A 115,343-nucleotide genomic window follows, 5' to 3' on the forward strand; every position below is an offset into this window, starting at 1 on the left:
CGCCGATGGTACTACGAAAGTGGGAGAGTAGGTCGCTGCCAGCTCAAATTAGCAGAAGCCCCGTTGCAGAATACCGCAGCGGGGCTTTCTGGTTTTATAGCCCAGCCACCCAACCGGGCTGCCATGGCACTACTGCCCGGAAGCCCGGTTGCCGTTGAAGGCAATCTTTAGTACAGATTAGCACTCGGCGTTTGCCAATCAAAGCCCTTTCTTGTATATTCAACGCGACATAGAAGGTAAAGGAGTATTAGGGCTCACGTAGCATAATGCTCCAATACTTGAATAGATGCTCCCTTCATTTGTTAATTGCACATTTATCTTTACCGGGTACTCCATAGGCTGAAACGTTAAAGTTTGTATCTGTTCAGCATTTAGGAGTAACTTATTACTGAAACTTACGTCCCAATAATTCCTCAAAGGGAGTGTTGCGGGCAGTGTAAAAAACAAGTACCCCTTGGAAAACACTTGCAATAAGGAGATGAAGGACTTGAAGGTCATTCATAGTTATCTCGAAACGCAGGCCGCTGCTTGCTTCAAGGTGCTTTATGATCGTTATGTCGGTAAGATCTATGCCAAGTGCATATCAATGCTGAAGGATGAGGCGATGGCCCAGGATGCAACTCAGGAAATCTTTACAAAAGTGTTCCTCAACTTGTCGAGGTTTAAGGAGCAATCAAGGTTTTCGACTTGGGTTTATTCTATCACCTACAATTATTGCATCGATTACCTGCGCCGGAAAAAGAAGCAAAAGGACCTGTTCTCTGATGAGTTGGAGCAGGCCCCTGACCTGGCAGAAGAAGAGGTATCAGATAAAATCATTTTTGAAATAGAACTGGATCAGCTGGAGCGGGTCCTGCAGGAAATACCAGACAGCGACCGTATGGTGCTTTTGATGAAGTATCAGGACCGTATGTCTATCAAAGAAATCGCAGACATAATCGGCAAAACCGAAAGTGCAGTGAAAATGAAAATCAAACGGGCAAAAGCCAAAGCTCAACAAACGAGGGAGGCTTTGTTCCCCCAACCCATAATGTAGTGGCATGGAAGAAGGACCGAACAATTTCGAACGGCTTTTAGAGCGGCAGGCGCAGGCGATTCGCCCTGATGTACAGGAGCGGACGGAGCAGGGATTGTTCCAAACTTTCGAATCACTCCGCTTGGTGGGGCAATTGCTGGATGTATTTGTGCCCAAAATGGTCGATGTTCTGGTTGTGGCAGCAGGAGGAGACGCTAACACAAAGCCAGTTACTGCCGGACCGGAGACCATAAACCGAAAAGGTCCGGCTGCACCTCCGGATAGTCAGGGGCCCTCACTGCCGGAAGGTGGCCTGGATGAAATCAGATAACCAATAATTCAAAACATTCCACCGTGGACACGACCAACTTTAACCTGTGGAAAATTCTTGAACAATTACTGGCGGGCTTTGCTGCCGTAGTTCCTAATTTGCTCGGCGCATTCGCCGTATTAATCATCGGGCTGATCGTGTCCAAAATGTCACGGCGGCTGGTCCGTAAGATGTTGCAAACCATCGGTGCAGACCGTCTTGCCGAGCGTCTGAATGAGATTGAGCTACTTAGCAATAACAACATACGCCTCATACCCAGTAAGCTGTTATCCACAGTCGTCTACTATTTTTTGCTATTCATTTTCGTGGTGGCAGCGACAGATATCCTCAACATGGAGGTCATCTCCGTGCTCGTTGGCGATATCCTCAACTACGTACCGGTTGTGATTTCTGCCTTAGCCGTTTTGGTGATTGGACTGTTCATCAGTGATTTTCTAAAGAATATTGTCAAAACCACTTGTGACTCACTGGCCATTCCGGCCGCCGGGCTGATTTCGAATATTGTATTTTATTTTCTGTTCCTCAATGTCGTTATGATTGCCCTGGCGCAGGCTAAGATCGATACCGGCTTTATCCAGGACAACCTGTCTATCATTTTGGCAGGCATCGTGTTTGCTTTTGCTATTGGCTACGGATTTGCCTCCCGGAATATAGTGGCCAACTTTCTGGCCTCTTTCTACAATAAAGGCAAAGTCAGTATTGGCGATAATGTAGAAATAGATGGGGTAGCCGGGAAAGTTATTGCCATGGATAGCAGTACCATTACACTCGATGCTAAAGACCGCCGGGTCATTATACCATTAAGCAAACTAACAGATAAGAACATCGCTATCCTGAAGTCTGATGCCCCGGCCTAGCGCTGTGCCATTTCTGATAGCACCGGAGCAGGGAAGTAACACAGACTGTCCAATTTTTCGATATCTCCCTGGAAGACATTAAAATCCACTGGTCCTTCTATACCCTGCAGGTTGCCACGGTTGCCGTATTGCCAAAATTGCCAGTCCCGGCCACAGGCAGGGCGGGGCTCCCGACGGCTGTACCGGGCAATCCATAAAGGGTACTCATCGAAGTGACCGGCCAGGTATTTATTATAAAACTTAAGGTTGGTATACAAAATGGGTTTGACACCATAGTGGATTTCGGAAAGGTAAAGCCAGGTAAGCACACTACTGACTAGTTTTACTTTGGACACGCCGTCCAGCACTTCTACATCCAACACTGGAGGAAGGTCGCCCGGCTCAATCTGTACAGCCGTCTGGAAGTTGAATGCCTGCTCATATACAGGAGTCTGAGGCCTGAAAAAATGGTAAGCCCCACGCCGGATGTTGACCGCTTTCATAGCAGCCCAGTTATCACAAAATTGCGTGTCGATAAGGGTCATGCCCTCAGAAGCTTTAACAAAAGCAAACTGTACCCCCTGCTCTGCAACCGACTCCCAGTCAATCTCCGCCTGATAATGGGAGACATCAATACCATGCACCTCGTAGCCGGGCATACGAGCGGTCTCCTGTTCACAACCGAACAGCAGAAAACTAAGACCAGCAATCGTAAAAAAGTAGCTTTTCAAGCCCACCGTTTTCCTGCATTTAATGCCTAAAAATAAATAAAAGCCGGGGTACCTTGCAGATACCTGTACTAATATCGCTGATTAAAAGGTGCTTGTAAAGCCCTGGCAACCGCTTTAGTATTTTGATAACAGGCACAGTTTTCTTAAATACGGTGCGGGAGTTCAAAAAGATGCAGTAACAAAACTTAATTCACCGCACTTGTCGAGTGTTGGACAAAAATACCATTTATGAACCTTCGTCAGTTGTTTTTGCAACATGTTGCCCAAACGAGCGCCTTCCCGTTGATGCTGGAAATTGATTCTGCGCAGGGCATGTACTTGCACAATAAGGATGGCAAGACGTATCTTGACCTGATTGCAGGAATTGGGGTTAGTTGCCTAGGGCATAAGCACCCGGCAGTGGTAGAGGCAATTAAAACACAGGCAGACCGCTATTTGCACACACTGGTGTACGGAGAGTTTGTCCTGGCACCTCAAGTTCAGCTGGCAGAGTTGCTGGCCAGGCAATTGCCGGATAATCTGGAAAGTGTGTACTTCGTTAATTCAGGCACGGAAGCCACCGAAGGAGCTATGAAATTGGCTAAGCGCTACACCGGGCGTGCAGAAATTATTTCCTGCAAAAAGGCCTACCACGGCAGTACACAGGGCGCCGCCAGCCTGATGTGGCCTAAAGATTTTACACAGGCATTTCACCCTTTGCTGCCGGGTATTCGGCACATTGAATACAATTGCGAATCCTGCCTTCAAGACATCACTGCCCAAACCGCAGCAGTAGTGGTAGAGACCGTACAGGGAGAATGGGGCTTAAGGCCGCCCTCTGCAGGCTACCTCAAAAAACTGCGTCAGCGGTGCACCGAGGTGGGGGCTTTACTGATCTTTGATGAAATACAGGCAGGCTATGGCCGGACGGGCACGCTCTTCGCCTTTGAGCAGTATGACGTGGTACCTGATATCTTGCTACTAGCCAAAGGGATGGGAGGCGGTATGCCTATTGGGGCATTCGTAGCGAGCCGCGAAGTGATGCTGGCCCTTTCTGATAAACCAATTCTTGGGCACATCACTACCTTCGGAGGCCACCCGGTGAGCTGTGCTGCCGGGTTAGCAACCTTGCAAACGCTCCTTTCGACAGACTATATTCAACAGGTAAAGCAAAAAGAGGCGCTTTTTCTCGATTTGCTAAAACATCCGGGCATACGGGAAGTACGCAGTGCCGGCTTATGGATGGCAGTGGAAATGGTTGATTTTGATTTCATTCAGGCGGTCATCAAACGCTGCCTTGAAGCAGGGCTGCTGACGGATTGGTTTCTGTTTAATGACCGCTCCTTGCGCATCGCCCCGCCCCTCATCATTACGGAGGAGCAGATCCGATGGGCCTGTACGGTTATCCTGAACGCTGTGGAGCATACCTTTAATGCCCGAGGTCTTACTCGCTGGGATGTACTGAACTGAGCAATTCCCAGGGAATCTTGACCACATCACCCGCCCGGAGTTTGGTGTCCGGAGTGGCACCGTTCATTTCCACGATATTATGGACGGGCACAGCCGGGAACTGATTGGAAAACTCAAGCAGACGCTGACGATTGCGCATCACATAATAAGCAGGGACAGCCGGCAATTGTGGCTGGTAGGCATCGGGTAGCGAAAGGGCTGCCGGCATTGGTAAAGCAGGCAGCTGAGCCAGGTCTGGCACCCGTGGCATGGGCTTGAAGCGACGAATTTCCTTGGGATAGAAAACTTTCAGCTCCAGACCGGCACTCAGCGTGTCTGTCCGGAGTTGGTTCCAGGCAATCAGCTGATGCACGGATACTTTGAGCCGCTCCGCAATTTCCGTAACTGACTCCTTCTGAGTCACGAAATAGACCGTTTGGTGATACTGATCGGGTATAGGCGGTAAGGCTTTTACAGGACTCCCGTCGAAAAAAGCATCCGCCAGGTGATCGGGGCGTTTGGCTTCCATGTAATCTTTAACGGCCTGCATGACCCGCTTGGGGAGGACAAGGAAATTTCCGGTAGGATCGTTCGGGATCAGGTCCCGTTTGTAAGCAGGGTTAAGCGTTTTAATCCGTTCAATGGAAAGCCCTGTTAATTGTCCGATACGGTAAAAACTGATCGCATCGTATACCTTGATCGCTTCTGTGATTTGCAACTCTAAGTCAGGGTAGACGGGCTGAATATCATAGCTTTTGTAGTACTCCATCAGGTAAGTGGCAGCGATGAAGGCTGGCACGTAGTTCCGGGTTTCCCGTGGCATGTACCGGCGTATTTTCCAGAAGTTTTTGCTCCGGCCCCGCTTGATCGCACGGCTCACACGCCCTGAACCCCCGTTGTAAGCTGCAAGGGCAAGTGCCCAGTCGCCATACTTTTCGTAGGCTTTTTTCAGATAGTGGATGGCGGCTTCCGTTGACTTGTGCGGGTCGCGGCGCTCGTCCACATAGTCGTTGACTTTCAGGCCGTAATCAGCAGCGGTGCCGGGCATGAATTGCCAAAGCCCTTCTGCGCCCACCGGGGAAATCGCATGCGGGTCAAGGGCAGACTCCACTACAGGAAGGTATTTAAGCTGCTGTGGCATATTGTACTTAGCCAAAAGCGCTTCAATGGTGGGGAAGTAAAGCACGGCTCTGCCGGTGACAAGCTCTGCCTTCCGGGCTTCCCGGCGGTAGAGATAGCCTCTGATGTAGGCACCAACGATATTATTGTACTTTAACTCGAAGATGGGGTCTTCAATTTGTTCAAGGCGGTCGATAATGGTCGCCTCATCAAATTCGGGGGTACTGTCGGCATAAAGGGGCTGACAGGCAAGCACCAAGCTGACCAACAGCCCAAAGGACAGTTTAAAACACTGGGTTTTCATGGGTAGACATTATTGTGTGAACAGCACGGCAATTGGCCTCATGCGCTGTTTAGCTTCCAAAATTACGAAAAATTGGACAAGACAGGCTCCGCAAAATGTTAAGGCTGGGCTTATCCTCCAATATTGGATTGGAAACCAGTGTGTTGAGTGGTGTCTTTTGCAGCTGTTTAACCGCCGTATGGGCTGTACGTTCAGTAAACTGAAGGGTTTCTTCCAGATTCTCCTTTGAGCAGGAGGGGGGATCCGGGAAGCAGCATGAGAATAGGGCGTTACAAATGAGCTGTTTTGCGAAAATTCGCTAAAAAACTCCTATTTTTGGTGTCTATGAGCAGTAAAACCCAAAACGAGCGAATACTTTTCGGGCTGAAAGTGAAGCAATTGCGCCAGTCACAGGGCTTTTCCTTTGCAGCGCTTTCCAAAGCGTCAAAATTATCGGTCTCCTACCTCAATGAGATTGAAAAAGGAAAAAAGTACCCGAAGCCGGATAAAATTGAAACCCTGGCCGGCGCGCTCGGCGTGCCGGTAGCACAATTGACCTCCTTTGAGTTGAGCAAAAGTATGGCTCCGGTTGGGGAGTTATTGCAATCCAATTTTCTGAATGAGCTGCCCCTGGACCTTTTCGGCATAGAGCTGTCAAAAGTAGTGGAGATCATTGCGAACGCACCAGTGCGGGTTGGGGCTTTTATTTCCACCCTCCTGGAATTGTCCAGAAATTATGCGCTCAAGGAGGAGAATTTTTACTTCGGGGCTCTACGGGCTTATCTGGAATTGCACAACAATTACTTCGAAGATCTGGAGGAGGAAGTGGACCGCTTCATAAAGTTGTACGAAATACCCGAAGCCCGGCCCATCCCCGAAGCTACGCTGCGCCAAATCCTGGAAGACCGCTTTCACTATGAAATCGTGGAAAATGGCCTTGATCCTTATCCGGAATTGAAACCACTGCGGTCCGTATTTATCAGCAAAGACAAAAAACTGCTGCTCAACCGAAAGCTCAGCCCCATGCAGCGGGCCTTTCAGTTCGGTAAGGAACTGGGCTTTGAAGTGTTGCAGCTGAAGGAAAGGGCGAGCACTTCTTCCCTGCTCAAAGGGCGGGTGTTTGAAGAGGTGATCAACCATTCCAAGGCTATTTACTTTTCTGTCGCCCTGCACATTCCGCACGATCCTATCATTGCGGATATGCAAGCCTTCTTTGCCCAGCCTAAATGGGATGGTGAGGCCTTCCTGAGTATCATGAAAAAGTACGAGGCGACGCCGGAAATGTTTTACCACCGCCTCACCAATATCCTGCCCCGATTCTTTGAAATGGGGAAACTATTTTTCCTGCGTTTCCTGCATGATCCGGGAGAGGATGTATTTGAAATCGATAAAGAGCTCCACCTGAGCCGTCGCCACCACCCGCACGGCAATGGACTGTTCGAGCACTACTGCCGGCGCTGGGTGGCCTTGTCGTTGCTTAAAGACCTTTTTCAAATGCAGCGGGAGGGGAAATACGTCGACAACATAGTCCGTGCCCAGCGATCCAGGTATATCGGTACGGCTGATGAGTACTTTTGCCTGACGATTGCCCGGCCGGCATACCCTTCACCCGATCAAAATGTCAGTGTAACGATAGGCATTCTGATTACCCCGGAGGTGAAAAAGCGGATTGCCTTTCTCGACGACCCGGCCATTCAGTTCAGGGAAGTCAACAAAACCTGCGAGCGTTGCCCGGTAGCAGACTGTACAGAGCGTGCCGCGGCTCCCAAGGTGGTCACCCGTCGGGAGAACCTGAAGCAGATTCAGGCCCGCCTGCAGGATCTGGAAGGGGCGGCGCACTGACATTCCCAATAGTAGACCCCCGGTTTGCGGAACAATCCCTCAGGAATTCCCTATTTTCGCAACGTTGAATTACATAAAAATCCAATCCCGATATGAAGAAAGTAGTATGGTTCATGTTACTCCTGCCCATTGCCGCAGGATTGCACGCCCAAAAGGATATCACCCTCGAGGGTATTTGGAAAGATTACGAGTATGTTGCCAAGTCTGTGCCGGGCTTTAACTTCCTGAACGATGGTAAACATTACACCCGCCTGGAAGATAATAAGGTACAGCAGTATGACATCACCACCGGTGCCCTGGTCACTACCATTTTTGACCCGGCTACCGTTCGGGAGAATAAAGACTTTACCGGACAGGTGGATGGGTACGAATTTAGTGCCGATGAATCGAAAATGATCATCCGCAGCGGTACGGAGTCCATCTACCGGCGCTCTGTGAAGGCCAATTACTTTGTCTACGACCGGAAGGCAGGCACCCTGACCACCGTTTTTGACGAAGGCAAGCACAGCTACGCCACTTTTAACCCGCAGGCAGACCGCGTGGCCTTCACCTATGAGAACAACCTCTATTACCGGGATTTGTCTACCGGCAATGTGACACAGGTGACTACAAATGGCGAGCAGAACAAAATCATTTACGGTTCTGCAGACTGGGTGTATGAGGAAGAATTTGGCTTCGCAAAAGCCTTCTTCTGGTCAGAAGACGGGCAACGCCTGGCCTACTACCGGTTTGATGAACAGGAGGTCCCGCAATTTACGATGACCAACTACCACGATGACCTCTATCCGGAGTATGAGACATTTAAGTACCCTAAGGTAGGGGAGCAGAACGCAGTCGTCGATATCTACATTTACGATGTGCGGCAGGCGAAGTCGCTCCCGGTGGTGCTGGGCGAGGAGAAAGACATTTACATCCCCCGCATCAAGTGGACCAAAGATTCGGACAAGCTGTGTGTTTACCGGATGAACCGCCATCAGAATCAACTGGAGCTGCTATTGGCTGATGCCCGCTCCGGTGAGACCAAGCTTTTACTGAAAGAAGAAAACGATTACTACATCGCCGAAAGCGTACTGGACAACCTGACGTTCCTGGAGGATGGCAAGCGCTTCGTCTGGAGCAGTGAGCAGGACGGCTGGCACCACATCTACCTTTACAGCATGAAAGGGAAGAAACTGGAGCAAATCACCAATGGCGAATGGGAAGTAACTGAGCTCTATGGCGTCAACGAAGCAGAAGGCCGCATCTACTATCAGGCTGCCGACAAATCGCCTATGGAGCGTCAGGTATACAGCATCGGGCTGGATGGCAAAAACCGTCAGATCATCGCTGGTGCTTCCGGTTGGAATAGCGCTCAGTTTAGCAGTACCTACGATTATTACGTGGGGCAATTCTCCACAGTCAATGCACCGGCTACCTACACCGTGTATGACAAAAAAGGCCGCACGCTTCGGGTAATCGAAGAAAATAAAGACCTGAAGACCAAACAAATGGAATATGGTACACAGCCGGTTGAGTTTTTCAGTTTCGAAACCGCAGAGGGCGTGGAGCTCAACGGTTGGATGATCAAGCCCCGCGATTTCCGTGAAAACCGTCAGTACCCGGTCTTCATGTACCTTTACGGAGGCCCGGGCAGCCAAACGGTAACGGATTCCTGGAAAGGCATGAACTACTGGTGGTTTCAGATGCTTGCGCAGCAGGGCTATATCGTAGCAAGCGTGGACAACCGCGGTACCGGTGGGCGCGGAGAGGAATTCAAAAAAATGACGTACCAGCAGCTGGGTCACTACGAGACGATTGATCAGATTGAGGCCGCCAAGTATCTGGGCAGCCTGCCTTACGCAGATGAAAACCGTATCGGTATTTTCGGCTGGAGCTATGGCGGGTACATGTCCTCCCTCTGTGTACTAAAGGGCAATGACGTTTTCAAAGCCGGCATTGCTGTCGCACCGGTCACCAACTGGAAGTGGTACGACACCATCTATACCGAGCGCTACATGCGGACCTACAAAGAGAACGAGTCCGGCTACCGGGACAACTCACCGGTGTACTTTGCGGACCGTCTGAAAGGGGACTATCTGCTGGTGCATGGTATGGGGGATGACAACGTGCACTTTCAGCACACCGCCGAAATGGCGAATGCCCTGATCGCCGCGAATAAGCAGTTTGATACCTATTTCTACCCAAACCGAAATCACGGTATCTACGGCGGTAACGCCCGCCTGCACCTTTACCAGAAAATGACTGACTTTCTGGAAGAGAGCCTTGAGCCGGGCAAGAATATGATTGCCACCCGTGCCGGGCAGTCCATCCGCAAGCAGAAAATGCTGAAAGCTAATCCGAATATAAAGGTGGCCCCCGCAGAAAAAATGGCTCCCTTACAAAAACAGAAAGCAGCAGAACAGTAGCTGCATTAAGGATACCAACGGCGACTGTGCGTCATGGCTTCGTGCTGTGGCGCACAGTCCGCTGTTAGGTGAACTATTCAGTTTTCATTGTGGTTAGACTAAGTGGACTTGTAGAAAACCGGACGAATGGGCATAAGAAAGACCAAAGAACACGACGTAGAGATCATCAACCGCAAAGCAGGCTTTGAGTATCGCTTTCTGGATACTTTTGAGGCAGGTATCATGCTGCACGGTACGGAAGTAAAGTCGATTCGGAAGGGCAATGCCAATTTGCGGGATGCCTACTGCTTTTTCAGGAAAGGGGAGCTGTATATCAAAAGCCTTTTTATTGCGGAGTATGAGCACGGCAATATGTTTAATCACGAGTCCCGCCGTACCCGAAAACTACTGCTTAAACGCCGGGAGCTGGGCAAACTGGAAAAGCAGCTCAAGGAAAAAGGGCTGACGATTGTCCCGGTGCGCCTGTACATCAACGAGCGCGGGCTGGCTAAACTGGAAATAGCGCTGGCTCAGGGTAAGAAGGTCTACGATAAGCGGGATTCCATCAAGCAGAAAGATGTGAAACGGGATCTGGACCGGATCAAGAAAATGTACTAGCAGGCCTTCCGAAACCTATTCTAAGGCTTACCCACTTCCTTTTGTACAAAAAGATGCTGACTCACTTTCTTTGTGAGTAGCTGTTCCCGGTCTGCTCCAATTCGTACTCTCACCGATTCATCGTACTCAAAGCATTCCAGGATTTCCACCTGCGTACCCAGTATCAGCTGCATGCGGTCGAGGTACTGGAGAAAGCCCGAGGTGTGGTCGTTTACGCCCACAATGGCGCCTTTGTCTCCTGGTTTCATCTCATTGAGCAGGACCTGGCTGCGCTGTGCGAAATTGCCATCGGCATCCGGTATGGGGTCGCCGTGGGGGTCAAATTTGGGTAGCCCCAGGTGGGCATCGAGGCGCTCTACCAGCTTAGGCGATTTGATATGTTCGAGTTGTTCGGCGATTTCATGCACCTCATCCCAAGAGAAAGAGAGCTTATCTACCAGGAAAACCTCCCAAAGGCGGTGCTTTCGGATGAGGTGGGTGGCGATACGCTGGCCCTTGTCGGTCAAGGTGGCCCCCTTATAGCGTTCGTAGTGGATGAGGTCTTTATCAGAGAGGCGTTTGACCATATCTGTGACCGAGGCTGCACTCGTACTCATCTCTTTAGCAATAGCATTCGTGCTGGCCGCTTTATTCCTGCGCTCAGAAATTTTGAAAATGGCCTTCAGATAGTTTTCTTCCGTGTGTGATATTTCCATATTGGTTAAGAGCTGTCGGTATTGAAACAATCCAAACGGAATACCGTTGATGCTTATCGGGCTTGGACGTAAAATAAGGAGCCACTGTCTGTGTTCGGTACTAATGCTGCTGAAGCGGAAATTTTAACAGCAGACTGGTTTAACAGCAAGTTCATATTTGTATATTGCACATTTCAACTTTCCCGGCGGCTTTATGAAAAATAAGAGAAATTGGCGACTTCTGCTAGCATCACTGCTCTTTTCAGGGCTGGCTTTTGCATTTTCCGACCCCTTTAATACCCCGCCGATATTTCTTGCGCCTCAGGATGGCACCATAGAAGTTCTTACAGAACAGCCTTTTGAGCTGGACATTGAAGTGGAGGATATCGATAACGATATTGTGAATATCCGGGCAGAACATCTGCCGGACTGGATCACCTTCGACCCCTACCTGCTTCAACTGTACGGGCAGCCTACGCGGCTGGACCGCGGGACCTACTACATCACCATCAAAGCTGATGATGGGCGGGAAATACGCTCTAAGCGATTGGAGCTCGAAGTAAAATACGGGCATACGGCTCAGCAACACCTCGAAGAAACGGTCCGGACCACTTGTCAGGAGCGGCTTGCTAATCTCAAGGGCGTTTCCGCCGCAGTGATCGGGCCGGAGGGTCAGTTGTCTACTGTGGTCCACGGGCACAGCGATGCTGCTCGCCGGCAGCTGCTTGATCCTAATCATCGTTTCAGAGTGGCAAGCATCACCAAGCTATTTACGGCTACGCTCATAATGCGGCTGGTAGAGTTTGGCTATTTTGAGTTGGATGACCGCCTGACGGAGCACCTTGAGGTACCGGGCTTGCCCAATGGCAGCAGCATTACGATCCGGCAACTGCTTAGCCATACCGCAGGTGTCATTGACCACCTCAACCACCCTTCCTTTTACCGGGGCAACTGGAAATACCGGACCTGGGATGAAAAAGATATCTACCGCTTTGCGGCAGTCCGAAGCCCCCGGTTTTCGCCCGGGCAGGGGTACGACTATTCTAATACCGGATTTTACCTGCTTGGAGCGCTGGCGGAGACCGTACTGGAAAAGCCACTGAAAGATGCCTTCCGGGAATACATCTTTACGCCGGCCGGGCTCAATCAAACGATTTACGATGACTTTAGCGACCGGCGCCATCGCATTGACAGCCTGGCAGATAACGGCCGGGCTTACGAATATCACCTCTCGGCAGTTGGTGCAGCGGGTGCTATCGTAGCCACACCGGCAGATGTCGCACGTTTTGGGCATGCACTTTTCAAAGGCAAACTGGTTAGTGCACAATCCCTGGAGCTTATGCAGCAGGACCTGGGTTACGAACAAGGTGGTGACCACTACGGGCTGGGTATGCGCATGTGGGACGATCACGGGATCAAACACTTCGGGCATACGGGTGCCCTGATGGGCTACCGCTCTATTCTCATGTACCTGCCGGAATACGAAACGACAATAGCCCTGTCCACCCACCATAGTCACTACCGCTGGTATGATCTGGTGAATGATGTGTTGTTGGAAATGGCGGATTACTATAGGTAGCAGTAAGGCCTTAACAAAACAACATTGTGTTATTGTTGGCGTTTTACTGTCAAACAACCCCTTCGATCATGCAAATTAGCACGCTCATCTTTGCTCTGGTCGGTCTGTTAGCCCTTCCGTTATCAGCGCAGTACCACAGTCCTTTCTCCATTTCAGCAGGCGCGTATCTCAGTATCGGCTCTTGGAGTCGAGAATCCGACTATGGCCCTGATGCCGCTAAGCAACTGCCAAGTCTTGAAGATGGCCCCGGGGTACAGGTTGCTGGCAGGTGGTTGCCCATGGGTAAATCTCTTGGAGTGTCTGTAATGGTGGGTTTTCAGCCCGCTCCGGCAGCAGTCGGGGATATGTATGACAGGCTTGCTCAGGTTAGGCATGAGGCGGTTTCCAATGCAGGTAGTGATTGGTGGCTTCTGGGCGGCCCAACTCTTCTGCTAAGAGAAGGCCCCAATGGTGACCGGGTCTTTTTTAATCTGCTTGGCGGTTATCGTCAGGTTAGAATGGAGGATATTACTGAAACGTTTATTAGCTTATCAGACCTGAAGTACCGGGAGAACCTCTATCGGTTCACAGGCGAAGGAGGGTGGATGATTATGCCAGGAATCTGCGCAGAAGCCCCCCTCTTTGGTCCAGTCAGTTTGCAGGTCTCTGCTAATTACACCTACGCCGAAGTAAAACAGCGGGTAGAGCGGTTAAATGTTTTTGGACCGACAAGGCCCTCGGTATATCCTCAACAATTGACGCTCCGGCAGCATGCATTTTTTGGGACACTTGGCTTTACGGTTGAACTTTAAAAACTTGATTATGCGACATTTCGTTTCTTGCCTGCTCCTTGTCCTGATCGGATCGGGGTGCGTTCAACTTACTACTGACTACGATAGTACCTCGTATCCATCAGAAGAAGACTTTCTTGCTAATGACACCATCGCCTTTTTTCTCAATGATTTTCTGTGGCTGCCTCTTGGGAACACATCCGGATTCAAGGGATGGTCTGCTGGTAGCCCGAATACCTTTCAGTATCAGGCAAGTTATGATTCCACTGAAAATACCTATAGTTTTCGCCTCTTCCCATTTATGAACATTCGATATGAAGGGGAAAGAATTTTCAGTCAAAGCATGGATACGGAGATACTTAATGTCCCTGAGGAAGTGGTCCGGGAAGGGGGGACTGTGTTATTAGACGGAGCTGAAGGGCGGATGATGCAACTGGATGATGCAGTCAGAAATGAGGGATATTTGAATACCGAAACCCATACAGTACGGGTACTATTTCTCCCAATTGACCCTGCCACTAACCGGGTGGAAGCTCTATTTGATGGAGAAGTTGTTGCCCGCTTTGATGATGCTGACGTCTTTACAGTAAGAGACGGGCGTGTCACTATGTTTGTAGAATAAGGTTGACTGCGGAACCCGAACGTACTCAGGCTCCGCAGTCAGGGATTAAACTTACTCTTCCATACCGAGCTCCCGCATCATAAACCGGTAACGGTGTTCGTAATAATCAATCAACTGATCCGTTGACTGCCCGGAACCGTGCCCGCTATCGTAATTGATGTAAAGCAGAATCGGGTTTTCCTGCCCCAGGTTATTTTGCAGGGCCGCGGCAAACTTTTTGGCATGCAATGGGTCGACCCGGGAGTCATTCTCGCCCGCCGTTACCATCATCGTAGGATGGTCTACGCCCATACGGATGTTGTGGTAAGGCGAGTAGCGCAGGATATTTTGGAAATCTTCCTTTTTGTCCGGATCGCCATATTCCGGAATCCAGTACCGGGCAATCAGGAATTTGTGAAAGCGGATCATATCCAGCAGCGGTACGCCACAGATGGCGGCTTTAAAAAGGTCAGGCCGCTGTGTTACTACAGCTCCCACCAGCAGGCCCCCATTACTTCCCCCTTCAATGCCCAGCTTTTCAGTGCTTGTGTAGCCTTCTTTGATCAGGTACTCTCCAGCTGAAATAAAGTCATCAAAGGTATTCTGCTTTTTGAAGAGCATGCCGTCTTCGTGCCATTGCTCCCCGTACTCGTCACCGCCCCGCAGGCCAGCGTGCGCAAACACTCCGCCCCGGTTGATAAACATCGCCCGCATGCCAATAAAGGAGGGTGAAATACCGATATTGAACCCGCCGTACCCGTAGAGGACCGTTGGGTTGTTCCCATCAAGCTCCAACCCTTTTTTGTGGACCAGGAACAGCGGTACTTTGGTGCCATCTTTGGAGGGGTAGAATACAATCTTAGCTTCAATCTCATCCGTGTTGATGGGCACTTCCTGCTTGTAGTATAATTCCCAGTTCAGTTGCTTTTTGTCCAGGTCCTCCGGATCAAGGCGGTAAATTTGGTAAGGGCTGGTGAAGGTACTGAGCCCCACGAAAATGGCATTCACATCGCGGTTGTAGCTTACGGATGCGACGTTGCCCACCTCTGGGGCAGGAATCTCTTTGATCTTTTTACCCTTGAGGTCACGAAGCACCATCCGGCTAAGGACGTCTTTCTTTTCTACGGTGATCAGGTAGTCGTCAGTGACGGCATAGCTCTCCAGCACGATGTCTTCCCGTTCCGGCACAAGCGTAGCCCAATGCTCAAAGCCCGGCTTTTTTTGATCCGCGACCATAAGCTTGAAGTTGGGCGCTTCATGGTTGGTGTAGAAGTAGATTTTGCCATCAATGGCGTAAGGGGAAACCCGGAATTTTTGGTTGGCGTAGATTTCCACCGGCTCGTTGTCGGAGCCCGTCTGCTTCATGCGCAGGGAATGGGTGGCGTAAAAGTCGCCCTCGCTGTAGAAGGTCAGGTCAGCATAGCGGGCATCGCTCACGCTCGCTGTATTTTTGGAATCTTCAGGCACGAGCAGGGTGACATCCTCAGAGCGGTCACTGCCGATCTTGTGAAGGCGTACTTCGATAGGCTTTTGCGCATCGATCATCTCCTGCGTTCGCACCCAGATGTAGGCGTGTTGCTCGTCCTTCGTCCAGGAAAAAGCACGCAACCCCTCGACGGGGTCGCCAAGCACTTTGCCCGTCTGCGTATCAATGATGTAATAGGTGCTGATCTCCGCCCCCTTGGATTGCATGCCTACAGCTACCCGGCTGCCATCCTCTGTGAAGCTGCGGCCCGAAAGGGAGGATTTACCGGAAGGATCAATCGCTTCCGGGTCGAAGAGCAGGAGTTCTTTCCCATCGATAAGGGTATACAGCTTAGACTGCTTTTCGCCCTTTTTGCGGCGGGTGAAAAACTGCCGGTCGGCCACGAGTTGCATGGGGCTCTCAATATCCCGGTCAATGTAAGCCTGTATCTCCTCCCGGAGCCCGGGGATAGGGGGGCATTCCGTGTCGATGTAATTCAGGGTGGCATCGTGCTGTGCCCGTGTCCATTTTTGGACCTCCGGGTCCGTTTTGTCTTCCAGCCAGCGGTAAGGGTCTGTAAGTCGGTAGCCATGCAGGGTATCTGTTACCGGCCGTGATTCTGTGTGTGGAAAAATGAATTGAGCTTGCGTCTGTTTCATACCTGCAAAGGTAAAGAGAAACAGCAAAGCGACTTGCAGATTGATCAGCTTCATATTGAGCGTCGTGGTTTTGCAGGCAATATACGGCAAAGGAGGGGTTCAAAATTGCAAAAAGGCTTGCTCCTGCCCGTTACCGGACAAGAACAAACCTTTCTTGCAGGGCGAGCAAAGGCGGTTCGCTCCAGCCCTGCCCCTAATCGGCAATCATAAATTTATAAGCTATAGTCTTCTAAGCTTCTTACCGGTGGACGCCGCTTTACGGAGTGGTCCGGAGTGGAATCAAACCCTTCCCGTTGTGCCGTAGAGTATAGTTCGAATATCCAGGCAGCACCGCCCAGGAATATCAGGTTGCCAATAATGCCTAAGTGCCCGGTCAGGGTAAGCGCCAGCCATATACCAATGACAGCTACGCTGATGACCGCAAAAATTGCTCGGAATGCTTTGGTTTGGGTGCGCATAACTGTAAATTTTTAATTCAGTTTCAAGGTATAGTAATCCACAGGTCGGCGCTATGATTTTGGCTACTTTGGGTGATGAGAAAAGTCATTCTGCTACCTCACTCTGGCCGTGCTTCACTGCCCGCCAAAATTCCTCCGTCAATGTGCAGTTCCGTGCCGGTAACGTACTTTGATTCATCAGTAGCGAGGTAGAGCGCAGCATAAGCCACATCCTCCGGCTCACCGAATTTACCGAGGGGAATGCCTGCCTCCACATTTTTTATGATTTGCGCCCTTTGTTCCCCTTCGCCGAGCATAGCGTCCCACATAGGGGTCATAATGGCGGCCGGGTGGATGCTGTTGCAGCGGATACCGTATCCTTTTTCTGCACAGTACAGGGCTACGCTCTTGGTGTGGTTGCGCACCGCAGCTTTGCTCGACGCATAGGCCACAGCACCCGGTATTCCCACAATCCCACTGCGGGAGGAGATATTGATGATGCTGCCTCCGCTTGCTTTCATCAACCCAATACCGTATTTGCAGCCCAGCATAGTGCCTGTGCTGTTCACCCGGTGCACGGTGTCCCAGGTGCTTAAGTCAGCATGCTCGGGGTCGAAAGGGCCGGGCGCTTCCAGAAAACCGGTGATGCCAGCGTTGTTGACAAGAACTTGCAGCGAGCCGAAGTGCTGCCGGATATAATGGTCTGCTGCCTGCCAGTCCGCTTCTTCCCCAACATCAAGGTGGAGGTAGTGCGCCCGCTCGCCCAGTTGATCAGCAATGGCCTGCCCTTCTTCATCGCGTATGTCTGTGAGCAATACCGTGGCGCCTTCCGCGTGGAAAACGGTAGCGATGGCTTTACCGATGCCCCGGGCGGCACCGGTGATGAGGGTGGTTTTATGCTTTAGTCGTGCCATATTTTTTCTTCAAAGATAGCGGAGATACCTTTTAGGGGCGTTCGAAAATGAAAAACCGTACATCCTCTGCAAGGCTTTAGCTTATCCGAAGCCCGTTCGGCACCGCCTGATCCGTATTGAGCAGGGTTACCCCGCCCGCTTCGCTCACCGCACCCAACACCAGGCACTCGCTGATCATATTGGCAATTTGCTTGGGCGGGAAGTTGACCACCGCAATGACCTGCCGCCCTAATAGCTCCTCAGGCTGATAGTGGTCTGTGATTTGGGCTGATGTTTTGCGCTCGCCCAGCGGGCCAAAATCAATATGCAGGATGTAGGCGGGCTTCCGGGCCTGTGCATTGGGGTAGGCTTTCAGAACAGTGCCCACGCGCATGTCCACTTTTGTAAAGTCGCTCCAGCTGAGGGCGTTATCGGAGGCATTAGGCTGAGACATAGTCAATGGATGGTTTGCCACAAAAATAGGCCCCTGCATGGAAATTCCATGAGGAGCCTGTCTAATCTTGTAGGGAAAAGAGCAATAAGGAAGGCTTTATTCACCAATTTCCCCTTCCTGAGCGGCTTCCTTGAGGTCTTCATTCGCAACGATAGCTACCTCCACCCGGCGGTTTTCCTGTCGCCCGGCAGCAGTTTCGTTGGTGGCCACCGGCTTTTCCTCTCCATACCCTCTCACGGTAAACCGGCTGGAGCTCACATTTTGCTTGGCGAGGTATCCGGAAACGGAACGGGCGCGGCGCTCGGATAGCCGCTGATTGTAACTGTCCGTTCCCTGACTGTCGGTATGCCCTTCTATGATGATGTTGGTCTCATCGTACTCCTTAAGGGCATTGGACAACTCGGTCAGGTTTTCTTTGGTCTCCGCCCGGAGCTGATAGGAATCGAGGTCGAATAGCAGCCCGGAGTCAAAAGTAATGAGAATGCCCTCGCCTACACGTTCCACTTCGGCATCTTCGAGGTCTTCTTCAATTTCTTCGGCTTGCTTGTCCATGTAATTGCCAATAAGGGCGCCGGCTGTACCACCTATGGCAGAGCCGATAATAACGCCCGCAGCGGTATTGTCCTCCCCACCAATAATACCGCCGATGACGCCTCCGGCTGTTCCGCCAATCACGGCACCTTCTGATGTTTTTGTGGTATTGCAGGCTGTACCAAGCAGTAGGCTAAGGGCTATTACAGGTGCCCAGGAAAATCGAATTGTTGTTTTCATGGTTCAATAGGTTTATTTGCTGTAAAAGGCGTAGATCACAGTGATGTTCGTTTGTGGGCTGTTTCGAACACCAGCTACAACTTTCAGTTTCTAAAGCGAATGAAAACTGTATAAACCATGAACCACTTGAAAAAAGCAACGCTGGCTATTTTAACCTTTATGCTTTCCCTGACCCTTCATGCTCAGGACCGTAATCCCGGATCCGTAGGCATCGGTGCGCAATTCGGGCAACCGACCGGGCTGAGCGTGAAAGTGTACAACCCCAATGGCATGTCAACTGATATCCTGGCAGCTTGGGACCTGAATGATTTTTTCTTCCTCAATATCCACGGACTAATAGAAAACCATATCGGGAGTTCAGGACGCTTGCACTATTTTGTAGGGCCAGGTGCCTTTGCGGGCATTCGCGATACCGGAGGGGAGTCTCTATCGGACCAGGATTTTGAAGCCGGAATTAGTGGTAATTTTGGCCTGAATATCATTTTCGGTACCATTGAAGTCTTTGGGCAGGTGACTCCGCGCCTGAAATTGACTGATGGCACAGCCGGTGCCGTGGGTGGAGGCGCAGGCATTCGTTTTTATCTGCCATAAAACCTTCTTTACCTTTTCAACCCTTCAATCATTGCGCGCTGGGCTTCGGTACTGTAGCTTTGCCACAGTACTTTGTCCATGCGCCATTTCCCCCACTCATCCTGCGAGAGCAAAACGTAGTCAAATCCCCAGATCGCACTGACTTTTGCGGAAGCGGTCTGACTGGAAATATCAAATACTTCAACCTTACTGGGAGCGCCTTCCGGAATCTGCCCCCGGCGATTGTAGCGGTCCGCAGTTTGTACCAGCTGCCCGAAGGTCATGTCTGAGTAGCCCCACTGGCCTGATCTGCCAGAGTAGAAATGCCCGGATTTCTGTAAAGTGGTATCGGTCACTTCATAAACCAGGCTACTGTCTACCTCATAAATGGAACGGACGTATTGAGTGAGGACCTGCCTGATATCTCTTTCGTCAGCAGCGTTGTAGCCCTCCATGAAGGTATCAATGGCATCAAAGTAAATCCCTGGTTGCTCCAGCCAGCCGTAGTGCCCGCATGCCGGCATCAGGATGAATTCAGAATGGGGAAAAGCATCGTGAGCGTCCTGCCCTGTTTGCGGCCGGATGACGTCCTGTTCGCCCTGAATGATGAGCACAGGCTTCCGGAACTGGGAAGCGGCTTCCCGTGTATCGTAGGAAATCCGTCGCAGGTCCTGCCAGATCAGTTGGTTGATTTGCCTGTTGCCCTGCCCTAAACGCTTTGCAATCTGTGGCGCATGGCTATCGTCATAAACATAGGCTCTAGCCATGAAAGCATGCCGTTTTTCCTGTACAAGTTGAGTGGTGTCGCCAGATTGTAGGCGCTCTGTCCAGTAAAGGAAAGAGTCACGCTGTATCTCAGTCAAATTTTGGGTGAGGTCAAAATAATCCAACAGCCCAAGGTCGATGCCGCCGGAAGCAGAGGCGATAAACCCCTTGACTGCAGCGGGGTATAGTGAAAGGTAGAAATTGCCCAATACGCCACCGAAGGAATGCCCAAGCACAGTCCATTCCTGATAGCCGAGGTGTTTCCGGAGGGCTTCCAGGTCTGCGGCCATCAGGTCCATCGTCATAGTTTCCGGGCTGATGTTTTCCATGACGGACTGGCCGGTGCCACGTTGATCGTAAAGAATCACCTGATAGCGCTCGCTCAGGGAACGGGCCAGTCCCTGAAATCCCCGGCAATTAAGTAAGGGGGCAAATACAAATTGCACAATACGGGGCGCGACCAAAACGCCAGAACCCCTGTAAATACTAGTGCTTTGGAAAAGGTGGCAAAAAGAAACCAAAAACAAATTGCGCAAAACGGGCGGCCGAACGACATTTGAATAGCGCTAGACCTGCCAACAAGTGGCGCTCAAATGGTGCGCACTGGTGACCGCATAGTAACTTCCTGGCAACATTCCTATAGATACGATAGTATAGCGTAGCACTCCCAAACCTCCTGGACAGATGAAGCGGCGAGGTGCTGCGGCGGATACTCCTGGTAGTTACTGTAGTACAGAGTAATGCCGTCTGCCTCTGCCTTACCGTAGCAGGTGGAAAACATTGAAGGCGAGTAAGTTATAAAGTAAATGCTGCCCGGGCGCACCTCTGCCGCCTGGGCTTTTTTTGTGCACCAAATGTACTGACCGGGCTTCAGATGGGGCTGCATGGCATCACCTATAACCTGGAAGCCCTGGGAGCCTGGGCGCAGCCCTGGTATGCTGGCATGTGGTAAGGGATCCTTGAGCATGCCTGCGGCGTAGCGCTGCAAATGCTGAGCACTCACATATGGGCAGTGGTTGTCAATTAGGTCTACAAGATTCGGAGAAAGGTCTACATAGTTAGGTCTACAATCCTCTACTTTATTTATCAGAAAATCTGATGATCGGTCAAGACTGTATGGGGGTAATTCTGATAAGTCATTTTTAAGAAGCGCATCCACTGATACCTTAAACAAATTAGCCAAGTCAATAATCAGCTCAAGACTTGGATTGTTCTTGCCACTCTCCCATGCAGGTATGTTGCTCTGCGCCACACCTATAACACTAGCTAACGCATGTTGAGACATTCGGTGCAGCTTTCTCAGCGACTTTATATTCTTAGCTAATTGCTCCAAAGTGTTAAGGAATTGTTAAAAAATCAGTTTTACTGATTTTATACTTGAATTATCAGAAAAACTGATATACATTTGCTCAAGGATACAACGAAAGTAAAACAACCAAAGCAACTATTCAAATGACACTAGAAGAAAAACAACAATTGCGCAAGGGGCTGCGGCAGTACCACGGAGCGTTCACGGAGGTCGCTCGCCGGTGCGAGTGCACTTTGTCATTCGTGATGCAAGTCTTTAATGGCTCGCGCAATTCTGAGTACGTATTGGCACAGGCATCAAAGTTACTACTGGAGCGCACGGAGGAAAAAGCGAAACTGGAAAAGCAAGCCATTACTGACCTGAAGGCTGCAATGGAATTAGCTCAACAATCCTCCTAAAACGTGACATGGTATGACGACCAATTTTGCAGAAATAGAAAACAGGATTTGCATTAGCACGGCGGCGGTTATCCCGGCGATTCATCACAACGAAAAGTCAGCAGAGAAAGTGGTGAAAATGGGGCTTTACCGCAATCGCAAAGGCAACGATTCCTGGCAGCACTATGAAGACAAAGCCGACTCGCGCAAGCGGTGGATTGTGATTGACACAATCCCTGAGCTGACGCGGCAGCGTATCGAGGCATACTATGGCGATACACGCCTGGCATTCTACACCGAGCAGATGCTGAGCGCAGCCTTGACACGCATACAGCCGGATGATAAGGCACACTTCCTGGCGATGCGGGCCATCAGCGAAACAAAGTGCGTGCAGTTGGCGGAGGCTTGCGGGTGGATGCGCCTGGTGATAAGGCCCGGACCGCCGTTGATGATCACGATAGGCGCTCCCTCACCGTAGCATTCGTAGTACAAGTCTACGCCTTCAGCCGGAGCGAACCCGGTTTTGGGCTGTGCCCTTAAGAATAGCCCGGTAAGCAGCAAAAGAGAAAAAAGAAAAGATCGCTTAGCAGTCATAAAGCAGGTGATTTTCCTGAAAGCTAAGCGATCTTAGGCGTTAAAAGCGGTCAATTATTGCTAAGTAATGTTCTGTCAAGAGATTACCACTACTTCCACAGGTGCTCAGGGTATTGGCCCTCTGCCGTCAGTTTGGCGAAAGCCTCTTGCACCATGGGTTTATCTTCCTGATAAGTCACACCGTACCAGCGCTCCGCATTGGGGATGACCGTGAGGTCGATTTTGCCTTCATTGATCAGGCGGTTGATAACGAGCGGGATGTAAAATTCCGCACGGGGCTGATCCCGGTGCGCTTCCACAAACTCGATGAAGTGCTGCCGGGTGGCCTCAAAAACGTTGGGGTGGAAGCCCCAGAAGTTCATGGACACCAGTGCGTCCGGGCTTAGTGGGTGCTGCCCGTCATTTTCTTCGTATACAATGCCATTGGGCGTGCGCTGAATTTTGTGGCGCTCCACCACATCGGTCAGGTGGCCGGCTTCGTCTACTTCACAAACCCCACGGTTGACATGGCCGGCATCGGAGAGTGTCTTGTCCAGTTGGTAGCCAATCATGCTGTAGTGGTCCGGTGCGCAGTCATCTTTTAGGAAATCTGCCATGGCCTTGAAGCTGCTGATGCCGTAGTAGTCGTCAGCATTAATAACAGCGAAAGGCTCATTGATTTTGTCGTGGGCCACCAGGACGGCATGAGCCGTACCCCAGGGTTTTTCCCGTTCAGGCAGATCGCTAATGCCTTCTACCGGGGTATTGATGGCCTGAAAGGCATACTCGATTTCCACCTTATCGTCGAACTTGCCGCCGAACTTTTCGCGGAAAGCCTTCTCAATATCTTCCCGGATGACGAAGACGATCTTGCCAAAGCCGGCGCGGATGGCATCGTAAATGGAGTATTCAATAATCACTTCTTCGTTGGGGCCCAGGCCGTCGAGCTGTTTGAGGCCACCGTAGCGGCTGCCCATACCGGCTGCAAGGATAAGCAAAGTTGGTTTCATGGATTTTTGCTGCGAATATAGTGGGAATCCCCGGCATTGCCAGCCCGGAACTGACGGAGAAAAAAAAATGCATCATTTATTCCTGCCTGCCCGTGAGGTCATGGCCAAGCAGGCAGGTCCTCCAAACGGCTAAGGAGCAAACCTGTATTACTTTTCCTACCGGAGCAGTTTTTCGTGGCGGATTTGCTGCACCATCCGTTCTACCCGTTGCTCCACCCGGAACCGGTGCAACAGCAATCCGCCCACGAGTGAAAGGCAACCAATGCCAAAGATGGTATTGCGGGAACGTTCTATCAAGTCAGCGTGCATCTCGTAGAAAGGGCGTACGAGCAGCACTTCGATAGAAATTACCAGCGCAGCAAGCAGAAAAAGAAAAATGGCCGTGGCTTTGGCGCGTTCCAGGAAAGTAGGTTCCATCCGGCGCAGGCATTTTTTGAGGAAACTAATGGCGTCATTGTGATAGGGGTCAATTCGAATAAGTTGCAGCAGGATATAGTGGCACTTTTCGTATTGCATGCACTGAAAATGAGAAGCCGCTTTTCTAAAGAGCAGTTGTTCGTACAGGTTCTCTCCCGGCGGGCTTGCCACATTCTGTACAATGACCTCCTCGATCGCCACATTGACCATCAGCAGGTGCTTTTGGTGGGAGCCCACTTCAAAAAGGCTGTTGACATACGCCACAAGCATCTCGAAGTACTCCTCAAAGTCCAGCCCACGGATGGTGCCCTCCCGGCCTTCGTAGAAATGGATAATACGCCGGTAGTTGGTGGCATCAATCTCCTTGAAGTCACGAAAGGTTTTGGAGTGATATGTGGACTGATAAAATGGCATTTATTCAAAGGGTTCTAAAGCGTACAGAACCGGCTTGCTCGGGCTGGCGTCAATTTCAAAGCTGGCCACCTGAAGGTTCAGTAAGTATAAACCATCCCGGATGGAATTGTTTACATAAATCAGCTCGGTTATGGTGCAATGTGCCCTGGGCGACTCCGGATATTGCCAGAAAGCCCGGTGCCCAAGCAGTTGCCCGCCATCTTCCTCCCGGTCTACGGAGGGCAGGTCGAGCAGCAAATGTTCAACACCGCGTTCCACCAGATAGTTAACGGCCTCGTGGTGCAGATAGGGCGGATTGGCGCCGGAGTAGTTGGTGATCATTTTGAGGTCATCATTGGGCAGCGTACGGATGATCAGCGCGGGCGTGGGCGGATGTGCTTCAAGCAGGGCCTCGAGTTGTTCTCGGTAAACTACCCGGTCCCCATTATCGGTTTTGGTTGGAAAGACACTCACGAGTCTGGCCGGGAAATGAAATTGTTGGAGGCACTGATTGATGGTGTAGGTTTCCTTCGCAATATGCCCTACGCATTCGGTATGGGTGCCGTTGCCATGAGGGGTCAGGCGGACCGTCAGAAAGTTGACTGCACCACCTTCCTGAGTGGAGCCGATAAAATCCCCAGCTACCACAGGGCTGTGCTCCATAGGAGGAGCGTAGAAGCAATTGACGGTTTCCAGGCCCGCTTTCAGGGGAATGGCAATATCTATGGGGTGCCGTAAGTCAGCCCTGTAAGTCAGGCCGTGCAATTGCAGGGTGGTTTGCATGGTTACTCGTCATTTCGTTTATCTGATCCCCAGGCGAGCTTCTGCCGAATGGTATCCATGAAGCTGACATCGTGTAGCTGCACCAGCCGAATGCCAAAGTCATTTTTGCGGACGGCCAGCTGATGAGCAGCGGTGATGGTTTCAAAGCGGGAGTCCAGGGTGCATAAAAAGTTCTCCGCCCGCCCTTCAATTTCAAATGAAATGACGGAGCTTTCTGAAATGACAATGGGCCGGACATTAAGGTTGTGCGGAGCTACAGGGGTGAGGACAAAGTTGCCGGAATTGGGGAAAATAATGGGGCCGCCGCAACTCAGGGAGTAACCGGTGGAGCCCGTTGGTGTCGCCACAATGATACCATCCGCCCAGTAGGAGTTGAGGTAAGCCCCGTTGATGAAGGTGTGAATGGTAATCATGGAGGAGGTGTCCCGCTTGAGCAATGTAATATCATTTAGCGCAAAGCGGATTTCCCCAAAGATGGGCAGGTTGGATTCCAGGTAGAGCATAGATCGTTCCTGTATGCTGTACATGCCCCGCTTGAGCAGCTTAATGGCGTCGTGAATGCGCTTTTTCTCAATGCTGGCCAGAAAACCGAGCCGCCCCAGGTTGATCCCCAAAATAGGGACCTTACTGTCACGGATGTGGGTAGTGGCAGCCAGAATCGTGCCATCGCCTCCCAGCGTGATAAAGAAGTCGAATTTATGGGTGGTAAAGTCCAGGTAGCCTCCAAAGGTACCTACTTGTGCCGGCAGGCGGATTTCTCCCTTTAGCTGCTCGAGGTAGGGGGCATAGACGTAAGCGTGGATGCCTTCCTCATGCAGGGCATCGAAGAGGTGCTGAATGTGCGGGATGTCTTTTTCCTTGAGAACTTTGCTGTAAACGACTACTTGCATCTGCTGGATTGATTCTAAATGCCCTGGAGTTTTTATTAAGGTAAAACCAACAAAGTTGACAAACCTGAAGTGGCTACTCGTTGAACCACACTAAATATTTGTGCTAAGGTGTAAAAATAAGCCTTTTTCCATCAAATCGTTGATGCTGTATTGGATTTGGATCACTTTATCGTAGTAGAGCACAATATCTAGCCCTATGCCGCCTCCCCATAGCAGACGGTTGCTGTACGGGTTATCGGGGCGGGCGTAAGGGCTGTTGACGTAGCCCAGGTCGTTGTTGAGCGAGAGGTTAAGCTTGATGGGCATGCGCCGCAGCTGCTGAATCGGCATCAGCTTTCCAAAATTAAAATTGTACTCGGCAAAACGAAAACGAAGGCTCGATTTGCCCATCGCCATGTCCATGCCATCAATGACGTAGTATTCCCACCCCCGCATGGTATGCCCGCTGAAGCCCAAACCCCGGTTATCCTGATAGGGCTGACGCGAGCGGATGATGGACAGCTTGGTGCGCATCACCAGGCCCAGGCTCCAGCGCTCGCCCCAGGGGATATATTTTCCATAACCGGTGAACAGGGTCAGCCCGGAGCGTTCACCAAAGAGGCCCAGGCCCTCTTTGAGGAGGCTGCCGTAGCAAAACGACCCCTCCCAGGGATAAGGGGCTACATCCCGGTTTTCGTGGAAATAGTTATAGCGCAGCGCAAAGTATCGGATGCGGTGCCGCCCGTCGAGGAGGTAGTCCGGGTTGAGGTCCAGGGCGATTTCGTCTCCGATGCGCTTTTGCGTGAAGCTAAGTTCCAAATCGTGATAAGATTGCAGCTGTGGCCGGAAGGTAATGCCCGCTTCACCGGTAAACCGCTCGTAAATGAAGCCTTCTTCTGACCGGAAAAACTGCTGCCGGCTATCGGTTGTGCGGTAATTGATCTCCCGGTTGCGCCAGTAGCCCACCCCTGCGAAGGCGCCCAGAGTTTGGGCTTTGTTGAGGTAAGGCAGGCTGTAGGAAAGGGCATATTTTCGGGTATAGCCATACTTGACGGACCCCTTGAGCTTATCCTTTCTACCCGTCAGGTTGATGTGGGCAAAGTCCATCCCGTAGTTGGTGCGGTCAAGTGAGCGTTTTTGGTCTACCCACCAGACATTGAAGTTGCGGTCGGCCAACTCAAATACCGGAATAGGGTAGAGGTACCACATCTCTTCCACCGTCACCAGCAGCTGTACTTCATTGGTCTCTCCCTTCCAGGCCTGATAGCTGATCTGTGCCCGGTTGAACAGCCCGGTGTTCATGATCATCTGTTCGGACCACGTAATCTTCTCCGGCAGTTCCTCCAGGAGTATCGTGTCCCCTTGCCGTATGGACATCTCCCGCAGGATGATTTCCGATAGCGTTTGCTTGTTGCCGGTCACAGCGATGGAGTCGATGTAGACCACTTCCCGGTCTCTGCTCCATGCGTTGAAGCAGCTCACTAACCCTACAGTAAGCAAAAGAAGGCGGATCATGATGGATAGTGTTCCTTGGGGTGCGTGTAGTTTTATGGGCAGGCTATAGAGCGACCGCGCAAATCGGTGGTATGCCTGCTCTGCCGCTCTCAATTTAATAGGTTTTGGGTAGGAAACAAAAAGAAAAGAGGGTTGTGTATGAGCGCGGTCAGAATTAAAGGGTGGTGAGCCTCTTGCATAATTTAGTAGAATGCCGTATTTTGTACAGTGTTGAACGCGTGAAAACTTAATGAAAAAAATAATGCGCGCAGCTCTGTCTGATCAAAAATCAAGATCGGCAACACACTAATTAACCGCACAATTTTGGCTCAGCCCCTTCGGGCTCGGTTGTACTTACTGGAACGATAATCAATGCGTTAGGCCTGCTCATGCGCTTGGGTAGCTTAGCCTTTCGTATTCAGTTCTGACAGGGTTTGTATACCCCCTAAATGCTAAAAGATGAAACTAATCGCTCAACTTCAAAACTTAGACCGCCTGGATAGCCTGATCCAGCGTAAAGCCACAGGCTGCTCTGATCAGCTCGCCGCCCGCTTTGGCTGCAGCCGCCGTACCATCTACAACTACCTGAAAACACTGAAAGAACTGGGGGCAAAGGTCAGCTACTGTGACAAACGCCGTTCCTATTATTATGAAACGCCATTGCCTGTGGATCTGCACAGGTTACTTTATCCGGATGAGGCGGGGTCGGAGGAGTGATTTAGTAGGCTTTTTGTTAGAAACTTCAAAAAAAATGGCGGGAAAATCGGGGAGTGCAGAATTTTTGCACAAACTGCACTTATGTTTGTAGGGTAACAGGAAAATGCCGATGCCTAAAAAGAAGGTGATTTGCTATTCTTGAGTTCTTTGTTCGTTCTTGATAGAGTTTGTTGAACTTTGTTTTGAAGAGGACCTCTATACAAACGCGCGTACAAAACTTAGTTTTGATAAGCTCTCATATAGAATCGAATCAATTTTAGAATCATACGAAGAACTTTAGCTCTAGCTTAATTTATCTAAATCTTTTAAAGATGAAACTAAATGAATTAGTTCCAAAACAGAACAAACGATGGTTTTACCTTATGCTAATTTTGCCACTCTTGGTATTCAGTTGTGAAGAAGAGTCTGACTATGTTCCTGAAAAGGAATTACCATCGATTGAACAAGATCGACACACAATTGCAAAGAACTTATCAGGTTTAATCGCTGAATATGAGGGGCTACAGACTGAACTTCAACAGCTTGCAATAGAAATGGCGAAGAAAGGATATTATGAATTAGAGTTTTTTGTGGCTTTAGAACTAGATAAGCCCCTACAAGTTACAGAAAATAAAACAGCTACTCTCCGTGAGCTGATAACTTTAGCCAATGATGGTGATGCCTCAATTATTCAAAGAATTGAAGAGCGTGATCATGGCTTGAGTCTACTACTTCTGAACTTCGGGAATTCAGATGCCTTTTCTGCTAAAATTTATATTGATGAAGGTCAAGATGACCTAGATGAGAATGAGAGCATTAAATTCTATATGGATGGAGAGGTGCAGGCTCATTCTATTGCCTCTAACCCTAAAGAAAAGGTATTTATACTTAGAACTTCAGAAGCTTACATACCGCAAATAGAGGTTTCGGGCACTCCAGAGAAGGTATCGATTGGTAAGATAGGAGAAACTGATGTATATATCCACTCGGGGCTAATGATTAACTTTAACTCTACATTGAGGACATACTGTTGTGATTGTGGCGTTTCATTTGCAAATGCAGGGCTTTGCGAGTGGTATTGTGCCACCTTTTATGGTTGTACAGGATCAGCCCCACCAACCGATCCCAATGCTTGCAATGAACCGTGTGACAGGTACTGTAAAGATGGAAAGGACTTCATTTGGAGGTTTCGAACAACGGATACCTATGATCACTGGTGGCAAGGTGCTAAAGGTGAATTCTATCCTATCATAATATGGTCCGATGATGCAAATATTTCTTATGTTGATGGAGAATACATAGTAGTTGGAGACGGTATCGGAGGGTTGAAGAAGGGATTAACAGAAAATGTAAGCGGTAATAATTCGTGGTTCACGCCTTCTTATGAGCTGATTACATGGGATGAGATAGGAGATGGAGACAGAATGAAAATCGCTTGGTACGAACATGATAATAGTCCTATAAAATCTATCAAGTTAGACTTGACAACAAAAATTAAGGTCACCCCTCTTATTGAGCTTGAAGTAGGTAGGGGAATTACATTCAGTATTAATTCTGGAGATGACTGGGTAGGCGAGTCAATTGTGGAATATTGCGATGGCTTACTTTCCAATTACACCCACGATACAGGCGGTGGGCTCACTTTTCAAATGAAGAAACATGATTAAGCACTTATTCTTTTGGATACTGCTGCTATATGGAGCCTCAGCTATACAGGCACAAGAAAAATTTGCAATTGATCTTGGCAGCGGCCTGTCAGACGCAGAGGGGTTTGCAGCGATAAATGTCGATGGGCAAATGACCTTTATTTACAAACGTTGGCATATTGGCCCGGTTTTTCATTTTATGAATATGTTTGAGCAAATCAATCCTTCGGCAGATGCCTATATTTATATATTTGAAGCAATACCAGCGGGGGGGGAGAATGTTTCCGGTTTTTCCTACACCATGAACTGGCAAAGGTCACAAGCTCACCTGGGCTTATTGTTGGGATATGATGTCGTAAGGGGCGACCGCTTTCGGTTAAACTTATCGGCAGGCTACGGCTTGAACCGGTACAGAGAAATGAGATTTGTTGAAAATTACCTCAACCCGAATGCTCCATCTCTATGGTTCGGCGCAAGGAATGAGAACACCTTCAACGCCAATTTCGGGTTGACAGCAACTTATGACGTTTACAAAACCTTGTCCGTAGGCACAAGGATCAGGCATGTCAGAGGCATTGTCAGTGATGTATCCTATAATTTTTTAGTGGGCATCAGGATTTAGTATTAGTGCGGATGTCATAGTTTAATCAACGGTTCAACGCACTTGAGGCTTACCCCAATAGTGGCTGCTTTATAGCCTGCTCCGGCTTAATGAAGACATCAGGCTGCTTTTGGGGTAAGCTTTGTTTAGTATATCCGGCCATCACCATAGATATTGACAAAAACAACAAACATGTACCCCAGATTTCTACTCTTAGCGACTACTTTTCTCCTCTGCACCCTCACCCTCCCTGCACAGTCCGGGCAGGTGATTTACAAACTCATTAGTACCGCTGAGCGCCACACAACTTTGGATGAAGCAGTAAAAAGCCTACCCCCGGAACAGCGGGAAGGTTTTAAGACTAGCATGAAGGGGATGGAAGCAGAATACCCCCAGATGCGCTTTGAACTCCTTTACACTTCCGAACATGCGCAGTACCGGCTTATCCCCTACCTGCCACTGGGTGATGAGCTGGGGCACATCCTAGCTAAAAGCACCACGGGAGCCAATAATGTATACTACCGTAACACCAAAAAGCAGGAGAAAATCAAGCAGGTGGAACAAACCGGGCAGCGCATCAACGTGCAAATGCCCTACGAAGAATACGAGTGGGCCATCACAGAGGAAGAACGCTACATTGGGCAGTATGCCTGCAAAAAAGCGGCGGCAGTAGTGGATTACTATGAAGAAGCTCGCGAACGGCAAATATACTATGAGATCGAAGCGTGGTTTACCCCGGAAATTCCGCTGCCCTATGGTCCCAAGGGCATGGATGGGCTGCCCGGGCTGGTATTGGAGGCGGGTGTAGTAGGCAAACCCTGGTCTACCTTTACGATCGACTCCCTCACCGAAGGCTTATCTGCCGAACAAGAAAAGGATATCCGGCTCAAAAAAGGCAAAACGGTCAGTAAGAAGGAATACGACGCCTACAATGAGCAACAATTCAAAAGCCGGCAGTAGTGCGGAACAACCGGATTTTTTTTACCGGGCTGCTCCTGCTGGCTGGGTGGCCCATCTTGGCCCAATCACGCCAAATTACCGGGCAGGTACTGGACGATAGCCTGCGCACGCCTTTGCCTTTTGCCAGTATTTCCTTCGTGCCGGTAGGGGAAGGAGCTACCCTGCGTTTTGCAATGACGGATCAACAGGGGCGGTTCCGCTTTAAGGCAAGTTTCGCTGCAGGCCTGCGAATGACCACTACCTATCTTGGCTACCGGCCGGTCTCCATAACCCTGCCTGCCGGAACGGAAGATACGACCCTGCAAATTACTCTGCGCCTGCAACCCCTCGACCTGGCGATGGTGGAAGTCAAAGACCGTGCCCCACCGGTCGTGGTCCGCGGCGATACGGTCACCTATCAGACAGATGCCTTCCGGGAGGTATTCGACTGGAAGCTGCAGGACCTGCTGCGCCGCCTGCCAGGTATGGAAGTGGATGAGCAAAACCGCCTGCGCTTCAATGGGGAAGTGGTGCAGCAGGTGATGGTGGAAGGGAAGCCCTTCTTCGGTGGCAGTTCCAGGTTGGCGCTAGAGCATATCCCGGCAGAGGTAATTGCCAAGCTGGAGGTCATCGATAATTATAACGCCGTTGATTTCCTGCAACCCCTGGGCACGGGCAATCAGCTGGTGCTCAATGTACGCCTGCGGGAAGACAAAAAACGCTTCGTCTTTGGAGATATCGCGGCGGCGGCTGGCCCCGAAAAACGCTACCTTGCCCACCCCAACCTTTTTTACTATTCCCCTGAGGTAAGCGTCAATGGCATCGGCGACCTGAACAACGCCAATCTGGAGCCGCTGTCTTTTTCCGATGTCATTCAGATGCAGGGCGGTATGGGCCGATTGCTGGCAGAGGGGCAAGCCGGGCTGTCGGGCTTGCAGCAGGATTTTATGCCTTACCTGTCACCGGGCAATAACCGCTCCGGCCGCTCACAGTTTGGCGGGCTGAATGTCAGCGCTGCGCCTCTCCCAGACTGGACTGTTTACGCCTATGGGCTGGGGCTCCGCAGTGTGCAGGGCTACCGTTCGCTGTCGCGCAATGCCTTCTGGCAGCAGGACGGGGCACCACCCGTTACCGAAAACCGGGAAAGCGAACGCGATACCGAACGGGCAACCTCCAACGGCAACCTCAGCCTGGTGTACGATCCCAAAAAAGACTACTACCTCTCCCTGGAGTCCGACCTGCAGTATGGAATGGCGGAAGAGGCCTCCACGCTGCTTTCGCAAACGGTGCAGACCGGGCGTGATCTGTTCACAGACGAGGACAATAACTTTCAAAACCACAGCCATACCCTGGAAGCCCACCATAAAATCAGCGGTCATCACATTGGCACTTTGGAAGCCTCCTGGCAGCAGCGCAGAGCGGAGGACGAGCTTGGCCTGCAATCTAATCAGCCCCTGCTGCAAGGGCTGATTGGCTCACCACCGGAACCGAATGCCGGGCTTTCGCATCAGGGGCAGACCCGGCTTTCTGCCCTTTCCGCCGCCTACCGGCATTATTGGGTGCTGAGTCCGCAGAACCACTTCGAATTCCAGCTGGGCTACCGTCAGTTGCATAGCCGGGCGCAGACTATGGACAGCTGGTCAGCCGGTAACGGCACGCCCTTGTTGCTGCCTATTGATACGACCCGGTTTGGCAACGGTCAAAAGCTTCGGTTGGAGGATGCCTCTGCCCGCCTGTCTTATAAGTACACCCGCGATGCGCTGGAGGGCGAACTGGGCACCACCATCCACTGCATGCAATGGCGGATTCGCGATGAGGGGCAGGCGGCTGCCCGCCAAAGGGAATGGCTGGCCCTGCCTTTCGCCAAAGCCACCACCACCTGGACGAATGTGGGTGAATTTGAATTGGGGTACCGCATCAGCCGGCTCTTTCCGGAAACGGAAGCCTGGCTGAGCCGGGCAACGATCACCGGCTTCAATCAGCTGGAACAGGGCAATCCGGATCTGCGCAACAGCCTTTCTCATATTTGGAACCTGGCTTACCGGCGCAGGGACTTTTTCACCCAGCGCAATTGGTACCTGCAGTTGTCGTACGCCCTGCGCAGCCTCGCACTGCAACAGCGCATCAGCGGCACCGGTATCGATCAGCTACGGGAAACTTTCCTCCTGCGGGATGCTGGCCACGAATGGTCTTTCCGCGGGCGGATGAGCCAAAAAGGGGATCGTCTGGAATGGTCGGTCAACTTCAGGGGCAGGCAGTCCGCCTTCCGGCAAATCTTCTATGGCGTAGATAGCCGGTTAGCGGAGTGGCAAGCCTTTGCAAATCCGGAAATCCGGTGGGAAATCAGCAAGGCAGCCGCCCTGCGTTTGGCCTACAGCCGGTCGCAGCGGTGGGTACGTCAGCAGGGCAGCTCACAAGCCCGGTTCGATCAGGATGAGCTGTCGCTGTCATGGGAAGTCCTGCCCATGGAAAACCTGCAGGTCAAAGGGGCAGCCGCTTTACATGGCTTTCGCCGGGCCGGGCAGTCTTACGATTTTTACAATGAGGTATCCCTTGATGCCCGTTACCAATTTGATGGCGGCCGCTGGGCGCTCACCCTTCAGGGCACCAATCTGCTGAAGAACCGCTCCGTACTGAGCAGCCAAGTCACTCCTTTTTCATTTAGGGAGTATGAGGTTTTCCAGTTTCCGATGGTGTTGTTGGTGGGGGTGGTACGGAGGTTGTGATGAGGGGGCTCAAATCAGATTGCCGTTTTTTGGGGCCTGCCCATGCCCAACGGCAGGAGCCGCTATGCTGCGGGGCTCACTTTTCGCTCGGCCCTATCGGGCTTGGAGCTTGTTTGGAGGGCTTAAAAAAACTTCAAAAAAAAATGGCGGGAAAACGGCAGAGTGCAAAATTTTTGCACAAACAGGGCCTATGTTTGTAGGGTACCTCAAAATTTTCAATCATGAAGCATTTATTGTTAATAATTTTCATAGCGCTGACAGCGTTCAGCTGTACTCACGCTCAGAAGGGCTGGCTGGCCATCGGAGAGCTCCAAGATGGTAAAGCGGTGCTGACTGCTGACAAGACAGAGCTGCTGCGGGCTTACAACCAAAATCTACAGCGGTTTTCAGGAATCAACGGTGAATTTACGGATGTGAGCATAGAAACAGCTGCTCAGGGGGGCTATACATTAGTGTTTTCTGGCAAAGCCTACAAATCCACATTTTGGGTGGAGAAAGCAGATGGCACTGTATTGAGAGTAAATTACACGATTAGTTGTACCACTTCTGATTGTTCTCAAGAAACTGGCGGTTGCGAGCCAAGGTTCAACGGTGGAGATCGCGGAAACTGTAGCCCCTGTAGCAATGATGGAGAATGTACAAAAACGGTGAGCAGCAGTTCACTTCTGAGTGTTGGTGGCAAAGAGTAGGTGGGCTCACTTTTCAAATGAAGAAACATGATTAAGCACTTATTCTTTTGGATACTGCTGGTATATGGAGCCTCAGCTATGCAGGCACAGGAAAAATTTGCAATTGATCTTGGCAGCGGCCTGTCAGATGCAGAGGGGTTTGCAGCGATAAATGTCGATGGGCAAATGACCTTTATCTACAAACGTTGGCATATTGGACCGGTTTTTCATTTTATGAATATGTTTGAGCAAATCAATCCTGCCTCAGATGCGTATATCCATGTATTTGAATCAATACCAGAGAGAGGGGAGAACGCTTTTGGATATTCCTACACCATGAACTGGCAAAGGTCACAAGCTCACCTGGGCTTATTGTTGGGATATGATGTCGTAAGAGGCGACCGCTTTCGGTTAAACTTATCGGCAGGTTACGGCTTGAACCGGTACAGAGAAATGAGATTTGTTGAAAATTACCTCAACCCGAATATTCCATTTTTATGGTTTAGTGCAAGGAATGAGAACACCTTCAACGCCAATTTCGGGTTGACAGCAACTTATGACGTTTATAAAACTTTGTCCGTAGGCACTAGAATCAGGCATGTCAGAGGTACAGGCAGTGATGTATCCTATAATTTTTTGGTGGCATCAGGATTTAGTATGATGTCTTGATTTAATCAATGCACTTGAGGCTTACCCTAATTGCTGCTTCATGGCCTGCTCTGTCTCAATGAAGGCGTCAGGCTGCTTTTGGGGTAAGCTTAGTTTGGCCGGAGGAGGATTTAGCTGGGATGAGCGGATGCAAGAATCCGGTAGATTTACCGTTTACTATTTATTTGGTGGAGCCTTTTATTACAGTATAGGGCATGGGGTGAAAGTGCAAACAGGCTATTACAACTATAGGCCGTCCAATCGATCATTAGCCTCTGCTTTCGCCCAGCCTTTTTTGGGCTTGTCATTAGAAATTGGGAAACTAAAAAGCCTATGAAGCCGCTTTATTTCATAGCGATAGCGCTGACTATCCCGCTGCTATGCCGTGCTCAAGGTGAGAGTGCTTTCGGGAAACGCCTGGTCATAGGCTCTTCTGTAACGCATATATGGGAAGACAACCCTGACGTCAGTAACACACATAATGAGACAACATGGGAGAAAAACATTGCTGTGAGCCTGACGCCTTCCCTATACTTTGGGCTGTCTCATAAGCATATTTTTACCTGGGGGTCGAGTGTGGAACAGGGGTTGAACGACAAAGCCCGGTACAACCTGTTCGGTGCTTTTATACAGTATGACTTCCTGCCCCGTGATGTCAGCCGACTGATTGCGGAAGCCTCTTACTATGTAGGTGATTATTGTACCTGTGGTGACCTGGACCCCTACCGGGTAGCCGGGCTGAGTTACCTTGGGTGGGGGCTGGGCTATGATCTGCCAATCTGGCGCGGGCTTTCTTTAGATCTGGGGTTTACCGCACATTATATACTCAATAATATTCAGCCTTTCAGTTACACCTACACGCAATACATAATTGGGCTCAATTATACGCTAAATCGGGACAAATAGTAAACGATGATGGGCCGTGTAGCCTTACTTGGTATTTGAAAGCAGGAATAAAACCCAGCAATTCTCAATTTGGTATTTTCTCCAGCCACATCTTGTATATTGTCACTGCGGCACCTAGGTGCTCCATGTTTTTGCAAGGTGAAACCATGAACACCGACCTGATGCCGCTCCCGGAGCTTTATTCCGTTCTAAAGCTCGCGCGCAGCACAGCCTGTAAATGCACCCGGGCCCCAAACCTGGAGTTTTCTTTTTTCCATTAGCGGAAGGTGCGAAAACGTGGGGGCGGAGGAACAATTTGTCAAATTGAGAATGGCTCACCCTTCAGGGCACTAACCTACTATACCGACGACGAAGTAGTTTGGGACCAACCATGACTTCGTGTCGGCATACCTGTGCGTGTCGGCATACTCGTGCGTCGGGTGGACGCCCAAACCTCTCCGTTCCGAGTATATACAACCGCTCCGTACTGAGCAGCCAAGTCACGCCCTTTTCATTTAGGGAGTATGAGGTTTTCCATTTTCCGAGGGTGTTGTTGCTTGGGGGGGGGTAAGAAGATTGTGATGAGGAGGCTAAAGCGCGGAAGTATCTTTTGTCAACAAACTTACCGTTTGATGCCAGTAAAAGAAAGCGGATTTGTCCGGCTGGCGTTTCAGCCGGTTTAGGAAGTTCCAGTCAGGGTGCTCAATACTCCAGTTCTTTAAATCATGAGCATCGTATTTGACGATTGATGTGAAATCACTTTTTAACTGATCTTTCGCATGCGAAAGATCAGTTACACATTCAAATAAGCCATCAAAGAGTCATAACGGTCGCGCAAAGAGTCGAGGTACTCAATCTCATTAAAGGAAGCCTTGACCTCGTATTCATAGCGCTCGAAAGTAGCCAGGATGTTCTGAATGTTCTGCCGGTTGATCTTAATGGTAACGTCCACCCGGATGGAATCAAGGCTGGTGGTAATGAAAGCGCTGAGCACGGCGGCATTCTCAGACTCCACAATTTGCGCAATCTGTGAAAGCTGATAATCGTGGCGGCTCATCTCCAGGACCACGATGCTGCCAGGCTCGGAGAAGGAAGCCGTTTTGGTGAAGTACTGCAGCACATCTTCCATAGTGATGAGCCCGATGTAGTTCTCTTCTTCATCCACTACCGGGATTAGGGTGAGATGGTACTCCGCGATCAGGCGAAGGATTTCGTAGAGGTGATCGTTGTGCTTGACGTACGGGCGGATGAGCGAGAGCTGATAGGAACCCACCGGCTCATGCGCATCGTGCTCCAGAATATCTTCTTCGGAAATTAGCCCCAACAGCTGCTTGTCATTGACAATAGGAAGGTGACGGACGTAGAAGTCATTCATAATGCCCAGGGCGGTATCTCCCGTTTCAGAGGTACGCAAAGGGATAATGCTGTCTGAGATGAGCTGTTGGGCCGTCATGCTTAATTGTCTTTCTGATTCATGAGTTCTAACGCAATTTAGCGAAACCTGTTGAGCCGGACCCTATCATTTGTACAATTCTGACAAATTCATGGCGTGCCTTTATCCAAGCAGCCGCTTCTTTTGAATCGCAAATTCCTCTTCGGTGAGCAAGCCCTTTTCTCTCAGTTCGCCCAACTGCTTGAGCTGTTCGAGCAGGTGAGAATGGTCTTCCACTTCTTCTTCAGCAGGCATTCCCTGTTTACTAGACGATGCAAAAGGCGCAGACGCTGCTTCGTTGCCCGGCAGGCGGAACCCATTCTTAGCAAAATCCTCAAACTCATCCTGAATGCGGAGGTAGGCGAGCTTGTCGTGCTCCCGGATTTTCTCAAAGTCATTGAAGCCAAACTGCACAGCCAGATCGAGGTGGCTGAAGGCTTCCTCCGGCTGCTCACTGATCGAGTAGGCACAGGCGATGTTGAAATGGGTGGCCACATCACGGGGCTCAATCTTGAGTGCCTTTTTAAAATCGGCAATTGCTCCGCTGTAGTCGTAGTCCTTGAATTTTTGTACTCCGGTACTTTTGTGCGGGTTGTCAGGCTTCTTAGCCCGGCTTGGGGCGCTCTGGCGCTTTGGGGTATTGCGCTTCTTCGGGCGGTAGTAGCTCCGTTCACGACGGGCTTCCCGACGGCGCTCGTAGCGTTCCATCCGGCGCATAGCCTCGTCGTCACGGTAGTCGTAGTTGCGTTCCTGCTCGCGGCGGTAGAGCAGCTCCCGGTTGTACTTTCGGTCGAACTTCTCGTTATCCATAGAGAAAAACGCAATCGCATCGATCAGCCCTACAATCCACATCACCGGGAACCAGAAAAAGAGCATATAAAAAATGCCCAGCCCGGTTTGGCCCAGGTAAAAGCGGTGGACGCCAAAGCCGCCCAAAAATAATGCGAGTATGCCTGCTACGTTTTTTTCTTTCATGCCGGAAATTACAAGTGCGCTACTGCTAGTATGTGCGTGTCGAAATATCATTATTATTTGTTTAACATGCAAAGACGGTCAGAAGTTAAGGCCACACCGCCCATAATGCCACTTCTTTGGACGAATCCGGATGAACTTCAGACCGGGGCGCTCAACTTGTCCGCAGCCGAAGATGTTTCCTGACTTTAATCGGTGCATTGCCAAAAAGGCCCTACCTTTGCGGCAACTTCTTTTTCCTCCTAAACAAAGGGCACACAGCCATGAGCGATCAGATCAAACACGAGTGCGGAATAGCGATGATCCGCCTGCTCAAACCGCTTGATTATTACCATAAAAAGTACGGTACGGCCTTCTACGGCCTGAATCAGCTGCAACTGCTGCTGCAAAAACAGCGCAACCGCGGGCAGGACGGTGCCGGCATGGCCACCATCAAACTTGATGTGCAACCCGGCAAAAAGTACATCAGCCGCAAACGCAGCGTGGCTTCCAATTATCTCGATGACCTCTTTCAGCAGGTACACCGCCACTTCAAGGACCTGACACCGGAGCAGCTCAACGACCCGCAGTGGCTCAAGGACAATAAGCCCTACGTAGGCGAGCTCCTCCTGGGACACCTGCGCTATGGCACCCACAGCAATAATGGCGTGGAAACCTGCCACCCTTTCCTGCGCCAGAACAACTGGATTACCCGTAACCTCCTCGTCGCCGGCAACTTCAACCTGACCAACGTCGATGAGCTCTTTCAGGAACTCGTGGAGCTGGGGCAGTACCCCAAGGAAAAGTCAGATACCGTTACCGTGCTGGAAAAAATCGGCCACTTCCTGGATGATGAAGTGCAGCGCCTCCACACCTGGTACAAGCCCGATGGCTATTCCAATCAGGAGGTCAATGAGCTGATCTATAAAAACCTGGATATTCAGCGCCTGCTGCGGCGCGCCAGCAAGAAGTTTGACGGCGGCTTCGTCATGGCCGGGCTCATTGGCCATGGCGATGCCTTTGTGCTGCGTGATCCGGCCGGTATCCGCCCTGCATTTTACTATCAGGATGACGAAATTGTAGTCGTGGCTTCCGAGCGACCCGCTATCCAAACCGTTTTCAATCTTCACATTGGCGATATCAAGGAATTGAAACGGGGGCACGCCCTCATCGTTAAGAAGGATGGCCGCGTGAGCGAGGTACGCTGTATGGACCCGCTCGACCGGGCGGCTTGTTCCTTTGAGCGTATCTACTTCTCCCGTGGCAACGACCGCGATATTTACCTGGAGCGGAAACAGCTCGGCCGGCAGCTGACAGAGAAGGTGCTCGAAGAGGTAGATTACGACTTCAAGCGCACCGTCTTCTCCTTTGTGCCCAATACCGCAGAAACTGCATTCTACGGCCTGATGGAAGGGCTGACAGATAGCCTGAACGAAATCAAAAAGGATAAAATCCTCAAGAAAGGCAAAGACCTGAAACCGGATAAGCTGGAGAAAATCCTGGCTATGAAGCCAAGGATGGAAAAACTGGTGGTCAAGGATGCCAAACAGCGCACCTTTATCGCGGATACGACCTCCCGGGAAGCTATGGTGGCGCATGTATACGACGTGACCTACGGCATCGTGACCAACCATAAAGACACACTCGTTCTACTGGACGATTCTATTGTACGGGGCACGACCCTCCACGATAGTATCATTAATATTGCCTCCCGACTGCGGCCCAAGAAAATTGTGATTGTATCCTCTGCCCCGCAAATCCGCTATCCGGACTGCTATGGGATCGATATGTCTAAAATGAAGGAGTTTGTCGCATTCCGGGCTTTGGTGGAGCTGCTAAAGGAAAACGGCAAGGAGCACCTGCTGCACGAAGCTTACGAGCGCTGCAAGGCACAGGAACATAGCCTGAAGGAAGACATCACCAATGAAGTGCAGGCGCTTTATGACGAGTTTGATTACGAAACCGTATCGGATAAAATTGCGGAGATCGTTTCGCCCGAAGGCATAGAGCCAGAGATCAAAGTCATTTACCAAACGGTAGAGGGGCTGCAGCAAGCCTGCCCCAAAAACAACGGCGACTGGTATTTCTCCGGTAATTACCCGACACCCGGGGGCAACCGTGTCGTCAACCGGGCCTTTATCAACTTCATGGAAGGCCGGGACGAGCGCGGGTACGACTGATCCGAGTGAGCATAAGGGACAAAAAAATCCCGGACTGCAACATTTGCGGCCCGGGATTTTTTGTAGTCAGCGTAACGAGTCGTTTATCCGCCTTCTTCGATGACGGCAGAAAGCCCGCGGTCAATGAGTGCATCTTTTTTGGGCTTCAGCACATCCTTAGGAGCGGTTTTGACCGTCGCCTTGCCTTTGAAGTGGATGATGAGCGCCAGCTGTTCTGACTGCTCGTTGCTGTGGCCCAACACGTCCATGAAGCACTGAATCACCCAGTCAAAAGTATTATGGTCATCGTTGTAAACAATGAGCTGGGCTTTTTCCCCTGTGCCCGAGTCGTCCTCGACCACAACCTCTTCGACTTCCTCTACAGATGTATTGAATAACTCATTGATCATACGCTGAAATAGTCTTGCTTCAATGACACCAACTAGTTAAGCTGGCCCAAAGTTTCCTTAATCGCCTCAAAATTAGGAAGATTTCCGGCATTATCAAGGACTTCCGCATAACGAACCACCCCTTCCTTGTCTACGACAAAGGCAGAACGCTTGGAAACCCCCTTCATGCCAAAGAAGTCATCGTAGATGGCTCCGTAAGCTTCAGAAGCCTCCTTGTTGAAGTCAGAAAGCAGTGGGAAATCCAGATTTTGCTCAGCTTTAAACTTGCCTAGAGTGAAGGGAGAATCTACAGAAATCGCAACCACATCAGCGTTCAGCTTTTGGTACTCCGCCATATTGTCGCGCATGGTGCACAACTCCTCCGTGCAAACGCTGGTGAAGGCGAGGGGGAAAAACAAAACGATCAGGTTTTTGCCTTCGTAGTCGCTCAGGGCAACTTTCTCATTTGCGGTATTATTCAGGGCAAATGCCGGGGCTTTATCGCCAACTTGTACAGCCATTTTGGATTGAGTTTTGGTTTGATGTTAAGATGAATGACCACCTAACACCGAAAGGCGCAAACCCGTTTACAGAACCCCAAACTTTATGCAGAGCAGGGCCTAATGTTTTCTGGTTTTTTGTGTTGCTTTGCAGCAAAATCAACCGGAACGCCATGCAGGAGGAAAAAAGAGCTTATCTGGAGCTGCATATCGCTGTTTTTCTATTTGGGTTTACAGCCATTCTCGGCGACCTTATTCAGCTGTCCGCCCTCGTTATGGTCTGGTGGCGGGTGCTCATTACGAGTGCGAGCTTGCTGCTGCTCATTCGGGTAGGGCGGGTGATGAAAGCCTTTACCCGGGCGCAAATCCTTCGCTTTATGGGCATTGGTGTACTCGTGGCGCTGCATTGGGTGGCTTTTTATGGAGCCATCAAGCTGTCCAATGCTTCCATCACGCTCATCTGCATGGCCACCACGTCTTTTTTTACGTCTCTTATTGAGCCTGTGGTCATGCGGCAACGGGTACGCTGGTACGAATTGATGCTCGGGCTGCTCATTATTCCGGGCATGGCGCTCATCGTAGGCAGCACCGATGCCTCTATGAATACGGGGATACTGGTCGGGCTGGCTTCCGCCTTCCTGGCCGCCTTTTTTGCCACCCTCAATAAAAAGTACATCCGGCAGTCCTACGAAATGGGCATCACCTTTCTGGAGCTGGGAAGCGCCTGGCTTTTCCTCTGTCTGGTATTGCCATTTTATCTGTACTTTTCAGAAACCCCTGTACAGCTGCTGCCGGTCAGCCTGACAGACTGGGGGTATCTCCTCGTTTTATCTCTGCTTTGCACCACACTAGCCTACGTACTTGCCCTGCGCGCCCTTAACCACCTTACGGCCTTCGCTTCCAACCTTACGGTCAATCTGGAGCCGGTTTACGGTATCCTGCTGGCCTGGATTCTGCTGCGGGAGAATGAAGAGCTGACACCGGGCTTCTACCTGGGCGGTACGGTCATTTTGCTGGCGGTTTTTAGCTACCCGCTTATCCGGCGCTGGCGGCGCAGGCGTGGGTTGGAGGCTTAGTTTTTGGGACCTGACTGATTGAGCTGCTGAAAGTACGTTTCCTGAATAAGCCCCCGCTCTGCCGCATCCATAGCGGCCTGCTGATAGTGGTCCACGAGCTTCATATCCACGCCGGTTTGGGCAATAAACTGCCGGATTCTTTTAGCCCGCCGCAGCGAACGGACGTCCCGGATGTAAATGGCGCGGATGCGTCCAGGGCGGGCTTTCGCCACCGCTTCGTAAATATAGGGGTCCTGCTCCCCGCTGTCGCCGATGAGGACAAAGGGCAGGTCCGGATAGGTGTCAATAATCCGAAGGATACTGCTGTGCTTATGACCTAAATAACCCTCCGGATGGTCTTGGTAAGGCAGCCCAAAGTCACGCAGCAAAATAGGGCCTGCCGGCAAGTCATTGAGTGTAAGGAACTCTTCCAGCAGATCGTACAAATTCCAGGGGCTGTTTGAAACGTAGAATATCGGATTGCAGGGTTGCTGGCTCATGCCACGCTGTAAAGCCTGAAAAAAAGCCGCAGCTTTACTGAAGGACTGCCGCAGGTCGGCAGTTTTTAGCAAAGTATGATAAAGCACCCGCAGCTTTAGCAAAGAAGTTACATCAGTCTTCATAATGGTGTCATCCACATCGCTGATGCAACCGAAGGAAGCCTCTGGGTGTGGCACTAAAATGGGCACTTCAGCTCGTACATCGACTTTTCGCCTGGGCGTTTCCCGCAGGTGTACCCTTGCATTAAACCATTGGTCTTCAGGTTGTGGGACAGGCTGCTTTAGGGGGCGCTCCAGCAGGAAGTAGCCCTCCTCATCGGTTTGCACTGTGAAGGCTTCATGATTGACTTCCACATGCACGGTGGCGCCCATGACCTCACGGCTATTGAACCGTTTATAGTTGTTGATCAATGCCCTCCAAGTGGAGTTGACCTCGTCTTTGATGATCCGCCGGTCCTTGATCACCCGGCCACGCAGGCTGATCCAGTTGGGGCGGCCGTAGCCCCGGTAGGGGGCGATAAGGATAGGCCAGGTAGGCTTTTGCCCCAGCCACTCCCGCACGGTTCTGCCCATGCGCACGAAGAGGCGATCAAGTTGTTTTAGAGTTCGAAGTAGGGAACGCTTCAAAGCAGCCATAGATTTTGATGCACCGGAAGATACAAAACCGCCAACAATTTTTCCCTTTAAGGGTTCCTCCATTCGTATGATGAACGTATTGATGTTACATGGTAATGGTGGTGGGCGTACCCGTTTTCTGCCTTTTCTGGAGGCGCTGCAGGATAAACAAGTTGTGCCTTTTCGGGTACATCTCCCTGAGCTGCCTGGCTTTGATGGCCGCCCACTGCCCAAAGCAGCAGATGGCTGGATGCCTTTCATTGAGGCCTTGCAGCGCTCAGTAGCGCCTTTGTCGGAAGAGCCCTGGGTGGTGTACGGGCATGGAATTGGCGGAAGCCTGCTGCTCGAATGGGCGGCACGGGGCTGGGTGTTGCCGGATTCAGCAGACTGGCAGCCCCGGCAGGTATTGCTGCACGGTATCATCGGCGCATCCCTGGAGCACCGTTTCTTCCCTAAGCTCATGAAGCCCCTGTTGATCCGGAAAACCATGCAGGCACTGATTGCCTGGCCACCGATGCGCCCGGTCTGGGAAAAACGCCTGTTCCTGCAGCCGAAAAGTATCCCGGAGGCGGTGCGGAAGCAATTTTTCAAAGACTATGCTCAGTGCGCAGCCTTCCCCGTTTTTTTCGACCTGATCACCCCGGCCTGGTACCGGGAGGTGCAGCAAAAGCTTCAGCACGAGGCCTTCAACTTCATCTGGGGAAGCCGGGAGCGGGTCGTTGCCTCCAAATACCTTTCGCTTTGGCAAAATGACTTCCCGAAAGCTACCTTTGATGTCGTTGAGGATTGGGACCATTTTCCGATGCTGGAGGACCCTGACGGATTTTATGAAAAACTAACAGCCTACATCCTGCATGAGCAAGCTTAGCCAGCTCCAACAACTTGAATCTCTGGGATGGCCGGTGCCGGCTTTCACCTCTGTGGCCTATGCTGACTTTTTGGCCGGCGAGCGCCCCGAGGGATTGCGGTTCCCGGTGGCCGTCCGCTCTTCCTATCTCACGGAAGACGGAGAGGAGAACAGTCAGGCCGGGCAGTATCTGTCCAGGCTGAATGTTGGAGCGTCGGAGCTGGAGACAGCGATTGCCGACGTTTTCAAAAGTTATCCCACCCAACAAGGCACACAGGTGCTGGTACAGGAAATGGTGGAAGCAGACTTCAGTGGCGTACTCTTTGCTTTCCGCGAAGGCAGCTGGAAGCTTGAATACACAGAGGGATTGGGCGAAGCACTGATGAGCGGGCAGCAGAGCGGGAGAACCCTGCTCTTGCCACGCTTTAGTGCCTGGGATGTCCGGTGGTCCGCCCTTTCTGACTTTTGGAAAGGACCGGAGACAGGTGGTAAATCGCTCCGGCGGGCACTCATCCGGTTAAGTTCCATCACCGGGCAGCTTCTTGAACAACTGGACATCCGTCACGGGCTCGATATCGAATTTGCCGTATCCAAAGGAACGCTCTGGTTGCTGCAGGCGCGGCCCATCACTACACCAGAAGAAGCGGAAGAAGTACTGACTTCGGCTAACCACAAGGAGATTCTGCCTCCCGAGCCTTCCCGCCTGATGACCGACCTGATCACGGATGCCGGTCCTGCCCTGTTCGGCTACTATCGCGATTTAGACCCTTCCCTTCCGCAGCGTGCTTTCCTGCGTGCTGCCGGAGGCATGCCCTGGATCAACCTTTCAGCCTTGCTGGATACCATGGTGCACTGGGGGCTCCCCACACAGTTGGTTTGCCGATCGGTAGGTGCTGAGGACTTCTATCAGGTCGGGCTGCGCCCCTGGCGCTGCCTGGCTAAATTGCCGGTTTTTTTTAAGGTATTGAGCCAGCAGCGTCAGGCGAAGCAGCGCATACAGGCGTGGCAGCGCAAAGCAGCAGTGGAAACAGATTTGGGCAAAGGAGAACGAGAACCACTTTGGCCTATCGACCCGGCACAAGCCTTCCGGCACTGGTGCGACAGCTTTTCCAATCTCTATGTAGAACTGGTAACGAATATGCAGATTCTCACCGGGGCCATGTCCGGCCCTGTGGGGCTGCTGGAACGGCTTGGGTTATTGCACCGAATGGCTGCGGCCATACAGCAAAAGAGTGCCAGCACGGATTACCTGCAGGCTTTTCGGGAGTGGGAAAGGGGGCAGCGCTCTACCAATGCCTTTCTCGAAGGGTTTGGGCACCGGGGCTTTTATGAGTCTGATCTGGGGCAGCCCCGTTTTCGGGAATACAGCGAGGCAGATTGGGAAGCCCTTCGGAAAGGAGTGGACTTCACTGCTCCATCCAAGCCCCTGCCACGCCGTAAACGCCAACCACTTTGGGCGTGGTTATTTCGGCCAGTCATTGACCTGATCCACACCCGGGAGTGGGTACGGCACGAAACGATGAAGTTGTTTTGGGAATACCGCGAAGAGCTCAAAGGTAAACTGCCTTTTGCGCCGTGGTCTTTTACCCAGGCAGAGCTCAGCGCATTCTTCGAAAATGAGTGGCGGGCCGATGAAATGACAGACCAGGAGCCTCCCAAACCGGTGGGCTGGGATATGGATACCTTCCTGTACAATCAGCTGGGGCGCCGCCTGCCGGTTACGGTGCTGTCCAACGTTTCTGCCAGTCAGCAAAATCATCAGCAAGGTGTGGGGGTCTATCCCGGTAAAGTGAGGGGGCAGGTTTGGCGGGTAGCTTCCGCTGATCTGCGCACCGTCGCTCCTCCCTCTTTTCCAGTCATTATTTTGGTGGCGGATGCCCTGGACCCCGGCTGGGTGCCCTTTTTCTCGAAGGTAGATGGCGTGGCGTCCTACGTAGGCGGGCTGCTTTCTCATGCTTCCATCATGCTGCGGGAGGCGCAGGTGCCAAGCATCACTCAAATTCCCGCTCAGTTAGACTTCCAAACCGGGGATTGGGTAGAAATGGATGCCCAAAAAGGCACGATTCGGCGGGTAGAGGAAGGTTAAGTGACGGAGAAAAAATTTATCATTTATTTCCGTCAAACTACTAAGTGCCCCGGATGCTGTATATTTCAGGTCTAAAACACAGACTTCAGTGATATGGCAGACCTGACCCGTAACCTTCCTCACCGTATCCTTTGGACGCTAATCATTACGGCCCTGTCCGGAGCGCTACCACTCGCCGGGCAATCGCAGTGGCTGAAAACGATTCCGGAAATTACGGAAAATACGCCTGCCTGGGCGCAGCTGATGTACGCGCCCGAGCCGAATATCCGCTTGGTGGATAGCGCTTATCAGGCCTATTACCGCACGCATGCCTTCGAAAAAAATACCCACACCCAAAACTACAAGCACTGGCGGCCTAAGGTAGAACCCTACGTTCAACAGGATGGAAGCCTGAACTGGCCAACGGCTCAGGAACGCCGCCAAACGGAAACAGCCTATCAGCGTGCATTGTCTGGGCAGGAAGCTCAACGGCAAACCGGAACGTGGACGAATATCGGTCCTTTCGAGACCTTCACGCAAGGGCAGGGGCAGTTCGAAGTGTCCTGGCAGGTCAATGTCTACACGCTCGATCAGTCGGATACCAGTCCGTCCGTGCTGTACTGCGGCACCGAAAGCGGAGGCGTATTCAGATCCGACAACAGCGGGCAAACCTGGATGCATGTCTCTGCCAATACCATGATGAATAACGTCCGCATCGTCCGCATCGATCCCAACAATGCATCAGTCGTGTACGCCGGTGACTGGGAGCGCCTCTACCGCACCACAGATGGTGGCGAAAGTTGGGAGATACTACTGGATGCCGCCGACCTGCCACAGGCTGCACTCGGGGTGAATGCCATCGCGGTAAGCCCGGCAGACGGACAGCGTATCCTGGTTGGGGGCGTGGACGGGCTTTGGCTGACCGAAGATGGGGGTGCGAACTGGTCTCACCTGACCGGTGCTTCAGTTTATGATATTGAATTTAAGCCTGATGAACCACAAGTGCTGTATCTGGTGCGCAACCACGGTACCGAGCCCCGCTGCATTTTTGAAAAGTCGGAAGATGGCGGCCAAAGCTGGACGGTCAAAGCCGAAGGCTGGTACGATCCTGACCTGAGCAGCCCTTTCCTGAATGATGGCGGTGCGAAGATCGCCGTCTCTCCGCTCGATCCAGACCTGGTGGTCGCCGGGCTGATCGGCAACTCAAAAGCAGGGGATGATGGTTACCTGGGGGTATGGAAAAGCACGGACAATGGGGAGTCCTGGAATTTGCAGGGCCCTCACGTGGGCGGGCCCTACGAATACAGCGGTGGGTCTGCAAACCACAAAAATATAATGATCAACGAGGGCGGGGGAGGCCCGTATCAGGGCTTTTATGATTATGTGCTTGCGATTTCGCCCTTCGATGAAGATATCGTTTACACCGGTGGGGTCAGCTTGTACAAGTCAACAGATGGTGGTGCCGTTTTCAACGTCATAGGCGGCTATCAGGGCAACACCTGGATCCACCCCGATATGCAGGAGATCACGGTCGGTCCGGACGGGATATGGCTTGGCACCGATGGCGGCATAGACTTTACGGATGATGAATTTGCTACGGTAGAGTCGAGGAAATACGGCATTACGGGCTCTGAGTTTTGGGGTTTTGGCAGTGCCTGGAACGAAGACCTGGTAGTTGGCGGGCGTTACCACAATGGCAATACGGCTATCCGGCCCGAATTTGAGCAGGGGCAGTCCCTGCGACTGGGCGGAGCGGAGGCCCCAACCGGCTATGTGCAGCCGGGCGGGCGTAATATCGCCTACTTTTCGGATATCAGTTCGCAAATTGTGCCACAAAGCTTGTCGGGCGCCGTATTGCAGGCACCCAAGCTGGAGCTCTACCCCACGGAGTCCTATTTTTCGACCCACTCCAGCGAGATCGAGTTCTTGCCTCATTGCTACAACCATTTCTATCTGGGGCGGGAGAACAAAATTTGGAAAACGACCGATGGCGGACGTTCTTACACCCTGATCGCTGAATTTGGCAACGAGGATCAGCCCGTGATGCAACTGGAAGTATGCCGGAGCAATCCGAATGTTGTATACGTTTACCAGCGCACCACTTTCACTGGGGCGCACCTGCTTCGGACGGAAGATGGGGGCTTGAACTGGACTACTTTGGATTTTCCCGGTAGTCCGGTTTCGAAGCGTGCCGGCGGGCTGGCCCTCAATCCCGAAAACGAGAACGACATTTGGGCTTACTTCGCCCATAATGCCAACGACGGGGCCAAGGTCTTCCACTCCGTTGATGGTGGGCAGACCTGGGAAAATGCAACGACCCCGCTGCTGGACGGGCACCGCATTCATACCATGCTCTTCCAGGCGGGCACCGTTGGTACGGTATATATTGGTACGGACAGAGCCGTTTTCTACCGGGATGAAACCATGGAGGACTGGGCATTCTACAACGAAGGCCTGCCGATGCGCACGAACACCAATATTTTCCGACCTTTCTACCGGGATGGCAAACTCCGGGTCGGCACCTACAGCAATGGCGCCTGGGAGGCACCACTAGTGACCCCAAGCCGCCTGATGGTGCAACCTACGGTGGATAAGCTGGAGGCCGGCTGTTCACGGGATACCTTTTACTTTGATGATTACTCGGTGCTCCGCCACGAAGGCGCTTCCTGGTCGTGGGCCTTTGAGCCCGCCCCCGCCTACATTAGCGATCCACAATCCCGCAATCCTAAAGTGGTATTTGGAGCTCCCGGAACTTATACGGCTGTACTCAGCATCACTGATGGCACAGGCGAAAGTGGCATGCGGGCCCTGCCGCCGATCACCGTGGAAGCCTGCCGGGCAGACAGCCTTCCTGGGTTGTGTATGGAAACCCAGGAGTGGGGCGATTATGCGATTATTGACGCCCTGCCTGCCACGGCACCCGAGCTAACCCTCACTGCCTGGATACATCCCTACGGCACACAGGCGGAATACACCGGTATTGCCATTACGGAAAGCGGTCCGGCAGCTGGCCTCAACTTCCGGCCAGATATGGAGTTGGGTTATCACTGGCCAGGCGGTGCCTGGTGGTGGAGCAGTGGTCTTTTTGTGCCTGCCGATGAGTGGTCGCATGTAGCTTTGGTGGTAAAGCCTGATGGCATTACCGTTTACCTGAATGGCGAGCCGGCGAGCCACACTTTTTCCCCCGAGGCGGTGGATCTGCGTAATACAGCCCTCTTTCTGGGCAGTTATCGGGGATGGGTACAAAGAGGCTTCAAAGGGCTGATGGATGAGGTCCGGGTATACGACCGGGCGTTGTCAATCGAAGAAGTACGCCTAAACCGCCACCTGACTGCCCGCCCCGAAACAGAACAAGGATTGGTCGGCTATTACCAATTCAATGAAGCGGAGGGCAGTATTCTCAACAAAGCTGGCGTCAATCATGCATTCCTGACTGGAGCTGCCGCCCGAACGCTGTCGCAGGCACCGGTAGGAGGTGGGCAAAGTGCGCGGCAAACCGTCCAAAATGCAGGCAGCTATACTTTCGGGGAGACGGGTATAAATCTAAGCCTGAATACAGACCTGGTCACGGAGTCAGTTGTAGTCGCCACTCGGTTAAATGTGCCGCCGAGCCTCGTAGCCGGCCCGATGGTACAGCCCGATACCGGTTACTGGATACTAAATACCTACGGCAACCTTCCAAACGCTGAGCCGGTGGCGACCTTGAAGCTTTCCGGTTTTGAGCTTCACCCTAACGCCCCCGGGCAGCCGGAAGCTTTTGAGCTGGCCCGCCGGGATGCCAATGCGGGGGATGCACAGTGGATGGCCGCGGGTACTGCCCTGGAAATACTACCCGACAGCGAGGAGGCCGCCTTTGCATGGGAAGACGCGCTGAGTGGCATGAAGGGCGCGCAACTGCAAATCCTTCAGGGGGACCTGACTTCTGCGGTAGGATTGCCAACGGGGCAGGCGGTTTTGGTGTACCCTAATCCTGTTCGGTCCGGGCAACCACTGGAAGTTGTGGCTCAGATGGAACTACCAGCTGAGTTTTCCGTATACAATGCTCAGGGCCAACTGGTTTATCAGCAAACATTGGGCCGGCAGCAGGTTGCAATTACACCAAACCTGGCATCAGGTACATACACCTACCGTCTGGCCGGAGCAAAAAAGATGTGTACCGGAAAACTGGTCATTATACGTTAAAGTCCCTATACCCCCCATTCATACGGCAAGGGTTAATTTGAAAAAACTAAAAGAACACTCATGAAAAGACAAATCTCAGTTTCAGGGGGGATTGTATTCCTCATCGGCATGATGGTGCAGTCCTGTGGAGGACCGCAGGCAGATACGGCAAATACTATGGAGGCGTCCGCTGAACAGTTCACCATGCTGCCCGCTTCCGAAACGGGTATTAATTTTGAGAACAAGATTATTGAAAAACCCAATCATCACCTGGGCTATTACGATTATTACTATAACGGGAGCGGCCTGGCTGCCGGCGATTTTAATAACGATGGGCTGACCGACCTGTTCTTCTGCGGTAACCACGCAGAGAACACGCTGTACCTGAATGAAGGCGGCCTGAAATTTACCGATGTCACGAAGCAGGCAGGCATTACCTCCTCTAACAAATGGTCGACCGGCGCGACCCTGGTGGATATAAATGAAGACGGGTGGCTTGATATCTACGTCAGCAACTCCGGGCCCACCAATGACCGGCAGAAGCTGGCCAATCAGTTGTATGTTAATAATCAGGATGGCACCTTCACAGAACAGGCGGAAGCCTATGGTATCGCCGATGGCTCCCGTACGACACAATCCTCCTTCTTCGATATGGACAATGATGGCGATCTGGACCTTATCGTGATGAATCATTCGTTGCGCAACCGGGAAGGGAATGCGGTAAAATGGCCATCTACATTTGCAGCTCTTGACCCCGAGATACAAGAACAGGATATCAATACCCTCTACCGCAATGAAGGCAACGGAAAATTCACCGATATTACCCGGGAAGCGGGCCTGTATAAGCCGGGCTTTGGCCTGGGGCTTGCTGTTTCTGACTTTGATGAAAACGGCTTCCTGGATATCTACATCGCCAATGACTATTTCATGCCTGATTTCTTCTACATGAACAACGGTGATGGGACCTTTACGGATAAAATCAAGAGCCATAACTCACACATCTCTTTCTACTCCATGGGGTGTGATGCGGCCGATGTCAATAATGACGGGCTGGTCGATTTGTCTGTGGTAGATATGACTCCGGCAGATCACTTCCGCAACAAAACCCTGATGGCCTCCATGAATGTGGATCAGTTTACCTGGCTGAATGACATTCAGGGCTACGCACCGCAGTATATGTTCAATACCCTGCAGCTCAACCGGGGTTACGGGGTCTTTAGTGAAATTGGCCTCATGGCGGGCACTTCTCAGACCGACTGGAGCTGGGCGGCATTGCTAGCCGATTTTGATAACGACGGGCTGAAAGACTTTCTGGTCACTAATGGCTACTACCGGGATACGAAGGACAACGACTGGCGCATCGGGCTGCAGGAGCGCTACGAGGCAGAAGGCAAATCACCGGAGGTCTACTACAAGCACTTGCTGACGGCGAACTCCCAGCCCATTCCCAACTACATGTACCGCAACAAGGGCGACCTGACCTTTGAAGATGTTAGTAAAGCCTGGAACCTGGATGAGCCCTCCTTCTCGCATGGAGCGGTTTACGCTGACCTGGATCAGGACGGCGACCTTGATATTGTGACCAATAACCTGGCAGGCAAAGCCTTTGTGCTGAAAAACAACAGCCGGGAAAAAGGCAGCGGCAATTACATCCGGTTTAATCTGAAATCAGGCAACAACTTCAATGACTGCCTGAACGCCAAGGTAAGGATTTTCTACGGTGACGGGCAGCAGCAAATGACGGAGTACAGCTTTACCCGTGGGTATCAGTCCTATGTGGAACCGGCCGCACATTTTGGTTTGGGCGAGGCCTCAGCAGTAGACCGGGCTGAAATCCATTGGCCGGACGGGCAGGTGACCACCCTACAGAAGCCCGGTATCAATCAGGTGCATACCATTGATAAAAATAAGGCACAGCGCACGGCAAAACCGGAAGACAACCGTCGTCCGCTTTTTATGGATATCACGAGCCAGCAGCGGAACCTCACCTTCGTACATCAGGAAAACGACTACAATGACTTTGACACCGAGGTGTTGTTGCCACATCGTCAATCCCGTCTGGGGCCATGTGTAGCGGTAGCAGACGTCAACGGTGATGGGCTGGAAGATTTCTACGTTGGTGGTGCGAAAGGGCAGCCCGGCGCACTTTATTTGCAGCCGAATACTATGGTTTTTGAGCCTTCCCCGCAACCGGTCTTTGCCGCAGATGCCGGCTCGGAAGATTTGGGCGCACTGTTTTTTGATGCCGATCAGGATGGAGACCTGGATTTGTATGTGGCGAGCGGAGGCGGCGGGGCTTTTCGCGAAGGCAGCCAGCAATTGCAAGACCGTCTGTACTTGAATAATGGCAGTGGGCAATTCTCAAAAGCAGCGGCGGCACTGCCCCGCATCACGGGAAGTACGGCCGTAGTGGAGGCATCAGATTGGGATAAAGATGGCGACCTGGACCTGCTGGTAGGCGGGCGGACCTTCCCCGGGATGTACCCTCATCACCCGCAGTCCTATCTGTTGCGCAACGACGGCGGCCAATTTACGGATGTAACGAAGGAGTTGTACCCTGACCTGGAGCGTATAGGCATGATCACAGACGCCTCCTGGACCGATGTGGACGGAGACGGCTGGGAGGATCTTATGATTGTCGGAGAATGGATGCCGATCACCTACCTGCGCAATCAGGAAGGGCAACTGCAATCCGTACCGGTACTGGAAGACAAAGGCATACGCGGCTGGTGGTACAGCATTGAGCCCGGTGATTTTGACGGGGATGGCGATCAGGATTTCATTGTAGGCAACATTGGGCTAAACAATAAATTCCACCCCAGTGAAAAGAAAAACCTGCATGTGTTCTGCAACGATTTTGATAGCAACGGCACGCCCGATATTGTGCTGAGCAAGCATTACAAAGGCGAAATTGTTCCCGTTCGGGGGAAGGAGTGCTCGACCACGCAAATGCCTTTCCTTGCCGATAAATTTAAGTCTTATGCCTCCTTCGCTTCTTCCTCTCTGGAAGATATTTACGGGGCGGATATGCTGGCGGAAGCCCTGCATCTGCAAGTGGACAATTTCGCTACCGTGTACCTGGAAAATACAGGGAGCGGGTTCAAGATGCATCAATTGCCGAATGAGATGCAACTGGCTCCTGTCAACAGCATTATCGTGGAAGATTTCGATAAAGATGGCCATCTGGATGCGGTGCTGGCCGGCAATATTTTTGAAACAGAGGTAGAAACTGCTGCTTATGACGCAGGCAAGGGTTTGTACCTGAAAGGCCATGGCGATGGCACGTTTTCAACCTCGCTTTACATGCCGGAGAGTGGCCTGTTTGCGCACCGGAATGTAAAGGACATGGCGCTGATCCGTTTAGGCGGGCAGCGGCCGGCACTGATTGTTGGGAATAACGACTCCTCGCCTCAGGTATTTGCCTGGGTGGCAGACCGTGCGGTACAGTAACCCACAAGTGCAGCACGCAGACCGGGAGTAGGGCAACAGCAGCAGCCTTGCTCCCGGTTTTTTATCGGTTGAAGGGGCTTTCATTGACCCAGTTGAACCCACGGCCCATCAGCAGGAATTGCTCCTTGTCCCACCTGGTAGCTTTTACAGACACCGTATCGCCCCGAACGATGCCCCGGAAGTGCCAGGAAACCGCACCGGTGCGGTCGTAGTATAACGTATCGCTGAAACGCCCCTGGGAGAAAACAGCCCGCTGAGCTGAGGTATCCACTTCGAGATCAAACCAACGCAGGTGCCCCGGCATGGTTTGTATCACCGCCCGCCCGGGAAATTCCACCGCAATGTGCTGCCAGCGCCGCCCATCCGTGATCAGCGGAGGAAGGGTATCCTGATTGCGCACCATCGTATCCACCTTGTACAGACCATACAGGGGCGGCTTAGGCTGATTGGTAAACTGGGTAGTAACGATAGCTACCAGGACGAGCCCTCCAATTATCATCAGTCCCTTCAGAATATTCTTGATGTTGCGGTAGCGGGCGCCTGAGAAAAGCTCCGGTGCGTGGGCAGGAGCAGTGGGCTGGTTGAGCACAAAAAGCCGGGCCAGCCGCGGGCCGTCCAGTGCCAGCAGGAACAGGCAGAAGAGGACTAAATGGGTAGACAGCAGTTTGACCGGTACGTCATAGCAGAAATTGAGCACCATCACGTTCGCCATCACACCGAGCGTGACGAGTGCGCCCAGCGTTGTGGTGTGCCGGAACAGCAGCAGTGCCGCTCCCATCAACTCGCCTATGCCCGTAAACAGGTTGTACCCATAAGAATAGCCCATAAATGTCCACAGCAACCCCATAGGAGAGGACTCGCCAAACGGTTGCAGCAACCGGTGAAAAGCCGGCTCCGGAAATTGGGCGTGGAGCACTTTGGCCATACCGTAAATCGCCATCTGCACCACCAGGTAATAGCGCACCACCACAATGAGCGCCTGTAGCAGCCAATCGTAGGCGTGCCGCTTGTCCATGGCGGTCCAGATGAGCGTACTCAGCAGCGACAGCGACAAAAGAAAGGCTACACTGGCATAATTGTAAAGCCCGTCCCCACTCCCCGTATGCAGGGCCTCCGTGCTGATTTCAGCGCCTAACAGGGCTTTGGCGAATGCCAAAATTATAGGGTCCCACAGTCCCCTCAGCAGGTTGGAAATGCCCGACTGATTGGATAGGATAAACAACAGAAAATAGGAGAACAGGAACCGGAAACCGGTCCTTGACAAGGCAGTCCACTTGAGTTGGCGGCTAAGGGTCATAGGGGGCAGCATTAGTTGTTCAGAAGATAGACGAACAAGCAGCCGTGAAAGTTAACAATTCTATCCTATCGGTGTTAAACTCCCGCTTTTGAGCAGTAAATGGCGGGTCACGGCCATTCCAAAGTTGCAAAAACGAAATAAAATCCTTATTTTTGATGTTTAAACATTGAAACGAAGCATTCTGCTATGATGAATCAACAATTGCTGGATAGCAAATCAGCAAAGACGGAGACTTCGATACACCCGCTGATTGGCAAACGATGGAGCCCCCGGGCTTTTTCCAGTCAGCCCGTGCCACAAGTGATCCTCAATACGCTGTTTGAGGCGGCGAGCTGGGCGGCTAGTGCATTCAACGAGCAGCCTTGGCAGTACATCTACGCGCATCATGCGGACGAAGCAGGTTTCAGCCGTTTACTGTCCTGCCTCAATGAGGGCAATCAGGCCTGGGCCAAGGATGCCGGTGTATTGGTGTTGAGCCTGGCACAGCCCAACCTAAGCCGCAATGGCCGTCCCAACCGGCACTACATGCATGATACCGGTGCTGCCAATACCAACCTGTTGCTTCAGGCGGCAGATTTGGATATCTACGGCCATATGATGGGCGGCTTTGACTATGAAAAAACCGTCGCGGAATTTGACCTGAACAAAGACGGGCTGGAACCGGTCTGTTTTATAGCATTGGGTTACCTGGGCGATCCTGAGCAGCTTGATGAGCCTCTGCGCAGTCGTGAGCAGGGCACCCGCAGCCGCAAACCACTAAATGCCTTTACCTACAAAATTACTGGATCATGAAAACCATCCTTTCCATCCTGGCAATTGCCGGGACCTTCGCACTAACGGGCTGCGCTTCTGAGGGAGCACCCCAAGAGTCGGCTAAATCGGTAGCGGTTGCACAGGCAGTTGCCGCCGATCCGGGCTTCAAAAGTGTATTGCATAAAGCAGATACCCGGGGCGAGACCCGTGCCAGCTGGCTGATTGGCAAACATTCCTTTTCCTTCAACCGGTACTATGACCCTGACCGGATGAACTTCGGGCTGCTCCGCGTGCTCAACGACGACTGGATTGCCGGCGGTGGCGCATTTCCCATGCACCCGCATGAGAATATGGAAATTATTACCATTCAGCTGGAAGGCGGGCTTCAGCATACCGATAATAACGGTGGGCAGGGCGTCATACATGAAAACGAGGTACAGGTGATGTCCGCAGGAACCGGTATCCGGCATTCTGAAGCCAATGCAAGCCAAACGGAAGTATGCAGGTTGTTGCAAACCTGGGTATTTCCCAATCAAATGGGGTTGAAGCCCCGTTACGATCAGCGGCGGTTCGATCCGGCCGGCCGGGACAATCAATGGCAGGTGCTGGCGTCTCCGGAAGAAGGGGAGGCCTTGTATCTTCATCAGCAGGCGGTATACAGCCGGGGCGACTTTGATGCCGGTAAAAAAGTGAAGTACCCTATCCGGTATACGGGCAATGGAGTCTATGCCTTTGTACTGGAAGGGCAATGCACCATCAACGGACAACCTCTGGAACGGCGCGATGGTTTCGGCGTTTGGGAAACAGATGCCATCACAGTGGAAGCAACCACCGATACGGAATTGATTCTTATTGAGGTCCCGATGATTAACAAAGGATAGCTATGATGCTGCTGCATAATGCCTTCGCACAGGAGTTTGGGACCTACCTTCAGTTAGGCTTTACCCATATTTTGGACCTGCAAGGGTATGATCACATTCTGTTTATTGTAGCGCTCTGCGCACTGTATCGTTGGGAAGAATGGCGGAAGGTGCTGGTACTCGTGACTGCCTTCACTATTGGGCACAGCCTGACGCTGGCGCTGGCTGCGCTGGATGTCATCCGGGTACCGCAGGGCTGGATTGACCTGCTCATTCCAATTACGATTTTGCTGACAGCGGTGCATAACATCCGGAGAGGTACTGTTCAGGACAGTGGGCGGTTATTTGACCGCAGGCAGGTGTTCAATTACGGGGCGGCACTGGTTTTCGGGCTGATCCACGGGATGGGCTTCTCGAACTATTTCCGGTTTTTGCTTGGTGAGGAAAACAGCATCGTCAATCAGCTGCTGGCCTTCAACCTGGGGCTGGAAGGCGGGCAGTTGATTGTGGTGGGATTGTTTATGTTGTTGCTGTTGTTGTTCACCCGCGCTCTGCGTGCACCGCACCGGGAGTGGAACCTCGTGGTGTCAGGGGCGGCAGGCGGCATCGCCATTACCATCATCCTGGAGCTAATGGTAGCGGCATGAGGATGAGGCTGTTTTTGGCAGGCGTTTTGCTGATCGTGCTTTGCTGTAGCTGGCACCCGCTGAAGATGAGCTATACAGCAGTGAAATACGAGCCGGAGAGGCGTTGCCTTGAAGTGACCTTCCGGGTATTCCAGGATGATGTGGAAGCCGCTTTTCTGCGCAATTATGGCTACCGCTGCAATATTGTTCAGCAAGCGGAAGACCCGGAATTGCTCAGCTATTTGGAGGGCTACTTCGATCAGGTCTTCGATCTGTGGGCTGGCGGGGAAGAAATCTGCCTGGACTATCTGCGGATGCAGCCAGAGCAGCAAATGGGGCTGGTGCTTTATTTCAAAAGTGCTCCTTTGACCACCCAACAGCTGGATGTGTTAAAAATATATAATGCGATATTAGTCACCACATTTCCTCAGCAGGTCAATATGTTTTTCCTTGGCCTGGACGCTGACCGCCGCTACACCACCCAAATGGATGTAGAGGTACAGCAAGTCAGCATAAATTTTGAACAATGAAAATTGATCTTGCGCAGCACCCCGTGCAGCATAACCCTGAAAGGCGCCGGTTCGAGGTGAAAGTCGAAGAGAAAACCGCCGTGGCAGAGTATATCATGACGAGCCAGAAACTGATTCTGACCCATACCGAAGTGCCCCGTGGTCTGGAAGGCAATGGCATTGGTAGCCACCTTGCCGTAGCGGCCCTGACCTATGCTAAAGATAATGATTTAGTCGTGATGCCTCTTTGCCCCTACATGGCGGGTTATATCGCCCGGCATCCGGAGTGGAAAGCCATTCTGGCACCGGGTATCAATGTCAGTGAATAATGACCCCTTGATATTCCGGAAAAACTCCCGGAGAATACGTACTATTGCAACCGAAACGAATCCATTCCATGAGCAGTATACGCGTTTTTCGGGACGAGGTCCCCACTCTTGATGTCCCCCAAATGATAGAAGTCGACCGTTTGATGACGGAATTCTATGGCATTACTTTGTTGCAGATGATGGAGAACGCGGGGCGCTGCCTGGCGATTCTGGCTCGTGACCGCTTTTTAGATGGTATACCTGCGGGCAAGATGGTCGCGATACTGGTTGGAAAAGGGCACAATGGAGGGGGCGCTTTGGTCGCTGCCCGCCGGCTCATCAACTGGGGCGCAAAAGTACAGATATATTTAAGCCATCCTCCCGAAGAACTCAACAAGGCTACTTCACAGCAATATCAGACTTTATCTGCAATGGGTGCCTCCTTTCTTTCCGTTACAGATTTGCCTCAGCGTCTGGAAGGTGAGCTTATCATTGACGGGCTCATTGGCTACCGGTTGATGGGTGACCCACAGGGTATTATCAAAGCCTATATTGAATGGGCGAACCGGCAGGCTGCTCCTACGTTGGCGCTGGACACGCCTTCGGGCATAGAACTCACCGCCGGTATAGTTCATAACCCAGCCATCAAAGCGCGGGCTACCCTCACTTTGGCATTGCCGAAAAGAGGACTGTATCAGGAGGCTGTACAACGTTACCGGGGCGAATTATACCTGGGCGATATTTCAGTGCCGCGCGCATTGTATACCAATCCCGGGCTGGAGATCAAGGTGCCGGATTTATTTACGGAATCCGATGTGTTGCGGCTGCCTTAGTCCTGCCGCGAACGGATTACAGAGCTGCTGGAATAGAAAGCCCTGTCAAGCCTAACAGGGTTTGTTTATGTGAGCCCGGCTCCACCGAACTCCATACCCATTGCCCCTGTGCTTACGGGGTGTTTCTTTTTTCATCCGGGGCTGTTGAAGGCGCTTTTTCCACCGGGCTATCTTTCTCTGGGGTTTCCTCTCCTATGGTTTCGCTGGCCTGAGCGACCAGGTTTTCGCCTTCATAAATATCCAGTGTAGCTAGCATGTAGCTGCCTTCGTCGATGTTGATGGAAGTAACAGAAAGCTGCCGCTCGCCTTCCTGCCCCAGTTCGAATGTACCGCCCTGTTTGGAAGAGGACCGGTTTTGACGGGTATCTACCCGGAGCATGGTGAGCTGGTAGGAGAGGGACTGATCTTTACCGGAATTATTGGTGCAGTTTGCGGAGAGCTCAAGCTGGCCATCTTTTTTTGTGAGCTTTAAGGTGGCCAGGATATCTTCAGCTGCTGTTTGAGCAGTTGTAGTACTGCTGAGGAAAAGACCCATGAAGGCGAGGAATGCTGTAACCCTGAAATTCATAGCGGTAAATTTTTTGATTGCTTCTCTGTTGCGGACAGAAGGGTGAAAATAACGGCAAATAGTACTATTTGCTTCATGGTATCTGTGAAAGGGGCTAATTTATTTATTTAACCCAATGAGGGAGGACAACGATTAGTGGCTGCCCTCCTCACACTTTTTGCAGGGATAAAACTAAACGGTTTGAGCCCTGAGATTCAATTTAGTTCTGATTTACGGATGCTGCGTTGCCGCTACCCATCTGAGAGATGGTAGAAAGGTTGCCTGCACTGAGCTGGTTTACAGTAGCAGCGTTACTATCACCCATCGCATCATAGGTGCTGGTGTTGCCACCCATGTCCTGATTGATGAGTGCTGTGTTCAGATCCCCCTCGATACGGTTTTCGGTAATGTTGCCGTCACCATCCTGAGTGATGTCTACGTCGTTGGTGTTACCAATGATGAAAACACCGTCCTGAGCGAATAGGCCAGAGGAAGAAGCTGTGTTGTTGTTGCCATTTTGAGCAACATCTACCTCGTTTCCGTCAGAAGCTCCGCGGATGCTGCCTGAGATCAGGTTGTCATTGCCAGTCTGATCCAGATCAACGGTGTTGTTGTTCACCGTCCCACCAGCGCCTTGCAGGTCGAAAAACAGACTGTTATCGTTGCCTGCCTGGTCGACCGTCACTTTGTTGTCGCTACCCCAGAATTCCAGTACGGCGTTGTTGCCAGTACCGCCATTCTGATTGGCAGTTACTTCGTTGCGGTCGCCAGCAGTCATACGCTGAACGAAGCGCTGATCGCCTACTTGCTGATCCAGAACTGTACTGTTGTAATCACCGTCCTGAGCAACCTCAGCAGTGTTGGAGTCTCCCATTTGCTGAACATCAGTGCTGTTGCTGAAGCCGTTTTGAGCCATTATCGTCTCGTTGTCATCTCCATTCTGGAGAACTTTGGCTTCATTATCGTTACCTTCAACGGTGAAACCGGTAGTAGAGTACCAGTTGTAACCAACGAGGTTGTTGTCTCCAATCTGATCTACATCGATGCTGTTGTAGTCGCCATCGATATTACCAGTAGCATCGTTATTTTGACCATTTTGTACCAGGTCAATTTGGTTGCCATCAGCGCTTCCTGGGAAAGCAGACCCTACACGCCACCGGCTTTGGTTACCGCTGTATTGGCCGCCACCTACATTGCCATCGACGTCTGCATTGAATGTGTTGCCATCACCGCGAACCAAAAACTCTGTGCGGTGGCCATTACCATCTTGTGTAGTCGTTGCTTCATTTAAGTCTCCGCCCGTACCGTTGTACTTAGCGTTGTTGAAGTCACCAACTTGCGTTACAGAAATGATGTTGTCACTGGCATCATCACCAGCACCCGTCTTGACATGATCAATATCAGAAGTGTTGCTAAAACCTTGCTGGTCAACGGTGTTCTTGTTGTCATCACCCTGCACATCGATAGTAGAGTTGTTTGATTGAGCCATAGCCAGACTCACGCTCAATACCAGGGCAAATGCGGTTAAAAGTACCTTTTTCATTGTTCTAAGGTTTGTGTTAATTAGGTTTATTACAAAATGAGAATTTCCATAAATGAAGAAAATGGACGGGCTAGGCTTTCGTGTACAATTTCACACGAAACCCAGGCTCTTGTTGCTCCTTTGCTATCTAATAAGCGGTGCTCACCGTAAGTAGGCAAAGCATGTAAACCAACTTTGCCGAAGTGGCATAGCCTAAGCTGACAGTTGGCCGTCCAAAATTGGAAGTATGTAGAAGTGAGGGGGAGAGGGAGAAAAACTACCAATATATGAAGCAGCTTCTCTCCCTAAAATTTATAGTGTTGTTCGTAGTGTTTACGCTCTCAATTGTATAGTACAAAGCTACACTCCCCTGTCCTTATTATCCTGACGTATTATGCCACAATCCTGCCAAAACCAGGAACAAAGCCCTCTTTTCAGGTAAGGTGGCCGGGTCAACTGCTTGGATGCTCACTTCGGTGCTTCCAAATGAGGAAACGAGAAAGCCGTATAGCGCATTGGGACGATTTATACATGGGTGATGTTGTTCGTGCCCGGTGCGCTATACGAGTTTTGACCATAGTGCCTGATTTTGTAGCAGTTGCCCAAAATGTTATCTCATATCCACCATGGATGCATCCTCGAATAAAAAACGGCGCTCTGTGCCATCAAGCTTGACCGACATAATCGCGGAGGGGCCGACCCCATCATTGGGCGTACTGGTAAAGATGATTCTTCCTCCCGTTGCAGAATAACGGGCCTGAACATCGTTGGTGCCAGCAGCCTTTTGTCCTGACAAATTAAGTGTGCTGCCGGTACTAATGCTCCGAATGAAAATTTCAGCATCAATTAACCGCCCATTAGCATTTTGGCTTTCGCTGACATCATAAGTGTAGAGGACCGCCGTCCCGTCTACTGAAAACATGGGGTTGCCCAAAGTGCCTGGCTGATCGGCTAAGAGCATATTCATGGTACCGGCAGGGTTGATCAGGTAAAGTTCATCCTCGTAGTGGTTATTGCCCCTTACCCTTGCCACCACGTGGTTAGAGTGAGCGGTCCAGTCGAATCCGGTAAATGCCCTGCTCTGGGGTGCCTGAGCAAACAATTCCATCCCGGTACCATCGGCATTAATTTTGTAGGCCCGGTCAAAATTCATGAATAAAAGTTGCCCGCTATTGGGCGACCAGGCATAGTCAATCTGCTCTATGTCGTAGCTCATTACTGGAATCTCACCGGTGACCTGACGGACATTACTGCCATCCCGGTCCATGACAAACAAGTGCGGGGCTGTACCACTAAAAGAAAGGAAGGCCACTTTTTCCCGGTTGGGGCTCATCCGGGGTTTCCAGCAGTCCCCCATGCCGCTTGTCAGTTGGATCTCCTCTGTATTGCCTCCCTGGAAATCGCCGGTCTGCCCGGTAAAAACGTTCAGTTCTCCCGTGAGGCTGTCTGCCCGTACGTAGTGGTAGCGGTAATCAGGGAATATTTTGGTAGAGAATTTCCATACCGGACCAAACACGGGCTCCTGCTCTCCGTTATCAGCCCTGACCTGCCAAAAGTAGGTGGTACCGTAGTTGAGGTCTTCTAAGAGTACGGAAGTGTCGGTGGTCGCCTCCGCAATCACCCTGCCTTCCGGGTCGTGTTCTGAATAAAGGAGCACATCGTAGTAAATGGTGTCCTGGGTGGCATTGCCTGGCGACCAGGAAAGCGACAATCCTACCTCGAGCCCCTCCAGACCGTCCAGCGGCTGCGGTTCAATTGGAGCACTGAGGATATCGCTTTCCTCGGGCTGTGTAATCATCAGGATGGTAGATTGCCGGGTCCGGTCCGGCTCAATTTCTATATTTTGGAGACCTTCCCGGTATCCATCCGCTTTGATACGTATGGTGTAGTTGTCCGCTGCGAGAGAGTCAATAAAGAACCTGCCCTGCTCATCGGATATAAAAACATTAGTAGCTGGTACCGTTGTAATAACGGCCTCGGGTATGGGCTCGAAGGTTTCTTCATCGAGCAGGGTGCCTTCCAGCCGTCCGTAGGCATCGACCTCGATAGGGTCCTCCTGGCAAGCTGTAATAAAGCCCGCCAGGAACGCAATAATGAGAAGTGGATAAATGGACTTCATGGTTTTACCTGCTTATTTATTAATGAAAAACTTAACTCCTGCCCGAACCCGCCAAAGGAGGTCATTGTAGCGGCCCGAACTGATATCGTCCAGCTCATCGGTAAAGAGAAAATGATAATCAGCGCTGGCATCAAGCGCCATCCAGTCATTGATATAAAATTCCATACCGATGCCGGTATTGGCTTTCAGATAAGTTTGGCTTGCTCCGCCAGCCGAAAGGGTGTTGGTCTGGTCCAGGATCGCACCGGCTCCAAGCAAAAGGTAGGGGGAAAGCCGGTCACCGGGTAGTATATGAGTAATGAGGTTAAGATCACCGTAGAGTATGCGCTCTTTGTAGAGTTCGGAAGCCACTGCCAATTGACTGGTGCCAAGGTTGAGCTGGGCCTGGAAGCGGGGGGAGAGGGCAACCCCAAGCCCTACCTCGGCACCAGGCCTTAATCTCGACTGAGGGTAGTCGCCATCGTAAATCATCCCGCTGGCGGCAACAGTGATGGATGCGCTGGACTCCCGGTCGTAGAGGGTCCGGCCAAGCAGCTGTGTCTCCTGCATTTCCGCCCGCTCCTGCTTGAAAAGTGCGACTTGGCGGTTTGTGGCTTGCTGCTGCTCCGGGTCTGCGGCCCAAAGGCCATCGATCAGCCCTTCCATGATAAGTGCGTATACGGCTTTTTCTATCGCCTCTGTCACTGCCATTTCAGAGGGTTCGTTGTAGGTGAACCCGGTTTCGGCTTCCAGTAAGCGCTGAAAACGTACGAATCGGAAAAGGCCAGCGTCTACCGATTGGGACAAAATGGTTTTGGACGTATATACGGTCTTGAGGACTTTGCCGTTAGAGGTGGAAATAGCCCGTAGGTAAACGGTAACCCGGTCTTGCCGGTACTGCCCGGAAGCGCCAGCTCCAAAGTAACGCAGACCGGCTCCGCCAGTCACGATGTTGGCATCATAAGAAACGATGCCGCCTTCGAGAATAATACCGGCAAAGAGCAGGGGAGGGAGTACCGGGCCGCCATTGTTTTGTTCGTACTGTTGTCGGCTGGAGCGGATGATTTTACGCTCGTTGAGCAGATTGGCTACATTTTCCCGTTCGATGGGGACAAACCAGCCGGAATCGTCCATCGCTTTGATAAGGATGCTGGTACCACCCTGTGTGACCGCTGTAGACCAGTTGGCACCGATTTCGGCGGGCCGGTACTGCCCGGACTGGTCACGGAATTTGTACACTGCTGCGACAACCTTTTCTCTGGGCACAGGCAACCGCCGCAGGTCGTCCGTGATGGTCGTTTCTTCGCCCAGCCGGGCAGGTGAACTGCTCAGGGGCTGGTTCATATATGCCCCACAGCCACTGAGCAGGAGCACCAGGATTAGGCCGGGCAGCCAGGTTTTTAAAATGAAATTCATAGTGATTAGAGTTTGGAGAACCCTTGTGTTTGGAAAAAGCTTAGCCACCCATCTTGCCTATAGAGGAAGACAAAATATATCTTGCTTTCAGTTCATTAAGGCTAGGGCAGCCAAGCCATCCAAACTCTACCTTTCAGCCAAGGGCTTAGTTTTTATGAATGCCGGGGGGATTGTATTTTGCTTTTAGGGATTAGAAGTAGGGTACCGTGATTTGAGTCTGGCCTCCATTAGCGAAGTCGATGATCGTCACATTGAGCCCGTCCAGACCGGGGACTACTGTGATTTCGAAATCGCCGAGGTTGTAAGTGCCCTCTTCCAGCCCGAATTCACCAAACTGGCTGGTTACGAGTTGGCGGGAAATCTGACTGAGCAACTGACGGTTGAGGGTTTCCGTGAAGTTATCCAGTGAACTGCGGCTATTTGCCGTACTCCTCCGGTCGGCACTGTTCTCCAGAGCAGGGTCTGTTAATCCATTCTGGACATTAGCAGAATTGAGCATCCAGCTGTAGTTAAGGTAATTGCCGCCAAAGGCAGGGTTCTTGGGCTGGTAGGTGAAATCCTGCGCATGAAGGTTGGAATGCCCTGCCAGCAAAAGGAAGCTGAGCATGACGAAAAAAGAAAAGGGTTTCATGGTTTCAAAAATTTAGAGTTTGGAAATTATTCCGGCGCAGTGAGGCTTAATACAAGCCGCTGCCACTTTGGTCGCTGTCGAGGGCCTGCTCGACCTGCGCCTTTTGTACTACTTTTTGGTTGATGTAATTGGCCACTGCCTCGGCAAGCTCCCGGATTAGTTCAGATTTGGGGGGGAGCATTCTTGCAAAGACCTCTTCGCCATCAAGAATGACATTGACACGGGTGGACCGTCCCGGAGCGGGTTTTTCTTCAATGCGTATGATATAGCCCAGTTGCGTTTGGGGCTCCTGCCAGCTTTGATAGAAAGCCTCGTAAAACTCTTGCCCGGAGCGAGTGCGGGTCTCATCCACGATGAAGCCGCCACCGAGCTCTATATCCTGTCCGGCTGAACCGAACCCGTTTTGCGGGCCATTTTTTTTTAGATCCGGGGCAGTAGTAGGTGCTGTTTTGGGCGGGTTATTTTTTTGGGGTATCTCACCAATGACTTCTCTGGCCTGAGCGACGAGGTCTTCACCTTCATAAATATCCAGTGTGGCGAGTACGTAGCTGCCATCATCGATATTGACAGACGTGACAGACAGCCGTCGCTTGCCCTCATGGCCCAGTTCAAAAGCCCCACCCTGCTTGGAAGAGGACCGGTTCTGCCGGGTATCTACCCGGAGCATGGTGAGTTGGTAGGACAAGGACCGGTCCTGCCCGGAGTTATTGGTGCAGTGGGCGGAAAGCTCCAGCTGCCCATCTGTTTTCGTGACCTTTAGGGTGGCCAGGATGTCTTCCGTTTCTTCTGTTTGGGCAACGGCGGCGGTACTGAAAAAGAGTCCCAGGAAGACGAAAAGTGCGGTAATCCTGAAAGTCATAACTTAAGTTTTATAATTACTGCTCCCTACCTCCGTAGAAAGAGGAAAATTGGATTTGAATATTGGCGCCACCGGACTGCCGGACCACGAAAGGGTTCTGAGTGGCCGGTGTGAGGCCATCTTCGACCTGCTGCAGCTGATTGCCATTGCCCTGTTGCTCAACGATCATGTTGACGCCGTCGACTTCCGGCGTGAATCCTGCGGGCCCTGAGCGGTCGTAGAGGTTGTTATCACCCTGCTGGGCTACAATCATCCGGTTGCCATCACCACTGAATTCGCCAAGGTTTGCTTCGTTGTAAAGGCCCTGCTGTGTGATGAGGAGCTCATTAGCCTGCCCAGTGTTGGAAAAGTTGATGTTGTTGAAACTGCCTCGCTGCTGTAGGTTTAGGTTTTCTTCGGAAGTTTGCTGCTGCTGAATGAAGATGTTATTGTTGTCTCCCTCCTGAAGTACGCCGAGCCCTTCGGAAAGCCCCAGTTCATCCAGGTTGAGCCCATTGTCAAAAAGCGCCTGAGGGGTAGGTGCATTCACAGGCTGACTATAGCCGGTTATCCAGGCTGATGCGAAAGCGAGCAAAAAGATTAAGTTGCGCATGAGTTTGGAGTATTTGGTTTAAAAAAAGGCCCGTAGTGCAATGATTTCACACCACGGGCATCGTCATCTTATGGTGTAGGGCCTTGCCTGACAACGCAATTGTTGTTGTTCCCAAAAACCGCTACATTCGAGTTGTTGAATGCTCCGGTCTGTTGTACATCTACCATATTCATATTACCGAGAATGCCCACTTCGGAGGTGTTGAAGCTGCCGTTCTGCAAAATATTGATGGTATTGTCACTACCGATCATATTGATCGTTGACAAGTGCCCGGTACCGTCCTGGTCAATCATCGAGCGGTTGTCATTACCGAACAATTCAGTGATCAGGGAGGTATGCCCCAGGCCATCCTGCCGGACCTCGGCATAATTATTACTGCCGCCAACGTCCCCCAAGACAGAAAGGTGGTCGCTGCCGTTTTGGTAAATATGTGCATCATTGGCATCCCCCATCAGTTGTCCTACAACTGAGGCGTTGTTGTTGCCATTTTGGTAAACCGATGCGTAGTTTTGGTTACCGTTGATCTGTCCGATGAAGGAGTTGTTGTCCTCACCGATCTGATCTACGTAGGCTTCGTTTCCAGTGCCGGTTTGAAGGGTACTGGCTGCGTTTCGGGAGCCGTTTTGGTTGGTGCGGGCGGTATTGTTGGTGCCGTCCTGCACTACGATAGCTTCCCCTCCGAATGCATCACCAAGCCCGGCCATCCCCTGATTGATTTCAGCGGAGTTGCTGCCATTTTGGTCGACGCTTACTGTGTTCTCATCTCCCCTTGTATTTACCTCTGAGGTATTGGCTGTCTGAGACGAGCCGACACCGAAGGAGGCGATGAAAATAACAGCAAATAATACTATTTGCTTCATGGTATCTGAGTTTGGGGAATAAGTGAGTTGAATCTAATTTAACAGAGTATCCGTTGAACTAAAGTATAAGGATAGAGGAGAGTGGCTTTGCGCCACTCTCTTACTACCATGTACTATTAGTTCTTGGGTTTCTGGCTTTAGATCCCTCTCTAAAAGACGGCTCTATTAATTGTTGTTCTGCGTAACAGTCGTTGCGTTGCCGTTACCCATGATGCTATTCAAGCTGCTGTGGTCATTGCCGTCCTGAATGATATTTACGCCGTTCATGTCACCATCAATCATGACACCGTCACCAGCGAAAGTAGAAGCGCCAATATTGTTATTGTCACCGGTCTGTAGAAGATCAACGGTGTTGTTGTCGCTATCAAAGCCAAAGTAGCCAGAAATTGTGTTACCATTGCCATCCTGTGTAGCATCAACGCCGTTGTTGTCTACGCTGCCTCCAGGCGCAGGAGGTGTACCGCGGAGGTTCATGTAGAAATTGTTATCATCACCCATTTGATCAACGCTAACATCGTTGCCGTCGCCCCAGATTTCAGTGCGCGCCAGGTTGGAATTACCAGTCTGCATATTGCTCACAACGTTGCCATCACCGGAGCCGGTCTGCACTGCTTTGTTGAGATCGCCCATCTGGTCAATGGAACCAATGTTGCCATTTCCTTTCTGAGTAACTGATGCATCGTTGTCACTACCATCTTGTATGATACCGAAGTTCTGACTGAACGGACCAGTAGTAGTCGGGCCACCAACACGGTTGCCATTGCCTTCCTGGAGAACAGTAGCGCTGTTGTCGTCTCCCGTCTGATCTGTCTTAGCTAGGTTGTTATTACCAATCTGATCGATATCGACATCACTATAGGAAGAACCGGTTTGACGAGCAAATATGAGGTTGACATTGCCTACTTGGTCGAGGTAAGCTTCGTTCATGCTCACACCACCGGACTGCTGTAACTTACTTTCGTTAAGGTCACCAGTCTGGTTTTGAATACCCAAATTAGGGCCATTAAAAGCGCTAGCGGTGGCTACGTTATCGTTACCAGTTTGCGTCTGGCGGTGCTCGTTGCCATCAGCGAATCCAGGGCCTGCCTGAGGAGCGCCTGTATTAAAGTCGCGCTGTACATTGATGCTGGCGCTATTGCGGTCACCAGTTTGCGTTTGAACACCGAGGTTGTTGTTGCCATTCTGGTTAGTAAGCGCTGTGTTGTCAGCACCGGTCTGTGTAACGAAGGCGTCACTGAAGTTTGCCGTAGCCGGTCCACTAGTGTTACCAGCAACCTCACCTTGTGCAACAGTTGAACTGTTGTTAGAACCAGTTTGGTCTACTGTTTGCTTGTTAGAGTCACCGTTTACATCGATGGCCGACTTGTTAGCCTGAGCCAAAGCCAGGCTTACGCCCAATACAAGGGCAAATGCGGTTAAAATTACCTTTTTCATTGTTCTAAGGTTTGTGTTAATTAGGTTTATTAAAAATGATTGTTCACTTCGTTGAAGGCATGCCCCTTCCATGCCACTCTGCCACATATTCATGGCAAAGGGCAATGGAGGTATTAATGCTGCATGGGCATTTGATGGTTTACCCTGATGCAGACATTAGTATGCCTGGTGCTGGCATATTCTCCATTCGCAGCATTAGCATTCAGAGAATATACATGACAGCATAGTCGGTTCGGAATAGCCGAAATATTAAATTGTAAGCGGGGGAATATTGATGGGAAGTCAGTTGCTGTTTACCTCCCGGAACTTAAATCAGTGGTTCATAGTGTTGTGAGTCCCTCCATATAAGGACAGTACAAATGTAAGCAAGGTATTACACACAATTCTGACACCTTGTGCCACAATCCTGCCAAAGTCAATTGCGCTTGATTTCGTCATTAGGACGTACACCATAATGCTCATAGTATACGGTAGAGAAATAGTCAGCTCTTTGGTAGCCGACCATTTTCGCCAGTTTGTTGAGGTCTCCGGTATAACCTTTCCGGATAATCTCCTTAGCTTTTATCATTCTGGCTTTTCGAATATACTGGTTCGGCGTTTTGCCCGTCAGCAGTTTTAACTTCCGGTAAAATTGCCGTTCACTTACAAATAGCTGCATCGCTATTTGTGCGACTACAAAGGAAGAGTCTTTTAGGTTGCTCGCAATAATGCGGTCAACTTTATTTAGCCATTCTCTTTGCGCAGGGGAGTGATTTGATTTTGATGCCATGGTTGAAGGGGATAGCATGGTGTTGTTGGTTGATTGTGATTGTTTAGTGTTGTTTGTAAGGTCCGTGATGCTTTTGTGTGGGGAACGAATGTACAGCCCCGCAAAGCAAGAGTCGGTAAAGACGTCTTGCCTAAGTATAGGGCTCTAGCGCATCTGCACGGGCCTTTTTATATAGCCTTGATCTCAGAAAACATCAATAGACTCACTGGGACGAAAACCGTACCGCGCCTCGAATAGCTTAGAGAAGTAATTGGTTTTCGCATAGCCGACTAATTTGGCCAGATGGCTAATGCTCTTTACTTTTCCGGCATCCAAGAGTGCTTTTGCACGTTCCAGCCGCCACCGTTGCATAAGTTGGTTTGGCGTGCGCCGGGTCACTTTCTTGATTTTTCGGTAAAACTGCCGCTCACTCATATGCATTTGAGTGGCAATCTCATCAATGGTAAGTGACGGGGCAGATAATTGCTTTTCTACTTTTAGCTTAACTCTTTTGAGCCAGAGCTCATCCTCGGTTGAGGATTTTTCTTTTTTAGAATCCCTTTTCGCAGTTGAATGAAGGATCAGTGTTGTGTTGGACATTGGGTTCGGTTTAGTGTTTTATCATTCACCGTGCATACCTGTCCTTGTCAACATTCAATCTGTTGAGCGTAAGCATAACTTCGCAGCTAGCCATAGGCTCAATTCAATTTGTGTAAGAGGGATATACTTATTGATTTTAGGGCTATGGCGGCACTCATTCCAAAGAAAAATGGATAAGAATTGAAGCCAACTAATGTTACCTGAAAAAACAGACCATAGTTTGCCCTAAGTTTAGTAGCATGGTAAAGATAAACTTTTCCCAGCCTATTATTCTGCCAACATTGGAGGTTCTGGCTAATTATGCTTGGTTTTGCAACGAAGCTTCCAATTTTAATATTGATTTAACATTGAGAAGGTTAGCTTTTTACGTTAGGCCCGGTGAGCTTCGCCTTATAAAACAATTCCGAACAGTTTTCCTCAGTGAGAATGGCTTTGGCAGCCCGGTGAAGATCTTCAGTAGTGATTTCCTGATAAAGAGACGCTTCCTGATTAATCAGGTCCGCATTGCCCAGCAATTCGAAAAAACCAAGGTTCATGGCCTTATTGACCACATTGAGCTCTGAGAAAATCAGTGTACTTTCTACCTTGTTCTTTAGCTTTTCCAGCTCTCTCTCTGGTATGGGAGACGCTTTTAGCAATTCCAGTTCTTTCCAGATCGCCTCTGCTGCGGTTTCCAGGCTTACCCCTTCCGCTGGTTGCCCTTCAATAACGAGGAGGCCGGGGTCTATACTTCCGGTGACGTAGCAATCAATGGTGGTGAAGAGCTGTTGCTCCTTCAATAGCCTGCGGTACAGGCGGGAGGAACTACCGTTGCTGAGTACGTCAGAGATTAAATCCACCACATAGTAATCCCGCTGATAGCGCGAAGGCATATGAAAAGCCAGGTATAGCGCATCCACGGGTACGTTGGCTTCGTTGATGCGTTTTTCGAACCGCTCCTGTGGGGGCTCCTCAGGCAGTTGCCGCTTTCTTTCGGGGCCGCGGGGGATTTCACCAAACCACTTTTCGGCCAGACGGCGGACTTCTGCAGTGGTTACATTGCCCGCTACAGATAAAATGGCATTATTGGGCCGGTAATGGGTGTAGAAAAAGTCCTTCACATCCTCAATGGTAGCATCTTCCACATGCTTGGGCACTTTTCCAATGGTGGGCCAGCGGTAGGGGTGGACCTTGTAGGCCATGTCAGCAATATGGTGCCATACATCTCCGTAAGGCTCGTTGAGGCAGGTCTCTTTAAACTCTTCGAGCACCACTTTGCGCTGCACTTCCAGCACCTCCTCATCAAAATTGAGGGCCATCATGCGATCAGATTCCAGCCAAAACGCTGTTTCCAGGTTTTCGGCAGGCAGGACCTCGTAGAAGTTGGTGATGTCGTTGTTGGTAAAGGCGTTGTTGTCGCCACCTGCCATTTGGATGGGCGTATCAAAATCAGAAACATTGGCAGAGCCACCAAACATCAGGTGCTCAAAGAGGTGGGCAAACCCGGTCTTCTCCGGAGACTCATCCCTTGCCCCTACATTATACAGCACGTTTACTGCCGCCATGGGGGTGCTATCGTCCTCATGAACGATGACTCTGAGGCCATTTTGGAGTTCAAACCGCTCGAATTGTATCACTTGCTCTGGCTTTAAATGAACACTGCTTGCACACCGATTGCCCGCTATTTACTGACAAATGCTTGAAAAATCAAGCCGCTATGCACCAAAGAAGAACATTTTTGCATCTGTCAGGTTGTAATCGATTCCCGAAAAATTAACCACACTGGGCCCGGTGGCAAAACCATTGCCATCATGAAAAGAACAGATATTTCCCGCCTGCGGTATGCCCGCAGCGCCAACTTGCAGCTTGGCCTGATCGCCGCTCTGGGCTTGGTGATCACCGCTTTCAACTGGACTGTAGAGGACCGACTGCCTGACCGTTATGAAGAACGTATGCTGACTAATGAGCTGGAATACGAAGTGGTGCGCACCTAATCCGCTCAGCCCCGTCCTAAACCACCGCAGCTACCTACTGCCGAAATAGAACCTGTGGAAGAGCCCATTGCGGCATTCACACCAGAGCCTGTAATCATTGACCTGCCCGTTGTTTCAGAACCCGGTCCTGCAGTTGGCACACCGGAACCGGTCATTTACGAACCCACGCCAATACCGCCCAAACCCAAAGACGAAGCTCCACCTATCTTTAAGGTCGTGGAAGAAATGCCGGTTTTTGGAGACTGTGTTGCGTTGCCCTTATCTGAACGCAGGCAATGCTCCGACGCGGCTTTGCTCAGCTACATCTACAAACACATCCGCTACCCGGGAGCAGCCCGGGAAAATGGCATAGAAGGAACCGTCTATGTGCAGTTTGTGGTCGAAAAGGACGGCAGCGCGAGCCAGGTCAAAATTCTTCGGGATATTGGCGGGGGCTGCGGCAGAGAAGTGGAGCGGGTGGTGGCCGAAATGCCGAAGTGGTCAGTGCCAGGCAAACAGCGGGGGCGGCCGGTACGTGTACAGTTCAACCTGCCTGTCAAATTTAAACTCCAATAGAATGCACCGGATACTTTTGTTTTTGCTTTTAGGACCGCTTTTAGCTTGGGGGCAGGCGGAAGAAGGTGCCGCTAAGGAAGAATCTATCTGGCTTAACGGCGATGAGCCCCCTTACCTTGCTGCTTGTACAGGAGACAGAGCGCAACGTCGGAGTTGTACGGACGCGTTGTTTTGGGATGCCTTATTAGATAATCTTGTAAGCCCGGAAATAACAGGTCGCCTCAACCCTGAAGCCTATATAGTTTTACAATTTGAAATTACTACTGAGGGCTACATGGAAAACGCCCGGGTTGCCAGAGACCGGTTGGGGCCCTCCTTCGCTGATGCGGCTCTTAGGGCTTTATTGAAAGTGATTAGTAAGGGAGAGAAAATGCGCTGGGTGCCATTCAACTCGTTTGGCAGGGCTCATCGGGTGACCTACAATATACCTCTCCGGGGGCATCATTTTTTAAGATTGAGTGCGTCACAGAACAATCTGGCAGACAAGAGCAAAGAAGATTCTGTAGCATTGAAGCTCACTTTCAGAGGCACAGGAATGCCTGGTCAGAGGCAGGTGGCTCCATATGCTGTGCCTCAGTTAGCAGCTTGCAATGAGAACACTGTAAAGGGGGCCGTCAGCGAATGCACCCTGTCCCGAATTCAGGAGTATTTGGGAGCCCATTTACGCTGCCCTTCGCAAGAGAAAGGCTTTTCGCCTCAGTATCCTGGCGTTACCGCCCGCTTTATCATCCGCGCGGATGGGCAGATGGAGCCGGAAGCAGAGGTGGTCCGGACGATTGGGCCAGAATACGGTCGTGCTGTTCGGTTGCTTCTCCGGCAAATGGCTCGTGATACTTCTATAAGGTGGACGCCGGGTGAACGCAGCGGACAGGTTGTGGACACAGAGGTATTCCTTTTTGTGCCTTTGGAAATCTTTGAGCAGGCCTGTTTGAGCAACCCAAAGCTTTTGACACCACCACCCCCGCCGCCACCCCCGCCGCCGATAATCCGTTGCAGTGAAACATTCAAATGGGTGCCAAATATGCCCCGCTTTCCAGGTTGTGAGGACCTGGCAGACCGGAGTGACCGGGAAAAATGTGCAAAGGAGCAATTGAATGCCTACCTGCAATCAAACATTCAGTACCCGGAAGAAGCCGTCCGACTTGGCATAGAAGGCACGGCTAAAATCCGGTTCATCGTGGAAAAAGACGGAACAGTGAGTAGTGAAACTATTGTGCGTGATCCTGGCGGCGGGCTGGGAGAGGAAGCGTTGCGTATTGTGCAATCCATGCGCCAACAGGGGATTCAGTGGGTCATTTCCGGAAGGTCAGGGAGCCGGGCTGTTGATGTGCAGTTTATCGTTCCAGTTGTATTCAGGCTGTCTGACCATGTGACAAACTAAGAATTACTGGTAGTTTTTCGACAGAGCAGTGGCCCGAAGTTTGGGCCCTGCTCTTTTTTTGATTCGACTGCAGTGTGCCAGCGCGAGCAATACATAGTAAAACGAGTTAATCGCTGGCAATGAGATTTCAAGTCGACATCCTAAAAGAATAATTCCTTTACCTCAATACTTTGAGATAAAATCTGGAATGGCTCTTCTACTTCGTCTTCGTACTTTCTCCAAATGAAATTTGCGATCCAATCAATAAAAATTAGCCTTTTGTTGTTGTGGCTTTCTTCCGGCTGGTAGCTTATTCTCACTGTTGAGCTACGATTGAACCATAACTCCGTTTTCAAAAGATCCGGGTAACTATTAAAACTTTCTCTTGGGACACTTCTTTTATCAGGAATAATATTAACCTTCTTTAGGGCGATGAGATTAGAACAAAGGGCTTCCTTTGCCATGTAGTTGTACAGGATGTTTTCGCTATTTTCTTCCTTGATGCAATCGGGGGTCTTAGATTTTTTGGCAGTTATCGCTCTTATTATAATATTTGGATGCCTTTTGAGCATATTCGAAATATCCCTGGCCGTTGACCTGGCTCTTTTGTTTGAAAAGTCAGACCCTTTATATTCTTTTTCTGAGCCCCTCTCTTTATTGAATTTGGTGACGAACCTGTTGATGTGCTTATTTTGTTCATTTGGAATGATTAGGTAGGCAATAGTAAAGAACTGACTGGACCCTCCTTTCCTGAACTTTCTATCCAAAATCCAGCCGAGGTCTCCGCTCTCGTCGAAGTAGGCATCGTAGTCCATTTATCTTTGGTTCCCGGGGGTTAAAAAAAGAGGTCTTCAGCGTGATACTAAAGACCTCTTTTGAAGAAGCAACCTACCGGCGACGTACTCAAATTACGTTTAGGATAATGCGCAGTGAATTGCGGATCGTCCCGCTTGGAGTAGGATTTTTAAGTCTTCTAAACAAAAATAAGTCTTATTAAGAAAGCATGCAACTGTTCCATACAGTTTTGTATAACAAATCTGGTGAAGATATACCTGTAGTCCTCTTCGATATACAACTATTTGTTTAGCATCCGCGCTCCAGGCAGAATTTCAGGAAAAGATAGCTACCGTAAATATTTAATTCAGTGTTTTTGAGGATTTGTTTGACATAGCCTGACAATTATCATTCGAGTCCTAATCTGCGGTTTCTTATATTTGGAGCTGTATCAAAAGCCACCTGTTATGCCACGCCCGGATTATAGCAAGCTCGAACTAGACTTTGACCTGCTCACCGATCAGATACCTGAGGGGGAAGCCTGGGAAACGCCCGAGAAAATTGAAGTGCCTCCTTCGGTCACCCCTGATTTTTCCAAAGATTTAAAGCATTTGGCTTACGCTGCCGGATTGCCGCCTTACCTCAGAGGGCCGTACAGTTCCATGTATGCGGTGCGCCCGTGGACGATCCGGCAATACGCTGGTTTTTCTACAGCGGAGGAGAGCAACGCTTTCTACCGCCGCAACCTGGAGCAGGGGCAAAAAGGCTTGTCGGTCGCTTTTGACCTGGCCACTCACCGGGGGTACGATTCTGACCACGAGCGCGTAAGCGGCGATGTGGGGAAAGCAGGCGTGGCCATCGATTCTGTAGAGGATATGAAAGTCCTCTTCGATCAGATTCCACTGGATAAAATGTCGGTTTCCATGACGATGAACGGGGCGGTGATCCCCGTAATGGCCTTCTACATCATCGCAGCCGAAGAGCAGGGAGTCAAGCCGGAGCAACTAAGCGGTACCATTCAGAATGATATCCTCAAGGAGTTCATGGTACGGAATACTTACATTTATCCACCGCTGCCATCTATGCGTATTATTGCGGATATTTTTGAGTATACGGCTAAGCATATGCCACGCTTCAACTCGATCAGCATCAGCGGGTACCACATGCATGAAGCCGGGGCTACGGCTGATATCGAACTGGCCTATACCCTGGGCGACGGGCTGCAGTACATCCGTGCCGGTTTGCAAGCCGGTTTGAAGATTGACGACTTTGCGCCCCGCCTGTCCTTTTTCTGGGGCATTGGCATGAACCACTTTATGGAAATTGCCAAGATGCGGGCTGGTCGTATGCTTTGGGCCAAAATCGTGAAGCAGTTCAATCCGGAGAATCCCAAGTCCATGGCGCTGCGCACCCACAGTCAGACTTCCGGTTGGAGCCTTACGGAGCAAGACCCTTTCAACAACGTCGGGCGTACAGCCATCGAAGCGCTGGCGGCTACGCTGGGCGGCACACAGTCCCTGCACACCAACAGCCTGGACGAAGCGATTGCGCTACCCACGGATTTCTCTGCCAAGATTGCCCGCGATACACAGATATACCTCCAAAAAGAATCGGATATTACCAAAGCGGTCGACCCCTGGGCCGGCTCTCACTATGTGGAGTACCTGACCAATGAGTTGGTCAACCGCGCCTGGAAACTGATCGAGGAGGTTGAAGAACTGGGCGGCATGGCTAAAGCGATTGAAGATGGCCTGCCCAAGCTGCGCATTGAGGAAGCTGCTGCCCGCAAGCAGGCCCGTATTGACAGTGGTAAAGATCAAATTGTAGGTGTCAATGTTTTCCGCCTGGATGCGGAAGACCCCATCGATATCCTGGAAGTGGACAATACGGCTGTGCGGGAATCCCAAATCCGCCGTATCAATGAGGTGAAGGCCAACCGTAATGAAGAAGCGGTTCAAAAAGCATTGGAGGCCATATACGAGTGCGCCCGCACTGGGGAGGGCAACCTTCTGGACAAAGCAGTAGATGCGGCAAGAGTCCGGGCTACCCTTGGTGAAATTTCGGATGCGATGGAGCGGCACTTCGGCCGTTTTGTGGCACAGACCAAGTCCGTGTCCGGAGTATACTCCAGCGAGATCAAAACCGACCAGGAATTCAAAATGGCACATGAGCTGGCGGACCGTTTTGCAGCACTGGAAGGCCGCCGCCCTCGTATTATGGTGGCCAAACTGGGGCAGGACGGGCACGATCGTGGTGCCAAAGTGATTGCGACAAGCTTTGCTGACCTGGGCTTTGACGTCGATATCGGACCGCTTTTCCAAACCCCGGAAGAAGCTGCCCGTCAGGCTGCAGAAAACGATGTGCATATTCTGGGCATCTCTTCTCTGGCTGCCGGCCATAAAACACTCGTTCCAGCTACCATCAAAGCCTTGGAGGCTATTGGGCGCGAAGATATTATGGTGGTGGTAGGTGGTGTCATCCCCGCTCAGGACTATCAGTATTTGTACGATCAGGGGGTTGTGGGCGTTTTCGGGCCTGGAACAAAGATTGCCAAAGCGGCCTCGCAAATATTGCAGGTGTTGATTGAGGGGGTAGAGGAGGCTGTGTAAGTTTTTTATCTCTGAGAATATGTAAATGGATGGCAGTGTGTTGTTTGCACGAGGTATTCTTGTGCTCTGGCTATTTAATTCTCCGCTGCCGAATTCGATTTTCGTCAATAACCGTGAATTGATTGTCAAAATCAATCGCCTGGGTTTCGACTAGATGGGCAATAAAAATTCCAGGGAATTCAGGGTAGAACTCTCTCCATCTTAGGTAAATCACGCCTGCTGGCTTGTATCCATTTTTATATACCAATTCGCCATAATCGCTGTCAAAAGTGACGATAATTCTTCCTTCCCGAACGGAGAAGTTCATGACTTCTTCATCGGAGATGCCAGCGTTTTCAACCCCTATGTGCTTGATGTCATATCCAAGTTCTAACAGGATATGGAAACTCTTCATGGGGAAGTTTTCGTTTGCAAGCAGTTTCATCTGGTGGATTGAGTCGTAAACGCCTAATCATTCTAAGTTCAGCACTAGCAAGGGCATCAGGGGCAAAGCAACTAGCGAGTAATTCGGTCTGTTCGCATCAGGCTCTGTTCTCAATAGGGGAATATAAAAGGCCATCCTTCATACAATTGTAAGTGAAGGCGTAAACGGCTCTTATGGATTCACTGGTTAGTCGGGGATAGTTATCGAGGATGTCTTTTTCAGACCATCCGTTTGCAAGCCTTTCTAAAATGAATTCAACGGCAATCCTTGTGCCTTTGATCACAGGCTTTCCAAGTAAAATTTCTTTGTCAGATTCAATGTGCTGCTCCCAGTCAATCATGCGCCTTTCATTTATTTCTTAAAGTTAAGGAGGTTTGCCGTTTTTGTCAATGTTTTTGCACTACTCCTTATTCAGATTTAATCTCAAAAAAACACCCCACCTCAATGGGAACGGAGGTGGGGCATCTAACCGCTAATCTTCTGAAACAGCCGGGTGGATTCGTGCCGGGTTATAACCCCCCTCTTGGATATGCTCTGCACGAAATAGCCAGCAAATTAAAAATCAGCAGCGGTAATGGTATTGATTTGACTAAGATTAAAATGGGTCAAACAAAACGAACAAGTTGTTTATAGTGCTTCACAACGCTCACCCGCGTTGGGAGAATTATTAATAGCTAAAGGGGTTGCTTCCGCTTGAAAGATAACTTTGTGATCACCACTATCGCCATTAGGCAGTCATAGCAGACACCTTGGGCTCGAAGCTTCGGATTTCCCGCACCAGGCGGTCATTAGCACGCGGGGCGAAAAGCGAAGCCATGCCCTCGCGGTCGTCCTGTACTTCAATGCGCAGCTCTTTGGCAAAACGCTTCGCCAAATCGCCCATGCTACAGGCAAATGTTTTGGTTTTACCCATCGCCATGAACTGATCAATAACAGCGGTACGGATTAGCTCATAAGCATCGAGTTGCAACAGCATTTGCCGTTGCGTTTTGCCCTGAGCGGGTTTGCCCATCGCCATCAGCTTGCGCCTCAGTGCGGTCGCAGAATAGCCCAAGACCTCAGCGCGGTATTTCCACCAGTTGGCGGTCTGACCGCCATTACGGGCTTCGTACACTTTTAGGTGGCTCTTTTCTGCCGCTTCCTGACAGGACACCATGCTCATCGCTTTGGTCAGTTCCAAAACCTTCATCACATCCTCTTCATTGAGCCGGGCTGTGTTGGACTCGGCTTCTTCTATTTCAGTATGCGACAACAGTTTGGCATACTTCAGCTTCACCTTGCTTTTGGACGACAGGCAGATGAGCTTGGCCAGCTCTACGGTCAGGTAATAATCCTTTAAAATTGGATTGCCCTTGGTCTTTCGGTTGGCGAAGTCACGAAGCTTCTCAGGCCGGCGGATGTCATCCCGGAACTCGTAGATGTCCGTAATCCACCGCTTTACGTTGGTCGCGTAGTGGTGGTCGGTGAGCTGCAGCGCCTGATGCAATTCAGTAGCGGCTACTACTTTCGTTCCTTTTTTGCTGATGTAAATGGGCAAGTCCATATGCTACGTATCTGATTACGTATACAAAAATGCAAGAAATGTTTTTATTTGTCAAGTTTTTAAACAAATAATTTTTCACTTTTTTGTTGCTTTCCGTTTTTTGCTGCTTTAATTGTTGTTTATCAAGTATTTAGGATTATTTATTTCAGGAGTTTACTTCTGTTTTAAATAGGGTTTAATTTATTTGGTGATGTTTTAGAGGGCGATAAAATGGAGGGTTGTTTTAAATGAGAAGCTTGAAATTACTTCGGAAAACCTTATGCAGCAGTCACTGTATTTTGAGCTTTGCTGCTTTGGAAAGGGTAAGATATTTTAAGAAATCGCGCGATTTCTTAAAGTCAACTTTACAAAATCACGTAATTTCCAAAAAGTTAGGAAACCTACCCCCAAGCCACCTACGATACCGTAGACCAGGACAACTTTCTAAACTTTGTGGTGTAGCGCAACCGGGGCGTACGCTGCTACTTGTCTGTATTCACAAGCAGCCCCAGCTTTCCCATTTTTTGCAGCAGCGCTTCATTGACACTGAGGTCGTAGTCGATGGGGCCACCCACGACTTCCAATGCTGTTCCGCCCGGTGGGATGAGGGCGTGGCTGGGGTAACCGCATAGCTTCAGTTCTCCGCAAAGCTGTTCGGTCTGACGGGCGGTGAGCAAGTGGTGCGCTCCACTCAGGTTATGCGCTTCGATGACGGACCTCCACCTCGGCTCCGGCGACCGGGAGGCAAGGAACAGTGGTTGCACCCGGTTGGTATCCATTTTGGCCAGAAAGGCATTGTAGTGCGGTATTTCCCGCATACAGGGGCTGCACCAGGTACCCCAGCTGACCAGGTAGATGTACTTTTCCTGGTAGGGCTGTAGCAACTGCTTCAGGTCTTCGGAGGCTAGGTCTATACTTTGGCCCTCGTTATTGGTGGGTGCGATTTCCGAATTGGTGTAGGGTTCATAGAGCGCATTCAAATAACTAAGTAAGGACTCATTGGTAATATGCGCTTTGTATTCTTCGTAAAGTTCCAACCGGTCAGCATCCTTAATATAAGTAGACTCTGCCAGGCTGTACAGGGCCCGGACTAGCAGGGCTTCGCGCAGGGTGCGGTTTTCGGTTGCCAGGGCGGCTTCGAGAAGATACCGCTTAACCGCTTTTACATCGCCCCTGATTTCATTGAAGTGGGAGGATTGATGTTGGGTTTCTGTTAAAACGTAATGGTAGTAAACATTCAGAAAGCGGCGGTAATATAAATTGGCTTCATAGCTGGGCTGGTATTCAAAGGCGTCTAATTCTGTGGCGTATTGGGGTGGGAATGCCACCGTAGAAGGCTGAATGTCCTGGCTTAAAGGCTTGAACAACCGATAGCTCAGCTTCTGCCTCAGGTACTTGAAGTAGATATCATTTTGCGCCCACTGATACAGAAAAGGGTGCAGGCTGTTCTCATCACGGTAGGCCTCAAGGAAGGCTGTTCTCCGTTCCCGGATGGTCTGTAAGGCCTGTAAAAAAGTATCCATTTCGAGAGCCTGCATTTCATTCGTAGACAAACCAGCCTGGCCATTTGCTTCATCGGCTTTTATGTAAGCCTGCAATTGCTGATGCAGCTCCTCCGTGATTTTACTGCCGCTGACCACCAACCCGTCCTGGCCTTGGCACAGTAGTTCTAAACGTTCATTAGGGATAAGAAAAATTCGGTGTTGCCCTCTGCCCATAATATAAGCCTCAATGGTATTTGGAAGGTCTAGCTCTAGCCGAAAATGGCCTACGCTATCGATGAGGCACCGATGCCGTATGGTCTCTCCGGAATTCAAATCCTCGTAGGACACCACAATAGCTTCCATGTCACTATCAGGGTCATAAGGCCTAACAGTTCCAGTAAGGACGGTTTTGCCAGGCTCCATCAATGCGGAATCTTCCGGTGTGCAGCTGACGGTAAACAGGGCTGCGATGGTCAAGGTAGTAAGTAAGAGGTCGCGCATAGCAATAGGGTTTCTTATAAAAATAACCATTTTCCGGTTAAATGTCTACTGCTCAGCGCTTTTTGCTATCAGGATCAACCGGTTTCCTGCTTTGCAATGCTGCGGTGCAAAGTTTTTGGAGAGCCAAAGCCCTGCACCATTCGTTCCAGTCCCTCTTCGTACGCGGTTACCTCAAATTCCGGGAACCGCTCCCGGAATTTCCGGTCAGACATCACATAGGGGTAGCGGAACTGATAGTCCATCTCCCGCACTTCGCGCAAGGGTGAGATGAACAGGCCGATCAGGCGTTGCAGCCAGAATGGGATCATACGAGCCTTGCGAAAAGTACCGAGCTGCCGGTTGTACATTTCCGTGATCTTCTGCATGGTAACCGGGGGGCCTACAGGCAGATGCCAGGCTTGTCCGTAGGTGTCTTCAGCAAGCGCCAGGGTGACCAGCGCCCGCCCAACATCTACTGTATCTGTGTAGGTGTGGGGCACATCGGGTGGAGAAAGCAACTGCGGCGATTTGCCTTTCAGCATACGCTCCAGGAATGAAACATAAAGCATGCTGTTGGTGGCGTAAGGCCCGTAAAAGTCGGCCGCCCGCCCAATGACGGCCTGTACCGTTCCCTTGTCCATAGCGCTTTTCAGCAAGTCGAGGGTAGCCTTCCTGGCTTTGCCTTTCTCGCTTTCCGGCTGCTGAGGGTGGAATTCGTCAAAGGGCTGCTGAAGTGGAGCCGGGCCATACATGTATACATTGTCCAGGAAGATGAGCCGGGCATGGTTGGCCGCACAGGCATTGATGACGTTGCGCATCAACAGGGGCCAGTCCCGTTTCCAAACCAATGCAGAATAGGGCAGCCCTACGCACAAATAGACGTGGGAAGACCCGCGGATGGCCCGATGGGCGTCTTCCACTTGCAATAAATCTGCGGGTACTGTGGCTATTCCCGATTTATGCATGGAGCGGCTGATGGCACGTACCGGTAGCCCCCGGTCGAGCAATTCATCGACAACGGCCCGGCCTACTGCGCCGGAAGCACCAAGTACAGTATGTAAATTGGAGTGTGGCATAAACTATGATTTTACCTTAAAGCTATATGGTTGTATGGCTTCGGTCCATCTTTTTGCCGTCAAGAGCCGTAAAGCACTGGTGAATCACCTCAAAACCAAAATGAAGCGTGAAGAGGGCCAGGTAGAAAGACTATTCTTCTGACTGTCTGGACGGCAAGGTGAAAAAGAATGTGCTCCCTTCACCTGGGCCAACGGATTCCACCCAAATTTTACCTTTGTGCTGCTCCACAATCTTTTTGCAAATACTCAGCCCTAGCCCGTTGCCCTCAAACTGTTGCTCCCGGTCAGCCCGCTGAAATAGACCGAAAATGCGTTTTTGATCCGCCGATCTGAGCCCAATCCCATTGTCCTTGACGGCGAACCGGTACCCATTTTGCGTAGGCTCTGCTTCCAGATGGATGAATGGCATACGGCCTTCCGGGGTGAATTTGATGGCATTGATGATCAGGTTCTGGAGCAGCTGCTGCATCTGCCGGTAGTTGGCCTGAACGGTAGGCAGGTTTTGGTATTTAAGCTGAGCTTTACGCTGCTGAAGGGTCAAAGATAGCTGTCCTTCAATTTTGTAAACCAGCTGCTGAAAGTCCACCTCCTTCATGTCTTGTATGGAAGAAGTGGAGACCCGGGCATAACGCAGTAGCGCATCAATGATATCGCTAAACCGCTTTACTTCCTCCCAGATCATATTGATGTACTCGCGGCTGACCGGGCTGATGCCAGACTGATCGCGCCTGAGCAAATCGGCAAACCCCTGTACGTTGCGCAGTGGCGCTTTGAGGTCATGAGAAACTACGTAGGCAAATTGTTCCAATTCCGCATTGGAGCGCAGCAAATCATTGGCTTTAGCCTCCAGCATTTGCTCCATGCGGCGGCGCTCCCTGATTTCCTGCTTGAGCAGCTCATTGGTCCGGAAATTATACATCAGGTAACTGGCCTTAGTAGCCATCACGGTGAAGGCGTGCCGGTCTTTTGGATTGATGGGGTCATAAAACCGCTGATCGGCTTTCTGCTGACCGGAAACAACCAGGCCGTAGAAGGAGTTGTCGGGGCGGTACATCGGAGCCACAAGGGCATCCTCCAGTTGCAAAAACGCCAGTTTGGCTTTGAAAGCCGGGTGTTCTCCCAGCAGAAAACCTTCCCGTTTTGGTAAGTCTTCGGATGCGAGGGGCAATACACTGGGGATAACGGAATTATTGAAACCAAACTGGCCAATAACCTGTAGCGCTCCGTCGTCCCGACATTCAGCAAATAAACAATGGGGCTGCTGAAAAGCTTGAATGAAGTACTCCGTTGCCACGGTGGCAAAACCTTCTATCGAATCCTGGAAGAGCCCTTCCTTACTAAAATCCTGTATGATTTTGAACCGGTTGAGCTCCTCATCAAGCTCGTTTTTGATAGAGATTAGTTGCTGCTGCGTACTTATACCACGGGTGACCCGGTCCTGCAATTCTGCACAGAGCCGGCTGAGGTCGTCGTAGCTGAGCTTGTCCTGGTCTGGGGAGTCAACGGGGGCCATTCGCCTATTGTCTGATCAATGCATAAATTGAAGTCGTGTAGTTGTGAAAGAGATTTTTGCCTTTTAATCGGGTGAACTCTCCAAAACCATACATGCCCAGCCAGGGCAGGGGTGTGCCCTTAGTGAGGGGCTGCTGCATGTTCTCAATAATCTCATCTTTGACGATTGAATCAAACATGGCCCGGCCGCGTGCCGCACAATCGGTATGGAAAACCGCAGCGACTTCCCGGTCGCCAATCTGGGTAGTAAGGCGTTCCATCATCCGGTCAAGCCCGGCGAAAATCAGTTCCTCATCGCGTTCCACAATCCAAAGGCGTGTCCCCTGAGGGCAATCTACCGGCATGTAAAAACTGCCGTCCTCGTCTACCTTTACAATGACCCGCAGAATGTGGTCGTTGTCGTAAGGTTCCCGAAAGCCATCCGGCAATAGTTCTGCCATGCCCGCTACAGGGATACAGGGGCCGGGGTGAGTATCCGCAGGGAAGTCAAGTTTGCTCATCAGGTAGGGCCAGGCAGGCTCTCCTTCTATCTCGATAACCCGGTTGCCTTCTGATCGGGTCACCGAAAAGGGCTGCCCTATAGGTACACTACCGTGGTGGACGCCCATTTCTACCGTTAAGGTGGGGTCGGAATAGCCAATCATAATCGCTCCGCGTTCCAATACCTTGCCATCTGCAAACTGATAGGAGCTTATGGCCCTCATATTGTCAGAACTGGTGCCGCCAAAAATGGGCATGTCCGCTCCGAAGACAGACTCAATGCCTTCGATGGCGCGGTCAGCCGCAATATCAATGCCAGAGGCCAAAAACTGGATCATATTAACATTTGCCTGAGTGGCTTTCAGCTCCAGGGCCATTTTTCGGGCTTCTTCATAGGAGTTATGCCCTCTGATGTTGTCGCAGCTCGTCACATGGTATTCCTGTGCTTCGTCGGGCACGACTGCCATCACTCCCAGTCCACGCATGCTTTCATTGGCGCCTTCCTTGCCAATTACACCTGCACAGGTACAGCCAACAAGCTCTGCCTGCGGGCAAACTTCACGGGCACCGGCTATGATTTCATCAAAGTCATGCCCAATGGTGCTGTGAACGACGATCAGCATTTTGTCCTGAAAAGTGCTGGGGGGCGCCTCGCCTAAAGCAGCAGTAAGGCACTGCTGAATGGCCTTTTTAGAATTAACCTGCCCATTGCTGGCAGAGTAAAAATTCAACATCGTTTTGGTGTTTTGTAGAGTTTGGAGAAAAACATTTGGCGGCAATTGGCATTTAAATATACTAATTTCATTGATCTCTCCGGCGTATTCCGGAAATTTTCAACTATATGTAATCAAAATTCGGCATGGACCTTTACGCTACTTTTCACTTCGATGCCTACCCAGTCGTCGTGGTTGCTTTCACAGGGAACCAGGCAACGGAAGAGAATTTCCTGCAGTACCTCAATGATTTGTACGAAGCTTATGACCGGGCGTTGCCTTTTGCCTATCTTTTTGATGCACAAAATGCAGTATTGCCAGGGCTTAAGTTTCAAAAGAGGCAGGCAGAGTGGTTGAAAACCAACGAAAGCCTAATGAAACAGTACTGCCAAGGTACGGCTTACCACATTCCAAACCCCATCATCCGCACCGCGCTTAAGGGTATTTTTGCGCTACAGCAACAGCCGGTGCCTTATAAAGTGGTGGGTGATTTCCAAACGGCTATGCAGTGGTGCAAAGACGCTGTTGCCGACCACTAATGTGCTGCTGCCCGCCGCAGCCGGTCATTGATCGCTCGCCCTAGCCCTTCTTCCGGAAGCAGCTCGGCTACGATAACGGATAAGGGTTTACGATCCAGCTGCCGCATCCCTGCAAACAGCCTCCGGGCTGCCTCCTGATCGTCCCCTGAGGGGGATAGAATTAACTGCTGTGCTTCGGGCACGCCACTGAATGCCGTTTGAAACCGGATGCAGCCAATCTCTTCAACCCGGTATCTTGCGATAAAGTCTTCGGGGTTGCCCAATACCAAGGGCGTGCGCGGGGCATAGTGGCTTTTTAGCATTCCAGGTGCCTGTGGGTTGGATGAAGAATGAGCCCTGACCTCAACCGGACCGACTACACTTTCCAGGGCTTCTACAGCAATGCCGCCTTTGCGGTAGACTGTGGGCTTCCCGCCTGGGAACCCTACGATGGTACTTTCCAACCCTATCTCGCAGGGCCCGCCGTCCAAAATGTAAGGTATTTGGGGCCCGAGTTGCTCATCAACGTGCGCTGCCGTAGTTGGGCTGATGTACCCAAAAGGGTTGGCGCTTGGTGCAGAGACTGGGAAGTCGAGCTGGCTAAGCAATTGATGTGCCATCGGGTGGGCAGGAATACGTACCGCTACGAAGGGAGAACCTGCGGTGACCATATCGGGCACTTGTTCTGATTTTTCTAATAGCAGCGTTAAAGGGCCGGGCATGAAATGAACAGCTAGTGCCGCAGCGGCTTCAGGTATGCCTTTCACGTAAGGAGAGATAGCAGAGAAAGCAGGCAAGTGGATAATCAGCGGGTCAAAACTTGGCCGGTTCTTGACTTTAAAAATCTGAGAGACGGCGGAAAGGTCAAGCGCATTGCCGGCAAGGCCATACACCGTTTCGGTGGGAATGGCGACCAATTGCCCTGCTTTCAACAACGCTACTGCGCGCTTAATATCTGTGCCAATCATTGCCAACTTTTGTTTAGCCTGCAAAAATCAACACTTTAGCGGGGATTTCAAAGTAACTGGGCTTGCATATCAAAACATACGCGATAACCGCCACCGCAGCCACTGCCATCCGGTTGTTCGATAATTGATATTGAGTTGCCCATCGGGTTGGCGGCTCAGGATTTCCTTACGGCCAAGAGTCACGGATATATCCTGAGGCATCTGCTTCAAAGACTCCAGCAACTTACCTGCTTTGGCAGGTTGGATATGAGGCCGGACAGAAGAAAGAAAGTGCCGGAAAGTTGGTGCGTTCTCGAAATGGAGCCGTATCTGGTTCTCAGACCGGGAAGCGGTAAAGTGTGCCTCGCCATGTGGAGACTCAAGGTTGAGTTGCCCTTCGAGAGAAAGGGAGGAAAGATAGGTGGAAATATTCATCGCGGTGGGTCTAAAAACAGGCATTGCTCTCGGGGGAGAGCAATGCACAGGGTTCAGTTTGAGGATATCTTATTTCTCAGTAGTTGTGATTTTCAGCGTGCCATTCATCTTCCACTGTGCATGCTCTGCATCATCAGCGGTACTGCTGGGCACGTGAAGTTCGAAGTCATCAAACTGGTAAGAAATTTCTGCATTTCTGCCAGTTAGGCGTTCGAACAATCCAATCGCGAGGTCTGGCCAATTCTTAGTTTCGTTAGTCATTTTTTATTCTTTAGTTTACTAATTTTCAATGATATAACGAGAGTGGCCCTTCGATGTTCAGGCTATTTGCAACTGTTCCCGCCGGCGCAGTAGCCAAAACCCACCGGCAGCTATAGCGCTTGCTGCGAAAAGCACATACCAGAGCGTTCCGAAACCTGCCCAGGCCACCAGTTGTAGCCCCAGGTTAGGCGCGATGACGTGCGAAAGGGAGTAGGTAACCGAAAACAGACCCATGTAAGCCCCCCGGTTGCGTTTATTGGTGAAGCCCATAGCCATCGTCGCAATGAAGGGCAGGCTCAGAATTTCCCCAAAAGTCAGCATTAGCATGGCAGCAAGGGCCACCCATGCCGCCGTGCCCAGCCCACTGAACAACAGATAGGTCAGCCCAATCATAAAGGTGCCAAGTGTGATGATCTGTGTAGCACTAAAGCGGCGCTCCAGCACGTAGATCAGTGGCATTTCGATTAGGGCGATCACCAAGCCATTCATGGCCATTAGCCGGCCAATCTGCCCCTCGTCGAGCAGGACTTCCTGTTTAAAATAGACCGGAAGAGTAGAAAACAACTGCATAAAGGCAATCGCATTGAGCAAAGCCAGCAGCAGAAAAAACAAATATCGCTTATCGTGGTGGGCTTTGCCCTGAAAAATGCCTGTTTCGGTTTCTTCCTCCTCATCGGTTTCCAGGAAGCGCTTAGGCAGAGCGGCCCGGAAAAACAGAGCGGCAGCGATGCAGGTCAGCCCGTCTACCCAAAACAGCCATTCGTACCCATAGGCGATAGCGACCATACCACCTACGGCGGGACCTACTGCCCAGCCCAGATTGATAGCGAGGCGGAGCAAGGCTACTGCCCGGGTCCGGTTGGCGCTGTGGCTGTAGGAAGCAACAGCAGCGAAGTTGGCCGGGCGGAAAGCATCTGCTACCGTACTGGCCAGGAACACCATCGCGCAAAGCCCGTAGAAGCCTTTCACCTGCCCCAGCGCGATGAAGATAAACCCGCTCAGGAATAGCGACCAAAACTGCGTCTCGTAGAACCCAATCCGGTCTACCAGTTTGCCACCCACGTATGCGCCAAGAATGGAGCCTCCGCCAAAGCAGCTCATGATCCAGCCCGCCTGGGACAGGCTAAAGCCTACGTCTTGTGTAAGATAAACAGAAAGGAAAGGCAGGACCATCGTGCCGGCCCGGTTGATGAGCATTACGCTGGAAAGGAGCCATATTTCTTTGGACAGCCCCCGGAAGGCATCCACATAAACAGCAAAACCTTTTTGGAACATTGGGTGTACTTTTCAGCAGCGGTTGCCTGCTGTAGTTATGCAGTAATTATGAAATACTACACACAGGCGCTGCGGATAAGTTCCCCGGCAGGTCTAAATTTAGGATTGCTTTTCGCGGTCTTCGTACCAATGACCCTCTGAAAAGGTCTTTTCACTGCGCTCGCTGGAACGCAAGACAACCACGGTCTGTACCAGGAGCAGTACCGGCACCAGGAACATGCCCAGACCGATTACCAAGCCCGTGGGGTAAAGCATCATTAAGACGACACTCAGTACCAGAACCGCGAAAATCCAGGCCGTAGCCGTTTTGTAATGCATAAAGAATGGTTTTAGGCAGCCGTTAGTACGTCTGCTTCGAGTTCGTTGAGGACATCCAGCCAGCTTCCGCCGTTATAGACCTCTTCAAAACCGAGGGTTTGTAAGGACAGGGCGACTAATCCGGAACGGTAGCCTTCTTCGCAGAAAAAGACGAGCGGTTTGGGGTATTCCATCAGCTCATCCAGATAGTAAAGGTGAAGGTCCCATGGAATGTTTACCGATCCTGGTACATTACATTGGTCAAATTCCTCCCGGTAGCGCACATCTATCAGCGTTCCGGCTCTGACGTTCTTGATATCTTTAGTCCACATGGCAATCAGGTTTATGGTGAAAAAGCAAGATGAGATTCAAAATACGAATATCTGAGCCTGCCTGCACTGCCATTTATCACCCTAAGGCGCTGATTTTCAAAAATATGCTGACTTTCGGACTAATTATTTTTGTTTTTCAGCATTGATACGTAAATGCTTTCCAGTTTTTCCTGGATTATAGTCATTACCTGATGTAATGAAATGCCAGGATCGAGCTTTATCTTCTTTAAATAGCCCCGCCACTGAGTTACTCTCCGTTTGTCTTTTGCAAAAGCAGGATCAAAGAGAGGGTGGTCTTTGGTTAGCCGAGTTCGTCTCCTATTGAATGTAGCCAGAATAGCAGCCTCTAACTGTCCCAGGTCAATAGAATTATCACTTGTAAGAATGGAGTAAAGGTCATAGAAATCTTTCATCCGGCTATTGAGTTCTCCAAGTGCAATCATCGCTTCGAACTTTTCTGCAATGAGGTTCTCCTTTGAATAGGCAAGGATTTCAGGTTCATCCATTGGCAGAAGCGTTGGATAGACCATTTCTACCGGACCTGGAGTTACAGCATCACCAAAACCGATGTCAATCTGTAGGCGCTGGCTAATTTGACCCAGATTTACAGGCACCTTTATGCGCACACCTGTGTAATTTCCTTCTTTTACAATCTTGCTCACTTCCAGCTTTGAAAAATTATAAATGACACAGTCTTTAGGATAATCAATACCACAGATTTCCTGAAAGATTACCTTGATAGAGTTCAAATCATTGGAAATTTGCCAACCCAGTAGGTCTACGTCCAAAGTTGGGCGAGTAGTTAGCCCTTCCCATGCATAGAGCAAGGTCCCGCCTTTAAGTAGAAAATCACTTCGGTAAGCAGACTGAGCGAGTCGGTACAGTAAACGCTCCTGAAAATAACGTGTGAGTATTAGCTGATGAATTCTGACCATTCGAGCGCGAGATAACCCTTAGGCGACCCTGTATGGAAGCCACTGTGTTTTTCATACCATTAGTTCGAAATATTGCCTGGCTACTGAATAGATACCCAACTTCCGGGCATAGCGCATTAGTTTGTTGATGTCCTGTTCAGGGTGATCAAAGTAATGTTGAGTTACCTCCTTTACCGCCTCCAAGCCAAGCTTATTTCGAGCTTTAAGGAAGTCACACACTGTTTTTTCCATATCGTAGACGCTTAATTTAGCGCCATCTACTATTTTCTGACTTATTCCCAACGTGTACTGTTCATCTTTCCAATAGTAAAGTTTTACGGGCGGGTAAGCAGGCAGCCTGATTCGCCTTTTCCAGTCTATCGCTACCTGATACGCCCCAGATACGAATGTACTTAGCTCATGAAGCTGAGCGGACGAATGCAGGCAGAAAACCCCATCCTTTACAAGAGCATTTACTTCTTCCCATTCATTATCCGCTAGTGTGAGGTGTCGGTACCAGCCATGCCGGATTCTTTCAATTGTGCCATCTTTTAGTAGCTTTTTTATGGCATAGTAAGAGTATCCTGCGTTATTCAATTGAGTAGTACTTAGTACACCACCTGATGCGGCGAATAGTTGATTAATGGAATCGCGGTTTTGCATATTTACGGCAAATAAGACTATTTACCGTAAATATACTAAATCGTCAAAATCAAATCAAGCATCAAGTCTATTAGGCTCAGATATGGTAAGTCTAAGCGGCTCTAATCCACAAGCGGCTCCACGGTGTAGCCCACCTCCCGCAACAGCGCAATCACTCCTTCCTCACCGCCAAGGTGGCCGGCACCGACGGCAAAGAACGTAGGCCGCTGTTTCATAGCTTCCTCCATGATGGGGATCCAGTTGCGGTTGCGGCGCACCAGTAGCAGGTCTTCGTACCCGGCAATGCCGCCTTCCTCGTCCATCATGCTTTGCATAGCATAGATGTCCTGATCTTTGTAGAGCTTGACCATCTCATCAAACTGATCAGTGGCGCCACCGTCTTCAGCGTTGATGGCTTCCATTAGCATTTTGGCCTGTACGCTGTAGGGGATACTGTCGAACATACTCATCTGGAACTCGGCGGTCTCCAGCCCGTCAATGTCCATCTCCCTCTCCTGCGCCATTTTCATGAATTCCATCTCGTAGGAAACCATGCTGCTCTCGGCATTAGGATTGAAGCTCATCATGTCCTCGCCACTGCCCAGTACCGACAGGAACATCGGCTTGATGCGGTCCACGAACATCATCGGCAGCCCTACCTGCTGGAAGTGCTCGCTGACCTGTGCGTATTCCTCTTCGGTCAGTAAGTCCTTCAGGGTCGTATCGCCCACCATGAAGGCCTTCATCATCAGCGGCATCATTTTGGACATATCGGTCATGTCTTCCATGTCAATTTCAAAAGCTACGTGCTTAACAGACTCAAAGGCTTTCTTAGCAGACTCGGTCAGGAAGTAGTCGTCCCGGCCAATCATGTGAATAGTGCCGTAAACGTAGGATGGAACCTCGAGGCCGTTGCCTGTTACCTTCCAGAGCAGCGCTTTGTCGGTAGGCGCTGGTGCGTATTTAGCCGAAGCCGGTTGCGCCCAGAGATTAACTGCTGCAATAAGCAGTAGGAAAGAAAATGCAAATCTTCTCATTGGTGTTGACTTAAGATGTACAGGGCAGTACCCGCTTTTAGCAGCGAGCCTTTTGCCCGGAGTATTACAATAGGTTTAAAACGTGAATATCCAGCGCCAAACGGAGCATTATTTCTTACGAATATTGCTCACTACGATCATACGTTCGAGCGGTCTGAATTATTTTGGCTGGCTGTTTGCGTTCAGATTTTCGTAACAAAGGAATGGGCTTTCGGTTGCATGCCATAGCAGTTTTAAGACCTTTTTACGATATTGGCATCAAAACATGACACCATTCCACCTGGCTTTTCCGGTTAGCGATATTGAGGCGACCCGTCAATTTTACGAAGGCACCCTGGGCTGCAAAATAGGCCGCAGGGCCGAGCGATGGATCGATTTTGACTTCTTCGGGCATCAGCTTTCCGCACACCTGACGGATGAGCGCCCGGCAGACCCTATGACCAACCCGGTAGACGGTAAGTCGGTGCCGGTACGCCACTTCGGCGCTATACTTGATATGGAAACCTGGGAAAAGCTGGCGGACCGGCTGCGGGCGGCAGGGACTGATTTTGTCATCGAACCTTATATCCGCTTTAAGGGGGAGCCTGGTGAACAGGCAACGATGTTTTTCCTTGATCCGAGCGGGAATGCTCTGGAATTTAAAGCTTTCCGCGACCGGGCTAAGATTTTTGCCACAAGCTAAAACAAAACCGCCCGGAGCGTTATCGATCCGGGCAGTAGGTATTAAGGTTTAGATCATATTTTCCGGGCGTACCCATTCGTCAAACTGCTCTGCCGTAAGCAGGCCCAGCTCAATGGCCGCTTCCTTGAGGGTGGAGTTCTCAGCATGTGCCTTTTTGGCAATCGCCGCTGCATTGTCGTACCCAATGTGGGTATTCAGTGCAGTCACCAGCATCAGGGAGTTGTTGAGGTTCTGTTTGATGCGGTCGTAGTTTGGCTCGATGCCCTTGGCGCAATTCTCATCAAAGCTTACACAGGCATCGCCGATCAGGCGGGCGGAAGTCAGGAAGTTGAAGATCATCACCGGTTTGAAGACATTCAGTTCAAACTGCCCGGTCATGCCGCCTACGTTGATGGCCACATCATTGCCTACCACCTGCGCCATCGCCATCGTCAGGGCTTCTGACTGGGTCGGATTGACCTTGCCCGGCATAATGGATGAACCCGGCTCATTGGCAGGGATGATGAGCTCGCCAATACCGCAACGGGGACCGGAAGCCAGCATCCGGATGTCGTTGCCAATCTTCATAAGCGAAACGGCAACGGTCTTCAGTGCACCGTGCGACTCTACGATGGCATCGTGCGCCGCCAGGGATTCGAACTTGTTGGGCGCAGTCACGAATGGCAGCCCGGTGAGGTCAGCGATATGCTTCGCCACATTCTCTGCGTAGCCTTCGGGTGTGTTCAGGCCTGTGCCAACTGCCGTGCCGCCGAGTGCCAGTTCTGCCAGGTGAGGCAGGGTATTTTTAATGGCACGCAGCCCGTGGTTGAGCTGAGCCACATAACCGGAAAGCTCCTGCCCCACCGTAACTGGGGTAGCATCCATAAAGTGAGTACGGCCGATTTTCACGACATCCATGAATTCCTTTGACTTGGCATCCAGCGTATCGCGCAGGGCTTCGATGCCCGGGATGGTCGTTTCCATCAGCATCTGATATGCCGCAATGTGCATGGCCGTAGGAAAAGTATCATTGGATGATTGGGACTTATTGACATCATCGTTAGGGTGGAGGAACTTCTTCTCGTCTGTCAGTTTTCCGCCTTTGAGAACGTGTGCGCGGTTAGCCACCACCTCATTAACGTTCATGTTGGACTGTGTGCCGGAGCCAGTCTGCCAGACTACGAGTGGGAACTGATCGTCCAGCTTGCCCGCCAGGATTTCATCGCATACCGCCGCGATAGCTTCCGCTTTGTCCGCAGACAGGACGCCCGCCTCCTGATTGGTCATAGCCGCTGCCTTTTTGAGAATGGCAAAAGCGCGGATGATCTCCTTCGGCATGGTGTGGCCACCAATGCGGAAGTTCTCGGAAGAGCGCTGGGTCTGAGCGGCCCAGTATTTATCGGCAGGTACGTCTATGTACCCAATGCTATCTTTTTCCTTTCTGAATTCCATATTCCTAATTTGGTTTTTGATCTCGAAATTATGCTCCGCTAAGGTACAGCATAGCGGGAGATTTTGGGAGCCAACAGCCAAAGATATCGGGCAGGACCGGGCAACTCAGCAGCTTTTTGGGTAAACTTAAAATGAGGCTCGGCGTTAACCCTGTAAGAGCAGTCTGTTTGAGTGGCAGGCTGTTGACAAAACGAATAAATTCCATAACTAATCAAAACTCCAAAATTATGGCTTTCGAATTGCCAAAGTTACCTTACGCCTATGACGCCCTGGAGCCGCACATCGACGCGCGCACCATGGAAATCCACCACACAAAGCACCACGCAGGATATACCTCTAAGCTGAATGCCGCTATCGAAGGCACAGACCTGGAGAAGAAAAGCATCAAGGAGATTCTCGCCAATGTATCAGCGCACAGTGCTGGCGTACGCAATAACGGCGGCGGCTTCTTCAATCACAAACTGTTCTGGGAAGTAATGTCTCCGGACGGTGGCGGCGAGCCATCTGAGCGCATGAATATCCACAAAGCGATCGCGCGCGATTTCGGTTCTTTCGAGAAATTCAAAGATGAATTCGCCAATGCTGCAGCAACACAGTTCGGCTCCGGCTGGGCATGGCTTTGCGTAGACAAGCATGACAAGCTGTTCGTTACGTCCACTCCAAATCAGGACAACCCACTGATGGACGTCGTGGACGCTGACGGTACGCCTATCCTCGGCCTGGATGTATGGGAGCACGCCTACTACCTGAACTATCAGAACCGCCGCCCGGACTATATCGAAGCATTCTTCAATGTCATCGACTGGGGCAAGGTGAGCGAGAACTACAATGACGCGAACGAAGGCGCCTCATCCTTCTAAGCTGACATTTTAAGAAAACTTTGACATAGGTGCTTTCCCGGTACAGGGAGAGTGCCTATTTCTTTTTTAAACACTGTCTATCAGTGATTTATTCATTGCGTAGTTCTTGTTTAACAAAATTCGATATTGTCGTTTGGCAGGCAGAGGGACAATCGGGACCTTGCGGCGAGCGGTCAAAACCCGTATCTTTGAAAAAGTTAATAAGATGTTCTTTTACAAACAACATGCTAAAACGATCTGATAGTCAACTGGCTTTTCAGGTGTTGAGAAGAATGAATCAACCCCATTTTTTCATTTTTAATCCCTTTCCCATGATCATTCTAAGCATTCTTCTGTTGATCCTGATCTTCTTTAATGTCGATGTACTAAAAGAAGCATTTTAGGGTCCCATTCAGAAAATCACATGTACGAAAAAAAGGCTTCCGCGGTAACTTGCGGAAGCCTTTTTCCTTTCCGGGCACTACTTTCGCCGGGCGTACTTGCCTTTGAAATATAGCACACCGGGGGAATGCCCCAACACCGGCTTGGGTTAATGCACCCGGTGAGATGCGTATCAGGTTTGCTCACGAAGCTTACCCCTCTATCGTTATCCCTTACTGCTTCACCGCCTCATAAATCCGCTCTGCTTCCTCCTGAGATAAGGTGCTCGCCATGCCGGCAGAGAAAATGATCTCCTGATCGCCCTGTAGATGGATGTAGCGAAAATTGTAGTTCAAATTGTTGCTGTCGAGCGCCATTTCGTAGAGGAAACCCTTCTCTTCTTCGCTGACGATGCGGGAAAAATAGCGGTTGGTTTTGACGGTTGCAAGCTGCTCCGCCTTAACACGCGCCAAATCACTGGTCGTCGCACTCGAAGCCATAATTTGCAGGTCGTAATTGCCTTCGCCTTTGACCGTGACATCTTTCATAAGCGTACCCATGTTGCGGGCTTTGACCACTGCGCTGTCCGGTGCCATAATCGTAACCGGCACACCGTGCTCCATCAGGTCGGTTTCCACCAAATTTGAGCCGCCATCGGTTTGGCAGCTCCACAATAAAACAAGGGACAGGAGGGTAAAGAGTACTTTTTTCATTTTATCTGGTTTGTTTTTATTCGAATTTCATGCATCAATACGGGGCAAAATAACGGATTTGCCGACAAATTATTGAGCAACAGCTTTGATAAGCGGCCGCAATTGACCAATTTCGGGCAACGCGCCGGAAACGGGCAGCAGCAGGACACCAAACACCATCTTTTAACCGGGCTCCAATAATCGGGAAAAGCCGTACCTTTGCCCTGCAAATTTTGAATATTCGCTATGATTGAGCGCCTTCACATCCGGAATTACGCCATCATCGAGGAGTTGACGATTGACTTCTCGAAGGGGCTCACCATTATTACTGGTGAAACCGGAGCCGGCAAGTCTATCCTGCTGGGCGCACTAGGCCTGGTCATGGGCCGTCGTGCAGACATTAAGTCCCTCTACAATCTGGACTCCAAGTGTACCATTGAGGGCTTTTTTAATGTCGAAGCCTATGATCTACAGAGCTTCTTTGATGAGCATGACCTGGACTTCGACCCACAGGTGGTCATCCGGCGGGAGATCACGCCTTCCGGCAAATCCCGGGCGTTTGTCAACGATACACCGGTAACGCTCAACGTGCTGCAGGATCTGAGCTCTACGCTCATCGACCTGCATCAGCAATTTGACAACCTGGATATCCACAAAGTGTCCTTTCAGCTCCGGCTGCTGGACGCCCTGGCAGAGAACCGCCCGCTGCTGGCACAGTACCAAAGCCTGTTCAGTGCTTATCAGCGCGACCAAAAACAGCTCAAATCCCTCATTGACCGTCAGCAAAAGTCTGCCAAGGAACTCGAGTTCCTGCAGTTCCAGCTGGAAGAGTTCAATACAGCAGAACTGGTAGATGGAGAACAGGAGGAACTGGAGGAAGAGCTCAGCCGCCTGACCAATGCCGAGGACATTAAACGCACCCTGGCGGCTTCCTTCCAGCAGTTGTCAGAAAGCGAGGTCTCGGTGATCGGGCAAATGGAAGAACTGACGCAGGCCATCAAGTCGGTCAGTAGCTTTGACCGGCGTATTGAAGGGCTTTATGGCCGGTTCAGTGGCCTGGTGGAAGAGCTTCGGGATGTGGCTCAGGAATTCGAGTCTATCGCGGATGAGACCGAGCATGACCCGGAGCGCACGCAGGAAGTGCAGGAGCGCCTCGATATGGTCTACCGGTTGCAAAACAAACATCAGGTCGCTTCCATCAAAGAGCTTTTGGATATACAGGCGGATTTGCAACAGCAACTTGATGATATTGGTGACCTCAGTCAGGAAATCGAACGGCTACAGCAGTCCACACAGGAGCAGCGCCAACAGCTGGAGGCTATGGCTGAAGAACTGAGCACCCGCCGTCATAGCGTGGTGGGCGGCTTTGAGAACAAAGTCGAGCAAATGCTGGCACAGCTGTCCATGCAGCACGCCAAACTTAAAGTCGATATCAGCCGAACGGAAGACCTTGAGCTTACCGGTTTTGACGAAGTCAATTTCCTCTTTGCCGCTAACAAGGGCGGCCGCCTGCAGCTGATCAAGGATGTAGCCTCGGGTGGTGAATTGTCCCGCCTGACCCTTGTGGTGAAGTCCCTTGTGGCCAGCGCCATCCCGCTGCCGACCTTAATTTTCGATGAGATCGATACCGGTATTTCCGGAGATGTGGCCCTGAAGATGGGCTCTATTTTGCGGCAGCTCAGCAGTGAACATCAGGTTGTATCCATTACCCACTCCCCGCAGATTGCCTCCAAGGCTAATGCCCATTATTTTGTATACAAAAAAGATAAGGAGGACCGCACCGTCACGGAGGTCCGCCCCCTCGAAATGGAAGGCCGGGTATACGCTATAGCGACGATGCTCAGCCAGGATCCGCCCAGCGAGTCCGCCATCAATACCGCTAAAGAATTATTGCTGCAGAGCAGTTAAATGAAAAGCAGAATTCAAACGATATGAGTACCAACTTACTAGCAGGAAAGCGCGGCGTCATCTTCGGTGCGCTTGATGACAAATCAATCGCCTGGAAAGTGGCGGAGCGCTGTGTGGAAGAAGGCGCCACCATTACCCTGACCAACGCCCCCGTTGCACTGCGCATGGGCGGCATTCAGGAATTGGGCAAAAAACTTAACGCCGAGGTCATCCCCGCCGATGCCACAAGCGAAGCAGATCTTGAGAAACTCTTCGGCGAATCACAGGAAATTCTGGGTGGCAAGATTGACTTCGTGCTGCACGCCATTGGCATGTCGCTCAATGTGCGCAAGAACCGAACCTATACCGACCTGAAGTATGAGTGGATGCAGAAAACATTCGATATTTCAGCCATCTCCTTCCACAAGGTGATGCAGCAGCTGTATAAAATGGATGCGATGAGCGAGTGGGGCTCTATTGTGGCTTTAAGCTACATCGCAGCGCAGCGCACCTTCCCGGACTATAGCGAGATGGCGGAATCTAAAGCCCTGCTCGAGTCCTTTGCCCGTAGCTTTGGCTACCACTTTGCAGAGAAAAAGGTACGCGTGAATACCATTTCCCAGTCTCCAACAGTAACGACTGCAGGCAGCGGCATCAAAGGCTTTCAGGAGTTCTTCGATTATGCGGATAAAATGTCGCCACTAGGCAATGCTTCAGCGGAAGCCTGTGCGGACTACTGTGTAACGATGTTCTCAGATCTGACCCGCATGGTGACCATGCAGAATCTCTACCACGATGGCGGCTTCTCAAACATGGGGATGAGCCCGAAGTTGCTGGAAGAGTAAGGTAAAAATTGAAATAAATCTACACAGAGGGCAGGCTCCAGGGCTTGCCCTTTTCATTAAGCTTGCCACATATCACCCCACAGGCGGGAGCCCCCGTCTATGTAAAGGGTCTCGCCCGTCACATAATCGGCCAGCGATAGGAATAAGACCGCTTCTGCCACTTCCTCCACCTTGCCCAGCCGCTTCACCGGTATCGTGCCGCTAACCTGAGCGACCATTTCCGGCGGATAGTTTTCCAAGCCAGAGCTTTTGATGATACCAGGTGCTACGGAATTGATGCGCACATTGCGGTTGGCCCACTCCACGGCAAGCGATTTCGTGAGGTTGTCGACGCCTGCGCGCGCAGCACCTGTATGCGACATGCCCGGGAAGCCCCGGTAATGATCCACAATGATGTTGACGATGCTGCCTGATTCCTGAGGAAGAAAGAAGGTATTGGCCATAGCCTGCGTCATAAACCAGGTGCCATTCAGGTTAGTATTGATGACGGCCAGCCAGCCCTTCCGGGCAATGCCTTCAGCAGGGGAGGGGAACTGCCCGCCGGCATTATTGACCAAGAGGTCGAGCTTACCGCTCTTGTCCATGATGTATTCCGCCAGCTCATCAATTTTTTCCGGCTCCCGGATGTCGAGGGCGAAGTGGTGGCAGGTGCCCAATTTATTGAGCGCTGCTGCTGCCTCTTTCAGGGGCTCCTCCTTGCGGGAAGCGATGTAGACCTCTGCGCCGTAGTTGAGCAGTTGCCGGGCAATTTCGTACCCAATGCCGCTGCGCCCACCGGTGACAAGGGCAGTCTTGCCTTCAAAAATCTTGTCCTGAAACATGTCGTTCGTCTTTTTGCGGGGAGCAAGATAGGAAAATTGGTAGAGTTTGGGGCTTAGGAATTCACGCAGAGGGCGCAAAGGAGTGGTCGCAAAGATCGCGGAGGGCTCGGGCAGGGTAGGAGGTTTTTTTTGCCCATAGGCTTGCTTTAGTAAGTGTTTTCTGACATCTGAACGTGAAGTGCTGTGGGGATGTTGGTGTTTTTCGGTCATTTTGTCACTCGGTATTGGTTCTAGGTGTCAAAATAGCATGTTTTTTGTTGCTTTCCCGGCAAGTTTGTCCGCGCTTCCGGTTTGGTATGCCAATTGCATATGGTGAAGTGTAATTAATCAGACAACCAACAAAAAAGAATACAACCATGACACTTGTAACCGTTAAGCCAAACCGCACTGCATTCCCTTCGCTTTTCACCGATTTTGACCGGGTGGTCAACGAAGTATTTGGAGCGGCCCATCAGCCGGTAGCGACTCGTACTTTCAAGCCTGCGGTAAATGTCCTTGAGCGTGAAGACGACTTTGTACTTCAGGTAGCAGCTCCGGGGCTGCAGAAGTCTGACTTTGAGATTGAACTGGACAAAGGTCTGCTTACCATCAAAGTGGAGCGCGACTGGAGTGCAGGCGAGGGCGAAACCGTTAAGCGGCAGGAATTTGGCAACTACCGTTTCCAGCGGTCCTTCCGCCTCGGCAAGCTGATCGATACGGAAAACGTGGAAGCGATCTATGAGCAAGGTGTACTGCACGTCAACCTCCCTAAAAGAGAGGAAGCCAAGCCCAAGCCTGCCCGTAAGATTGAAATTGCGTAACTATTGCTTTTACACAGCTTTTACACAAAGCAGTGAATTTCAGCAGCAACCTATTTGTTCTTCTAAATAGAGTGTAGTGGTCAATGCAATGAAAGCAATGAGTGCTTGAGTTTATTAATTTTTCATCTATGTGCTCATTGCTCTCATTGCCCACGAAATCTGTCTAAGAAGGCTTTTTGTTAAACCAAATGTTAAATGCTATGAAAAATCTGGTGAATTATCAACCAACAGGAATCAGCAAGATGTTTGACAACTTCTTTGGCAATTCCATCACTGACTTCATGGGTGGGGACTTTGCGATGACGCAGCCCTCTGTGAACGTCGTCGAAACTCATGATCACTTCCGGATCGAAGTGGCGGCTCCGGGTCTCGAAAGAGGTGACTTTGACATTCAGGTGGAAAATGACCACTTGCTGATCAAAGCAGAACGAGCGCACAAAGACGAAGTAAAAGAAGATAACTTCGTTCGCCGCGAGTTCAATTACACTTCTTTCACCCGTAACTTCCAACTACCTAAATCTGTAAATGGTGAAGGCATTGGAGCGAAGTATGAAAACGGTGTGCTGACTATCGAGCTGCCGAAAAAGGAAGAAGTCAAAGGACAGCCTGTAAAGCGCATCGAAATCAAGTAGATGCCGTATCAGGGGCAGGCTCCGCACCCTGACATTCAACGGAGCCAAAAATAGTTAATAGGGTTTTAGGTGTTTATTTTGGTAGCCGGTACATACAATTGTACCGGCTTTTTTTATCCTATCTTTCCACTCATGCGTTATTTTTTTGTTCTTTGATAAAGCAGAGGGCTAAAAGATGCACTTGTTGTATACTGACGATTAAGTGTTTTGCCACAGCAAACCTACTCAATGCCTGTCCGCCGTACTTAATACTAAGGCAGGCGGGTCAGCATTTACGATGGGAAGTGGCTTGCGCCTGCCCTGACAAGCTATGCTTCGTCATGGGCCGATGTCGCAAATCCAAGATCCCAGACGATGAATGTCTGGACTGTAAGCCCGACATTTATCGTCGGTGACCACTTCGTATTGCGTATATTTGAAATCCCGGTTAACCCAACCTAATTTATGTCAAAAGTTATCCTTATCACCGGTGCCAGTTCGGGGCTGGGAAAAGCACTTGCCCAGGAACTAAGCCATCAGGGGCACACTGTGTATGGTACGAGCCGTTCACCCGATGGTGATCAGGGCAATATTCGTATGATTGCAATGGACGTACAGGAGGAAGCGAGCGTGGCGTCCGGTGTGGAGCAGGTATTAGCCGAAGCCGGGCGGCTCGATGTCGTGGTCAACAACGCGGGCATCGGCATAGCAGGGCCTCTGGAAGACTGTAGCATGGAGGAGGTACAGCGGGTCATGAACACCAACGTTCTGGGTGTTATCCGGGTATGTAAGGCAGCGCTCCCAATCATGCGGGCTCAGGGGCAGGGGCAGATTTTCACCATTAGTTCTATTGGAGCTAAGGTTGGATTGCCCTACCGGAGCGTATATTGTGCCAGCAAGGCAGCGGTAGATTTGATTACGGAGTCGCTGCGCCTCGAAATGAGAGGGCTGGGCATTCAGATCACTGGCATTCACGCCGGCGATATCCGGACCAATATCAACGCCAACCGGATCAAGGCATACGACCCCAATGGTCCTTACGCCAAGAGTTTTGAGCGCGCCTACAGAATTATTGATCAGGAAGTGGAAGAAGGGCTGCCCGCTGAGGTTGTCGCGAAAACTATTGCCCGCCGTATCAACAGAGGGCACCTTCATCCGTTTTATGCTATAGGGAAGCCGCTGCAAAGGTTGTCCCTTGTACTCAAGCGGCTGCTGCCGGGCGCATGGTTTGAACGCCTGATCGCCCGTTATTCCGGGGTATAACCCCTTGGCAAATTGCCACGAATTACTTACTTTCAGATTACTCAAATGACCAATCAACCTATTATGAAAACCCTGAATATTTTAACCTTCGCCCTCGTCGCGCTGATTTTTACAGCCTGCGGCGACCCCGACCGCATGGCGGATGAAGATAAATCCAAAGACCGGCTGGCAGAAGAAATCCTGGCTTTGGAAGGAACGTTGAAAAAGCAAATGGACAATCCTACGATTGACACCGCCTCGGCGGTCAGCCTGATTGATAAAACCGATCTTTTCGCGGACCGTTTCCAGCAGGATTCCCTTACTCCGCATTTCCTGTTTAAGTCTGGTGCGGTTGCCAGGGGCATTGGGCAATACGAAAAAGCAATAGACCTTTGGGGCCGTGTGGTCACCGTATATCCGGACTTTGAGAAAGTACCAGAATCATTGTTTTTTCAAGGCTTTACCTACGACAACGACCTGGAGAATATGCCGAAGGCTGAGGAGAAGTACGAGGCTTTCCTGCAGCAGTTCCCCAAGCACCCTATTGCCAAAGACGCTAAAATGCTGCTTACCGTCGTTCAGTCTGGCAAATCAGCTAATGAAGTCGTCAAAGAATTTCAGCAAAACAACCAAGCAACAGAGTAACTCATGAAGCGCAATTCCATACTGTCATTTTTCGCAATACTTTTTTTACTGGCCGGTAGTAGTATCCTCTTGTCCGCTCAGGGCATCGAATTCTACCAGGGTTCCTGGGAAGACGCCCTGCTGAAGGCCACACAGGAAGACAAAATCATTTTCGTAGACGCCTACGCCGAGTGGTGTGGCCCCTGTAAACGGATGGCACGTGATGTTTTCCCGCAGGAAGAGGTCGGTGCGTTCTTCAATCGCCACTTTATCAATATGAAAATTGATATGGAAAAAGGGATGGGGCTGGAGTTCCGCAAAAAATACCCGGTCTCTGCTTTTCCCACCTTGTTTTTCATTGGCCCGGATGGCGAGATCGTCCAAAAAGCCAAAGGCGCACAGCAGGTGGATGGGCTGATCAAGCTGGGGCAGACAGCCCTTTCTAAAGCTGACAACCTGGAGGAGTACCAGGCAGAGTACGAAGAAGGCAAGCGCGATCCTGCCTTTCTCTACCGTTACGTAAAAGCCCTGAACAACGCCGGGGAGTCCAGCCTTCGCGTAGCCAATGAATACTTCGACACCGAGCCGGATCTAAGCACCGAGTTGAACCTCAAGTTCTTGTTCGAGGCAGTGACGGAAGCGGATTCCAAACTCTTCAACATGATGGCAGAGCGGCGGGAAGCCATCTCCGCTATTGTGGGCAAACAGGCCGTAGCCGATCAGTTGCGCCGTGCCTGTGAGGCAACCGTGGAGAAAGCCCTGAAATACGATAGTGAGATGCTTTTGGAAGAAGCCATCAGAAAAGGCAATGACTACCTGGGCGATGAGGCGGAGGCGTTCGAGCTGGAGGCCCAACTCGCTTTCTATCAGTCCCGGGGACAAGCCGATGACTATCGGAAAGCAGCTAAAAAGTATGCGAAAAAATGTATTGAAAAAGACCCCGAAGCATTGGCTACACTTGCCAAAGACATGTCTGAAGCCTTCAAAAACGACGACAAAGTGATGTCTGAAGCACAGGATATTGCAGAATCGGCGGCTTCCCAAACCACCAAATACCAGCATGTGCTCATCTATTCCAATATTCTCCTGCAAAACGGAGACCGTACGGCTGCATTGGAAGCAGCCAACCGTGCACTGGAAATGGCCTCCGCTGACAGCCCGTTAGCGGTACGTGCTGTAGAGCATTACATCAAGCAAATTCAATAAATACCATACCAATGAAGAAATTATCCATCGCCTTAGTGCTGATTGCAGCTATTGCCACCGCCGGACTGGCGCAGGAGGGCATTCAGTTTGAAGACGGCAACTGGAAAAAGGTCCTGGCCAAAGCAGCGGATCAGGACCGGCTGATTTTTGTGGATGCTTACGCCGAATGGTGCGGGCCCTGCAAAATGATGGCCCGGGATGTGTTCACCCAAGCCGAAGTGGGCGAGTACTACAATAACAATTTTGTCAATGCCAAGATTGACATGGAAAAGGGCGAAGGGACCGGCTTGGCACGCAAGTATAAGGTACGCGCCTATCCTACATTACTGTTTATCAACTCCAATGGCGAGTTGGTACACCAAGCCGTAGGCTATCAGGATGCAGAAGCTTTCCTGCAGCTCGGCCAGGAAGCTCAGGACCCCTCCAAACAGATTGCGACTATGGAGCGCAAGTTTGAGGCAGGCGAGCGCGACCCTGAATTTCTGAGAAACTATGCCATCGCTGCTGCCGATGCAATGGCCGCAAATGCGAATGAGATTGCCACCACTTACCTGAGCACCCAGAAAGACTGGACCGGAGAGGCTGAAATGCAGCTCATCTTCCAGGTGGCGACCCAAATGGACGACCCTTACTTCAAGGAAATCCTGAAGCGGCGCGAAGCCTACGAAGCCCTGTTTAGCGAACGTTACATCAGCAATAAGATTCAGCGCGCTATCCTGCAGACGCTAAGTGCAGAAGATGGAGAAGAAAAGATGATGGCAGATGCAGAGGCGAAGTTCAAAGCCGCTTTCCCGGAAAACCCAGGGCCCATTTTTGCCAACTTCAAAATGAATTACTACCGCATTAATAACCCGGACGCTTTCCCACAGGCTGCAGTGGATTACCTGAGGGATTATCCTTCCGAAGATGCCAACGAGTTGAACTCCATCGCCTGGACTTTCTACGAAAGCGTAGATGACAAGAAAATGCTGAAAGAAGCCGTAAAGTGGGCCGAGCGCTCTGTGGAAATCGAGTCCACTTTTTACAATAATGACACCCTTGCTGCCCTGCATTACAAACTGGGCAACAAAAAAGAAGCAAAAGCTGCTGCCCAAAAAGCTATTGAACTGGCCAAAGCCAGCGGCGAAGACTACACAGAGACCAAGGAACTGCTCGAAAAAATAGAGCGTCTGTAAGTTTGGCCGTACCTTTGCGCGCCAATACAGCAAGTTTTAACTATGGCCAACGAATCCAATCCGCCCAAACGCACCGATGTCAATGCACTCGGTGAGTTTGGGCTTATCGACCACCTCACGCAGCGCTTTCCGCTGCACCACAAATCTTCCGTTAAAGGCATAGGTGATGATGCCGCCGTGATCGACCATCAGGGCGCACTTACCGTTGTTTCCACCGATATGCTGGTGGAGGGGATACACTTCGACCTAATGTATACGCCCCTGAAGCACTTGGGGTACAAATCGGTGGTCGTCAATCTTTCTGACATTTACGCCATGAATGCCATCCCTCAGCAAATTACGGTTTCTGTGGCGCTGTCTAACCGCTACTCGGTTGAAGCGATGGAAGAACTGTACGAAGGGATACGTATGGCTTGCAGTGTGTATAATGTTGACCTTGTGGGCGGAGATACCACCTCCTCGCCCAAAGGGTTGGTCATTAGCGTCACTGCAATCGGAAAGGGGCATAAAGAGCGCCTGACCTACCGAAATACTGCAAAAGTAGGTGACCTGATTTGCATTACCGGTAACCTGGGGGCCGCCTACATGGGGCTTCAAATTCTGGAACGGGAGAAACAGATTTACCTATCTGACCCCGAGCTGCAGCCAACGCTGGAAGGGCACGACTATCTACTGGAGCGCCAGCTCAAACCGGAGGCCCGCAAGGACATGATAGAGGCTTTCGCCAAAGCGGACCTGGTGCCCACCGCTATGATCGATATTTCGGATGGGCTGGGCTCCGAACTCTTCCACATTGCGAAGCAATCGGGCGTAGGTGTGCTGCTTGAAGAAAGCGGCGTGCCCATTCACGAGGATGCACAGTTCCAGGCCATTGATTTCAATATGGACCCGATTACCGTTGCCCTGAGCGGGGGAGAGGACTATGAGCTGCTGTTTACAGTAGACCCAAAGGACCTCGATAAGGTGAAGTATATGGCGGATATTTACATCGCCGGAGAAATCGTGCCTGCCGAAGATGGGGTGAAGCTCAATTCCAAAGGGGGCAAACTTCACGACATCACCGCGCAAGGCTGGAAACACTTCGATCCGTCTAAGAATTAAGCAATTAATACCATGCAAAGAATAATCGTAGTCCTGGGGTTCAGCCTGTTGCTGTTGCTGAACAGTTGTGGCACCGATAGCAGTAGTGAAAGCATCCCGCCTCCTCCGCCGAAAGAAAAAGTCAGCGTACCGAAATTTGAGCGCGACTCCGCCCTTGCTTATGTCGCCCGGCAGGTCGAATTCGGTCCTCGTGTACCCAATACCGAAGGGCACCGTCAGACCAAAGCCTGGCTGGTCGAACAGCTGGAGCGCTTCGGCGCAAAGGTCATAGCGCAGGACTTTGAAGCCAAGGCCTACACCGGCGAGGTGCTGCAGTCCACGAATATCATCGCCCAGTTCAACCCCGGTGCCCAAAAGCGCATTCTCCTTGCCGCTCATTGGGATACCCGCCCCTTTGCTGATTCTCCAATCAGTGAAGAGCGCCGGGACGAGCCCATCCTGGGTGCAGACGATGGGGGCAGCGGCGTTGGCGTGCTACTGGAAGTCGCCCGTCAGCTACAGGCTAATCCTATCGAGATGGGCGTCGATATTGTGCTTTTTGATGCCGAAGACTTTGGCGAAAGCGGTGGCGAAACGCCAGACACTTACGCTTTAGGCTCGCAGTACTGGTCGCGCAACCCCCATGTCACCGGTGCACAGAAGCCGAAGTACGGTATCCTGTTGGATATGGTAGGGGCTAAGGGCGCACGCTTCCCCAAAGAGTATTTTTCCTTGCAGTATGCCCCGCAAGTTGTGAATAAAGTATGGGCGCTGGCGCAGAACATGGGTTATGGCAACTACTTTGTCAATCAGCAGGGGGGCGCCATTACCGATGACCATTACTACGTCAATACCATTGCACGCATCCCGATGATCGACATCATCAACCGGGCGCAGGGCACCCAAACCGGCTTTGGCGAGCACTGGCATACCCACAAAGATGACCTCGACATCATCGATAAGCGGACCCTCCGGGCAGTGGGGCAGGTGGTCCTCGCGGTGGTATACAGGGAAGCTAACGGCGAATTTTAAGATTAAGTCCGCTTTTTCATTCCCGGACGATTGCCGGAACAGGTTGCAGCACCTTTGTATCAAACAAAGATGATCGCTAATGAAAACGATCCTAACTGCAACCATGATGCTATCTTTCCTTTTTCCTCCGAAGCCGGGGCCTGCTCAACGGCTTAAAAAAGCAGAGCGCAAAATTGAAAAGCTGTTTCAGCGCGAGCTGGATAAGGCTAAGGTTCACAACGCCTTCCTCTCCATCTATGCGCCGGGCCGCGGCATGCAGTGGACTTTCACCGGGGGGCAATTTGAAGACGGCAGCCTGGTCAGCCCTGCCAATCCCTTTCATTCCGCAAGTATTGGTAAAACCTTTACCGCCACACTAGTCATGCTGCTGGTGGAAGAAGGGAAGCTGGAGCTCGATGCGCCACTAAGCAACTACCTTCCGGAAGAGGCCTACGCCGGTCTCCATGTGTGGAATGGGGTGGATATGACCGGGCAAATCACCATCGCTCAGTTGCTGCAGCATACCTCCGGGCTGCCCGATTGGTTTGAGGACCGACCGGAGCAGGGCATGGCTTTTCTGGAGCGCATGCTAGCCGAGCCTAACCAATTTTGGACTCCTCAGGCCATTTTGGACTATACCCGCCAAAACCTGAAGCCCCACTTTCCACCGGGGCAGGGTTATTACTACACCGATACGGAATATTTTCTGCTCGGGCTTATCATAGAACGGCTGTACCGGCAGCCCCTGCACGAGGTGCTGGAAGCCCAAATCCTGGAACCACTGCAGCTCACCCATACGAGTATGTATTTCCGTTCGGACCCTTTGGATCCCTACACCGGGCGAATGGCAGAACTTTATGCAGGTGATGTGGAGATCAGCACCTTTAGAAGCCTAAGTGCCGACTGGGCTGGCGGTGGGCTGCTCACCACCACGGATGACCTCCTGCAGTTTATGGAAGCCCTGAATACGGGCAAGCTCATCAATCGCAGTACTTACGAAGCCATGCAACAGTGGGTGCCGGAAAGCCGTGGTATGGAGTACGGTTATGGCCTCCGTAAATTTCGCCTGCGGGGGCTTTTTCCCCTGCTGCCCGACCTGACCCTCGTTGGGCATTCCGGCTCTACCGGCTCCTACATGTACTACTGCCCGGAACTGGAAGTCTACCTGACCGGTACTTTCAATCAAACCGGTCATATGAAGGAGCACGTGGTCTTCATGGTCAAAGTCCTGAGCGTGCTAAAGAAGCAATTTTAGAAAAAAGCTGAGCTGCTGTGATTTTTGCCCCGCCCACATCGAATAATAAGATGTAAACCAATTCAACCACACGCATCGTGCCAAACAAAGCTAAACATCCGGCTCCCGATTTTGAAACTGTACTGCAGCAGCACCGTGGCATTATCTTCAAGGTGGCTCGCCTGTACACCCGCAATGAGGCTGACTTTGAGGACCTGGTGCAGGACATCTTCGTACAGATTTGGCAGTCGCTGGGCAACTACAAGCCGGCCTATGCTTTGTCCACCTGGCTTTACCGCATCGCCCTGAATGTCAGCATCGACCGGCTGCGCAGGGAAGAGCGGCGCCAACGGCATCAGGAGGTTTTTGAAGCACTACCCCATACCAGGCAGCCCGGGCAGCCTTCAGGTCGGAGTGAGCAACTGCACCGCTGGGTGCAAGCTCTGCCGCCTCTGGAGCGCGCTTTGATGCTTCTCTACCTGGAAGATTACCCGCACGAGGAAATCGGAGAGATGCTGGGCATCAGCAAGAGCAACGTGGGCACGAAAATCAGCCGGCTAAAACAGCGGCTCAAAAAAGAACTAAAATAATACCATCATGGAAACGAAGGACTGGAAAGCCCTCTGGAAAAGCCATCAGGCACAATTGGACCAAAACACCCGGCTGAATCTGATGATCGCCCGGCAAATGCAGCAGCAAGCCGCCCGCCGCCCTTTGCGGGCGCTGTGGGCCGCCCGGATAGCCGAAACGTTGGTCTGGGCACTCCTGCTGGCCGGGCTGAGCAACTGCATAGCCACTTTTCAGGGGCATATTGCTTCGCAAATATCAGCAGTGGTGCTAAGCCTGTTTGCAGTGGTGGGTATAAGCGGCAGTGTAGGGCAGCTCATCCTGCTGAGTATGCTCCAATTTGACGGGCCGGTAGTGGAGGTGCAAATGGGGCTGGAACGCTTGCGCAAGCACCGCCTCGCCATTACTCAAATACTCATGGGCAGTGTGCCCTTCTACCTGGCACATGTGTTTTTCTGGTTCCAGCTGCTCTTCGGCATTGACCTTTTTGCCAATGGGGACCCGCAGTGGCTGCTGGCGCAAATGGTATTGAGTGCGGCTCTTCTGCCTTTTACCTTTTGGCTCATCCGGGAGATGGGTAAGCCAACGCCCCGTTTTGCCTGGATTACCGGGCTGCGGCGGAGTATTGCCGGCGAGCGGGTGGAGCAGGCGGTGCGGGGGTTGGAGGCACTCAAGGGTTTTAAGACCCAATAGGCGCGAATAACAAAGGGGGGAGTAATAGCGGGATCCTAAAATGGCGACAGTACCTTTTTTAGGTGTACCTCTAAAAAACGAATCTGGATCAGGGGAAAATAGCGAAAATTCGCTAACTTCATCACCCTAAAATGATCCACCATGCACCCAACTTACCCAAAGCTGCTTGCCCCCCTTGACCTGGGCTTCACCACCCTCAAAAACCGTGTGCTTATGGGCTCCATGCATACCGGGCTGGAGGAAGAGAAAAACGGATTCGAAAAAATGGGCGCCTACTTCGCTGAACGGGCCCGGGGTGGCGTCGGACTGATGGTCACCGGGGGCATTGCGCCTAACCGGGCAGGCTGGGTGAGCCCTTTTTCTGCCAAGCTCTCCAACCGCAGGGAGATGCGCAACCACCGGGTTGTAACCGATGCCGTGCACGAAGCGGATGGCAAAATCTGCCTGCAAATCCTGCACGCCGGGCGCTACGGTTACCACCCACTGGCGGTCGCGCCTTCCCGCCTCAAGTCGCCTATCTCACCTTTCAAGCCGTGGAAACTGAGTGGCGGTGGGGTGGAGCGCACCATTCGTGCTTTCGTACGCACGGCCCAACTGGCACAGGAAGCCGGGTACGATGGGGTGGAAGTCATGGGCTCAGAGGGCTACCTCATCAATCAGTTTATCGTTGCCAAAACCAATAAGCGGACCGACAAATGGGGCGGCCCTTACGAGAACCGTATCCGTTTCCCGATTGAAATCGTACGCCGTACCCGGGAAGCAGTGGGGCCCAATTTCATCATCATTTACCGCTTGTCTATGCTCGACTTGGTGCACGATGGCAGCAGCTGGGAAGAAGTGGAGCACCTCGCCCGGGAGATCGAAGCGGCCGGCGCGACCATCATCAATACGGGTATTGGCTGGCACGAGGCCCGGGTCCCGACGATTGCGACGATGGTGCCCCGCGGTGGATTCAGTTGGGTCACACAGCGCCTGATGGGCAAAGTGGGCATCCCGCTCATCACCACCAACCGCATCAATACGCCGGAAAAAGCGGAAGAAATCCTCGCGGCGGGCCATGCCGATATGGTGTCAATGGCGCGCCCCTTCCTCGCTGATGCCGACTTCGTGCAGAAAGCGGAAGAAAACCGGGCAGACGAGATCAATACCTGCATCGCCTGCAATCAGGCTTGCCTCGATCATGTGTTCAAACAAAAAACAGCCAGTTGCCTGGTCAACCCACGTGCCTGCCACGAGACGGAGCTTAACTACACGCCTGCGCAGACGAAGAAAAAGCTGGCAGTGGTAGGCGCGGGCCCGGCAGGACTGGCCTTTGCTACCGTAGCCGCACAGCGTGGGCATGAAGTCCACCTTTTTGAAGGCAGCCAGCAAATTGGCGGGCAGTTCAATATGGCGAAGCGTATCCCGGGCAAGGAAGAGTTCTACGAAACCCTGCGTTACTTTGAGCGTCAGATTGAAATACAGGACGTTCACCTCCACCTCAATACCCGTGTGGACGCCGATGACCTGACCAGTCAGGGCTTCGATGAAGTCGCTCTGGCTACCGGCGTTGCCCCCCGGCAGATTCAGCTGGAAGGCATCGATCACCCCAAGGTGCTGAGCTATGTGGATGTACTCCTGCATAATCAGGAAGTGGGGCAGCGCGTTGCGATCATCGGTGCCGGTGGCATTGGCTTTGATGTCTCTGAGTTTCTCATCCACCCACCATCGGATACTCCTCAGCCTGTGGAGGCTTTTATGGAGGAATGGGGGGTGGATACCGGCTATAAGAACCCCGGCGCACTGACCAAGCCAAAGTCAACACCGCCCGTCCGCCAAATCTACCTCATGCAGCGGTCCAAAGGCAAGCCCGGTGCCGGCCTCGGCAAGACCACCGGGTGGATTCACCGGCAGAGCCTGCGCAAAAAGGGCGTGGAGATGCTCAGCGAGGTGCAGTATGAGCGGGTGGATGATGCCGGGCTGCACATCCTGCATAAAGGCGAACCCCGCCTGCTGGACGTGGATCATGTGGTGGTCTGCGCCGGGCAGGAGCCTCTGCGTACCCTGCAACAACCACTGGAAGCAGCCGGGCTCAAAGTCCACCTCATCGGCGGCGCAGATGAAGCCCGGGAACTGGATGCCAAGCGGGCGATCAGTCAGGCGAGCTGGCTGGCGGCGGTGGTATGATAGTAGGCGCCTCACCGGGTGTACTACGCCAAGCCATTCCCGGGGCATTCACCCGGTGTGTTTTGGTCAAGTTGTGGTGCGCCGGGCAAAAGCCTAATAGAAAAAGGTTTACCGGACCAAGCCCAACTCTTTTCAGGTTTTGCCAGAAGATATACCTCTGATTGTGTGAATGTCCCTTTTCAGTTCGTGAGCGTGATCTGCCAGAATTGCGTTGTAAGGCGGGAGTCTGTATATTGGTCAGTGATAATCGTTTAAAAAATACCCCATGTTTATTACCTGTCGCTCTTCCATTTGGCTAATACTCCTACTTTACGCTCTTTCCGGGCCGGGTATGCTTTCTGCCCAGGAAATCTATACCATTCACGCGCTCTATGGAGATTACGATGAGGACCCCAAGAGCTATTATTTGCGCGTAAATTTCAACTTTGTGGACCGTCATGTCGACCCGGGAGAGGCACCCTGGTGGATAGCCGGCGGTTTTGATTGGGCGGAAGAAGCCGCACGCGGGCTGGATAATCTCAATCAGGCTTTCAACCCTCATGGCATTTACTTTCTGGCAGACACGCCAACACCGGATTGCAGCGCCCCTGCTACCTACCAACTATTCGCTGGCTTGCAAAATCCACAGGGTAAATCCCTGTTCAACCTTATTCGGGAGGACTATCAAACCTCCGAAGAAATATCCCGGGCATTGAATATTTATATAACGAGTGATCAGGGCGTGAGCAGTGGCTACAACTATACACTGCCGGGCAATTGGTTGACTATCAAAGGAACAGAAGATGGAAAACTGGCTACACGCTCCGCTACCTTAGTGCATGTGGTAGGCCATGCCCTAGGATTACTGGATACCTCTGCCGGGATATACCACGAGTACGGAGAGTGCGATGAGGAAGGCAACCCTGAACCTGTAGGGTACTGTCCATATGAGGAAGAATTGTGTTATTGCTGCGGTGATTATGTCTGCGATACCGACTATACCCTCAATAATAACATTATACTGGATTCCGTGGGTTGCTTCGGATCGTCTTCCCTCCCCCAAAGCGTGCGCCGAAACTACATGAGCAATGTTACACCAGGAAGTTGCCGAAACACCTTTACGGAGGAGCAGGGTAGAAGGGTGAAAAAATACCTGCGGGAGCTGCATCGCGCTCCGTATGGGCAAAGCCTGCTGCTGGACGTGCAGTTTCAGGAGGGAAAATATCCGGGCGTTATCCCTTCAGGTATTACCGGCAACTTTACCGTGGAATCTGGTGTGCTTGTGCTGGATTCGCCCCTGCAAATGCTGCCTGGCGCAACCATTACCGTGAAAACAGGTGCAGTGCTTCACATTAAAAGTACCCTGACGAGTGCCTGCGATAAGATGTGGCAGGGAATTAAGGTAGAGTCCGGCGGTATCGTCAAAGTTTTTGGGCAGGGCGTTATTGAACATGCCGTATGCGGGCTAGATGTGGTAGGCAATAGCTCGGAGGTGAGCATCTTCGGGGGGACACTTATGAATAATACTATAGGTTTGCGTGTAGATGCAAATGATGCGGTTGAGACGAACAACCAGGTCTTTTTCGCCAGTTTTGAGCTCGACGATCAGTATAAAGGTGCTTCAGATGAACGGCCCTACTTCATTGTCCTGCGTGGCAACCGGGGCACCCGGATCAGGTCTGCCACTTTCGCAGATGAGCGGACGGCTGACTGCTCTGACCCAAATGAGGACTGCCCATGGCGGGCCATCGGCATTGCTGCTGAAGAGGCGGGGTTCTTCTGCCGGGCAAACACTACCTTTTCTAAGCTATATACAGGAATCCAGGTGTCTAACCTGGGTATACAGCAGGGCAGCTTTAGGGTTAGTGATTGTACGTTTTCCAAAAATACCAAAGGGATTATCTCCAACTTTTGCAGTAGTTTCGAAATTCAGGACAATCTATTTGAGATGGATTCGGACGAACACCCCACCTATTTTAATGCTGAACTGCCCATTGATAAATCCTGCATCGAAATTTTTGGGGCAGCGCAGGGCTTTACCATCTCAGGAAATACCTTTGTCCGCCTGGGCGAATCAAGTGAAGATTGCAGCTACTACGGTACCATCTGTACTGCTACGGGGCATGGACTGGACAACGAAATCATCAATAATGACTACGTACAGCTTGAAGTGGGCAATGCTGCCCGGTTAAATAATGGCAACGAACACAACGGGCTGGTTTACCGCTGCAATAACCACCGGGCTGAGCCTTCTGGTATTAACCCTGATTTTGAAAACTGTGCAGACTATCTGATTGAACCAGGAGCGACGATTAGAAAGGAGCAGCATGGGGTGAATGAAGGCAATGCTGTTACTCCCGCCGGTAATGTTTTTTCATCGTCCACCCCCATCATCAATCAAAGTGGAGAAGAGAATCCCGATGACTTCTATGTCTTCAATTACTATTATGCCTTGGGAGTGCCTAATCAAGACCCCGGCAGCCCTAATGGGGTGACCGCCATCGGCCTTGATGCTACTCCAGGTTGTGAGGTGACGGGTTGTCCACCCCCCTGCCATGATCATCCATTGCCAGGGCTGAAAGTACTTTACAGGCAAGCGCAAAATAACGCTAAGGCTTTTAAGGCTTCTGCCCGAAGCAGCCCCAAACAACCAACGCTTAAGCGGTCACCATTTAGTTGGGAACAGCAGCGCAGGCGCACGGCCGGGCAAATTCTCCGGCACTATGCTTTAGATACGACATCCGTAGAGGCAGATAGTATCCGCCAGTGGCTTTACAACGCCAACACCTTCGGCAGCCTTTACCTGCTGGCCCGGGAGCAGTTTCTCTTTGGAGAGATGTCGGCTTTTCAGGTACTCTGGGAACGCATACCTCAATTGATT

At 51.2% G+C, this 115,343-nt stretch carries 108 protein-coding genes (1 of these 108 running past the window's edge); 55 read left to right on the top strand and 53 right to left on the bottom strand.

The genetic code is table 11. The features are described from left to right. Positions 1–478 precede the first annotated feature (478 nt). The 3 genes from MRY86_RS04830 to MRY86_RS04840 are packed head-to-tail and all read left to right on the top strand — an operon-like array spanning position 479 to position 2,203. Positions 479–1,036 carry a sigma-70 family RNA polymerase sigma factor gene (locus MRY86_RS04830; RefSeq protein ID WP_293565911.1) on the top strand — a complete coding sequence of 186 codons (558 nt, stop codon included), beginning with the start codon at positions 479–481 and terminating at the stop codon, positions 1,034–1,036. Between the two features lie 4 nt (positions 1,037–1,040). After that, positions 1,041–1,346: a hypothetical protein gene (locus tag MRY86_RS04835; RefSeq protein WP_293565912.1), complete on the top strand. Its 306-nt coding sequence runs from the start codon at positions 1,041–1,043 to the stop codon at positions 1,344–1,346. 23 nt (positions 1,347–1,369) lie between these two features. After that, positions 1,370–2,203 (top strand): mechanosensitive ion channel domain-containing protein, encoded by an 834-nt coding sequence (locus tag MRY86_RS04840; RefSeq protein WP_293565914.1) that lies wholly within the window; start codon positions 1,370–1,372, stop codon positions 2,201–2,203. Here MRY86_RS04840 and MRY86_RS04845 read toward each other — a convergent pair. After that, positions 2,200–2,913 carry a GH25 family lysozyme gene (locus tag MRY86_RS04845; RefSeq protein ID WP_293565916.1) on the bottom strand — a complete coding sequence of 238 codons (714 nt, stop codon included), beginning with the start codon at positions 2,911–2,913 and terminating at the stop codon, positions 2,200–2,202. The two genes, MRY86_RS04840 and MRY86_RS04845, sit on opposite strands and share 4 nt — an antisense overlap. Positions 2,914–3,141: 228 nt before the next feature. Between MRY86_RS04845 and MRY86_RS04850 the strand changes: the two genes are divergently transcribed. After that, on the top strand, positions 3,142–4,362 hold the full coding sequence (locus MRY86_RS04850) for an aspartate aminotransferase family protein (RefSeq protein ID WP_293565918.1): 1,221 nt from the start codon (positions 3,142–3,144) through the stop codon (positions 4,360–4,362). On the opposite strand, the gene MRY86_RS04855 is transcribed toward MRY86_RS04850, so the two are convergent. After that, positions 4,337–5,764, bottom strand: a complete 1,428-nt coding sequence (locus MRY86_RS04855; RefSeq protein WP_293565920.1) for a lytic transglycosylase domain-containing protein — start codon at positions 5,762–5,764, stop codon at positions 4,337–4,339. The genes MRY86_RS04850 and MRY86_RS04855 overlap by 26 nt on opposite strands. Before the next feature lie 324 nt (positions 5,765–6,088). Here MRY86_RS04855 and MRY86_RS04860 point away from each other — a divergent pair, with 324 nt between their 5' ends. The 3 genes from MRY86_RS04860 (at position 6,089) to smpB (ending at position 10,587) form a co-directional block, all read left to right on the top strand. Beyond that, positions 6,089–7,585: a helix-turn-helix transcriptional regulator gene (locus MRY86_RS04860; protein WP_293565922.1), complete on the top strand. Its 1,497-nt coding sequence runs from the start codon at positions 6,089–6,091 to the stop codon at positions 7,583–7,585. Between the two features lie 92 nt (positions 7,586–7,677). After that, positions 7,678–9,990, top strand: coding sequence for a S9 family peptidase (locus MRY86_RS04865; RefSeq protein ID WP_293565924.1), 2,313 nt, complete (start codon positions 7,678–7,680; stop codon positions 9,988–9,990). A gap of 126 nt (positions 9,991–10,116) precedes the next feature. Beyond that, positions 10,117–10,587, top strand: a complete 471-nt coding sequence (gene smpB, locus MRY86_RS04870) for an SsrA-binding protein SmpB (protein ID WP_293565926.1) — start codon at positions 10,117–10,119, stop codon at positions 10,585–10,587. A gap of 20 nt (positions 10,588–10,607) precedes the next feature. Here the strand turns inward: smpB and MRY86_RS04875 are convergent, their stop codons facing one another. Next, positions 10,608–11,282 (bottom strand): metal-dependent transcriptional regulator, encoded by a 675-nt coding sequence (locus MRY86_RS04875; protein WP_293565928.1) that lies wholly within the window; start codon positions 11,280–11,282, stop codon positions 10,608–10,610. Positions 11,283–11,475: 193 nt separating this feature from the next. On the opposite strand from MRY86_RS04875, the gene MRY86_RS04880 reads away from it, so the two are divergent. The 3 genes from MRY86_RS04880 to MRY86_RS04890 all read left to right on the top strand — a co-directional run bounded on the left by MRY86_RS04880 (position 11,476) and on the right by MRY86_RS04890 (position 14,232). Continuing rightward, positions 11,476–12,840 (top strand): serine hydrolase, encoded by a 1,365-nt coding sequence (locus MRY86_RS04880; RefSeq protein WP_293565930.1) that lies wholly within the window; start codon positions 11,476–11,478, stop codon positions 12,838–12,840. A 68-nt stretch (positions 12,841–12,908) separates the two neighbouring features. Next, positions 12,909–13,631: a hypothetical protein gene (locus MRY86_RS04885; RefSeq protein ID WP_293565931.1), complete on the top strand. Its 723-nt coding sequence runs from the start codon at positions 12,909–12,911 to the stop codon at positions 13,629–13,631. Positions 13,632–13,641: 10 nt separating this feature from the next. Beyond that, positions 13,642–14,232, top strand: a complete 591-nt coding sequence (locus MRY86_RS04890; protein WP_044217405.1) for a hypothetical protein — start codon at positions 13,642–13,644, stop codon at positions 14,230–14,232. A gap of 51 nt (positions 14,233–14,283) precedes the next feature. On the opposite strand, the gene MRY86_RS04895 is transcribed toward MRY86_RS04890, so the two are convergent. The 5 genes from MRY86_RS04895 to MRY86_RS04915 all read right to left on the bottom strand — a co-directional run bounded on the left by MRY86_RS04895 (position 14,284) and on the right by MRY86_RS04915 (position 18,890). Next, positions 14,284–16,389, bottom strand: a complete 2,106-nt coding sequence (locus tag MRY86_RS04895; RefSeq protein WP_293565934.1) for a prolyl oligopeptidase family serine peptidase — start codon at positions 16,387–16,389, stop codon at positions 14,284–14,286. A gap of 158 nt (positions 16,390–16,547) precedes the next feature. Next, positions 16,548–16,793, bottom strand: a complete 246-nt coding sequence (locus MRY86_RS04900) for a hypothetical protein (protein WP_293565936.1) — start codon at positions 16,791–16,793, stop codon at positions 16,548–16,550. Between the two features lie 98 nt (positions 16,794–16,891). Beyond that, positions 16,892–17,686, bottom strand: coding sequence for an SDR family oxidoreductase (locus MRY86_RS04905; RefSeq protein WP_293565938.1), 795 nt, complete (start codon positions 17,684–17,686; stop codon positions 16,892–16,894). 76 nt (positions 17,687–17,762) lie between these two features. Beyond that, on the bottom strand, positions 17,763–18,119 hold the full coding sequence (locus MRY86_RS04910) for a tRNA-binding protein (RefSeq protein WP_293565940.1): 357 nt from the start codon (positions 18,117–18,119) through the stop codon (positions 17,763–17,765). A gap of 96 nt (positions 18,120–18,215) precedes the next feature. Beyond that, positions 18,216–18,890 (bottom strand): OmpA family protein, encoded by a 675-nt coding sequence (locus MRY86_RS04915; RefSeq protein ID WP_293565942.1) that lies wholly within the window; start codon positions 18,888–18,890, stop codon positions 18,216–18,218. A 117-nt stretch (positions 18,891–19,007) separates the two neighbouring features. On the opposite strand from MRY86_RS04915, the gene MRY86_RS04920 reads away from it, so the two are divergent. Beyond that, positions 19,008–19,481, top strand: coding sequence for a hypothetical protein (locus MRY86_RS04920; protein ID WP_293565944.1), 474 nt, complete (start codon positions 19,008–19,010; stop codon positions 19,479–19,481). 8 nt (positions 19,482–19,489) lie between these two features. Here the strand turns inward: MRY86_RS04920 and MRY86_RS04925 are convergent, their stop codons facing one another. Next, a complete protein-coding gene (locus MRY86_RS04925) occupies positions 19,490–20,671 on the bottom strand; it encodes an alpha/beta hydrolase (protein WP_293565946.1) in 1,182 nt (393 codons plus the stop codon). 191 nt (positions 20,672–20,862) lie between these two features. Next, the gene (locus tag MRY86_RS04930; protein ID WP_293565948.1) at positions 20,863–21,558 is read right to left on the bottom strand and encodes a helix-turn-helix transcriptional regulator; all 696 of its coding nucleotides are present in this window, start codon (positions 21,556–21,558) and stop codon (positions 20,863–20,865) included. Between the two features lie 119 nt (positions 21,559–21,677). Between MRY86_RS04930 and MRY86_RS04935 the strand changes: the two genes are divergently transcribed. Both MRY86_RS04935 and MRY86_RS04940 read left to right on the top strand, forming a co-directional pair. Further along, positions 21,678–21,932 carry a hypothetical protein gene (locus tag MRY86_RS04935; protein WP_293565950.1) on the top strand — a complete coding sequence of 85 codons (255 nt, stop codon included), beginning with the start codon at positions 21,678–21,680 and terminating at the stop codon, positions 21,930–21,932. Positions 21,933–21,945: 13 nt separating this feature from the next. After that, on the top strand, positions 21,946–22,389 hold the full coding sequence (locus MRY86_RS04940) for a hypothetical protein (RefSeq protein ID WP_293565952.1): 444 nt from the start codon (positions 21,946–21,948) through the stop codon (positions 22,387–22,389). A 205-nt stretch (positions 22,390–22,594) separates the two neighbouring features. Here MRY86_RS04940 and MRY86_RS04945 read toward each other — a convergent pair whose 3' ends face one another. The 5 genes from MRY86_RS04945 to MRY86_RS04965 form a co-directional block, all read right to left on the bottom strand. Beyond that, the gene (locus MRY86_RS04945) at positions 22,595–23,494 is read right to left on the bottom strand and encodes a sugar phosphate nucleotidyltransferase (RefSeq protein ID WP_293565955.1); all 900 of its coding nucleotides are present in this window, start codon (positions 23,492–23,494) and stop codon (positions 22,595–22,597) included. 156 nt (positions 23,495–23,650) lie between these two features. After that, on the bottom strand, positions 23,651–24,325 hold the full coding sequence (locus tag MRY86_RS04950) for a hypothetical protein (protein WP_293565957.1): 675 nt from the start codon (positions 24,323–24,325) through the stop codon (positions 23,651–23,653). Next, the gene (locus MRY86_RS04955) at positions 24,326–25,087 is read right to left on the bottom strand and encodes a cyclase family protein (RefSeq protein WP_293565959.1); all 762 of its coding nucleotides are present in this window, start codon (positions 25,085–25,087) and stop codon (positions 24,326–24,328) included. 2 nt (positions 25,088–25,089) lie between these two features. Next, positions 25,090–25,977, bottom strand: coding sequence for an NAD kinase (locus tag MRY86_RS04960; protein WP_293565961.1), 888 nt, complete (start codon positions 25,975–25,977; stop codon positions 25,090–25,092). A 90-nt stretch (positions 25,978–26,067) separates the two neighbouring features. After that, positions 26,068–27,471, bottom strand: a complete 1,404-nt coding sequence (locus MRY86_RS04965) for a POTRA domain-containing protein (RefSeq protein WP_293565963.1) — start codon at positions 27,469–27,471, stop codon at positions 26,068–26,070. A gap of 438 nt (positions 27,472–27,909) precedes the next feature. Here MRY86_RS04965 and MRY86_RS04970 point away from each other — a divergent pair, with 438 nt between their 5' ends. The 8 genes from MRY86_RS04970 (at position 27,910) to MRY86_RS05005 (ending at position 36,280) form a co-directional block, all read left to right on the top strand. After that, positions 27,910–28,167 (top strand): HTH domain-containing protein, encoded by a 258-nt coding sequence (locus tag MRY86_RS04970; protein ID WP_293565965.1) that lies wholly within the window; start codon positions 27,910–27,912, stop codon positions 28,165–28,167. A 311-nt stretch (positions 28,168–28,478) separates the two neighbouring features. Next, the gene (locus MRY86_RS04975; protein ID WP_293565966.1) at positions 28,479–29,813 is read left to right on the top strand and encodes a hypothetical protein; all 1,335 of its coding nucleotides are present in this window, start codon (positions 28,479–28,481) and stop codon (positions 29,811–29,813) included. Beyond that, on the top strand, positions 29,806–30,414 hold the full coding sequence (locus MRY86_RS04980) for a hypothetical protein (RefSeq protein ID WP_293565967.1): 609 nt from the start codon (positions 29,806–29,808) through the stop codon (positions 30,412–30,414). The genes MRY86_RS04975 and MRY86_RS04980 overlap by 8 nt, the downstream gene beginning before the upstream one ends. Before the next feature lie 171 nt (positions 30,415–30,585). Next, positions 30,586–31,353 (top strand): GLPGLI family protein, encoded by a 768-nt coding sequence (locus tag MRY86_RS04985; protein WP_293565968.1) that lies wholly within the window; start codon positions 30,586–30,588, stop codon positions 31,351–31,353. Next, positions 31,353–34,058 (top strand): carboxypeptidase regulatory-like domain-containing protein, encoded by a 2,706-nt coding sequence (locus MRY86_RS04990; protein ID WP_293565969.1) that lies wholly within the window; start codon positions 31,353–31,355, stop codon positions 34,056–34,058. Before MRY86_RS04985 ends, MRY86_RS04990 begins: the two co-directional genes overlap by 1 nt. A gap of 221 nt (positions 34,059–34,279) precedes the next feature. Next, positions 34,280–34,747, top strand: coding sequence for a hypothetical protein (locus tag MRY86_RS04995; protein WP_293565970.1), 468 nt, complete (start codon positions 34,280–34,282; stop codon positions 34,745–34,747). 27 nt (positions 34,748–34,774) lie between these two features. Beyond that, positions 34,775–35,395 carry a hypothetical protein gene (locus tag MRY86_RS05000; protein WP_293565971.1) on the top strand — a complete coding sequence of 207 codons (621 nt, stop codon included), beginning with the start codon at positions 34,775–34,777 and terminating at the stop codon, positions 35,393–35,395. Between the two features lie 312 nt (positions 35,396–35,707). Then, positions 35,708–36,280, top strand: coding sequence for a hypothetical protein (locus tag MRY86_RS05005; RefSeq protein ID WP_293565972.1), 573 nt, complete (start codon positions 35,708–35,710; stop codon positions 36,278–36,280). 772 nt (positions 36,281–37,052) lie between these two features. Here the strand turns inward: MRY86_RS05005 and MRY86_RS05010 are convergent. Both MRY86_RS05010 and MRY86_RS05015 read right to left on the bottom strand, forming a co-directional pair. Beyond that, positions 37,053–37,712, bottom strand: a complete 660-nt coding sequence (locus MRY86_RS05010) for a CBS domain-containing protein (protein ID WP_293565973.1) — start codon at positions 37,710–37,712, stop codon at positions 37,053–37,055. Positions 37,713–37,814: 102 nt separating this feature from the next. Further along, a complete protein-coding gene (locus MRY86_RS05015; protein WP_293565974.1) occupies positions 37,815–38,666 on the bottom strand; it encodes an NINE protein in 852 nt (283 codons plus the stop codon). Between the two features lie 260 nt (positions 38,667–38,926). Between MRY86_RS05015 and MRY86_RS05020 the strand changes: the two genes are divergently transcribed. After that, on the top strand, positions 38,927–40,822 hold the full coding sequence (locus tag MRY86_RS05020) for an amidophosphoribosyltransferase (protein WP_293571042.1): 1,896 nt from the start codon (positions 38,927–38,929) through the stop codon (positions 40,820–40,822). Between the two features lie 83 nt (positions 40,823–40,905). Here MRY86_RS05020 and MRY86_RS05025 read toward each other — a convergent pair whose 3' ends face one another. Further along, positions 40,906–41,211, bottom strand: a complete 306-nt coding sequence (locus MRY86_RS05025) for an ATP-dependent Clp protease adaptor ClpS (protein WP_293563024.1) — start codon at positions 41,209–41,211, stop codon at positions 40,906–40,908. 32 nt (positions 41,212–41,243) lie between these two features. Then, a complete protein-coding gene (locus MRY86_RS05030) occupies positions 41,244–41,711 on the bottom strand; it encodes a peroxiredoxin (protein ID WP_044217230.1) in 468 nt (155 codons plus the stop codon). A gap of 152 nt (positions 41,712–41,863) precedes the next feature. On the opposite strand from MRY86_RS05030, the gene MRY86_RS05035 reads away from it, so the two are divergent. Further along, positions 41,864–42,766 (top strand): EamA family transporter, encoded by a 903-nt coding sequence (locus MRY86_RS05035; RefSeq protein ID WP_293563025.1) that lies wholly within the window; start codon positions 41,864–41,866, stop codon positions 42,764–42,766. Here the strand turns inward: MRY86_RS05035 and MRY86_RS05040 are convergent. Then, positions 42,763–43,872: a phosphatase domain-containing protein gene (locus tag MRY86_RS05040; protein WP_293563026.1), complete on the bottom strand. Its 1,110-nt coding sequence runs from the start codon at positions 43,870–43,872 to the stop codon at positions 42,763–42,765. The two genes, MRY86_RS05035 and MRY86_RS05040, sit on opposite strands and share 4 nt — an antisense overlap. A gap of 76 nt (positions 43,873–43,948) precedes the next feature. Between MRY86_RS05040 and MRY86_RS05045 the strand changes: the two genes are divergently transcribed. The 4 genes from MRY86_RS05045 (at position 43,949) to MRY86_RS05060 (ending at position 54,383) form a co-directional block, all read left to right on the top strand. Continuing rightward, positions 43,949–44,728 carry an alpha/beta hydrolase gene (locus tag MRY86_RS05045; protein WP_293563027.1) on the top strand — a complete coding sequence of 260 codons (780 nt, stop codon included), beginning with the start codon at positions 43,949–43,951 and terminating at the stop codon, positions 44,726–44,728. Next, on the top strand, positions 44,715–46,793 hold the full coding sequence (locus MRY86_RS05050; protein WP_293563028.1) for a PEP/pyruvate-binding domain-containing protein: 2,079 nt from the start codon (positions 44,715–44,717) through the stop codon (positions 46,791–46,793). The genes MRY86_RS05045 and MRY86_RS05050 overlap by 14 nt, the downstream gene beginning before the upstream one ends. Before the next feature lie 93 nt (positions 46,794–46,886). Then, positions 46,887–50,954 carry a LamG-like jellyroll fold domain-containing protein gene (locus MRY86_RS05055; protein WP_293563029.1) on the top strand — a complete coding sequence of 1,356 codons (4,068 nt, stop codon included), beginning with the start codon at positions 46,887–46,889 and terminating at the stop codon, positions 50,952–50,954. A 60-nt stretch (positions 50,955–51,014) separates the two neighbouring features. Beyond that, positions 51,015–54,383 carry a VCBS repeat-containing protein gene (locus MRY86_RS05060; RefSeq protein ID WP_293563030.1) on the top strand — a complete coding sequence of 1,123 codons (3,369 nt, stop codon included), beginning with the start codon at positions 51,015–51,017 and terminating at the stop codon, positions 54,381–54,383. Positions 54,384–54,444: 61 nt separating this feature from the next. On the opposite strand, the gene MRY86_RS05065 is transcribed toward MRY86_RS05060, so the two are convergent. Beyond that, positions 54,445–55,680 (bottom strand): hypothetical protein, encoded by a 1,236-nt coding sequence (locus tag MRY86_RS05065; RefSeq protein WP_293563031.1) that lies wholly within the window; start codon positions 55,678–55,680, stop codon positions 54,445–54,447. Positions 55,681–55,866: 186 nt separating this feature from the next. Between MRY86_RS05065 and MRY86_RS05070 the strand changes: the two genes are divergently transcribed. From MRY86_RS05070 to MRY86_RS05095, 6 genes are all read left to right on the top strand, one after another. Beyond that, positions 55,867–56,472, top strand: coding sequence for a nitroreductase family protein (locus MRY86_RS05070; protein ID WP_293563032.1), 606 nt, complete (start codon positions 55,867–55,869; stop codon positions 56,470–56,472). After that, positions 56,469–57,314, top strand: coding sequence for a pirin family protein (locus tag MRY86_RS05075; RefSeq protein WP_293563033.1), 846 nt, complete (start codon positions 56,469–56,471; stop codon positions 57,312–57,314). Before MRY86_RS05070 ends, MRY86_RS05075 begins: the two co-directional genes overlap by 4 nt. A 2-nt stretch (positions 57,315–57,316) precedes the next feature. Beyond that, entirely contained in the window at positions 57,317–57,940 is a 624-nt protein-coding gene (locus tag MRY86_RS05080) for a HupE/UreJ family protein (protein WP_293563034.1), read from the top strand. Continuing rightward, positions 57,937–58,449 (top strand): DUF6702 family protein, encoded by a 513-nt coding sequence (locus MRY86_RS05085; RefSeq protein ID WP_293563035.1) that lies wholly within the window; start codon positions 57,937–57,939, stop codon positions 58,447–58,449. Before MRY86_RS05080 ends, MRY86_RS05085 begins: the two co-directional genes overlap by 4 nt. Next, the gene (locus tag MRY86_RS05090; RefSeq protein WP_293563036.1) at positions 58,446–58,757 is read left to right on the top strand and encodes a GNAT family N-acetyltransferase; all 312 of its coding nucleotides are present in this window, start codon (positions 58,446–58,448) and stop codon (positions 58,755–58,757) included. The genes MRY86_RS05085 and MRY86_RS05090 overlap by 4 nt, the downstream gene beginning before the upstream one ends. A 68-nt stretch (positions 58,758–58,825) precedes the next feature. Continuing rightward, entirely contained in the window at positions 58,826–59,569 is a 744-nt protein-coding gene (locus MRY86_RS05095) for an NAD(P)H-hydrate epimerase (RefSeq protein ID WP_293571043.1), read from the top strand. A gap of 112 nt (positions 59,570–59,681) precedes the next feature. Here the strand turns inward: MRY86_RS05095 and csgH (MRY86_RS05100) are convergent, their stop codons facing one another. The 12 genes from csgH (MRY86_RS05100) to MRY86_RS05155 all read right to left on the bottom strand — a co-directional run bounded on the left by csgH (MRY86_RS05100) (position 59,682) and on the right by MRY86_RS05155 (position 72,492). Beyond that, a complete protein-coding gene (gene csgH / locus MRY86_RS05100; protein ID WP_293566557.1) occupies positions 59,682–60,137 on the bottom strand; it encodes a curli-like amyloid fiber formation chaperone CsgH in 456 nt (151 codons plus the stop codon). Between the two features lie 199 nt (positions 60,138–60,336). After that, complete coding sequence (locus MRY86_RS05105) at positions 60,337–61,659, bottom strand: hypothetical protein (RefSeq protein WP_293566558.1); 1,323 nt, start codon at positions 61,657–61,659, stop codon at positions 60,337–60,339. A 589-nt stretch (positions 61,660–62,248) separates the two neighbouring features. Then, complete coding sequence (locus MRY86_RS05110; RefSeq protein WP_293566559.1) at positions 62,249–63,757, bottom strand: carboxypeptidase regulatory-like domain-containing protein; 1,509 nt, start codon at positions 63,755–63,757, stop codon at positions 62,249–62,251. A 12-nt stretch (positions 63,758–63,769) separates the two neighbouring features. Beyond that, on the bottom strand, positions 63,770–65,152 hold the full coding sequence (locus MRY86_RS05115) for a CsgG/HfaB family protein (RefSeq protein ID WP_293566560.1): 1,383 nt from the start codon (positions 65,150–65,152) through the stop codon (positions 63,770–63,772). Between the two features lie 190 nt (positions 65,153–65,342). Next, on the bottom strand, positions 65,343–65,783 hold the full coding sequence (locus MRY86_RS05120) for a curli production assembly/transport component CsgF (protein WP_039723634.1): 441 nt from the start codon (positions 65,781–65,783) through the stop codon (positions 65,343–65,345). Positions 65,784–65,829: 46 nt separating this feature from the next. Then, a complete protein-coding gene (csgH, locus tag MRY86_RS05125; RefSeq protein ID WP_293566561.1) occupies positions 65,830–66,642 on the bottom strand; it encodes a curli-like amyloid fiber formation chaperone CsgH in 813 nt (270 codons plus the stop codon). 16 nt (positions 66,643–66,658) lie between these two features. Next, entirely contained in the window at positions 66,659–67,234 is a 576-nt protein-coding gene (locus MRY86_RS05130) for a hypothetical protein (protein ID WP_293566562.1), read from the bottom strand. A gap of 68 nt (positions 67,235–67,302) precedes the next feature. Then, positions 67,303–68,094: a hypothetical protein gene (locus MRY86_RS05135; protein WP_293566563.1), complete on the bottom strand. Its 792-nt coding sequence runs from the start codon at positions 68,092–68,094 to the stop codon at positions 67,303–67,305. Positions 68,095–68,259: 165 nt separating this feature from the next. After that, positions 68,260–69,528 carry a hypothetical protein gene (locus MRY86_RS05140; protein ID WP_293566564.1) on the bottom strand — a complete coding sequence of 423 codons (1,269 nt, stop codon included), beginning with the start codon at positions 69,526–69,528 and terminating at the stop codon, positions 68,260–68,262. Between the two features lie 415 nt (positions 69,529–69,943). Next, the gene (locus MRY86_RS05145; RefSeq protein WP_293566565.1) at positions 69,944–70,297 is read right to left on the bottom strand and encodes a helix-turn-helix transcriptional regulator; all 354 of its coding nucleotides are present in this window, start codon (positions 70,295–70,297) and stop codon (positions 69,944–69,946) included. A 183-nt stretch (positions 70,298–70,480) separates the two neighbouring features. Next, positions 70,481–70,876, bottom strand: coding sequence for a helix-turn-helix transcriptional regulator (locus tag MRY86_RS05150; protein WP_293566566.1), 396 nt, complete (start codon positions 70,874–70,876; stop codon positions 70,481–70,483). A gap of 356 nt (positions 70,877–71,232) precedes the next feature. Then, on the bottom strand, positions 71,233–72,492 hold the full coding sequence (locus MRY86_RS05155) for a pitrilysin family protein (RefSeq protein ID WP_293566567.1): 1,260 nt from the start codon (positions 72,490–72,492) through the stop codon (positions 71,233–71,235). A gap of 174 nt (positions 72,493–72,666) precedes the next feature. Here MRY86_RS05155 and MRY86_RS05160 point away from each other — a divergent pair, with 174 nt between their 5' ends. From MRY86_RS05160 to MRY86_RS05170, 3 genes are read left to right on the top strand one after another with little or no spacing between them, the layout of a single operon-like run. Further along, positions 72,667–72,849 carry a hypothetical protein gene (locus MRY86_RS05160; RefSeq protein ID WP_293566568.1) on the top strand — a complete coding sequence of 61 codons (183 nt, stop codon included), beginning with the start codon at positions 72,667–72,669 and terminating at the stop codon, positions 72,847–72,849. Between the two features lie 54 nt (positions 72,850–72,903). Continuing rightward, the gene (locus tag MRY86_RS05165; protein WP_293566569.1) at positions 72,904–73,404 is read left to right on the top strand and encodes an energy transducer TonB; all 501 of its coding nucleotides are present in this window, start codon (positions 72,904–72,906) and stop codon (positions 73,402–73,404) included. Between the two features lies 1 nt (position 73,405). Continuing rightward, positions 73,406–74,785 (top strand): energy transducer TonB, encoded by a 1,380-nt coding sequence (locus MRY86_RS05170; RefSeq protein ID WP_293566570.1) that lies wholly within the window; start codon positions 73,406–73,408, stop codon positions 74,783–74,785. A gap of 140 nt (positions 74,786–74,925) precedes the next feature. Here the strand turns inward: MRY86_RS05170 and MRY86_RS05175 are convergent, their stop codons facing one another. Next, the gene (locus MRY86_RS05175; protein ID WP_293566571.1) at positions 74,926–75,579 is read right to left on the bottom strand and encodes a DUF3800 domain-containing protein; all 654 of its coding nucleotides are present in this window, start codon (positions 75,577–75,579) and stop codon (positions 74,926–74,928) included. 426 nt (positions 75,580–76,005) lie between these two features. Here MRY86_RS05175 and scpA point away from each other — a divergent pair, with 426 nt between their 5' ends. Further along, the gene (gene scpA / locus MRY86_RS05180; protein WP_293566572.1) at positions 76,006–78,147 is read left to right on the top strand and encodes a methylmalonyl-CoA mutase; all 2,142 of its coding nucleotides are present in this window, start codon (positions 76,006–76,008) and stop codon (positions 78,145–78,147) included. A 70-nt stretch (positions 78,148–78,217) separates the two neighbouring features. Here the strand turns inward: scpA and MRY86_RS05185 are convergent, their stop codons facing one another. The 7 genes from MRY86_RS05185 to MRY86_RS05215 all read right to left on the bottom strand — a co-directional run bounded on the left by MRY86_RS05185 (position 78,218) and on the right by MRY86_RS05215 (position 85,859). After that, positions 78,218–78,571: a DUF5615 family PIN-like protein gene (locus tag MRY86_RS05185; protein WP_293566573.1), complete on the bottom strand. Its 354-nt coding sequence runs from the start codon at positions 78,569–78,571 to the stop codon at positions 78,218–78,220. 97 nt (positions 78,572–78,668) lie between these two features. Next, positions 78,669–78,911: a DUF433 domain-containing protein gene (locus tag MRY86_RS05190; protein WP_293566574.1), complete on the bottom strand. Its 243-nt coding sequence runs from the start codon at positions 78,909–78,911 to the stop codon at positions 78,669–78,671. A 387-nt stretch (positions 78,912–79,298) separates the two neighbouring features. After that, positions 79,299–80,114, bottom strand: a complete 816-nt coding sequence (locus tag MRY86_RS05195; protein WP_293566575.1) for an antA/AntB antirepressor family protein — start codon at positions 80,112–80,114, stop codon at positions 79,299–79,301. Between the two features lie 461 nt (positions 80,115–80,575). Next, complete coding sequence (locus MRY86_RS05200; RefSeq protein WP_293566576.1) at positions 80,576–82,078, bottom strand: hypothetical protein; 1,503 nt, start codon at positions 82,076–82,078, stop codon at positions 80,576–80,578. Between the two features lie 74 nt (positions 82,079–82,152). Beyond that, the gene (locus MRY86_RS05205; RefSeq protein WP_293566577.1) at positions 82,153–83,133 is read right to left on the bottom strand and encodes an NAD-dependent epimerase/dehydratase family protein; all 981 of its coding nucleotides are present in this window, start codon (positions 83,131–83,133) and stop codon (positions 82,153–82,155) included. Between the two features lie 130 nt (positions 83,134–83,263). Beyond that, complete coding sequence (locus MRY86_RS05210; RefSeq protein ID WP_293566578.1) at positions 83,264–84,646, bottom strand: ATP-binding protein; 1,383 nt, start codon at positions 84,644–84,646, stop codon at positions 83,264–83,266. Between the two features lie 4 nt (positions 84,647–84,650). Beyond that, positions 84,651–85,859, bottom strand: coding sequence for an FIST N-terminal domain-containing protein (locus tag MRY86_RS05215; RefSeq protein ID WP_293566579.1), 1,209 nt, complete (start codon positions 85,857–85,859; stop codon positions 84,651–84,653). A gap of 125 nt (positions 85,860–85,984) precedes the next feature. Here MRY86_RS05215 and MRY86_RS05220 point away from each other — a divergent pair, with 125 nt between their 5' ends. Then, positions 85,985–86,377 (top strand): hypothetical protein, encoded by a 393-nt coding sequence (locus MRY86_RS05220; protein WP_293566580.1) that lies wholly within the window; start codon positions 85,985–85,987, stop codon positions 86,375–86,377. On the opposite strand, the gene MRY86_RS05225 is transcribed toward MRY86_RS05220, so the two are convergent. The 9 genes from MRY86_RS05225 to MRY86_RS05265 form a co-directional block, all read right to left on the bottom strand. Beyond that, positions 86,374–87,330: an L-threonylcarbamoyladenylate synthase gene (locus MRY86_RS05225; protein ID WP_363325407.1), complete on the bottom strand. Its 957-nt coding sequence runs from the start codon at positions 87,328–87,330 to the stop codon at positions 86,374–86,376. The two genes, MRY86_RS05220 and MRY86_RS05225, sit on opposite strands and share 4 nt — an antisense overlap. Before the next feature lie 63 nt (positions 87,331–87,393). Further along, positions 87,394–87,738: a hypothetical protein gene (locus MRY86_RS05230; protein ID WP_293566582.1), complete on the bottom strand. Its 345-nt coding sequence runs from the start codon at positions 87,736–87,738 to the stop codon at positions 87,394–87,396. A gap of 69 nt (positions 87,739–87,807) precedes the next feature. Then, on the bottom strand, positions 87,808–87,999 hold the full coding sequence (locus MRY86_RS05235) for a hypothetical protein (RefSeq protein ID WP_044217193.1): 192 nt from the start codon (positions 87,997–87,999) through the stop codon (positions 87,808–87,810). Positions 88,000–88,056: 57 nt separating this feature from the next. Next, positions 88,057–89,274, bottom strand: a complete 1,218-nt coding sequence (locus tag MRY86_RS05240; RefSeq protein ID WP_293566583.1) for an MFS transporter — start codon at positions 89,272–89,274, stop codon at positions 88,057–88,059. 99 nt (positions 89,275–89,373) lie between these two features. Next, positions 89,374–89,592 carry a hypothetical protein gene (locus MRY86_RS05245; RefSeq protein ID WP_293566584.1) on the bottom strand — a complete coding sequence of 73 codons (219 nt, stop codon included), beginning with the start codon at positions 89,590–89,592 and terminating at the stop codon, positions 89,374–89,376. Positions 89,593–89,603: 11 nt separating this feature from the next. Then, positions 89,604–89,903 carry a rhodanese-like domain-containing protein gene (locus MRY86_RS05250; RefSeq protein ID WP_293566585.1) on the bottom strand — a complete coding sequence of 100 codons (300 nt, stop codon included), beginning with the start codon at positions 89,901–89,903 and terminating at the stop codon, positions 89,604–89,606. A gap of 119 nt (positions 89,904–90,022) precedes the next feature. Continuing rightward, positions 90,023–90,838: a nucleotidyl transferase AbiEii/AbiGii toxin family protein gene (locus tag MRY86_RS05255; RefSeq protein WP_293566586.1), complete on the bottom strand. Its 816-nt coding sequence runs from the start codon at positions 90,836–90,838 to the stop codon at positions 90,023–90,025. A 51-nt stretch (positions 90,839–90,889) separates the two neighbouring features. Continuing rightward, complete coding sequence (locus MRY86_RS05260; protein WP_293566587.1) at positions 90,890–91,480, bottom strand: type IV toxin-antitoxin system AbiEi family antitoxin domain-containing protein; 591 nt, start codon at positions 91,478–91,480, stop codon at positions 90,890–90,892. A 101-nt stretch (positions 91,481–91,581) separates the two neighbouring features. Next, entirely contained in the window at positions 91,582–92,496 is a 915-nt protein-coding gene (locus tag MRY86_RS05265; protein WP_293566588.1) for a TraB/GumN family protein, read from the bottom strand. Positions 92,497–92,761: 265 nt separating this feature from the next. Here MRY86_RS05265 and MRY86_RS05270 point away from each other — a divergent pair, with 265 nt between their 5' ends. Beyond that, positions 92,762–93,178: a VOC family protein gene (locus MRY86_RS05270; RefSeq protein ID WP_293566589.1), complete on the top strand. Its 417-nt coding sequence runs from the start codon at positions 92,762–92,764 to the stop codon at positions 93,176–93,178. Positions 93,179–93,226: 48 nt separating this feature from the next. Here the strand turns inward: MRY86_RS05270 and fumC are convergent, their stop codons facing one another. Next, the gene (fumC, locus tag MRY86_RS05275; RefSeq protein ID WP_293566590.1) at positions 93,227–94,609 is read right to left on the bottom strand and encodes a class II fumarate hydratase; all 1,383 of its coding nucleotides are present in this window, start codon (positions 94,607–94,609) and stop codon (positions 93,227–93,229) included. A gap of 227 nt (positions 94,610–94,836) precedes the next feature. On the opposite strand from fumC, the gene MRY86_RS05280 reads away from it, so the two are divergent. Next, positions 94,837–95,469, top strand: coding sequence for a superoxide dismutase (locus MRY86_RS05280; protein WP_293566625.1), 633 nt, complete (start codon positions 94,837–94,839; stop codon positions 95,467–95,469). Between the two features lie 593 nt (positions 95,470–96,062). On the opposite strand, the gene MRY86_RS05285 is transcribed toward MRY86_RS05280, so the two are convergent. Next, positions 96,063–96,542 (bottom strand): hypothetical protein, encoded by a 480-nt coding sequence (locus MRY86_RS05285; RefSeq protein WP_293566591.1) that lies wholly within the window; start codon positions 96,540–96,542, stop codon positions 96,063–96,065. 225 nt (positions 96,543–96,767) lie between these two features. On the opposite strand from MRY86_RS05285, the gene recN reads away from it, so the two are divergent. Beyond that, positions 96,768–98,429: a DNA repair protein RecN gene (gene recN, locus MRY86_RS05290; RefSeq protein ID WP_293566592.1), complete on the top strand. Its 1,662-nt coding sequence runs from the start codon at positions 96,768–96,770 to the stop codon at positions 98,427–98,429. Between the two features lie 23 nt (positions 98,430–98,452). Continuing rightward, complete coding sequence (locus MRY86_RS05295) at positions 98,453–99,253, top strand: SDR family oxidoreductase (protein ID WP_044217173.1); 801 nt, start codon at positions 98,453–98,455, stop codon at positions 99,251–99,253. Positions 99,254–99,309: 56 nt separating this feature from the next. Here MRY86_RS05295 and MRY86_RS05300 read toward each other — a convergent pair whose 3' ends face one another. Then, positions 99,310–100,284, bottom strand: coding sequence for an SDR family oxidoreductase (locus tag MRY86_RS05300; protein ID WP_293566593.1), 975 nt, complete (start codon positions 100,282–100,284; stop codon positions 99,310–99,312). Between the two features lie 146 nt (positions 100,285–100,430). On the opposite strand from MRY86_RS05300, the gene MRY86_RS05305 reads away from it, so the two are divergent. The 13 genes from MRY86_RS05305 to MRY86_RS05365 form a co-directional block, all read left to right on the top strand. Further along, positions 100,431–100,874: an Hsp20/alpha crystallin family protein gene (locus MRY86_RS05305; RefSeq protein ID WP_293566594.1), complete on the top strand. Its 444-nt coding sequence runs from the start codon at positions 100,431–100,433 to the stop codon at positions 100,872–100,874. Between the two features lie 200 nt (positions 100,875–101,074). Then, positions 101,075–101,506, top strand: coding sequence for an Hsp20/alpha crystallin family protein (locus MRY86_RS05310; protein WP_293566595.1), 432 nt, complete (start codon positions 101,075–101,077; stop codon positions 101,504–101,506). Positions 101,507–101,950: 444 nt separating this feature from the next. After that, positions 101,951–102,748, top strand: coding sequence for an SDR family oxidoreductase (locus tag MRY86_RS05315; protein WP_293566596.1), 798 nt, complete (start codon positions 101,951–101,953; stop codon positions 102,746–102,748). Positions 102,749–102,811: 63 nt separating this feature from the next. Beyond that, positions 102,812–103,372: a tetratricopeptide repeat protein gene (locus MRY86_RS05320; RefSeq protein WP_293566597.1), complete on the top strand. Its 561-nt coding sequence runs from the start codon at positions 102,812–102,814 to the stop codon at positions 103,370–103,372. Between the two features lie 3 nt (positions 103,373–103,375). Next, positions 103,376–104,557, top strand: a complete 1,182-nt coding sequence (locus MRY86_RS05325) for a thioredoxin family protein (protein ID WP_293566598.1) — start codon at positions 103,376–103,378, stop codon at positions 104,555–104,557. Between the two features lie 11 nt (positions 104,558–104,568). After that, on the top strand, positions 104,569–105,732 hold the full coding sequence (locus MRY86_RS05330; protein WP_293566599.1) for a thioredoxin domain-containing protein: 1,164 nt from the start codon (positions 104,569–104,571) through the stop codon (positions 105,730–105,732). Between the two features lie 42 nt (positions 105,733–105,774). After that, on the top strand, positions 105,775–106,833 hold the full coding sequence (gene thiL, locus MRY86_RS05335; RefSeq protein ID WP_293566600.1) for a thiamine-phosphate kinase: 1,059 nt from the start codon (positions 105,775–105,777) through the stop codon (positions 106,831–106,833). A 12-nt stretch (positions 106,834–106,845) separates the two neighbouring features. Further along, positions 106,846–107,844, top strand: a complete 999-nt coding sequence (locus tag MRY86_RS05340) for a M28 family peptidase (RefSeq protein WP_293566601.1) — start codon at positions 106,846–106,848, stop codon at positions 107,842–107,844. A 79-nt stretch (positions 107,845–107,923) separates the two neighbouring features. Next, a complete protein-coding gene (locus MRY86_RS05345; protein WP_293566602.1) occupies positions 107,924–109,078 on the top strand; it encodes a serine hydrolase domain-containing protein in 1,155 nt (384 codons plus the stop codon). Positions 109,079–109,155: 77 nt separating this feature from the next. Beyond that, on the top strand, positions 109,156–109,647 hold the full coding sequence (locus MRY86_RS05350; RefSeq protein ID WP_293566603.1) for a sigma-70 family RNA polymerase sigma factor: 492 nt from the start codon (positions 109,156–109,158) through the stop codon (positions 109,645–109,647). Between the two features lie 7 nt (positions 109,648–109,654). Beyond that, on the top strand, positions 109,655–110,317 hold the full coding sequence (locus MRY86_RS05355; RefSeq protein WP_293566604.1) for a hypothetical protein: 663 nt from the start codon (positions 109,655–109,657) through the stop codon (positions 110,315–110,317). 141 nt (positions 110,318–110,458) lie between these two features. Beyond that, on the top strand, positions 110,459–112,483 hold the full coding sequence (locus tag MRY86_RS05360; RefSeq protein ID WP_293566605.1) for an NADPH-dependent 2,4-dienoyl-CoA reductase: 2,025 nt from the start codon (positions 110,459–110,461) through the stop codon (positions 112,481–112,483). A gap of 265 nt (positions 112,484–112,748) precedes the next feature. Beyond that, on the top strand, positions 112,749–115,343 hold the 5' portion of the coding sequence (locus MRY86_RS05365; RefSeq protein WP_293566606.1) for a zinc-dependent metalloprotease. It continues 525 nt past the right edge of the window; 2,595 of the gene's 3,120 nt are visible here — the first part of the coding sequence; the start codon lies at positions 112,749–112,751; its stop codon lies beyond the right edge, outside the window.

It is taken from the genome of Phaeodactylibacter sp., assembly GCF_022763345.1.
Lineage (GTDB): Bacteria > Bacteroidota > Bacteroidia > Chitinophagales > Saprospiraceae > Phaeodactylibacter.

Coding starts and splice junctions, on each gene's coding strand:
- MRY86_RS04830 (WP_293565911.1), top strand. CDS start 479: ATGAAGGACTTGAAGGTCATTCATAGTTATCTCGAAACGCAGGCCGCT.
- MRY86_RS04835 (WP_293565912.1), top strand. CDS start 1,041: ATGGAAGAAGGACCGAACAATTTCGAACGGCTTTTAGAGCGGCAGGCG.
- MRY86_RS04850 (WP_293565918.1), top strand. CDS start 3,142: ATGAACCTTCGTCAGTTGTTTTTGCAACATGTTGCCCAAACGAGCGCC.
- MRY86_RS04855 (WP_293565920.1), bottom strand. CDS start 5,764: ATGAAAACCCAGTGTTTTAAACTGTCCTTTGGGCTGTTGGTCAGCTTG.
- MRY86_RS04860 (WP_293565922.1), top strand. CDS start 6,089: ATGAGCAGTAAAACCCAAAACGAGCGAATACTTTTCGGGCTGAAAGTG.
- MRY86_RS04865 (WP_293565924.1), top strand. CDS start 7,678: ATGAAGAAAGTAGTATGGTTCATGTTACTCCTGCCCATTGCCGCAGGA.
- smpB (WP_293565926.1), top strand. CDS start 10,117: ATGGGCATAAGAAAGACCAAAGAACACGACGTAGAGATCATCAACCGC.
- MRY86_RS04875 (WP_293565928.1), bottom strand. CDS start 11,282: ATGGAAATATCACACACGGAAGAAAACTATCTGAAGGCCATTTTCAAA.
- MRY86_RS04880 (WP_293565930.1), top strand. CDS start 11,476: ATGAAAAATAAGAGAAATTGGCGACTTCTGCTAGCATCACTGCTCTTT.
- MRY86_RS04885 (WP_293565931.1), top strand. CDS start 12,909: ATGCAAATTAGCACGCTCATCTTTGCTCTGGTCGGTCTGTTAGCCCTT.
- MRY86_RS04890 (WP_044217405.1), top strand. CDS start 13,642: ATGCGACATTTCGTTTCTTGCCTGCTCCTTGTCCTGATCGGATCGGGG.
- MRY86_RS04895 (WP_293565934.1), bottom strand. CDS start 16,389: ATGAAGCTGATCAATCTGCAAGTCGCTTTGCTGTTTCTCTTTACCTTT.
- MRY86_RS04900 (WP_293565936.1), bottom strand. CDS start 16,793: ATGCGCACCCAAACCAAAGCATTCCGAGCAATTTTTGCGGTCATCAGC.
- MRY86_RS04905 (WP_293565938.1), bottom strand. CDS start 17,686: ATGGCACGACTAAAGCATAAAACCACCCTCATCACCGGTGCCGCCCGG.
- MRY86_RS04910 (WP_293565940.1), bottom strand. CDS start 18,119: ATGTCTCAGCCTAATGCCTCCGATAACGCCCTCAGCTGGAGCGACTTT.
- MRY86_RS04915 (WP_293565942.1), bottom strand. CDS start 18,890: ATGAAAACAACAATTCGATTTTCCTGGGCACCTGTAATAGCCCTTAGC.
- MRY86_RS04920 (WP_293565944.1), top strand. CDS start 19,008: ATGAACCACTTGAAAAAAGCAACGCTGGCTATTTTAACCTTTATGCTT.
- MRY86_RS04935 (WP_293565950.1), top strand. CDS start 21,678: ATGACACTAGAAGAAAAACAACAATTGCGCAAGGGGCTGCGGCAGTAC.
- MRY86_RS04940 (WP_293565952.1), top strand. CDS start 21,946: ATGACGACCAATTTTGCAGAAATAGAAAACAGGATTTGCATTAGCACG.
- MRY86_RS04945 (WP_293565955.1), bottom strand. CDS start 23,494: ATGAAACCAACTTTGCTTATCCTTGCAGCCGGTATGGGCAGCCGCTAC.
- MRY86_RS04950 (WP_293565957.1), bottom strand. CDS start 24,325: ATGCCATTTTATCAGTCCACATATCACTCCAAAACCTTTCGTGACTTC.
- MRY86_RS04955 (WP_293565959.1), bottom strand. CDS start 25,087: ATGCAAACCACCCTGCAATTGCACGGCCTGACTTACAGGGCTGACTTA.
- MRY86_RS04960 (WP_293565961.1), bottom strand. CDS start 25,977: ATGCAAGTAGTCGTTTACAGCAAAGTTCTCAAGGAAAAAGACATCCCG.
- MRY86_RS04965 (WP_293565963.1), bottom strand. CDS start 27,471: ATGATCCGCCTTCTTTTGCTTACTGTAGGGTTAGTGAGCTGCTTCAAC.
- MRY86_RS04970 (WP_293565965.1), top strand. CDS start 27,910: ATGAAACTAATCGCTCAACTTCAAAACTTAGACCGCCTGGATAGCCTG.
- MRY86_RS04975 (WP_293565966.1), top strand. CDS start 28,479: ATGAAACTAAATGAATTAGTTCCAAAACAGAACAAACGATGGTTTTAC.
- MRY86_RS04980 (WP_293565967.1), top strand. CDS start 29,806: ATGATTAAGCACTTATTCTTTTGGATACTGCTGCTATATGGAGCCTCA.
- MRY86_RS04985 (WP_293565968.1), top strand. CDS start 30,586: ATGTACCCCAGATTTCTACTCTTAGCGACTACTTTTCTCCTCTGCACC.
- MRY86_RS04995 (WP_293565970.1), top strand. CDS start 34,280: ATGAAGCATTTATTGTTAATAATTTTCATAGCGCTGACAGCGTTCAGC.
- MRY86_RS05000 (WP_293565971.1), top strand. CDS start 34,775: ATGATTAAGCACTTATTCTTTTGGATACTGCTGGTATATGGAGCCTCA.
- MRY86_RS05005 (WP_293565972.1), top strand. CDS start 35,708: ATGAAGCCGCTTTATTTCATAGCGATAGCGCTGACTATCCCGCTGCTA.
- MRY86_RS05010 (WP_293565973.1), bottom strand. CDS start 37,712: ATGACGGCCCAACAGCTCATCTCAGACAGCATTATCCCTTTGCGTACC.
- MRY86_RS05015 (WP_293565974.1), bottom strand. CDS start 38,666: ATGAAAGAAAAAAACGTAGCAGGCATACTCGCATTATTTTTGGGCGGC.
- MRY86_RS05020 (WP_293571042.1), top strand. CDS start 38,927: ATGAGCGATCAGATCAAACACGAGTGCGGAATAGCGATGATCCGCCTG.
- MRY86_RS05025 (WP_293563024.1), bottom strand. CDS start 41,211: ATGATCAATGAGTTATTCAATACATCTGTAGAGGAAGTCGAAGAGGTT.
- MRY86_RS05030 (WP_044217230.1), bottom strand. CDS start 41,711: ATGGCTGTACAAGTTGGCGATAAAGCCCCGGCATTTGCCCTGAATAAT.
- MRY86_RS05035 (WP_293563025.1), top strand. CDS start 41,864: ATGCAGGAGGAAAAAAGAGCTTATCTGGAGCTGCATATCGCTGTTTTT.
- MRY86_RS05045 (WP_293563027.1), top strand. CDS start 43,949: ATGATGAACGTATTGATGTTACATGGTAATGGTGGTGGGCGTACCCGT.
- MRY86_RS05050 (WP_293563028.1), top strand. CDS start 44,715: ATGAGCAAGCTTAGCCAGCTCCAACAACTTGAATCTCTGGGATGGCCG.
- MRY86_RS05055 (WP_293563029.1), top strand. CDS start 46,887: ATGGCAGACCTGACCCGTAACCTTCCTCACCGTATCCTTTGGACGCTA.
- MRY86_RS05060 (WP_293563030.1), top strand. CDS start 51,015: ATGAAAAGACAAATCTCAGTTTCAGGGGGGATTGTATTCCTCATCGGC.
- MRY86_RS05065 (WP_293563031.1), bottom strand. CDS start 55,680: ATGACCCTTAGCCGCCAACTCAAGTGGACTGCCTTGTCAAGGACCGGT.
- MRY86_RS05070 (WP_293563032.1), top strand. CDS start 55,867: ATGATGAATCAACAATTGCTGGATAGCAAATCAGCAAAGACGGAGACT.
- MRY86_RS05075 (WP_293563033.1), top strand. CDS start 56,469: ATGAAAACCATCCTTTCCATCCTGGCAATTGCCGGGACCTTCGCACTA.
- MRY86_RS05080 (WP_293563034.1), top strand. CDS start 57,317: ATGATGCTGCTGCATAATGCCTTCGCACAGGAGTTTGGGACCTACCTT.
- MRY86_RS05085 (WP_293563035.1), top strand. CDS start 57,937: ATGAGGATGAGGCTGTTTTTGGCAGGCGTTTTGCTGATCGTGCTTTGC.
- MRY86_RS05090 (WP_293563036.1), top strand. CDS start 58,446: ATGAAAATTGATCTTGCGCAGCACCCCGTGCAGCATAACCCTGAAAGG.
- MRY86_RS05095 (WP_293571043.1), top strand. CDS start 58,826: ATGAGCAGTATACGCGTTTTTCGGGACGAGGTCCCCACTCTTGATGTC.
- csgH (WP_293566557.1), bottom strand. CDS start 60,137: ATGAATTTCAGGGTTACAGCATTCCTCGCCTTCATGGGTCTTTTCCTC.
- MRY86_RS05105 (WP_293566558.1), bottom strand. CDS start 61,659: ATGAAAAAGGTACTTTTAACCGCATTTGCCCTGGTATTGAGCGTGAGT.
- MRY86_RS05110 (WP_293566559.1), bottom strand. CDS start 63,757: ATGAAGTCCATTTATCCACTTCTCATTATTGCGTTCCTGGCGGGCTTT.
- MRY86_RS05115 (WP_293566560.1), bottom strand. CDS start 65,152: ATGAATTTCATTTTAAAAACCTGGCTGCCCGGCCTAATCCTGGTGCTC.
- MRY86_RS05120 (WP_039723634.1), bottom strand. CDS start 65,783: ATGAAACCCTTTTCTTTTTTCGTCATGCTCAGCTTCCTTTTGCTGGCA.
- csgH (WP_293566561.1), bottom strand. CDS start 66,642: ATGACTTTCAGGATTACCGCACTTTTCGTCTTCCTGGGACTCTTTTTC.
- MRY86_RS05130 (WP_293566562.1), bottom strand. CDS start 67,234: ATGCGCAACTTAATCTTTTTGCTCGCTTTCGCATCAGCCTGGATAACC.
- MRY86_RS05135 (WP_293566563.1), bottom strand. CDS start 68,094: ATGAAGCAAATAGTATTATTTGCTGTTATTTTCATCGCCTCCTTCGGT.
- MRY86_RS05140 (WP_293566564.1), bottom strand. CDS start 69,528: ATGAAAAAGGTAATTTTAACCGCATTTGCCCTTGTATTGGGCGTAAGC.
- MRY86_RS05145 (WP_293566565.1), bottom strand. CDS start 70,297: ATGGCATCAAAATCAAATCACTCCCCTGCGCAAAGAGAATGGCTAAAT.
- MRY86_RS05150 (WP_293566566.1), bottom strand. CDS start 70,876: ATGTCCAACACAACACTGATCCTTCATTCAACTGCGAAAAGGGATTCT.
- MRY86_RS05160 (WP_293566568.1), top strand. CDS start 72,667: ATGAAAAGAACAGATATTTCCCGCCTGCGGTATGCCCGCAGCGCCAAC.
- MRY86_RS05170 (WP_293566570.1), top strand. CDS start 73,406: ATGCACCGGATACTTTTGTTTTTGCTTTTAGGACCGCTTTTAGCTTGG.
- MRY86_RS05175 (WP_293566571.1), bottom strand. CDS start 75,579: ATGGACTACGATGCCTACTTCGACGAGAGCGGAGACCTCGGCTGGATT.
- scpA (WP_293566572.1), top strand. CDS start 76,006: ATGCCACGCCCGGATTATAGCAAGCTCGAACTAGACTTTGACCTGCTC.
- MRY86_RS05185 (WP_293566573.1), bottom strand. CDS start 78,571: ATGAAACTGCTTGCAAACGAAAACTTCCCCATGAAGAGTTTCCATATC.
- MRY86_RS05190 (WP_293566574.1), bottom strand. CDS start 78,911: ATGATTGACTGGGAGCAGCACATTGAATCTGACAAAGAAATTTTACTT.
- MRY86_RS05195 (WP_293566575.1), bottom strand. CDS start 80,114: ATGGACTTGCCCATTTACATCAGCAAAAAAGGAACGAAAGTAGTAGCC.
- MRY86_RS05200 (WP_293566576.1), bottom strand. CDS start 82,078: ATGCGCGACCTCTTACTTACTACCTTGACCATCGCAGCCCTGTTTACC.
- MRY86_RS05205 (WP_293566577.1), bottom strand. CDS start 83,133: ATGCCACACTCCAATTTACATACTGTACTTGGTGCTTCCGGCGCAGTA.
- MRY86_RS05210 (WP_293566578.1), bottom strand. CDS start 84,646: ATGGCCCCCGTTGACTCCCCAGACCAGGACAAGCTCAGCTACGACGAC.
- MRY86_RS05215 (WP_293566579.1), bottom strand. CDS start 85,859: ATGTTGAATTTTTACTCTGCCAGCAATGGGCAGGTTAATTCTAAAAAG.
- MRY86_RS05220 (WP_293566580.1), top strand. CDS start 85,985: ATGGACCTTTACGCTACTTTTCACTTCGATGCCTACCCAGTCGTCGTG.
- MRY86_RS05230 (WP_293566582.1), bottom strand. CDS start 87,738: ATGAATATTTCCACCTATCTTTCCTCCCTTTCTCTCGAAGGGCAACTC.
- MRY86_RS05235 (WP_044217193.1), bottom strand. CDS start 87,999: ATGACTAACGAAACTAAGAATTGGCCAGACCTCGCGATTGGATTGTTC.
- MRY86_RS05240 (WP_293566583.1), bottom strand. CDS start 89,274: ATGTTCCAAAAAGGTTTTGCTGTTTATGTGGATGCCTTCCGGGGGCTG.
- MRY86_RS05245 (WP_293566584.1), bottom strand. CDS start 89,592: ATGCATTACAAAACGGCTACGGCCTGGATTTTCGCGGTTCTGGTACTG.
- MRY86_RS05250 (WP_293566585.1), bottom strand. CDS start 89,903: ATGTGGACTAAAGATATCAAGAACGTCAGAGCCGGAACGCTGATAGAT.
- MRY86_RS05255 (WP_293566586.1), bottom strand. CDS start 90,838: ATGGTCAGAATTCATCAGCTAATACTCACACGTTATTTTCAGGAGCGT.
- MRY86_RS05260 (WP_293566587.1), bottom strand. CDS start 91,480: ATGCAAAACCGCGATTCCATTAATCAACTATTCGCCGCATCAGGTGGT.
- MRY86_RS05265 (WP_293566588.1), bottom strand. CDS start 92,496: ATGAGAAGATTTGCATTTTCTTTCCTACTGCTTATTGCAGCAGTTAAT.
- MRY86_RS05270 (WP_293566589.1), top strand. CDS start 92,762: ATGACACCATTCCACCTGGCTTTTCCGGTTAGCGATATTGAGGCGACC.
- fumC (WP_293566590.1), bottom strand. CDS start 94,609: ATGGAATTCAGAAAGGAAAAAGATAGCATTGGGTACATAGACGTACCT.
- MRY86_RS05280 (WP_293566625.1), top strand. CDS start 94,837: ATGGCTTTCGAATTGCCAAAGTTACCTTACGCCTATGACGCCCTGGAG.
- MRY86_RS05285 (WP_293566591.1), bottom strand. CDS start 96,542: ATGAAAAAAGTACTCTTTACCCTCCTGTCCCTTGTTTTATTGTGGAGC.
- recN (WP_293566592.1), top strand. CDS start 96,768: ATGATTGAGCGCCTTCACATCCGGAATTACGCCATCATCGAGGAGTTG.
- MRY86_RS05295 (WP_044217173.1), top strand. CDS start 98,453: ATGAGTACCAACTTACTAGCAGGAAAGCGCGGCGTCATCTTCGGTGCG.
- MRY86_RS05300 (WP_293566593.1), bottom strand. CDS start 100,284: ATGACCGAAAAACACCAACATCCCCACAGCACTTCACGTTCAGATGTC.
- MRY86_RS05305 (WP_293566594.1), top strand. CDS start 100,431: ATGACACTTGTAACCGTTAAGCCAAACCGCACTGCATTCCCTTCGCTT.
- MRY86_RS05310 (WP_293566595.1), top strand. CDS start 101,075: ATGAAAAATCTGGTGAATTATCAACCAACAGGAATCAGCAAGATGTTT.
- MRY86_RS05315 (WP_293566596.1), top strand. CDS start 101,951: ATGTCAAAAGTTATCCTTATCACCGGTGCCAGTTCGGGGCTGGGAAAA.
- MRY86_RS05320 (WP_293566597.1), top strand. CDS start 102,812: ATGAAAACCCTGAATATTTTAACCTTCGCCCTCGTCGCGCTGATTTTT.
- MRY86_RS05325 (WP_293566598.1), top strand. CDS start 103,376: ATGAAGCGCAATTCCATACTGTCATTTTTCGCAATACTTTTTTTACTG.
- MRY86_RS05330 (WP_293566599.1), top strand. CDS start 104,569: ATGAAGAAATTATCCATCGCCTTAGTGCTGATTGCAGCTATTGCCACC.
- thiL (WP_293566600.1), top strand. CDS start 105,775: ATGGCCAACGAATCCAATCCGCCCAAACGCACCGATGTCAATGCACTC.
- MRY86_RS05340 (WP_293566601.1), top strand. CDS start 106,846: ATGCAAAGAATAATCGTAGTCCTGGGGTTCAGCCTGTTGCTGTTGCTG.
- MRY86_RS05345 (WP_293566602.1), top strand. CDS start 107,924: ATGAAAACGATCCTAACTGCAACCATGATGCTATCTTTCCTTTTTCCT.
- MRY86_RS05355 (WP_293566604.1), top strand. CDS start 109,655: ATGGAAACGAAGGACTGGAAAGCCCTCTGGAAAAGCCATCAGGCACAA.
- MRY86_RS05360 (WP_293566605.1), top strand. CDS start 110,459: ATGCACCCAACTTACCCAAAGCTGCTTGCCCCCCTTGACCTGGGCTTC.